The 112,578-nt window shown below is 67.7% G+C and carries 106 protein-coding genes and 3 tRNA genes (1 of these 109 only partly in view); 48 read left to right on the top strand and 61 right to left on the bottom strand.

The window, feature by feature from the left end; translation table 11 throughout:
- The 4 genes from metH to IHD13_RS02970 all read left to right on the top strand — a co-directional run.
- On the top strand, positions 1-822 hold the 3' portion of the coding sequence (gene metH / locus IHD13_RS02985) for a methionine synthase (protein ID WP_195859555.1). 2,895 nt of this gene lie to the left of the window's left edge; only the last 822 of its 3,717 coding nucleotides appear in the window; the start codon falls outside the window, past its left edge; its stop codon occupies positions 820-822.
- Between the two features lie 55 nt (positions 823-877).
- The gene (locus IHD13_RS02980) at positions 878-2,206 is read left to right on the top strand and encodes an MATE family efflux transporter (RefSeq protein ID WP_195859554.1); all 1,329 of its coding nucleotides are present in this window, start codon (positions 878-880) and stop codon (positions 2,204-2,206) included.
- Between the two features lie 137 nt (positions 2,207-2,343).
- Positions 2,344-3,996, top strand: coding sequence for a nitrite/sulfite reductase (locus IHD13_RS02975; protein ID WP_195859553.1), 1,653 nt, complete (start codon positions 2,344-2,346; stop codon positions 3,994-3,996).
- Positions 3,989-4,507: a DUF934 domain-containing protein gene (locus tag IHD13_RS02970; RefSeq protein ID WP_195859552.1), complete on the top strand. Its 519-nt coding sequence runs from the start codon at positions 3,989-3,991 to the stop codon at positions 4,505-4,507. Before IHD13_RS02975 ends, IHD13_RS02970 begins: the two co-directional genes overlap by 8 nt.
- Positions 4,508-4,574: 67 nt before the next feature.
- On the opposite strand, the gene smrA is transcribed toward IHD13_RS02970, so the two are convergent.
- Entirely contained in the window at positions 4,575-5,159 is a 585-nt protein-coding gene (gene smrA, locus IHD13_RS02965; protein WP_195859551.1) for a DNA endonuclease SmrA, read from the bottom strand.
- Positions 5,160-5,265: 106 nt separating this feature from the next.
- On the opposite strand from smrA, the gene IHD13_RS02960 reads away from it, so the two are divergent.
- From IHD13_RS02960 to IHD13_RS02940, 5 genes are all read left to right on the top strand, one after another.
- Positions 5,266-5,679: a gamma-glutamylcyclotransferase family protein gene (locus IHD13_RS02960; protein ID WP_195859550.1), complete on the top strand. Its 414-nt coding sequence runs from the start codon at positions 5,266-5,268 to the stop codon at positions 5,677-5,679.
- Positions 5,680-5,818: 139 nt separating this feature from the next.
- Complete coding sequence (locus tag IHD13_RS02955; protein WP_195859549.1) at positions 5,819-6,157, top strand: arsenate reductase family protein; 339 nt, start codon at positions 5,819-5,821, stop codon at positions 6,155-6,157.
- A 36-nt stretch (positions 6,158-6,193) separates the two neighbouring features.
- Positions 6,194-6,805 (top strand): NAD(P)H:quinone oxidoreductase, encoded by a 612-nt coding sequence (gene wrbA / locus IHD13_RS02950; protein ID WP_195859548.1) that lies wholly within the window; start codon positions 6,194-6,196, stop codon positions 6,803-6,805.
- Positions 6,802-7,194, top strand: coding sequence for a DUF2069 domain-containing protein (locus IHD13_RS02945; RefSeq protein ID WP_195859547.1), 393 nt, complete (start codon positions 6,802-6,804; stop codon positions 7,192-7,194). The genes wrbA and IHD13_RS02945 overlap by 4 nt, the downstream gene beginning before the upstream one ends.
- 97 nt (positions 7,195-7,291) lie before the next feature.
- Positions 7,292-7,756, top strand: coding sequence for a c-type cytochrome (locus tag IHD13_RS02940; protein ID WP_195859546.1), 465 nt, complete (start codon positions 7,292-7,294; stop codon positions 7,754-7,756).
- Positions 7,757-7,787: 31 nt separating this feature from the next.
- On the opposite strand, the gene IHD13_RS02935 is transcribed toward IHD13_RS02940, so the two are convergent.
- Positions 7,788-8,459 carry a cytochrome b/b6 domain-containing protein gene (locus tag IHD13_RS02935; RefSeq protein ID WP_195859545.1) on the bottom strand — a complete coding sequence of 224 codons (672 nt, stop codon included), beginning with the start codon at positions 8,457-8,459 and terminating at the stop codon, positions 7,788-7,790.
- Positions 8,460-8,781: 322 nt separating this feature from the next.
- On the opposite strand from IHD13_RS02935, the gene pdxH reads away from it, so the two are divergent.
- Positions 8,782-9,423: a pyridoxamine 5'-phosphate oxidase gene (gene pdxH / locus IHD13_RS02930; RefSeq protein WP_195859544.1), complete on the top strand. Its 642-nt coding sequence runs from the start codon at positions 8,782-8,784 to the stop codon at positions 9,421-9,423.
- A 138-nt stretch (positions 9,424-9,561) separates the two neighbouring features.
- Here the strand turns inward: pdxH and IHD13_RS02925 are convergent, their stop codons facing one another.
- Positions 9,562-12,309 (bottom strand): bifunctional acetate--CoA ligase family protein/GNAT family N-acetyltransferase, encoded by a 2,748-nt coding sequence (locus IHD13_RS02925; protein ID WP_195859543.1) that lies wholly within the window; start codon positions 12,307-12,309, stop codon positions 9,562-9,564.
- Between the two features lie 104 nt (positions 12,310-12,413).
- On the opposite strand from IHD13_RS02925, the gene IHD13_RS02920 reads away from it, so the two are divergent.
- A complete protein-coding gene (locus IHD13_RS02920) occupies positions 12,414-13,349 on the top strand; it encodes a histone deacetylase family protein (RefSeq protein ID WP_195859542.1) in 936 nt (311 codons plus the stop codon).
- Positions 13,350-13,458: 109 nt separating this feature from the next.
- The gene (locus IHD13_RS02915; RefSeq protein ID WP_195859541.1) at positions 13,459-14,091 is read left to right on the top strand and encodes a helix-turn-helix domain-containing protein; all 633 of its coding nucleotides are present in this window, start codon (positions 13,459-13,461) and stop codon (positions 14,089-14,091) included.
- Between the two features lie 78 nt (positions 14,092-14,169).
- Here the strand turns inward: IHD13_RS02915 and IHD13_RS02910 are convergent, their stop codons facing one another.
- On the bottom strand, positions 14,170-15,606 hold the full coding sequence (locus IHD13_RS02910) for an APC family permease (protein ID WP_195859540.1): 1,437 nt from the start codon (positions 15,604-15,606) through the stop codon (positions 14,170-14,172).
- A gap of 212 nt (positions 15,607-15,818) precedes the next feature.
- Entirely contained in the window at positions 15,819-16,658 is an 840-nt protein-coding gene (locus tag IHD13_RS02905; protein WP_195859539.1) for a formate dehydrogenase accessory sulfurtransferase FdhD, read from the bottom strand.
- A 93-nt stretch (positions 16,659-16,751) separates the two neighbouring features.
- Here IHD13_RS02905 and IHD13_RS02900 point away from each other — a divergent pair, with 93 nt between their 5' ends.
- The 11 genes from IHD13_RS02900 (at position 16,752) to IHD13_RS02850 (ending at position 27,190) form a co-directional block, all read left to right on the top strand.
- Positions 16,752-17,183 (top strand): DUF3305 domain-containing protein, encoded by a 432-nt coding sequence (locus IHD13_RS02900; RefSeq protein WP_195859538.1) that lies wholly within the window; start codon positions 16,752-16,754, stop codon positions 17,181-17,183.
- Positions 17,180-17,701, top strand: coding sequence for a DUF3306 domain-containing protein (locus tag IHD13_RS02895; RefSeq protein WP_195859537.1), 522 nt, complete (start codon positions 17,180-17,182; stop codon positions 17,699-17,701). Before IHD13_RS02900 ends, IHD13_RS02895 begins: the two co-directional genes overlap by 4 nt.
- Before the next feature lie 120 nt (positions 17,702-17,821).
- Positions 17,822-19,513: a 4Fe-4S dicluster domain-containing protein gene (locus IHD13_RS02890; protein WP_195859536.1), complete on the top strand. Its 1,692-nt coding sequence runs from the start codon at positions 17,822-17,824 to the stop codon at positions 19,511-19,513.
- A 4-nt stretch (positions 19,514-19,517) separates the two neighbouring features.
- On the top strand, positions 19,518-20,177 hold the full coding sequence (locus IHD13_RS02885) for a TorD/DmsD family molecular chaperone (RefSeq protein ID WP_195859535.1): 660 nt from the start codon (positions 19,518-19,520) through the stop codon (positions 20,175-20,177).
- The gene (locus tag IHD13_RS02880; RefSeq protein ID WP_195859534.1) at positions 20,174-20,380 is read left to right on the top strand and encodes a twin-arginine translocation signal domain-containing protein; all 207 of its coding nucleotides are present in this window, start codon (positions 20,174-20,176) and stop codon (positions 20,378-20,380) included. The genes IHD13_RS02885 and IHD13_RS02880 overlap by 4 nt, the downstream gene beginning before the upstream one ends.
- A gap of 13 nt (positions 20,381-20,393) precedes the next feature.
- On the top strand, positions 20,394-23,252 hold the full coding sequence (locus IHD13_RS02875; protein WP_195859533.1) for a molybdopterin-dependent oxidoreductase: 2,859 nt from the start codon (positions 20,394-20,396) through the stop codon (positions 23,250-23,252).
- Positions 23,253-23,276: 24 nt separating this feature from the next.
- The gene (gene fdh3B / locus IHD13_RS02870; protein WP_195859532.1) at positions 23,277-23,891 is read left to right on the top strand and encodes a formate dehydrogenase FDH3 subunit beta; all 615 of its coding nucleotides are present in this window, start codon (positions 23,277-23,279) and stop codon (positions 23,889-23,891) included.
- A gap of 11 nt (positions 23,892-23,902) precedes the next feature.
- Positions 23,903-24,955: a formate dehydrogenase subunit gamma gene (locus IHD13_RS02865; RefSeq protein WP_195859531.1), complete on the top strand. Its 1,053-nt coding sequence runs from the start codon at positions 23,903-23,905 to the stop codon at positions 24,953-24,955.
- Positions 24,956-25,056: 101 nt separating this feature from the next.
- Positions 25,057-25,377: a DUF1244 domain-containing protein gene (locus IHD13_RS02860; RefSeq protein ID WP_195859530.1), complete on the top strand. Its 321-nt coding sequence runs from the start codon at positions 25,057-25,059 to the stop codon at positions 25,375-25,377.
- Positions 25,374-25,904: a molybdenum cofactor biosynthesis protein B gene (moaB, locus tag IHD13_RS02855; protein ID WP_195859529.1), complete on the top strand. Its 531-nt coding sequence runs from the start codon at positions 25,374-25,376 to the stop codon at positions 25,902-25,904. The genes IHD13_RS02860 and moaB overlap by 4 nt, the downstream gene beginning before the upstream one ends.
- A gap of 74 nt (positions 25,905-25,978) precedes the next feature.
- On the top strand, positions 25,979-27,190 hold the full coding sequence (locus IHD13_RS02850; protein WP_195859528.1) for a molybdopterin molybdotransferase MoeA: 1,212 nt from the start codon (positions 25,979-25,981) through the stop codon (positions 27,188-27,190).
- A 10-nt stretch (positions 27,191-27,200) separates the two neighbouring features.
- On the opposite strand, the gene IHD13_RS02845 is transcribed toward IHD13_RS02850, so the two are convergent.
- From IHD13_RS02845 to IHD13_RS02815, 7 genes are all read right to left on the bottom strand, one after another.
- Positions 27,201-27,764 carry an acyl carrier protein phosphodiesterase gene (locus IHD13_RS02845; protein ID WP_195859527.1) on the bottom strand — a complete coding sequence of 188 codons (564 nt, stop codon included), beginning with the start codon at positions 27,762-27,764 and terminating at the stop codon, positions 27,201-27,203.
- A gap of 6 nt (positions 27,765-27,770) precedes the next feature.
- A complete protein-coding gene (locus IHD13_RS02840) occupies positions 27,771-28,124 on the bottom strand; it encodes a TusE/DsrC/DsvC family sulfur relay protein (RefSeq protein WP_195859526.1) in 354 nt (117 codons plus the stop codon).
- Positions 28,124-28,414 carry a sulfurtransferase complex subunit TusB gene (gene tusB, locus IHD13_RS02835; RefSeq protein ID WP_195859525.1) on the bottom strand — a complete coding sequence of 97 codons (291 nt, stop codon included), beginning with the start codon at positions 28,412-28,414 and terminating at the stop codon, positions 28,124-28,126. Before tusB ends, IHD13_RS02840 begins: the two co-directional genes overlap by 1 nt.
- An 18-nt stretch (positions 28,415-28,432) precedes the next feature.
- Positions 28,433-28,813 (bottom strand): DsrE family protein, encoded by a 381-nt coding sequence (locus IHD13_RS02830; protein WP_195859524.1) that lies wholly within the window; start codon positions 28,811-28,813, stop codon positions 28,433-28,435.
- A gap of 9 nt (positions 28,814-28,822) precedes the next feature.
- Positions 28,823-29,215, bottom strand: coding sequence for a sulfurtransferase complex subunit TusD (tusD, locus tag IHD13_RS02825; protein ID WP_195859523.1), 393 nt, complete (start codon positions 29,213-29,215; stop codon positions 28,823-28,825).
- Positions 29,216-29,287: 72 nt separating this feature from the next.
- Positions 29,288-29,956 (bottom strand): Bax inhibitor-1/YccA family protein, encoded by a 669-nt coding sequence (locus IHD13_RS02820; RefSeq protein WP_195859522.1) that lies wholly within the window; start codon positions 29,954-29,956, stop codon positions 29,288-29,290.
- 124 nt (positions 29,957-30,080) lie between these two features.
- On the bottom strand, positions 30,081-30,494 hold the full coding sequence (locus IHD13_RS02815; RefSeq protein ID WP_195859521.1) for an NUDIX hydrolase: 414 nt from the start codon (positions 30,492-30,494) through the stop codon (positions 30,081-30,083).
- A 113-nt stretch (positions 30,495-30,607) separates the two neighbouring features.
- On the opposite strand from IHD13_RS02815, the gene IHD13_RS02810 reads away from it, so the two are divergent.
- A tRNA-Ser gene (locus IHD13_RS02810) sits at positions 30,608-30,697 on the top strand.
- 121 nt (positions 30,698-30,818) lie between these two features.
- Here IHD13_RS02810 and IHD13_RS02805 read toward each other — a convergent pair.
- Positions 30,819-32,528: a potassium/proton antiporter gene (locus IHD13_RS02805; protein ID WP_195859520.1), complete on the bottom strand. Its 1,710-nt coding sequence runs from the start codon at positions 32,526-32,528 to the stop codon at positions 30,819-30,821.
- Positions 32,529-32,672: 144 nt separating this feature from the next.
- Between IHD13_RS02805 and IHD13_RS02800 the strand changes: the two genes are divergently transcribed.
- Complete coding sequence (locus tag IHD13_RS02800) at positions 32,673-33,761, top strand: ABC transporter substrate-binding protein (protein WP_195859519.1); 1,089 nt, start codon at positions 32,673-32,675, stop codon at positions 33,759-33,761.
- A 17-nt stretch (positions 33,762-33,778) separates the two neighbouring features.
- On the opposite strand, the gene IHD13_RS02795 is transcribed toward IHD13_RS02800, so the two are convergent.
- The 3 genes from IHD13_RS02795 to IHD13_RS02785 form a co-directional block, all read right to left on the bottom strand.
- On the bottom strand, positions 33,779-34,567 hold the full coding sequence (locus IHD13_RS02795) for an alpha/beta fold hydrolase (protein ID WP_195859518.1): 789 nt from the start codon (positions 34,565-34,567) through the stop codon (positions 33,779-33,781).
- A 63-nt stretch (positions 34,568-34,630) separates the two neighbouring features.
- Positions 34,631-35,311, bottom strand: coding sequence for a 7-cyano-7-deazaguanine/7-aminomethyl-7-deazaguanine transporter (locus IHD13_RS02790; protein WP_195859517.1), 681 nt, complete (start codon positions 35,309-35,311; stop codon positions 34,631-34,633).
- Between the two features lie 196 nt (positions 35,312-35,507).
- Positions 35,508-36,959 (bottom strand): alanine/glycine:cation symporter family protein, encoded by a 1,452-nt coding sequence (locus IHD13_RS02785; RefSeq protein WP_195859516.1) that lies wholly within the window; start codon positions 36,957-36,959, stop codon positions 35,508-35,510.
- 210 nt (positions 36,960-37,169) lie between these two features.
- On the opposite strand from IHD13_RS02785, the gene IHD13_RS02780 reads away from it, so the two are divergent.
- On the top strand, positions 37,170-38,744 hold the full coding sequence (locus tag IHD13_RS02780) for a Na+/H+ antiporter NhaC family protein (RefSeq protein ID WP_195859515.1): 1,575 nt from the start codon (positions 37,170-37,172) through the stop codon (positions 38,742-38,744).
- Positions 38,745-38,817: 73 nt separating this feature from the next.
- Here the strand turns inward: IHD13_RS02780 and IHD13_RS02775 are convergent, their stop codons facing one another.
- Positions 38,818-40,731 carry a propionyl-CoA synthetase gene (locus IHD13_RS02775; protein WP_195859514.1) on the bottom strand — a complete coding sequence of 638 codons (1,914 nt, stop codon included), beginning with the start codon at positions 40,729-40,731 and terminating at the stop codon, positions 38,818-38,820.
- Positions 40,732-41,108: 377 nt separating this feature from the next.
- On the opposite strand from IHD13_RS02775, the gene IHD13_RS02770 reads away from it, so the two are divergent.
- Positions 41,109-41,426, top strand: coding sequence for an ArsR/SmtB family transcription factor (locus tag IHD13_RS02770; protein ID WP_195859513.1), 318 nt, complete (start codon positions 41,109-41,111; stop codon positions 41,424-41,426).
- Between the two features lie 10 nt (positions 41,427-41,436).
- Here IHD13_RS02770 and sohB read toward each other — a convergent pair whose 3' ends face one another.
- Positions 41,437-42,465 carry a protease SohB gene (sohB, locus tag IHD13_RS02765; protein ID WP_195859512.1) on the bottom strand — a complete coding sequence of 343 codons (1,029 nt, stop codon included), beginning with the start codon at positions 42,463-42,465 and terminating at the stop codon, positions 41,437-41,439.
- Positions 42,466-42,607: 142 nt separating this feature from the next.
- Between sohB and IHD13_RS02760 the strand changes: the two genes are divergently transcribed.
- Positions 42,608-42,919: an SCP2 sterol-binding domain-containing protein gene (locus IHD13_RS02760; protein ID WP_195859511.1), complete on the top strand. Its 312-nt coding sequence runs from the start codon at positions 42,608-42,610 to the stop codon at positions 42,917-42,919.
- Positions 42,920-43,006: 87 nt separating this feature from the next.
- Here the strand turns inward: IHD13_RS02760 and nudC are convergent, their stop codons facing one another.
- The 4 genes from nudC to IHD13_RS02740 are packed head-to-tail and all read right to left on the bottom strand — an operon-like array spanning position 43,007 to position 45,608.
- Entirely contained in the window at positions 43,007-43,777 is a 771-nt protein-coding gene (nudC, locus tag IHD13_RS02755) for an NAD(+) diphosphatase (RefSeq protein WP_195859510.1), read from the bottom strand.
- The gene (dnaQ, locus tag IHD13_RS02750; RefSeq protein ID WP_195859509.1) at positions 43,764-44,519 is read right to left on the bottom strand and encodes a DNA polymerase III subunit epsilon; all 756 of its coding nucleotides are present in this window, start codon (positions 44,517-44,519) and stop codon (positions 43,764-43,766) included. The genes nudC and dnaQ overlap by 14 nt, the downstream gene beginning before the upstream one ends.
- Before the next feature lie 2 nt (positions 44,520-44,521).
- Positions 44,522-44,995: a ribonuclease HI gene (gene rnhA / locus IHD13_RS02745; RefSeq protein WP_195859508.1), complete on the bottom strand. Its 474-nt coding sequence runs from the start codon at positions 44,993-44,995 to the stop codon at positions 44,522-44,524.
- A complete protein-coding gene (locus IHD13_RS02740; protein WP_230086103.1) occupies positions 44,988-45,608 on the bottom strand; it encodes a class I SAM-dependent methyltransferase in 621 nt (206 codons plus the stop codon). The genes rnhA and IHD13_RS02740 overlap by 8 nt, the downstream gene beginning before the upstream one ends.
- Positions 45,609-45,963: 355 nt before the next feature.
- Here IHD13_RS02740 and gloB point away from each other — a divergent pair, with 355 nt between their 5' ends.
- From gloB to IHD13_RS02710, 6 genes are all read left to right on the top strand, one after another.
- Positions 45,964-46,731, top strand: coding sequence for a hydroxyacylglutathione hydrolase (gene gloB, locus IHD13_RS02735; protein ID WP_195859594.1), 768 nt, complete (start codon positions 45,964-45,966; stop codon positions 46,729-46,731).
- Between the two features lie 47 nt (positions 46,732-46,778).
- Positions 46,779-47,963: a transglycosylase SLT domain-containing protein gene (locus tag IHD13_RS02730; RefSeq protein WP_195859506.1), complete on the top strand. Its 1,185-nt coding sequence runs from the start codon at positions 46,779-46,781 to the stop codon at positions 47,961-47,963.
- Positions 47,964-48,140: 177 nt separating this feature from the next.
- Positions 48,141-49,979 (top strand): extracellular solute-binding protein, encoded by a 1,839-nt coding sequence (locus IHD13_RS02725; protein ID WP_195859505.1) that lies wholly within the window; start codon positions 48,141-48,143, stop codon positions 49,977-49,979.
- A 9-nt stretch (positions 49,980-49,988) separates the two neighbouring features.
- Positions 49,989-51,062, top strand: coding sequence for a microcin C ABC transporter permease YejB (locus IHD13_RS02720; protein ID WP_195859504.1), 1,074 nt, complete (start codon positions 49,989-49,991; stop codon positions 51,060-51,062).
- Positions 51,063-51,066: 4 nt separating this feature from the next.
- Positions 51,067-52,116: an ABC transporter permease gene (locus IHD13_RS02715; protein WP_195859503.1), complete on the top strand. Its 1,050-nt coding sequence runs from the start codon at positions 51,067-51,069 to the stop codon at positions 52,114-52,116.
- A complete protein-coding gene (locus IHD13_RS02710; protein WP_195859502.1) occupies positions 52,109-53,695 on the top strand; it encodes an ABC transporter ATP-binding protein in 1,587 nt (528 codons plus the stop codon). The genes IHD13_RS02715 and IHD13_RS02710 overlap by 8 nt, the downstream gene beginning before the upstream one ends.
- A 260-nt stretch (positions 53,696-53,955) precedes the next feature.
- On the opposite strand, the gene IHD13_RS02705 is transcribed toward IHD13_RS02710, so the two are convergent.
- Together IHD13_RS02705 and IHD13_RS02700 are read right to left on the bottom strand one after the other, a co-directional pair.
- On the bottom strand, positions 53,956-54,654 hold the full coding sequence (locus tag IHD13_RS02705; RefSeq protein ID WP_195859501.1) for a pseudouridine synthase: 699 nt from the start codon (positions 54,652-54,654) through the stop codon (positions 53,956-53,958).
- Positions 54,654-55,469, bottom strand: a complete 816-nt coding sequence (locus IHD13_RS02700) for an amidohydrolase (protein WP_195859500.1) — start codon at positions 55,467-55,469, stop codon at positions 54,654-54,656. The genes IHD13_RS02705 and IHD13_RS02700 overlap by 1 nt, the downstream gene beginning before the upstream one ends.
- A 268-nt stretch (positions 55,470-55,737) precedes the next feature.
- On the opposite strand from IHD13_RS02700, the gene rarD reads away from it, so the two are divergent.
- Positions 55,738-56,673, top strand: coding sequence for an EamA family transporter RarD (gene rarD / locus IHD13_RS02695; protein ID WP_195859499.1), 936 nt, complete (start codon positions 55,738-55,740; stop codon positions 56,671-56,673).
- A 138-nt stretch (positions 56,674-56,811) separates the two neighbouring features.
- Here the strand turns inward: rarD and IHD13_RS02690 are convergent, their stop codons facing one another.
- From IHD13_RS02690 to IHD13_RS02680, 3 genes are read right to left on the bottom strand one after another with little or no spacing between them, the layout of a single operon-like run.
- Positions 56,812-58,086: an O-acetylhomoserine aminocarboxypropyltransferase/cysteine synthase family protein gene (locus tag IHD13_RS02690; RefSeq protein ID WP_195859498.1), complete on the bottom strand. Its 1,275-nt coding sequence runs from the start codon at positions 58,084-58,086 to the stop codon at positions 56,812-56,814.
- A 36-nt stretch (positions 58,087-58,122) separates the two neighbouring features.
- Complete coding sequence (locus tag IHD13_RS02685; protein WP_195859497.1) at positions 58,123-58,509, bottom strand: hypothetical protein; 387 nt, start codon at positions 58,507-58,509, stop codon at positions 58,123-58,125.
- On the bottom strand, positions 58,460-59,734 hold the full coding sequence (locus tag IHD13_RS02680; protein ID WP_195859496.1) for a methyl-accepting chemotaxis protein: 1,275 nt from the start codon (positions 59,732-59,734) through the stop codon (positions 58,460-58,462). Before IHD13_RS02680 ends, IHD13_RS02685 begins: the two co-directional genes overlap by 50 nt.
- Positions 59,735-59,954: 220 nt before the next feature.
- On the opposite strand from IHD13_RS02680, the gene IHD13_RS02675 reads away from it, so the two are divergent.
- Positions 59,955-61,691 carry a SulP family inorganic anion transporter gene (locus IHD13_RS02675; RefSeq protein ID WP_195859495.1) on the top strand — a complete coding sequence of 579 codons (1,737 nt, stop codon included), beginning with the start codon at positions 59,955-59,957 and terminating at the stop codon, positions 61,689-61,691.
- Between the two features lie 66 nt (positions 61,692-61,757).
- Here the strand turns inward: IHD13_RS02675 and IHD13_RS02670 are convergent, their stop codons facing one another.
- Complete coding sequence (locus tag IHD13_RS02670) at positions 61,758-62,309, bottom strand: fasciclin domain-containing protein (RefSeq protein WP_195859494.1); 552 nt, start codon at positions 62,307-62,309, stop codon at positions 61,758-61,760.
- A 179-nt stretch (positions 62,310-62,488) separates the two neighbouring features.
- On the opposite strand from IHD13_RS02670, the gene IHD13_RS02665 reads away from it, so the two are divergent.
- The 4 genes from IHD13_RS02665 (at position 62,489) to IHD13_RS02650 (ending at position 65,409) form a co-directional block, all read left to right on the top strand.
- Positions 62,489-63,046, top strand: coding sequence for a sigma-70 family RNA polymerase sigma factor (locus tag IHD13_RS02665; protein ID WP_195859493.1), 558 nt, complete (start codon positions 62,489-62,491; stop codon positions 63,044-63,046).
- Positions 63,025-63,735, top strand: a complete 711-nt coding sequence (locus IHD13_RS02660; RefSeq protein ID WP_195859492.1) for an anti-sigma factor — start codon at positions 63,025-63,027, stop codon at positions 63,733-63,735. Before IHD13_RS02665 ends, IHD13_RS02660 begins: the two co-directional genes overlap by 22 nt.
- 152 nt (positions 63,736-63,887) lie before the next feature.
- Positions 63,888-65,117 carry a formamidase gene (gene fmdA / locus IHD13_RS02655; protein WP_195859491.1) on the top strand — a complete coding sequence of 410 codons (1,230 nt, stop codon included), beginning with the start codon at positions 63,888-63,890 and terminating at the stop codon, positions 65,115-65,117.
- 4 nt (positions 65,118-65,121) lie between these two features.
- A complete protein-coding gene (locus tag IHD13_RS02650) occupies positions 65,122-65,409 on the top strand; it encodes an FmdB family zinc ribbon protein (RefSeq protein WP_195859490.1) in 288 nt (95 codons plus the stop codon).
- A 71-nt stretch (positions 65,410-65,480) separates the two neighbouring features.
- Here IHD13_RS02650 and alr read toward each other — a convergent pair whose 3' ends face one another.
- From alr to glaH, 3 genes are all read right to left on the bottom strand, one after another.
- Positions 65,481-66,713, bottom strand: coding sequence for an alanine racemase (gene alr, locus IHD13_RS02645; RefSeq protein ID WP_195859489.1), 1,233 nt, complete (start codon positions 66,711-66,713; stop codon positions 65,481-65,483).
- 219 nt (positions 66,714-66,932) lie between these two features.
- Positions 66,933-68,126 (bottom strand): L-2-hydroxyglutarate oxidase, encoded by a 1,194-nt coding sequence (gene lhgO, locus IHD13_RS02640; RefSeq protein ID WP_195859488.1) that lies wholly within the window; start codon positions 68,124-68,126, stop codon positions 66,933-66,935.
- Positions 68,127-68,222: 96 nt separating this feature from the next.
- A complete protein-coding gene (gene glaH, locus IHD13_RS02635) occupies positions 68,223-69,203 on the bottom strand; it encodes a glutarate dioxygenase GlaH (RefSeq protein WP_195859487.1) in 981 nt (326 codons plus the stop codon).
- A gap of 184 nt (positions 69,204-69,387) precedes the next feature.
- Here glaH and csiR point away from each other — a divergent pair, with 184 nt between their 5' ends.
- A complete protein-coding gene (gene csiR / locus IHD13_RS02630) occupies positions 69,388-70,074 on the top strand; it encodes a DNA-binding transcriptional regulator CsiR (RefSeq protein WP_195859486.1) in 687 nt (228 codons plus the stop codon).
- A 78-nt stretch (positions 70,075-70,152) separates the two neighbouring features.
- Here the strand turns inward: csiR and sugE are convergent, their stop codons facing one another.
- The 4 genes from sugE to IHD13_RS02610 all read right to left on the bottom strand — a co-directional run bounded on the left by sugE (position 70,153) and on the right by IHD13_RS02610 (position 72,988).
- The gene (gene sugE, locus IHD13_RS02625; RefSeq protein WP_195859485.1) at positions 70,153-70,473 is read right to left on the bottom strand and encodes a quaternary ammonium compound efflux SMR transporter SugE; all 321 of its coding nucleotides are present in this window, start codon (positions 70,471-70,473) and stop codon (positions 70,153-70,155) included.
- 111 nt (positions 70,474-70,584) lie between these two features.
- The gene (locus IHD13_RS02620; protein ID WP_195859484.1) at positions 70,585-71,517 is read right to left on the bottom strand and encodes a biotin-dependent carboxyltransferase family protein; all 933 of its coding nucleotides are present in this window, start codon (positions 71,515-71,517) and stop codon (positions 70,585-70,587) included.
- The gene (gene pxpB / locus IHD13_RS02615; protein ID WP_195859483.1) at positions 71,514-72,236 is read right to left on the bottom strand and encodes a 5-oxoprolinase subunit PxpB; all 723 of its coding nucleotides are present in this window, start codon (positions 72,234-72,236) and stop codon (positions 71,514-71,516) included. Before pxpB ends, IHD13_RS02620 begins: the two co-directional genes overlap by 4 nt.
- 8 nt (positions 72,237-72,244) lie before the next feature.
- Positions 72,245-72,988, bottom strand: coding sequence for a 5-oxoprolinase subunit PxpA (locus tag IHD13_RS02610; protein WP_195859482.1), 744 nt, complete (start codon positions 72,986-72,988; stop codon positions 72,245-72,247).
- 214 nt (positions 72,989-73,202) lie between these two features.
- Here IHD13_RS02610 and IHD13_RS02605 point away from each other — a divergent pair, with 214 nt between their 5' ends.
- From IHD13_RS02605 to IHD13_RS02590, 4 genes are read left to right on the top strand one after another with little or no spacing between them, the layout of a single operon-like run.
- Positions 73,203-74,195: a TRAP transporter substrate-binding protein gene (locus tag IHD13_RS02605; RefSeq protein WP_195859481.1), complete on the top strand. Its 993-nt coding sequence runs from the start codon at positions 73,203-73,205 to the stop codon at positions 74,193-74,195.
- 60 nt (positions 74,196-74,255) lie between these two features.
- Positions 74,256-74,807 (top strand): TRAP transporter small permease, encoded by a 552-nt coding sequence (locus IHD13_RS02600; protein WP_195859480.1) that lies wholly within the window; start codon positions 74,256-74,258, stop codon positions 74,805-74,807.
- Positions 74,808-74,821: 14 nt separating this feature from the next.
- Complete coding sequence (locus IHD13_RS02595; RefSeq protein WP_195859479.1) at positions 74,822-76,120, top strand: TRAP transporter large permease; 1,299 nt, start codon at positions 74,822-74,824, stop codon at positions 76,118-76,120.
- Complete coding sequence (locus IHD13_RS02590) at positions 76,121-76,651, top strand: winged helix DNA-binding protein (protein WP_195859478.1); 531 nt, start codon at positions 76,121-76,123, stop codon at positions 76,649-76,651. It begins immediately after the preceding gene.
- Between the two features lie 36 nt (positions 76,652-76,687).
- Here IHD13_RS02590 and IHD13_RS02585 read toward each other — a convergent pair whose 3' ends face one another.
- The 9 genes from IHD13_RS02585 to osmF form a co-directional block, all read right to left on the bottom strand.
- A complete protein-coding gene (locus IHD13_RS02585; RefSeq protein WP_195859477.1) occupies positions 76,688-78,511 on the bottom strand; it encodes a protein kinase domain-containing protein in 1,824 nt (607 codons plus the stop codon).
- 220 nt (positions 78,512-78,731) lie between these two features.
- Positions 78,732-80,381, bottom strand: a complete 1,650-nt coding sequence (locus tag IHD13_RS02580; protein ID WP_195859476.1) for a dihydrolipoyllysine-residue acetyltransferase — start codon at positions 80,379-80,381, stop codon at positions 78,732-78,734.
- 23 nt (positions 80,382-80,404) lie between these two features.
- A complete protein-coding gene (locus IHD13_RS02575) occupies positions 80,405-81,382 on the bottom strand; it encodes an alpha-ketoacid dehydrogenase subunit beta (protein WP_195859475.1) in 978 nt (325 codons plus the stop codon).
- A gap of 119 nt (positions 81,383-81,501) precedes the next feature.
- Positions 81,502-81,624, bottom strand: coding sequence for a hypothetical protein (locus tag IHD13_RS18405; RefSeq protein ID WP_268246203.1), 123 nt, complete (start codon positions 81,622-81,624; stop codon positions 81,502-81,504).
- 1 nt (position 81,625) lies between these two features.
- Complete coding sequence (locus tag IHD13_RS02570) at positions 81,626-82,816, bottom strand: thiamine pyrophosphate-dependent dehydrogenase E1 component subunit alpha (RefSeq protein ID WP_195859474.1); 1,191 nt, start codon at positions 82,814-82,816, stop codon at positions 81,626-81,628.
- Positions 82,817-83,013: 197 nt separating this feature from the next.
- Positions 83,014-83,757 carry an ABC transporter permease gene (locus IHD13_RS02565; RefSeq protein WP_195859473.1) on the bottom strand — a complete coding sequence of 248 codons (744 nt, stop codon included), beginning with the start codon at positions 83,755-83,757 and terminating at the stop codon, positions 83,014-83,016.
- Positions 83,754-84,707, bottom strand: a complete 954-nt coding sequence (locus tag IHD13_RS02560; protein WP_195859472.1) for an ABC transporter ATP-binding protein — start codon at positions 84,705-84,707, stop codon at positions 83,754-83,756. The genes IHD13_RS02565 and IHD13_RS02560 overlap by 4 nt, the downstream gene beginning before the upstream one ends.
- Complete coding sequence (locus IHD13_RS02555) at positions 84,704-85,867, bottom strand: ABC transporter permease (protein WP_195859471.1); 1,164 nt, start codon at positions 85,865-85,867, stop codon at positions 84,704-84,706. The genes IHD13_RS02560 and IHD13_RS02555 overlap by 4 nt, the downstream gene beginning before the upstream one ends.
- Positions 85,868-85,878: 11 nt before the next feature.
- The gene (osmF, locus tag IHD13_RS02550; protein ID WP_195859470.1) at positions 85,879-86,781 is read right to left on the bottom strand and encodes a glycine betaine ABC transporter substrate-binding protein OsmF; all 903 of its coding nucleotides are present in this window, start codon (positions 86,779-86,781) and stop codon (positions 85,879-85,881) included.
- A 47-nt stretch (positions 86,782-86,828) separates the two neighbouring features.
- On the opposite strand from osmF, the gene IHD13_RS02545 reads away from it, so the two are divergent.
- Entirely contained in the window at positions 86,829-87,824 is a 996-nt protein-coding gene (locus IHD13_RS02545) for a DUF1853 family protein (protein WP_230086102.1), read from the top strand.
- Positions 87,825-87,848: 24 nt separating this feature from the next.
- Here IHD13_RS02545 and IHD13_RS02540 read toward each other — a convergent pair whose 3' ends face one another.
- From IHD13_RS02540 to IHD13_RS02510, 8 genes are all read right to left on the bottom strand, one after another.
- Positions 87,849-89,096, bottom strand: coding sequence for a TIGR02679 family protein (locus IHD13_RS02540; protein ID WP_326838302.1), 1,248 nt, complete (start codon positions 89,094-89,096; stop codon positions 87,849-87,851).
- Positions 89,097-89,106: 10 nt separating this feature from the next.
- Positions 89,107-93,249: a TIGR02680 family protein gene (locus IHD13_RS18105; RefSeq protein WP_230086101.1), complete on the bottom strand. Its 4,143-nt coding sequence runs from the start codon at positions 93,247-93,249 to the stop codon at positions 89,107-89,109.
- Positions 93,246-94,499 (bottom strand): TIGR02678 family protein, encoded by a 1,254-nt coding sequence (locus IHD13_RS02535; protein ID WP_195859468.1) that lies wholly within the window; start codon positions 94,497-94,499, stop codon positions 93,246-93,248. Before IHD13_RS02535 ends, IHD13_RS18105 begins: the two co-directional genes overlap by 4 nt.
- On the bottom strand, positions 94,487-96,052 hold the full coding sequence (locus IHD13_RS02530) for a TIGR02677 family protein (RefSeq protein WP_195859467.1): 1,566 nt from the start codon (positions 96,050-96,052) through the stop codon (positions 94,487-94,489). The genes IHD13_RS02535 and IHD13_RS02530 overlap by 13 nt, the downstream gene beginning before the upstream one ends.
- Positions 96,053-96,068: 16 nt before the next feature.
- A complete protein-coding gene (locus tag IHD13_RS02525; RefSeq protein ID WP_195859466.1) occupies positions 96,069-96,371 on the bottom strand; it encodes a helix-turn-helix domain-containing protein in 303 nt (100 codons plus the stop codon).
- Entirely contained in the window at positions 96,368-97,714 is a 1,347-nt protein-coding gene (locus IHD13_RS02520; protein WP_230086100.1) for a type II toxin-antitoxin system HipA family toxin, read from the bottom strand. The genes IHD13_RS02525 and IHD13_RS02520 overlap by 4 nt, the downstream gene beginning before the upstream one ends.
- A 206-nt stretch (positions 97,715-97,920) precedes the next feature.
- A complete protein-coding gene (gene cysS, locus IHD13_RS02515) occupies positions 97,921-99,336 on the bottom strand; it encodes a cysteine--tRNA ligase (protein WP_195859464.1) in 1,416 nt (471 codons plus the stop codon).
- A gap of 1 nt (position 99,337) precedes the next feature.
- Positions 99,338-101,032 carry a glutamine--tRNA ligase/YqeY domain fusion protein gene (locus IHD13_RS02510; protein ID WP_195859463.1) on the bottom strand — a complete coding sequence of 565 codons (1,695 nt, stop codon included), beginning with the start codon at positions 101,030-101,032 and terminating at the stop codon, positions 99,338-99,340.
- A gap of 164 nt (positions 101,033-101,196) precedes the next feature.
- On the opposite strand from IHD13_RS02510, the gene IHD13_RS02505 reads away from it, so the two are divergent.
- Both IHD13_RS02505 and IHD13_RS02500 read left to right on the top strand, forming a co-directional pair.
- Positions 101,197-101,694: a peptidylprolyl isomerase gene (locus IHD13_RS02505; RefSeq protein ID WP_195859462.1), complete on the top strand. Its 498-nt coding sequence runs from the start codon at positions 101,197-101,199 to the stop codon at positions 101,692-101,694.
- Positions 101,695-101,771: 77 nt separating this feature from the next.
- Complete coding sequence (locus IHD13_RS02500) at positions 101,772-102,533, top strand: UDP-2,3-diacylglucosamine diphosphatase (RefSeq protein ID WP_195859461.1); 762 nt, start codon at positions 101,772-101,774, stop codon at positions 102,531-102,533.
- Positions 102,534-102,687: 154 nt separating this feature from the next.
- Here the strand turns inward: IHD13_RS02500 and IHD13_RS02495 are convergent, their stop codons facing one another.
- From IHD13_RS02495 to IHD13_RS02455, 9 genes are all read right to left on the bottom strand, one after another.
- Positions 102,688-103,719, bottom strand: a complete 1,032-nt coding sequence (locus IHD13_RS02495) for a CobW family GTP-binding protein (RefSeq protein WP_195859460.1) — start codon at positions 103,717-103,719, stop codon at positions 102,688-102,690.
- Between the two features lie 79 nt (positions 103,720-103,798).
- Entirely contained in the window at positions 103,799-105,616 is a 1,818-nt protein-coding gene (locus IHD13_RS02490) for a SurA N-terminal domain-containing protein (protein ID WP_195859459.1), read from the bottom strand.
- A 151-nt stretch (positions 105,617-105,767) separates the two neighbouring features.
- Positions 105,768-106,040: an HU family DNA-binding protein gene (locus IHD13_RS02485; protein WP_146801318.1), complete on the bottom strand. Its 273-nt coding sequence runs from the start codon at positions 106,038-106,040 to the stop codon at positions 105,768-105,770.
- Positions 106,041-106,215: 175 nt separating this feature from the next.
- A complete protein-coding gene (gene lon, locus IHD13_RS02480; RefSeq protein WP_195859458.1) occupies positions 106,216-108,621 on the bottom strand; it encodes an endopeptidase La in 2,406 nt (801 codons plus the stop codon).
- A gap of 119 nt (positions 108,622-108,740) precedes the next feature.
- Positions 108,741-110,021, bottom strand: a complete 1,281-nt coding sequence (gene clpX / locus IHD13_RS02475; protein WP_195859457.1) for an ATP-dependent Clp protease ATP-binding subunit ClpX — start codon at positions 110,019-110,021, stop codon at positions 108,741-108,743.
- Between the two features lie 76 nt (positions 110,022-110,097).
- Entirely contained in the window at positions 110,098-110,718 is a 621-nt protein-coding gene (gene clpP, locus IHD13_RS02470) for an ATP-dependent Clp endopeptidase proteolytic subunit ClpP (RefSeq protein ID WP_195859456.1), read from the bottom strand.
- 92 nt (positions 110,719-110,810) lie between these two features.
- Positions 110,811-112,163 (bottom strand): trigger factor, encoded by a 1,353-nt coding sequence (gene tig, locus IHD13_RS02465; RefSeq protein ID WP_195859455.1) that lies wholly within the window; start codon positions 112,161-112,163, stop codon positions 110,811-110,813.
- 223 nt (positions 112,164-112,386) lie between these two features.
- Positions 112,387-112,461 (bottom strand) — tRNA-His (locus IHD13_RS02460).
- 42 nt (positions 112,462-112,503) lie between these two features.
- Positions 112,504-112,578: transfer RNA gene (locus IHD13_RS02455), tRNA-His, on the bottom strand.

Here is a 112,578-nt window from a genome sequence, read left to right as displayed (position 1 = left end):
ATCCTCGAGGACGAGGTGGTGGGCGAGGCGGCCCGCAGCCTCTTCGACGATGCCCAGAAGATGCTCGCCAAGCTGATCGACGAGAAGCGCATCCAGGCTCGGGGCGTGATCGGCCTGTGGCCGGCCAACAGCGTCGACGATGATGTCATCGAGGTCTATGCGGACGAGTCGCGCACCCGGGTGGTCGAGCGCCTGCACCATATTCGCCAGCAGATGACCAAGAACCGCGACGGCGTCTGCTATAGCCTGGCCGACTTTATCGCCCCCCGTTATGACGCGAATGGAGAGCCCAGCGGCAAGCCGGACTGGATCGGCGGCTTCGCGGTCACCGCCGGCCACGGCGTGGAAGAACTCAGCAAGGCCTACGAGGCCGCCGGCGACGACTACAACGCCATCCTGGTCCAGGCCCTGGCCGATCGCCTGGCGGAGGCCTTCGCCGAACGCATCCACGAGCGGGTGCGCAAGGAGTACTGGGGCTATGTGCCCGAGGAGACCCTCGACAACGAGGCGCTGATCGCCGAGAAGTACCAGGGCATCCGCCCGGCGCCGGGCTACCCCGCCTGCCCCGACCATACCGAGAAGGCCACCCTCTTCCGGCTGCTCGACGCCGAGACCCATAGCGGCCTGGCGCTCACCGAGAACTTCGCCATGTGGCCGGCGGCGGCGGTGGCCGGCTGGTATTTCGCCCACCCCCAGTCGAAGTACTTCTCCACCGGCAAGATCACCCGCGATCAGGTCGAGGCGCTGGCCGAACGCAAGGCGATGTCGCTTCCCGAGCTGGAGCGCTGGCTGGCGCCGGTGCTCTCCTACGACCCCGCCTGAGCCGCCGCGGCCCGCCGACTCGTGAGTCGCCGGGCCGCCCAGTTGACGAGAGCCGATGCTTCCCGACTCGACCCGCCGCCAGACCATCCTGCGCCTCGCCCTGCCGATCATCGCCGGCATGCTCTCCCAGAGCCTGCTCAACCTGATCGATGCCGCCCTGGTGGGCAGCCTCGGCGAGGTGCCCCTGGCCGGGGTCGGCATCGGCGGCTATGCGATCTTCCTGATCACCGCCGTGGTTTTCGGTCTCTCCTCCGGGGTCCAGGCCCAGACCGCCCGGCGCCATGGCGAGCAGGATTGGGCCGGCCGCGCCCGGCCCCTGGGCGCGGGCCTGTGGATCGCCCTGCTGGTGGCCGGGCCCCTGTCGCTGCTCTGCCTGTGGCAGGCGCCCCGGCTGCTGGGGTGGATCAACCAGGACACCGCCGTGCACGCCGAGGCGGTGAGCTATTTCCGCTGGCGGGTGCTCTCCCTGGTGCCGGTGGCGATGATCTTCTGCTTTCGCGGCTACTGGAACGGCATCCAGCGCACCGGCATCTACCTGCGCATCATCCTGGTGATGCATGCGGTCAATGTACTGGTCAGCATCGGCCTGATCTTCGGCTACTGGGGTCTGCCGCGCATGGAGGCCGCCGGCGCCGGCGCCGGTACCACGGTCTCGCTGCTGGTGGGGGTCACCCTCTGGGCCCTGGTCAGTCGCCGTCACCTGGGGCCTCGCGTCGGCCCCAGGCGCTTACCCAGGCCGGCCATCCTCGCCACCACCCTGCGCCTGGCCACGCCCCACTCCTTCCAGCAGCTCTGGTTTGCCGCCGGCTATGCGGTGTTGTTCTGGATCCTCGGCCAGCTGGATACCGCCAGCGTGGCGGTGGGCCATGTGCTGGTGAACCTGTCGCTGCTGCTGATCCTGCCTGGGGTCGGCCTGGGCCTGGCCGCCCTTAGCCTGGTGGGACAGGCCATGGGGCAGGAGGCCCACCAGGAGGCCCACCGCTGGGGCTGGGATGTGGTGCGCCTGGCCTGGCCCTGCCTGGCGACCCTGGCGCTGCCCATGCTGCTGTTCCCCGAGGCGGTGCTGTCGATTTTCCTGCACGACCCGGCGCTGATCGAGATGGGCCGCCTGCCCCTGCAGCTGACCGCCCTGATGATCGTGCTGGATGCCGCCGCCCTGGTGCTGGGCCAGGCCCTGCTGGGGGCCGGGGCCAATCGCACCGTGATGACCCTGACTCTGGCCACCCAGTGGCTGCTCTTCCTGCCCCTGGCCTGGTGGGTCGGGGTGGTACTGGAGCAGGGGCTGATCGGCATCTGGTGGGTACAGCTGGGCTATCGCTGCTTCAACTCGGCCTGTTTCGCACTGATCTGGCAACGTCGGCGCTGGCAACGCCTGGTGATCTAGTCGCCCTCCTTCGCCCTCTCTAATAACCCTTTAATAAAAAACTATGATCATTTATTCTTTCATAGAATAAAGAGAGAGGAGTAAGGTGCCCGCATACGGCACCCTATTTTTGGCCCCGACTAGCAGGACACCCCTGAATGTATCGGTACGACACCTACGATCAGACGCTCGTCGACGAACGCGTCGCCCAGTTCCGTGACCAGATGGCGCGCCACCTGGCCGGGCGTCTGCCGGAAGAGGAATTCCGCCCGCTGCGCCTGCAGAACGGGCTCTATATCCAGAAGCATGCGCCCATGCTGCGCATCGCCATTCCCTACGGCATGCTCTCCGCCACTCAGCTGCGTCGCCTGGGCGAGATCACCCGCCGCTACGACCGCGGTTATGCCCACTTCACCACCCGCCAGAACCTGCAGCTCAACTGGCCGGCGCTGGAGGACGTGCCGGAGATCCTCGCCGAGCTCGCCGAGGTGCAGATGCATGCCATCCAGACCAGCGGCAACTGCATCCGCAACACCACCAGCGACCAGTTCGCCGGTATCGCCCGGGACGAGGTGGAGGATCCCCGCCCCTGGTGCGAACTGATTCGCCAGTGGTCGACCCTGCATCCGGAATTCGCCTTCCTGCCGCGCAAGTTCAAGATCGCCGTGACCGGCGCCGCCGCCGACCGGGCCGCCATCCAGGTCCACGATATCGGCCTGCGCCTGTGGCACGACGACCAGGGCGAACTGCGGGTCAAGGTGCTGGCCGGGGGCGGCCTGGGCCGTACGCCGATGATCGGCGACGTGGTGCGCGAGGACCTGCCCTGGCAGCACCTGCTGACCTACCTGGAGGCCTGCGTGCGGGTCTACAATCAGTTCGGCCGCCGCGACAACAAGTTCAAGGCGCGCATCAAGATCCTGGTCAAGGCGCTGGGCATCGAGGAATTCCGCCGTCGTGTCGACGCCGAGTGGGCCCACCTCAAGGATGGTCCCCAGACCCTGACCCGGGAGGCCGTCGAGGCCGCCCGTGCCCACTTCGTGGAGCCTGAGCGCCGCCCGGTGGCCGATGACGCCATCGCCGCCGTCGAGGCCCTGCGTGCAGAGAACCGCGCCTTCGGTCGCTTCGTCACCAATAACGTCACCGACCACAAGGTGCCCGGCTACAAGGCGGTCACCCTGTCGCTGAAGCGCCGCGAGCATGCCCCCGGCGACGTCACCGCCGACCAGCTCGACGCCGTGGCGGATCTCGCCGAACGCTACAGCTTCGGCGAAGTGCGGGTCACCCACGAGCAGAACCTGGTGCTCTCCGACGTGCCGGTGGACGAGCTCGAGGCCCTGTGGCACGAGCTCGACGAACTCGGCATGGCCAACCCCACCGTGGGTACCCTCAACGACATCATCTGCTGCCCCGGCGGCGACTACTGTGGCCTGGCCAATGCGGTGTCGATTCCCATCGCTCAGGCCCTCCAGGAGCGCTTCGAGGACCTCGACTTCCTCTACGACCTGGGCCCCCTGGACCTCAATATCTCCGGCTGCATGAACGCCTGTGGTCACCATCATGTGGGCCATATCGGCATCCTCGGCGTCGACAAGAAGGGCGAGGAGTACTACCAGATCTCGTTGGGCGGCAACGCCAGCGACGACGCCTCCCTGGGCAAGATCCTCGGCCCCTCCTTCTTCCGCGAGGACGTGCCCGAGGTGATCGACAAGGTGCTCAAGGTCTTCGTCGAGCGTCGTCATGACGACGAGACCTTCCTCGACACCTATCGCCGTATCGGTCTCAAGCCCTTCAAGGAGCGGGTCTATGCCTGACACTCAACTCGAGCACGCCCAGACCCTGATCAAGCTGGGTCAGCCGGAACAGGACGACTGGGCCCTGTCCCGCCACGAAGCGGCCCTGCCTACCCGGCGCCCGGTGATCGTGCCCCTGGCCCTGTGGCTCGAGGCCGCCGCCGACGAGGGCCTGGCCCCCTGGCTGCCCAGCGACACCGAGCTGACGCCTGAGCTGGCCGAACGCCTGGCGGCGGCGCCGCTGATCGCCATCGACTTTCCGGCCTTCACCGATGGCCGCGGCTACAGCCTGGCGCGGCTGCTGCGCGAGCGTTACGGCTACACCGCCGAGGTGCGCGCCATCGGCGATGTGCTGGTGGATCAGCTCTACTATATGAGCCGCTGCGGTTTCGACGCCCTGGCCCTGCGCGAGGATCAGCACCTGGACGATGCCCTGCGTGCCCTGGGCGCCTTCAGCGTCAGCTACCAGCCGGCGGTGGACAGCCAGGAGGCGCTCTTCGAGCGTCGCCTCAAGGAGCAGAAAGGCGCCTGAGGCCCCTGCTCCCTTCGCTATGACGCGGCCCCGGCAAGCTTGCCGGGGCCGCGTCGTCTGAGGCCACCTAACCGCGGCGCTTCTGCTGCCGCTCCCGGTTGGCCGCCCGCGCCCGCTCGCTCTTGCGCAGCAGCACATAGGTGGCCCCCAGGCCGCCGTGTTGCGGCTGGGCGGAGGCGAAGGCCTGCACCGAATCGAACTGGCGCAGCCACTTGTCGAGGTAGGCGCGACGCAGGTTGGCGGGGCTGTCATCGCGGCTGCCGCGCCCATGCACGATCAGCAGGCAGCGCAGGTCGTGGGCCTCGGCGTCGCGGATAAAGCCGAACAGCTCCTGGCGACAGCGCTCCAGGGGCACCTTGAGCAGGTGCAGCTGGGCCTGAGGCGGATAGCCCCCCTGGCGCAGGCGATCCATGACGCCGGTCTGGATGCCGTCACCCCGGTAGGTCAATGGATCCCAGGCCCCGAGCGGCTCGACGAAGTCATCGGAGAGGAAGTTGCTCTCCACGCCGGCCGCCTCGGCCTGGCGACGACGGGCCAGCTGCGCCTCGCTCGGCCCCTGGCGACGGTGCCCCGGGTCGGCCCGGTCCTGGCCGCGGCGCAGCGGCTGCACATCGCCCATCAGGCGACGAAAATCCTGTGATTCCTGATTCATGGTGATTGCCTCCTCGAGACCCGATCCCTATGGTAACCCTCGTGGGGCGCCCCTTGTCACGCCGCCATGCCTCGTCAGTCACCCATTCTGGCCACGAGCGATTGTCATGCCGCTACGTTATCTGTTGACCGGCCTGTTGGGCCTGCCGCTGCTGGCGGCGGGCTACCTCTGGTGGACGATGCTGAGCCCCTTCGGCTACTCGCCCCCGGAAGCGTTGCCGCCCATCGCCGAGGGCGAGCACCGGGTCTTCGTCTATGGCACCCTGCGCCACGCCCCCCTGCGTTGGGTCATCTACGGGCGCGCTGGTGACCCGCAACCGGCCATCCTGCCGGGCTACCGCCGGGAGGGGCTGGACATCACCCGGGATGCCAGCGCGAGTGTCGAGGGGCTCTTGCTCAGGGTCGATGCCGAAGAGCTGGCCAGGCTCGACCGTTACGAGCGGCTCGGCATCCGCTACGAGCGGGTCGAACGCCACCTGGCGGATGGCCAACCCGCTTGGGTCTATCGACGGCTGGAATAGCCGAGGCAGGCTGGGAAATTTCGTGAACACGAGATAACGGTATAAATCTCCCTATGTCTGACCGCGGTGCCTTGTGAGGGGCCGGGGGCCACCCTACAATAGCCGCCAAGCCACTGATTCTCTTGCGAGGAAGTCGTCGATGATCACCCTCTTTCACAACCCCCGCTGCTCCAAGTCCCGGGAAGCCCTCGCCCTGCTGGAAGCCCGCGGGGTCGAGTGTCGCGTCCATCGCTACCTGGATGAGCCGCTGGATGCCCAGGCCCTCCATGAGCTGGCCGCCCGCCTGGATGACCCCAGCGCCCTGCTGCGCACCAATGAGGCAGAGTGGAAGGCCCTGGGCGAGGACGCCACGGATCTCGACAGCGTGATTGCCGCCATCGCCGCGACCCCCAAGCTGATGCAGCGCCCGATCGCCGACCGTGGCGATCGGGCCATCGTCGGTCGTCCCCCGGAAGCGATCCTGGCGCTGCTCGACTGATCGCCGGACACTTTCCTCGCCCTATCCGGAGCCCTCATGCCTGACACCCTCCCCTATGTGCTGATTCTCTACTATTCTCGCCAGGGCGCCACCCGCGCCCTCGCCGAGCAGATCGCCGCCGGCGTGGAGTCCCGATCGGGCATCGCCGCCCGGCTCAGGACCGTGCCACCGGTCTCGCCCACCAGCGAGGCGGTGGACCCGGAGATTCCCGTCGAGGGCGCCGTCTATGCCAGCCTGGACGACCTGCGTCACTGCGCCGGCCTGGCGCTGGGCAGCCCCACCCGCTTCGGCAATATGGCCGCGCCCCTCAAGCATTTCATCGATACCACCAGCGAACTCTGGATCGGCGGGGCCCTGATCGACAAGCCGGCCACGGCGTTCACCTCCACCTCCAGCCTCCACGGCGGCCAGGAGAGCACCCTGATCACCATGCTCTTGCCACTGCTGCACCATGGCATGGTCTATGCCGGCCTCCCCTACAGCGAGACCGAGCTCTACTCGACCACCAGCGGCGGCACCCCCTATGGCGCCAGCCACCTGGCCGGCCAGCGCAGCGACCGCCCCCTCGACGAGGCCGAGCGCCACCTCGCCTTCGCCCAGGGGCAACGCCTGGCCCGATTGGCCCTGGCCCTGGAGGGCGCCCGATGAGGCAACTGCTGGAACGCTGGGAAGAGGAGCGCGGCCTGGACACCCTGTGCGAGGGCAGCCGCCGCTGGGTGCTGATCAGCTATGGCGTGCTGGCCCTGCTGCTGGCCTTCGCCGGCTGGCGGTTGCAGGCGGGAACCAGCCTGGTGGCGGCGCTGATCTATCTGCTGCCGCTGCTGCTCTTCCTGCCGACGCTGATCGCCAAACGGCCACGGGGACATGCCTGGCTGGCCTTCGTCAGCCTGCTCTATTTCATGATGGGGGTGAACATCGCCATCCTGCCGGGGCTCGGCTGGCTGGGGCTGGCCATCGTGGTCGCCGCCCTGGGGCTATTCACCGGCGCCACCGGTTATGCCCGCTTTCGCAGTCGCCAGCTGCGCCGCAAGGCGTGATGGCCCGCCAGGGTGGCGAGGACGCCCGATGTTATCGTGATAAGCTTATGCCTCCCCGGCCTCGCCGGGGTCGATCGTGACAAGGAGAGGTAACGACATGCACAAGATGACCCTGGGAATGCTCTCGCTGTGTGGCCTGAGCCTACTGGCTCAGCCGGCCCTGGCCGACGACATCGAGCGCGCCATCGACTATCGCCAGGCCGCCCTCAAGACCCTGGCGGGCAATTTCGGCCCCTTGGGGGCCATGGCGCAGGGCCGCATCGACTACGATGCCGAGGCGGCACTGCTGCGCGCCGAGCGGGTCGCGGCCCTCGCTCCCATGCCCTGGGAAGGCTTCCTGGAGGGCTCCCTGCGAGGCGACGGCCATGGCCTCGATACCGACGCCCTGGCGGCCATCGGCGATGACTGGGACGACTTCGCCTCACGACAGCAGGCGCTGATCGATGAGAGCCAGCGCCTGGCGGAAGTCGCCCAGCAGGACGACTTCAATGCCCTGCGCCGCCAGGTGGCGGCTACCGCCAACACTTGCCGCAGCTGCCACGATGCCTACCGGGCCGACTGACAGGCCCTGGCCCTCGCCTCTCGGGCGGGGGTCAGCCCCACCACAGCCAGATGACCAACAGCAGTGCCGCCGTCATCGATAGCAGCGCCAGCCAGGGCCGGCCGATCGCCGCTCCCCCCTCATCTTGCGGCTCCGATGCCAGGCGCTTGCGACCGGTGACCATGGCCATGACGAGGGCCTCCCCCTTGAGCCGATGGACCAGCAGCGCCACCAGATGCAGGCCAACCAGCCACATCAGTACCTCGCCGTTACGGTGATGCAGGGTCGAGAGCCACCCCTCCACGTCCCTGCCCAGGGTGCCCCGCAAGGGCCCATCGAAGAAGATGTCATCACTCATGACCAGCCCGGTCAGGCCCTGGAGCGTCAGTGACATCAGCATCACCAGCACCATGAGCCCCCCCAGGGGGTTATGTCCCGCATAGCTGGGCTGCCGCCCCTTGAGCAAGGCCCTGGCGTAGCACAACAGCCGCCTGGGCCCGTAGAGAAACTGGGAAAAACGCGCATAGTGTCCCCCCCAGACTCCCCAGAGGCCGCGAAACAGCAGCAAGCCCAGCACCACATAACCCGCCCGCGCATGCCACTCGACGGGAAAGAACAGCGGCCACCCTGGCGTCTTGACCGTATAGAACGCCAATGCCACGGCCAATACCAGACACCAGTGAAATGCCCTCGTGGGGATATCCCATACCCGTATCGCGCCCATCACGCCTCCATGACTGACCCGACGCCAACACTCAGAGCGCCGCGGGTCCGATTTTTGATAAGGTAATAATAATATGCTGCCTCGCCGGCTCCCAGTCGTCTCATGGCGAACCGGCTCGCCTGGCGGGTAGCGCCAATGCATTATCGTGCCATGACCCGCACCAAGGTCATGGTTCCACCAGGCTTGAGCCCGTAAAATGAAAAGCGACCCCCTGATCGGTGGCTGTCGGGCCGAGGCTTGATACGCAACGCTGACAGACGGTAATCGTTCAGCGCCCGACTCGATAACCGGCACGCCGATAACTCACTTCAAGGAGACCGCCATGACACGTAATATCGCCGATATCCGCCGCGACTACGAAGGGGGGCGCCTGGATACCGACTCGACCCCCGACGCGCCGATGACGCTGTTCGAGGAGTGGCTGGCCCTGGCACTCGAGACCGAGGGGGAGGACGGCAACGCCATGACCCTGGCCACGGTGGACAGCCAGGGGCTGCCCCACGCCCGCATCGTGCTGCTCAAGGGCATCGACGACAAGGGACTGTGCTTCTACACCAACTATCACAGCCACAAGGGCAGCGAACTGGCCAATGTGCCCCATGCGGCCCTGGTCTTCTGGTGGCCCAAGCTGGATCGCCAGGTGCGTATCGAGGGGCCGGTGAGCCAGGTGAGCCCGGAGGAGTCCGATCAATACTTCGCCAGCCGCCCGCGAGGCAGTCAGCTGGGCGCCTGGATCGCCACCCAGAGCGTGGAGATTCCCGATCGCGACTGGCTGGAAGAGCGCCAGAACCGCTTCGAGCAGGCCTACGATGGCCAGCCGGTGATGCGCCCGGCCAACTGGGGCGGCTACCGGGTGATCCCGGAGATGATCGAATTCTGGCAGGGGCAACCCAGCCGCCTCCACGACCGCGTGCGCTATAGCCAGCGCGACGGTCAGTGGAACAAGGTACGCCTGGCGCCCTGAAGGGCCCGTGATCCCCGCGGCGGCCACCCGGCGGTGGCCGTCGACATTTGGTCTTCCAGCGCTTAGTCCGGCTGGCTATCGAGGCGATGGCGTTGCCATTCGTCTGTCATAAGGCGGCTCGTCATGGCGGGCGTGGCGTCAGTCCGGCTGGCTATCGAGGCGGTGGCGCTGCCATTCGCTGCTCGGTTCGTTGAGCCGCAGGGTAGCATCCACCACCTGCTCCTCCATGTTGTAGCGCAGCCGGAAGCCCAGGTGCTTCATCAAGGCCCGCATGGGGTGATTGTCCACCATGATCTGGCCGACCATCTCCAGGGTCCCCACCCCCTTGCAGTAGCGGATCATCTTGTTCATCAGCAGACTGCCCAGGCCCTGGCCCTGGAGGTCATCGCGGATGATGATGGAGAACTCGGTGCGAATGTTGTCCGGGTCGTTCCATACTCGGACCACGCCCAGCATCTCCCGCTCGCCCTCCTCGCCGTGACGTTCGGCGATAAAGGCCATCTGCCGGTCGTAGTTGATATGCGCCAGCAGGGAGAGGTCGCGCTTGGTGAGCGACGCCTTGTTGTGGAAGTACCGAAAGCGAATGCTCTCCTCGGAGAGCCGGGTATGGAACCTCGTGATCAGGGGAGCATCCTCGGCGCGAATCGGCCGCACTTCGATCTGCATGCCGTTGGCCAGGGTCAGCCACTCCCTGAGCTCCTCCGGGTAGGGCATGATGGCATGCCGCGCCGGCGTCCCCAGGTCCATGGCGAAGTCCACCGCCACCATGCCGTCGCGATTGAGCACCAGGGGATTGATCTCCAGGCCCTGCAGCCGCGGCTGCTCGGAGGCGAGCTGGGAGAGCTGCACCAGCAGCCGGCGCAGCCGCTCCAGGTCCCGTTCCGGGTCCCGGGAGTGCTCACGAATCAGCTTGGCAGCATGGGTGCGCTGGATCAGGTCATCCGCCAGGGTGATATTGAGCGGTGGCAGGGCCACCTGGCGATCCGCCAGTACATTGACCTTGTAGCCACCAATACCGAACAGGATGACCGGCCCGAACACCGGGTCCCGGGTGATGCCGGCGCACAGCTGCATCGAGTGCTTGCCGCGCTGCATGGGCTGCAGGCAGAACTCCTGAACGGGGCTGTCGGGAAACTTCTCCGCCACCTTGTCGGCCAGTCGACGCATGCCCTCGGCCACCTGGGCGGGGCTCTCCAGGTCCTGCAGCAGCCCGGCGGAGAGCTTGTGGGGGTGACGCCGATAGCGAAAGGGCGTGCAGTTGTGCTCGTGCACCACCTTCAGGGCCAGGGGGCCCTCCAGTTCGGCGGCCGCCGCCTCGCCCTCCTCCGGCGTCCCGGGATAACGGGACGGCGGCGCCTCGATACCATAGGCGGCGAGCACCTGGGCGGTCTCGCTATGCGCCAGGCGCCGGCGCCCCGCCGCCCAGGCCCTCTCGATCAGGGCTCGGCAGTGGTCTCGGCTCTCCGCGGACGTGGTAAAGGGCAGGCTTGGCGGCGTCTCCTGGAGCAGCGCCTGGACCCGCTGGTAGTCCACCATATGCATAAAGGCCTTGATCGCCTTCTCCGGCGACATATAGGTGGGCAGCCCCGCCAGGTGACACTCGTGGCGGGCCGCCATGGCCTCCTCCAGGCCCATCCAGCTGGTCAGGAGATTGCGCCGGAAGCGCTTGCGGTTGGCGATGATCGCCTCGGCGGTGGCCCTGGCCGGCGCCAGCCGGGTCGGGGCATGGACCACCAGCACCGCATCCACGTTGGCATCGGCGGCGACCCGTTCCAGGGCCTCCACCAGCCGCTCCGGGGTGGCATCGCTGCCCAGGTCCACCGGATTCCTGCCCGGCAGGGTCATGTCGAAGTCCGCCTCGCGCAAGGCCTCCCGGGTCTCCTCGGTGAACTCCGCCAGGCGCCCGCCGGCACTGACCAGCTTGTCGATGGCCAGCATCGCCGGGCCCAGGCCATTGGCGACGATGGCCAGGCGATCGCCGCGTAACGGTTTCATCCGCGACAGGGTCTCCAGGGCATCGAAGAGCTCATCGGAATCGTTGACCCGCACCACCCCGGCCCGGGCCAGGGCGGCATCGAAGATGACGTCGCGATTGGCCACCCCCGGGGTGGGCGGCAGATTGGAGAGATCCGAGGCGGGAGTGCGGCCGCTCTTGATGGCCAGCACCAGGCGGTGCCGTGACGCCTCGCGCAGCGCCGTCATGAAGTGCTGGGCGTCATGAATCCGCTCCAGGTGCAGCAACAACGCCTGGGCGGGAGCGTACTGGTTGATGTAGTCGATCAGGTCGGGGAGCAGCACGTCGACGCTGTCGCCCAGGGTCACCAGGTGCGAGAAGCCGATACCGCGCCCCGCCGCCCAGTCGATCATGGCATTGCCCAGCATGCCGGACTGCCCCAGGTAAGCGACCTTGCCCGCCTTCACCGGCTGACCGGCATAGGTGGCATTGAGGCGGCGCCCCGGTACCACGATGCCCATGCACTCCGGCCCCAGGATGCGAATCCCCGAGGGCCGTGCCGCGGCCAGCATCCGGGCGCGGATCGAGCCCTCGCCGTCGGCAGCATCATCCAGGTGCGAGCCCCCCGAGAGCACCAGGGCCGCCTTGACGCCGAAACTCCCCAGGCGGCGAATCAGCTTGGGCAGGGTCGCCACCGGGGTACAGATCACCGCGAGGTCCGGCACCTCCGGCAGTTCCTCGATCCGCGCCACGCAGGGCAGGCCGTGGACGCTCTCGTAGCCCTTGCGATTGACCGCCCAGATCGGACCGGGAAAGCCCCCCTCCTGCAGATTGCGAATCACCAGGCCGCCCATGGAGTGGGGCTTTTCCGAGGCCCCGATCACCGCCAGGCTACGCGGCTCGAAGAAATGTCTGAGAAAACGTGTGCTCACCTGCGACTCCCCCGCGTCTGTCCGCTCCCTGTGTACGACTTATTGGCACTGTCATGCAAGGGTGACAAGCGTTTAAGGTCGTGGCGTCGTGCCTGGAGCCTGCCATGATCACCGCCTATATCACCCACCCCCGCTGCCTCGACCACCATATGGGGCCGGAGCATCCCGAGAGCCCGCTGCGCCTCGAGGCGATCCGTGCCCGCCTGTCGCTGGCCGGCCTGCTTCAGCAGACCATGCAGTCCGAGGCCAGGCCGGCCAGCGACGAACAGCTCGAGCGGGTGCACCCGCGGCGCCACCTCCAGTCGTTGATCAAGTGCGTACCCGAGCATGGCCTGATCTCCCTGGACGGCGATACCCTGATGAACCCCGCCAGCCTGGAGGCGGCCCGGGTCGCCGCCGGGGCGGTGATCCGCGGCATCGACCAGGTCTATCGCCAGCAGGCCGACAACGTCTTCTGTGCGGTGCGCCCTCCCGGGCACCACGCCGAGGCCAGCGAGGCGATGGGCTTCTGTTTCTTCAACAACGTAGCGGTGGGCGCCGCGCACGCCCGGGTCCGCTATGGCGCCAAGCGCATCGCCATCCTCGATTTCGACGTCCACCAGGGCAATGGCACCGTGGACATCTTCAAGGACGACCCGGAGGTGCTGGTCTGCTCCAGCTACCAGTATCCCCTCTACCCCTGGCGCTACCTCAAGGCGGAGCATGCCAATGTGATCAACACCCCGCTGCCGGCCGGCAGCGACGGGGCGATCTTCCGGGCGGCCATCGAGCGCGACTGGCGACCGGCCCTTGAGGCCTTCCGGCCGGAACTGGTGCTGGTCTCGGCGGGCTTCGATGGCCACCGGGACGATCCCCTGGCGGAGCTCTGTCTCACCGAGGCCGACTACGACTGGGTGACTCGCTTCGCCCTGGAGATCGCCGCACGCTTCGCCGACAACCGCCTGGTATCGGTGCTCGAAGGCGGCTACGACCTGGACGCCCTGGGCCGCTGCGCCGAGGCCCATGTGCGGGCGCTGCTGGGCTTGCCCTTCGAAGACTGAAGGGCGTCGGCCTGGCCTATCCTGGCGTCGTCGAGAGACAGGCCCTGCCCCACGGCCGTCGGGGATCTATGGTAGGCTTGAGGAAAGTTTTTTCCGATAGTGAATCCCGATGACCGCCACCACCGATCAGGCCGCCGCCCTGCGTATCGCCTCCGGACGCAAGGCCTTCGTCGAGCCGTTGCGGCTCGGCGAGCGGCTCAAGGAGATCCGCCTCGCCAATCACTGGACCCTGGACGATGTCAGCCAGCGTACCGGCCTGGCCCGCTCGACCCTGTCGAAGATCGAGAACGACCAGATCTCGCCCACCTTCAGCGCGGTGCAGAAGCTGATCACCGGCCTCGGTATCGACCTGCCCCAGCTGCTCAGCCCCCCCAAGACCCAGCAGCGCACCCTGGGCCGGCGCGACCTGACCCGAGTCGGCGAAGGCCAGCTCCACCCGACCCCCACCTACGAGCACGAACTGCTCTCCTGGCAACTGGCCCAGAAGCGCATGATCCCCTTCAAGACCATCGTGCGGGCTCGCCACTTCGAGGAGTTCCATGAGTGGGTACGCCACGACGGCGAGGAGTTCCTGATCGTCCTCGACGGCGAGATCCTGCTCTACACCGAGTTCTACGAGCCGCTGCGCCTGGAACGCGGCGACAGCATCTACTTCGACAGCGACATGGGCCATGCCCTGATCTCGGTCAGCGACGAGGACGCCGTGGTGCTCTCGGTCTGTACCCGCGGCGATGTGGTCTGACAGACTAGTCCCAACGCCCCCGAGAGCAACAAAAAAGGCCCCATGACGGGGCCTTTTGCATGGCGTCAGTTGTGTTGCTTAGCGCCCCGGGTAGGGGTCGGCGCCGGCCAGCTCGCGGTACATCATCTTGTCGCTGAAGGCGACGCCATAGCGAACCCGCGACCAGGCGTAGAGCACCAGGCCGATGCCCATCCAGCCGAGGAACATCACCCACTCCGCCGGCGCCAAGGCCGCCGGGCTACCCGGCAGGTAGAGGGCGATCAGGCCCAGGGAGAGCAGCACGGCGATCACGCCCACCGCCAGGCCCTGGCGCACCTTGAAGGGCCGCACCATCTCCGGCTCCTTGAGACGCAGCACCACGAAGGAGAGCGACACGAAGAGATAGGCGATGACGATGCCCAGGCCGCCGGCCACCACCAGCCAGACCAGCGCCGGCCGCCCGAAGAAGGGGGCGATGCATGACAGGAGCCCCATCAACAGGATGGCGTTGGTGGGGGTGCGGTGCTTGGGATGCAGCTTGGCCAGGAAGGCCGGCAGCATACCCGAGTGGGCCAGGGCGTAGATGGCCCGGGAGCCTCCCACATAGAAGGCATTCCAGCTGGTGATGATCCCGGCGATCCCCGCCAGCACCATCAGGTTGCCCGCCCAGGGCGCCTGGAATACCGCCTGCATCGCATCCGGTACCGCCAGGGAGCTCGCGCCCAGGGCCTCGCTATCCAGCATCAAGGAGGTGCCCAGGATGATCAGCGCATACCAGAACACCGCCAGGATCACCGAGATCATCAGCACCCGACCGATCTCCCGAAACGGCAGGTTGATCTCCTCGGCGGCCTGGGGAATCACATCGAAGCCGACGAACATGAAGGGCACCATGATCAGTACCACCATGATGCCGCCCATCACCCCCTCGGAGGTACTGAACAGCGGCTCCATGGTCGCCCGCTCGCCTTCGAACAGCGCCCCGGTGATAAACATGATGCCCACCACCAGGATCAACAGGGTCACGACCTTCTGCACCAGGGCCGCGGTGCGGATGCCCACGTAGTTGATCGCCATCATCGCCACCGAACCGGCGACGCCCACCGCCACCCAGGTGGCCTTGACCTCCCAGCCGGCGATGGTCCAGAGGTGCCCCACCGCATAGTTGGGGAAGAGGTGCTCCACCACCGTGGGCAGCGCCACCGCCTCGAAGGCCACCACGCTGACGTACCCCAGGGCGATGGCCCAGGTGCAGAAGAAAGACGCGAAGTGACCCAGCGCCCGGTAGCTGTAGACATGCTCGCCCCCCACCTGGGGCATGGCGGAGGCGAGTTCGGCGTAGGTCAGGCCCACCAGCACGATGGCGATGCCGCCGAGGATAAAGGCGGTGATAGCGCCGAGACTGCCGGCGGACTGGATCCAGCTGCCAGTCAGCACGATCCAGCCCCAGCCGATCATGGCGCCGAAGGCCAGCGCCAGCACGTCCTTGCGCGCCAGCACGCGGGTCAATTGGGTTCCGGAAGGGGAATCCGTCATGGGTTGTCTGCCTCTAGACTTGAATTATCGTAAGAATAATATTTTATCGACGTTTATCTGTTTTATCTTTCACGGCCGACAAAGATAATTGACAAGCGAGAGGGAGACAAGCACCAGGGAAGATTCGATAGACCACAGGGAGATTGCCGGGATGGCGGAGACATGCCGGCACCAGAGGCGTGCAAAAAATCAAACAATTGCACCAAAAAGGATCAGCCGCGGCGGTCCCCGGGCCGCCGCGCCGGCATGGCATCCAGCACCAGGCGTTCGCCGGCATGGATGGCCTGGAAGTGCTTGCCCTTGGCCCGGGCGATCAGCAACACCCCGAAGCGGCTGGCCAGCTCCGCCCCCTTCTGGGTCACCCCGGAGCGGGAGACCAACACGCCGATGCCCATCTGGGCCACCTTGAGCACCATCTCCGAGGTCAGGCGACCGGTGGTATAGAAGATGTCCGCCGCCGTCGACTCTGCCTCCTCCAGCCACTGGCGCCCGGCCAGGGTATCCACCGCATTGTGACGCCCCACGTCCTCGACGAAATCGAGCACCGCCTCCTGGCGGCACAGGGCACAGCCGTGGACGGCCCCGGCGCTGCGGTAGGTCTCGTTGTAGGCCCCCAGGTTATCGAGCAGTCGATAGAGCACCGACTGGTGTAACCGCGTCGCCGGCGGCGCCGGCGGGATGCTCTCCAGCAGCCGTCCGAAAACGGTGCCCTGACCACAGCCGGTGGTCACGGTGCGGGTGGCCAGGCGCGCCTCCAGGTCCTCGGGGGGGTGACGGGTGACCACGGCGGCGGACTCCACCTCCCAGTCCACCGCCACCTGAACCAGGTCTTCCCGGGCCGCCACCAGGCCCTGATTGCGCAGATAGCCCACCACCAGGGCCTCCGGGTCGGCGCCCAGGGTCATCAGGGTGACGATCTCGCGCTTGTTGAGGTAGACCGTCAGGGCCCGCTCGGCGGCGATCGCCTGGCGCCGGGACTCGCCATACTCGTCGACGATGGCGATCTCCAGGGTGGCCGGCAGCCGGGCATGGGTACGCGGCAAGGCAAACATTCAAAACTCCTTAATCAATCGTTGACCCCGATCATGGCGGTCTCGGCCGGGACCGTCTTAACTGCAGGGGAGTCAAGCCGTCGAGAGCGCCCCATGCCAGCCACCACATCCTGCTCCCTGAGTTTCGACCTGTCGAGCCTCCCCGTCACCATCAAGGGCTTCACTCACCGGCGCTGGCGAGTCACCGACCTGACGCCGGGTGACGCCGGCCCCTGGTGCCTGGACCTGCAGCTGCTGATGACCGAGCGCGCCGCCTACCGCTTCAACCTGAATTCCACCACTCCGCGACTCTTCCTGCGCGCCGGAGACAGCGACGCCGCCGAGCCCCACCCCAGCGCCATCACCGCCAGCCAGGAGGTGGCGGCGGCCTGGATGGACGGCGAACAGCGGGTCCTGGAGGTGGCCATGCCCCTGGCCATCCAGGCCTGGATCGAGGCCTACCTGGCCCGCCACGGCGAAGCGCCGGAGGAGGGCCGCAAGAAAAAACGCCAGGGGGCCGGCCGTGCCCGGGAGATGCAGCCATGAGTCGCCTCTCCCGTTGGTCCGAGCGCAAGCGCGAGGCAGCCCAGGCCGAGGGCTCCCCTGCCCCGCCCCCCATCGACGAGGCCGCCGATGCCCCGGCAGCGGCCTCCGCCGCGGATAGCGGCGAAGCGGCGCCGCTGCCCGACCCCGACGACCTGGCGCCGGGCAGCGAGATCTCGGCCTTTATGGCCAGCGGCGTCGGCGAGGCCCTGCGCCGCCGTGCCCTGCGCCGGCTCTTTGCCGGCGACCAGTATGGCGTGCGCGACGGCCTGGACGACTACGACGACGACTATCGACGCCTGCAGCCCCTGGCCGGCGAGCTGGCCGAGCGGCTCAGGCGCTGGACCCGCCCCTCCGGGGAGGCCCCCCAGGACGACAACCTGTCTGGCGAGGCCGTCGATCACGCCGCCCCTGGAGAGGATGAAGGCCACTCCACCCCGGCCTCCTCGGCGGATGAGCCGACCGGCGAGAAACTCGAGCCGCATACGACGCCTGCGGCGAAAACATTAGACCAAGGATGATCTGGCGAGATACCCAGAACCGACCACACTCATTCATTAGCGATAAAAAAATAAGCCCAAGTGGCTCGCCTTGCCGGGATGGCACGCCTGACCGACCACCATGACGGACCGTGAGAGACCATGACCCCATCGCTAACGGCCGACGACCGTAACCGTCTGGCCCGGGAGAGCGCCTATCGCCGCGTCTCCTGGCCCCGCAACCTGGCCCCGGCCAGCGTCACCTATGCCAGCGCCGGCCATGCCCTGCTGATCGGCAACGAAGCCGAGGCCCGCCGCGCCGCCCGCTTGCTGGAAGGGCGTGGCCTGGCCTCCCTGACCCTGCTGTTGACCGAGGCCACCTCGAGCATCGACGACGCGGAAGCCAGCGAGCTGCTGTCCCACACCCGGGCCCTGCCCTGCCATGCCCTGAGCCGCCACGAGGCCGAGGCCCTGACCCTCGAGGGCTACCTGGGCCGCTTCCGCGTCGGCCTGTACCAGGGCGGCGACTGGCTCGACCTGGCCCGAGCCCTGGCCGGACGCGATCACTTCGACCTGATCCTCGACTTGGGCCGCCGCCCGCGCCTCGACCTGGAGCTGCCGCCGCCGGGCTACCTGGCCAGCCGCGGCGCGGCCCTCGAGGCCTCGACCCTGGCCGACTGGGCCGCCCTGGTGGGGGAGTTCGACAAGCCCCGCTACTTCGAGATCGATGCCGACCTCTGCGCCCATGACGCCCAGGGCAAGCGCGGCTGCAGCCGCTGCCTGGAGGTCTGCCCCGCCGATGCCATCGCCAGCCAGCCGGGGCGCATCGCGGCGAGGGTCGAGATCGACCCCTTTCGCTGCCACGGCGTGGGCAGCTGCACCAGCGCCTGCCCCACCGGCGCCATCCGCTATCGCCTGCCGGAGGAGCACCAGCTGCAGCAGACCCTCGCCGGCTGGCTCGAGCACTACCGGCAAACGGGCGGCCGCGACCCGGTGGTGCGCTTCGCCACTGCCGCCGACCTGGCGGAGGAGAACGTGGTCGCCGGCCAGCTGATCGACCTGCCCCTGGAGGAGTTGGGCAGCGCCGGCCATGAACAGTGGCTGGCGGCCCTGGCCTTCGGAGCGGCGGAAGTCCGTATCCAGTACCCGGCCGAGATGCCCGAGCGCCTGCGCGCCTTCCTGAATAACGAACTCGCCCTGGCCCATGGCCTGCTCGCGGCCCTGGAACTGCCCCCCGAGCGAATCCGGGCCATCGACGCCGACCCCGCGGCCCGGGATGCTCCGCCGCGTCTCCCGGCCCTGGAGCCCCTGACGGCAGCCCCCGAGGCATCGAGCAAACGCGAACGCCTGAATCTCGTGCTCGATCACCTGGCCGCCCTGGGCGGCGGCGATGACCGTCGCCATGCGCTGCCCCATGGCGCCGCCTATGGCGGCATCCGGGTGGACAATCAAGGCTGTACTCTTTGCCTGGCCTGCGTCTCCGCCTGCCCCACCCCGGCCCTGGCCGCCGGCCAGGAACAGCCGGCGCTGAGCCTGCGCGAGGCGGACTGCGTGCAGTGCGGCCTATGCGAGGCGACCTGCCCCGAGCAGGTGATCACCCTGGAGCCCGGCTTCCTGGCCGGCCCCGAACGCAGCGAGCGACGCACCCTTCACCAGGCGGCCCCCTTCCACTGCATCAGCTGCGGCAAGGCCTTCGCCAGCGCCGCCACCATCGAGGCCATCAAGGGCAAGCTCGCCGCGCACCCCTATTTCGCCGGCGAGGCCGCCCAGCGACTGGAGATGTGCGAGGACTGTCGCGTCCGGGACGTCTGGCGGTCGCTGGCCCGGGACCCCGAAGCGCAACTCAAGGTATGACGCTATGACAGAGACCCCAACCGCGCGCCCGGCCGACGAGGAATTGGCCCTTCACGCCGAGATCTATCGACTGCTGGCCCGGCTGCTGCACCAGGCCCCGAACGGCGAGTTGCTCGACTGGCTGGGCGAACTGCAGGCGGAGGACGACGGCCCCCTGGGGCGGGCCTGGGAGGGCCTCGCAGAGGCGGCCCGGCAGGCGCAGCCAGCGGCCCTGGAGCGGGCCCACTTTCGCCACCTGATCGGCGTGATCCAGGGCGAGGTGGTGCCCTATGCCTCTTGGTATCGCCAGGGCGAACTGATGGACGAGGCGCTGGTGGCCCTGCGTCGCGACCTCAAACGGCTGGGCATTGCCCGGCATACCGAGAACGCCGATCCGGAGGATCACCTGGCGGCCCTCTACGAGTGCATGGCGATTCTCACCGAGTCACGCCCCGAAACGGCACCGACCTTCTTCGAACGCCATCTGGCGCCCTGGGCCGGCGACTGCCTGGCGGACCTGGCCCGGGTCGACACCCCCTTCTACGCCCGGCTCGCCGAGCTGGGCCTAGCCTTCATGGCCCATGAGCAAGCGCGGCTCGACGAGGCGGCCCAGGTCCAGGCCGTGCGCTGGGCCAACGCCGGCTCCCATCCATCACCCCACCCCCAGAGCGAGGCCAAGTCATGAGTCAGCAGCGACCCGATACATCCCATGATCCCCGGCGCCGGCACTTCCTCAAGACCCTCGGCGCCGGTACCGCCGCGGCCGCCGGCCTCGGCCATGTCACCCTGGTGCAGGCCGAGAGCGCCACGCCAGACACCGCCGAGGCACCGCGCCGCTACCACGAGAGCGAGCATATCCGCGCCTACTACGCCACCCTGCGGGACTGAGGAGGAAGCCACCATGCGTTTGACACCCAAGCAGGCGACCCCGAAGGCCGGCGCCGGCCTCGGCATCTCCCGTCGCCAGTTCCTCAAGCGAAGCGGCGCGACCACCGGCGGCCTGGCCGCCGCCGGCCTGATCGGCGCGCCCATGATGCGCCGCGTCGATGCCGCCGATCGCACCCCCTATTCGGATGCCCCCATCGAGACCCGGCGCACCATCTGCTCCCACTGTTCGGTGGGCTGCGGCGTCTACGCCGAGGTTCAGGAAGGGGTCTGGACCGGCCAAGAACCGGCCTTCGACCACCCCATCAACCGCGGCGCCCACTGCGCCAAGGGCGCCTCGTTGCGCCAGCACGGCCACTCCAGCCGGCGCCTCAAGTACCCAATGAAGCTGGTGGGCGGCGAGTGGCAGCGCCTCTCCTGGGAGGAGGCCATCGACGAGATCGGTGACCGGGTCCTGGCGCTGACCGAGGAGCATGGGCCCGACAGCATCTACTGGCTGGGCTCGGCCAAGTTCAACAACGAGCAGGCCTACCTGCTGCGCAAGTTCGCCGCCCTGGCCGGCACCAACAACACCGACCACCAGGCGCGCATCTGTCACTCCACCACCGTGGCCGGGGTCGCCAATACCTGGGGCTACGGGGCGATGACCAATTCGCTCAACGACCTCCAGAACAGTCGCTCCATCCTCTTTATCGGCTCCAACCCCAGCGAGGCGCACCCGGTGGCCATGCAGCATATCCTGCTGGCCAAGGAGCGCAGTCAGGCCCAGATCATCGTCGTCGACCCGCGTTTCACGCGCACCGCCGCCAAGGCCGATCACTTCGTGCGCATCCGCCCCGGCTCCGACGTGGCCTTTATCTGGGGCCTGCTCTGGCACATCTTCGAGAATGGCTGGGAGGACCGGGAGTATATCCGCCAGCGGGTCTACGCCATGGACGAGGTGCGCGCCGAGGTGGCCGACTTTCCGCCCTCGGAAGTGGAACGCATCACCGGCGTCCCCGAGGCGCAGATGCGCGATACCGCCCAACGCCTGGCCGAGAACCGCCCCGGCTGCATCGTCTGGTGCATGGGCGGCACCCAGCACACCACCGGCAACAACAACACCCGCGCCTACTGCATCCTCGAGCTGGCCCTGGGCAATATCGGCCGCTCCGGTGGCGGCGCCAATATCTTCCGTGGCCATGACAACGTCCAGGGCGCCACCGACCTGGGCCTGATGTCCCACTCCTTGCCCGGCTACTACGGCCTCGCCGAGGGCGCCTGGGCCCACTGGGCGCGGGTCTGGGACCTCGATCTCGACTGGCTGAAGAGCCGTTTCGACCCGACCGAGTACGCCGATGGCCAACCCATGTACAGCAACGGCATCACGGTGTCGCGCTGGGTCGATGGCGTGCTCGAGGAAGAGGAGGCGATCTCCCAACGCACCCGCCTCAAGGCGATGTTCTACTGGGGCCATGCGGTCAACTCCCAGACCCGCGGCCCCGAGATGCAGCGCGCCATGCAGCAGCTGGAGATGATGGTCATCGTCGACCCCTACCCCACCGTGGCCGGGGTGATGCATGGCCGCAGCGACGGGGTCTACCTGCTGCCGGCGGCCACCCAGTTCGAGACCACCGGCAGCGTCACCGCCACCAACCGCTCCATTCAGTGGCGGGACCGGGTGATCGAGCCGCTCTTCGAGTCCAAGCCCGACCACGAGATCATGTATCTCTTGGCCCGCAAGCTGGGCTTCGCCGACGAGCTCTGCAAGCATATCCGCGTGGAGGGCAGCGAGCCGGTGATCGAGGACATCACCCGGGAGTTCAACCGCGGCATGTGGACCGTGGGCTATACCGGCCAGAGCCCGGAGCGCCTCAAGGCCCATCAGCAGCACTGGCACACCTTCAGCTTCCAGACCCTGCGTGCCGAGGGCGGCCCCGCCGACGGCGACTACTACGGCCTGCCCTGGCCCTGCTGGGGCACCGCCGAGATGAATCATCCCGGCACGCCGATCCTCTATGACACCAGCAAGCCGGTCTCCGAGGGCGGGCTGACCTTCCGCGCTCGCTTCGGTATCGAGCACAACGGCGAGAACATCCTCGCCGACGGGGTCTTCAGCCGCGGCTCGGACCTCAACGACGGCTACCCGGAGTTCACCGACCAGATGCTCAAGGACCTGGGCTGGTGGAACGAGCTGACCGCCGAGGAGCGCGCCGAGGCCGAGGGCAAGAACTGGAAGACCGACCTCTCCGGCGGCATCCAGCGGGTGGCCATCGCCCACGAGTGCGCGCCCTTCGGCAACGCCAAGGCGCGCTGCAACGTCTGGACCTTCCCGGACCCCATTCCCAAGCACCGGGAGCCCCTCTACACCAGCCGTCGCGACCTGGTGGCGGACTACCCCACCTGGGACGACGTCGCCTCCCACTACCGCCTGCCAACCCTCTACAAGAGCATTCAGGACAACGACAACTCCGACCGCTACCCGATCATCCTCACCTCGGGGCGCCTGGTGGAGTACGAAGGCGGCGGCGAGGAGACCCGCTCCATGTCCTGGCTGGCCGAGCTGCAACAACAGATGTTCGTCGAGATCAACCCGGCGCTGGCCAATGACCTGGGTGTCGCCGACGGCGACATGGTCTGGGTAGAGGGCGCCGAGGGAGGCCGGGTACGCGTCCAGGCCCTGGTGACCCCGCGGGTGGCCCGGGAGGTGGTCTTCATGCCCTTCCACTTCGGTGGGATGTTCCAGGGCGAGAGCCTCCACGACCGCTACCCGGAGGGCACCGCCCCCTATGTGCTGGGCGAGGCGGCCAATACCGCCACCACCTATGGCTACGACACCGTGACCCAGATGCAGGAGACCAAGTGCACCCTGTGTCGGATCGAGAAAGCCAGCTGACGGCCCGCGTGACAGGAGATTCCCATGGCTCAGATGAAATTCATGTGCGACGCGGAACGCTGCATCGAGTGCAACGGCTGCGTCACCGCCTGCAAGAACGCCAACGAGACCGAGTGGGGCATCCAGCGGCGCCGCGTGGTCACCCTGGATGACGGCCTCCCCGAGGAGGTCTCGATCTCGGTGGCCTGCATGCACTGCGACGATGCCCCCTGCATGGCGGTCTGCCCCACCGACTGCTTCTATCGCACCGAGGACGGCATCGTCCTCCACGACAAGGACCTGTGCATCGGCTGCGGCTACTGCCTCTATGCCTGCCCCTTCGGCGCTCCCCAATTCCCCCAACAGGGCGCCTTCGGCGAGCGCGGCAAGATGGACAAGTGCACCTTCTGTGCGGGTGGACCCGCCGACTCCCCGGAGGAGGAGTACGCCAAGTACGGCGCCAACCGTATCAGTGAGGGCAAGCTGCCGCTGTGCGCCGAGATGTGTTCCACCAAGGCGCTGCTCGCCGGCGACGCCCAGACGGTGGCGGATATCTTCCGCCAGCGGGTGGTGCGCCGCGGACACGCCGACGGCGCCTGGTCGGACAACCCCCGGGCCAGCGTCGATGACCTGGCCTATGACGCCACCCGCCAAGGGTAAGGAGGCCCGTGATGCGCATTGCCAATCCCGGCCGGCTCTGCGGGTGGCTCGCCGCCACCCTGGCGCTGGTCCTCGGCCTGCTGCTGGCCCCCGCGGCCCTGGCCCAGGCGACCGCAGACCGGGAAACTGCCACCGCTGTGGTGGGGGTGACCCCCGACACCTGGCGACAGGTCCGTAGCGGCGAGGTGGACGCCAACTTCCGCGACAGCCGCGCCGACTCCACCTACAACCTGGTCAATGCCAGCGGCGAACGCTGGCGCCACTGGCGCAACCGCTGGGTCTCCCCCTTCGGGCTGATCGCCATCGGCGGCATGCTCCTGATGATCGCGATCTTCTATCTGCTGGTGGGTCGCAAGACCCTGGATGAGCCCCGCACCGGGCGACTGCTGCTGCGCTGGTCGGTGCTGACCCGGGCCCTGCACTGGAGCGTGGCCAGCCTCTTTATCCTCCTCGCCCTCTCCGGGCTCAATCTGCTCTACGGCAAGTTCGTCTTCCGGCCGCTGTTCGGCGACAGCGTCTGGGGCGCCATGATCAGCGCCTCCAAGGTGGCCCACAACTACCTGGGGCCACTGTTCGGGGTGCTGCTGGTGGTGCTGCTGATCAGGCTGCTGCGCCATAACCTGCCCAGCCGCCGGGACCTGGAGTGGTTCAAGAAGGGCGGCGGCCTGATCGGCAAGGGCCATGTGGAGGCGGGCTTCGCCAACGCCGGCGAGAAGGTCTGGTACTGGTTGCTGGCCACCGCTGGGGTGGCGGTGATCATCAGTGGCTTCGTCCTCGATTTCCCCAACTTCGGCCAGAGCCGCGACACCATGCAGTGGGCCAACCTGATCCACGCCCTGGGCGCCCTGGGGCTGACCGCCGTGGCCCTCGGGCATATCTATATCGGCACCCTGGGCACCGAGGGCTCCTTCGAGGGCATGAAGAGCGGCTACGTGGACGAGAGCTGGGCCAAGGAGCACCACAGCCTCTGGTACGAGGCGGTCAAGGAGAGCGCCGAGACACCGCCGGCACCCGCCCAGGCCACTCCCCCGGAGGATGGCACCCTGCCCCAGCGACCGACCTGATGACCACCGAGCCACGCCCCATCGAAGTGACGCAAAAGAGACCGCCCGCCGGCGGTCTCTTTTGGTATGCTGGAGTGAAAATTCTTCGAGGAGACAAGCCCATGCAACACCTGGACGAAGCCACCCGCACCGAGCTGGAGGCCGCCGCCTTCCGTCATCTGCTCAAGCACCTGGACCAGCACAAGGAGGTCCAGAACATCGACCTGATGATCCTCGCCGACTTCTGTCGCAACTGCCTCTCCAAGTGGCTGGTGGCCGCCGCCGAGGAGCACGGCGCCGAGCTCGACTACGAGGCCGCCCGGGAATACGTCTACGGCATGCCCTACGGCGAATGGAAGGAGAAGCACCAGGCCCCGGCCACCCCCGAGCAGTTGGCCGCCCTGGAGGCCCGCCAGCAGGCCAAGCAGGAGCGCCAGGGATGAGCCAGGATCGCGACGCCTTCGTGCCCCTGCGTATCGCCGTGCTGACCGTCTCGGACACCCGCACCGAGGCCGATGACCGCAGCGGCGACGCCCTGGTCGAGCGCCTCGGCGGCGCCGGCCACCAGCTGGTGGAGAAGCGCATCATCGCCGACGATGTCTACCGCATTCGTGCCCAGGTGGCCGCCTGGATCGCCGATCCCGAGGTCCAGGTGGTGCTGACCACCGGTGGCACCGGCTTTACCGGCCGCGACTCCACCCCGGAGGCGGTGGGCGTGCTGCTCGACAAGCGCATCGAGGGCTTCGGCGAACTGTTCCGCCAGCTCTCCTACCAGGAGGTGGGCAGCTCCACCATCCAGAGTCGCTGCCTGGGGGGCCTGGCCAACGCCACCGTGGTGTTCTGCCTGCCCGGCTCCACCGGCGCCTGTCGCACCGCCTGGGACGGTATCCTCGCCGAACAGCTGGATAGCCGGCATAAGCCGTGTAATTACGCTAATTTGGTGATTCCGGAGCGAGGCACCCATGGCTGAGTTTATCCCCGGCCGACACAAGCCCTGCCACTCTCTATCGCAGGCCAACCTCGTGATCCCCGAGCGAGGCACCCATGGCTGAGCTGGCGCCGATCGAAGCGGCGCTGACGGCGCTGCTGGAGGGCGTCGTGCCGCTGGAAAGCGAGACGATCCCCGCCGACTCAGCCACGGGGCGGGTGCTGGCCGAGCCGGTGCCGGCGCGCCAGGACGTCCCCGGTTTCGACAACAGCGCCATGGATGGCTATGCCCTGCGCCTGGCGGATGCCGGTCGATGCCTGCCGATCAGCCAGCGCATCGCCGCGGGCCAGCCGGCCGAGCCCCTGGCGCCGGGGAGCTGCGCGCGGATCTTTACCGGCGGCGAAGTACCCGGAGGCGCCGACTGCGTGGTGATGCAGGAGCGAGTCGAAGTGACCGAGTCCGGCATCCGCTTCCCGGCCGAACTCACCGCCGGCGACAATATCCGCCGTCGGGGTCGCGATGTCACTGCCGGCAGCGAGCTGCTCCCCGCCGGGTTGCGCCTGGAGGCGGCGGCCCTGGGTCACCTGGCCGGCCAGGGCATCACCGACGTGAAGGTGCGCCGTCGGCCACGGGTCGCCCTGATCAATACCGGCGACGAGGTGGTCGAACCCGGCCACCCCCTGGCCCCGGGACAGCTCTACAATTCCAATCGCCCCATGCTGGCGCGCCTGATCGAGGGCTTCGGTGGCCAACTGGTCTGCCTGGCCAAGGCCCCGGACGACTTCGCAGCCACTCGACGGCTGCTGCAGGAGGCGGCCGGCGAGGCGGACCTGGTGATTACCACCGGCGGCGTCAGCGTCGGCGAGGAGGATCACGTCAAGCCGGCGGTGGAATCCCTGGGGCGACTCGATCTATGGCGATTGGCACTGCGTCCCGGCAAGCCGCTGGCCCTGGGGCGCCTGCCGCGGCCTAATGGCGGCGAGGCCCGCTTCGTGGGCCTGCCCGGCAACCCGGTCTCCGGCTATGTAGGCGCCTGGCTCTTCCTGCGCCCGCTGCTCGGCGCCCTGCTGGCCTGCCCCGCCCTCGAACGCCTCACCAGCGTCTGGGCACGGGCCGATTTCGCCACCCGCACCCAGGCCCGCCGCCATTATCTGCGCGTGGCCCTGCGCTTCACCCCCGAGGGGCCGGTGGCCGAGGCCTTCGCCGACCAGAACTCCGGGGTGCTCTCCTCCTGCGTGACGGCCAATGCCCTGGCCGTGGTGCCGGCCCATAGCGAGGTCACGCCGGGGGATCGCCTCGAGTGCCTATGGCTGCTGGAAGATAGTTAGGGAGAGATCCTCAGGGGCGGCCCAGCTCCCGCTCAAGGCGCGGCCAGAGGCGATAGAAGGCCGCCTCCAGGTGGGGGTACTCCGCCTCGAGCCAGGGCGCCAGCTCGGCCAGCCGGTTGCCCGGCGGCAGGCGCCGGCCCAGGCCGGCCAGGGCGCGCTGGGTAAAGGCGAAATCGGCATAACCATTGAGCCAGTCCTGGTCGACCAGCAGCGGCATCATCGTCGCCAGCCGCGCCGGCGCCGGCCGCGCCTCGAGCAGCCCATAGCAGCGCGCCACCAGGGCCCGGTGGGCGGCCTCGCCCTGACCGTCCCGGGCCAGGAAGTGATCCCACATCAGGTCGAGGGCGATGCCGCTATAACGCCGCAGCCCCTCCGGGCTCCGGCGCCGTAGCGCCAGCAGCTCCGGGTCGCCATCGATACGCGCATCCACCCGGCGATGGTGGCGAATCCCCGCCCCCACGGCCTGCGGCCAGGCCGTGAGGTCACGCCCCTTGACCCCATCGGCGATCAGGTTGCCGAAGAGGAAGTCATCGCTGCCACGATGACCCAGCCAGGCATGGCCGAGGAAGTTCATGGTCGCTTAGAGGCAGTTGGCGGGCTTGGGCAGCCCGGCCAGACGCGCCGCCACCTTGGGCGGGCTCTCCGGGAAGAGGCGCATCAGATAAAGGGAGTTGCCCTTGTCACCGCCCAGGGCCTGGGCCACTGCCTTGACCAGGGGACGCATGGCCGGCGAGGTCTCGAAGCGTGCATGGAAGTCGCGCAGCACCTCGATCACCTCCCAGTGGGCCTTGGTCAATTCGCGCCCCTCCTCGGCGGCCAGGGCCTCGGCCACCGCCGGCGACCAGTCCGTCAGCTCCACCAGGTAGCCTTCCGGGTCGAGACCGACCCTGTTGCCGCCCACCTCGAGGTAGCGAGTGATTTCCGTCGTTGCCATCAGAACCAGCTCACCGACTTGTCGGCCTCCTCGGTCAGGGTCACGAAACCCTCCACATCCACCACCAGCACGCTGTCGTCGCACTGGCCTTCCAGCCCCCGGGCGGCGAGGTCCTCGCGCAGCACGAAAAGCCGCCCGGCGATCTCCTCGAAATGGCGCACCAATTGCGGCAAGGCCCCCTGAACCCCCTCCTCGATCAGCAGCAATCGGTCATCGGGGCCCATGGCCATCATCGCCTGGCGGTAGACCCGGCTATCCAGGGGTGAGCGGTTGAGAATATGCAGTATCATCGAGAGTCCCTCACCGGCTCAGAAATTCAGTACCAGGGGATGGCGCGCCATCAGCGCCGCCACCGCCGTCGGTGCGATTCGCTCGGCCGGCACCGCCAGTCGCTCGGGGGCGAGCCCCAGAGCATCCAGGTCCTCATCCACCGCCAGCAGGGACTCCACCTCATAGAGCGGCAGCATCTCCAGCATCGGCAGGGTGCCCTTCTGCTCCAGCGGTCCACGCTGCTGGTTCGCCGCCAGGGCCGCGACTCCGGGCCCCATAAAGAGCAGCGAGACCCGCTGGCCCAGCGCCGCCGCCACCAGGGCCGCTTCCAGCCCCTCGCGTAACCACAGGCTACCATGGGGCCCGTGGCGCAACACCACCAGCAGATCCCCCTCGGGAAGCGTCGATTCGTGACTCATGCGGCCTCCTCAGGGAGCGAAGGTGATCAGGCGGTCGTGACTCAGGCCCGCATCGACCAGTTGGCCGAGCCCGGTCAGCTCGAAGGGCGCCTCGAGGCTGGCTCCCGCCTTGCCATGTCGCGCCGCCTCCCGCTCGTCCAGGAGGCCGCGGCGCAGGCCGGCGGCGATACACACCTGAAGCCGGGTGCCATGCTCGGCGTGCAGCCGGCGCCAGGCATCGCCCAGGTGGGGTTCGTCCTGGGGCGGGGCCAGCAGCCGGGCCGCATTGTAGACCCCATCATGATAGAAGAAGACGGTCTCCAGGAGATGCCCACGGCGGACCAACGCCTCGGCGAAGCGCAGGGCGGAATGGGCGGCCTGATGGCTGTAGGGCCCCCCCTGCACCAGCAAAGCATAACGCATACCTATACCTCGTCTAGAAACGCCTTGGCCCCGCCGATGGCGGGGCCAAGGTCAGGCTCGCTCCCCGTTCGATCAGTCGTTGCTCATGATCCCCAGCAGGGAGAGCAGGCTGACGAAGAGGTTGTAGATGGAGACGTAGAGGGTGATGGTGGCGAGGATGTAATTGGTCTCGCCGGCGCGGTGCACGATCTCGCTGGTCTGGTAGAGGATCGCCGCCGAGGCGAAGAGCACGAAGCCGGCGGAGACCATCAGCATCAGCGACGGCACCTGGAAGACCAGTCCGGCCACCATGGCCAGGATCAGCACGATGGCACCCGCCATCAGGAAGTTGCCGAGGAAGCTGAAATCCTTCTTGGAGACCAGCGCCACCGCGGAGAGTCCCACGAAGGTCAGGCCGGTCATGGCCAGGGCATTCATCACCAGGGCCGCGCCATTGGGCAGCGCCAGGTAGGCGTTGAGGATCGGCCCCAGGGTGAAGCCCATGAAGCCGGTGAAGGCGAAGGTGGCCAACAGCCCCATGGCCGAATTGGCGGTCTTGTGGACCAGGAACATCAGGCCATAGGCCCCGATAAAGAAGACGAAGATATTCATCCGCTCCACGCCCATGGCCATGGCGGCCCCGGCGGTGACGGCGGAGAACAGCAGCGTCATGGCCAGCAGGCCATAGGTATTGCGCAGGACCTTGTTGGTGCCGACCGCATGAGTCTGCGTCTGAGCGACCCGTGAATCTTGATAGGCCATCGATCATTGCTCCCTAGGTTGTTGATCTTGCCTGTGGCCCAAGAATGCCGTCTCCCCGGCCGCGACGCAATACCTTGGGCTAAGGGCTTGTTTCAACGACACTCTTGGCAACCGCCTCGATCCACTATTCGACCGGGGTGTTCAGCGAGCGTTCCACCAGCCCCCGAACGCCCGGCACCACCGCCTCACCGAGGGCCTCGAGGTCGGCTGGCGAGACCCAGGCCAGCGCCCGGGCATCATCAGCGGCCACCCCCTCCCCCCGTTGCCAACGACAGGCCTGGGTGATCAGCACATAGTGGTGCCCTGGCTCCCGAATTTCGCTGATATCCGCCACCCCCAGGGCCTCGGCTTCCACGCCCGTCTCTTCGCGAAGCTCCCGCAGGGCACCCTCGGCCAGGCCTTCTCCCAAGTGTAGCCTGCCACCGGGCAGGGCCCAGCGCCCCGCATTGGGCTCGCGACCTCGCTGCACCAACAGGCAGCGACCGTCACGAATCACCAGGGCCGACACGCCCACCCGCACCTCTGACTCATCACTCATCCTCCCCTCCTGGATGCCGTCTCCGGCATGCCCCCGGGACGGTGGGTAACGACTTGATCGCAAAAGCTTCTTGACGCGAGAAAACGGGCTGGTAATATACACCGCCGTGAGCCGGAGGGATGGCAGAGCGGTTGAATGCACCGGTCTTGAAAACCGGCGTAGGTGAGAGCCTACCCAGGGTTCGAATCCCTGTCCCTCCGCCACTCCTATTCTAGAATCAGGCGCCTACGGGCGCCTTTTTCGTTTCCCCAACATCCCCATCCACACCTTCAGAGCCGCCCTCGCCCCGACATCGATCCGGACAAGGGTCGCCCGCCGTCCCGCTTACTGATACAAGCGCAACCCCACCTTGGTGATCTTGTTGCCTTCCATCTCGCTGACCACCCAGTGGATGCCGTGCCAGCCCACGTCGTCCCCCACCACCGGGTGCCCGCCCACCCGCAGGGAGACGAACTCGCCCAGGGTCATGCCCTCCTCCCCCGGACTCAGCGTCAGGCCATAGGCCGCTGCCACGTCCTGCATCAGGGCATCGCCATCCAGGGTGAAGGTACCGAAGAAGGCCTGCTGACGCCTGAGCCTGGCCTCGCCGTTGAAGAGCCGATTGAGGGCCGGCAGGTCCTCGCTGCGGCCGATCACGCAGAGCACATCGCCGATCTTGAGCCGGGTGCTGCCCTTGGGATGCAGCATCGCATGCTCGCGGAAGAGCGCCGAGATCACCGCCCCGGAGGGGAAGCGCAGCAGGCGGACGGGGACGTCATCCAGGTCCTGGTTCTCGACCCGATAGACGAACATCTCGTAGTCGTTCTCCGGCAAGATCCCCAGGGGACCACGGCGGTTCGGGGTCACCCCGAGCGGCACCTCCACCTTCATCCAGCGCGCCATGTAGGAAAGGCTGCCGCCCTGGATCAGCAGCGACATCAGCACCACCGCGAAGGCCACATTGAAGTAGAGGGAAGCGTTCTCCACCCCGCCGATCACCGGGAAGATCGCCAGCACGATGGGCACGGCGCCGCGCAACCCGACCCAGGAGATAAAGCCCACCTCCCGCCAGCGAAACTTGAAGAAGGGCTTGATGGCCACCAGCACCGCCAGGGGACGGGCCACGAAGATCAGGGCCAGGGCCACCAACAGCGCCGGCAAGGCGTAGTGCAGCATCTCGCTGGGGGTCACCAGCAGGCCCAGCACCAGGAAGAGGCCGATCTGACTGAGCCAGGCCAGGCCGTCATGCACCGGCAGGATAAAGTTGAGATGCCGCCCCGGCTGGTTACCGATCATCAGGCCGGTCAGATAGATGGCCAGGAAGCCACTGCCTCCCAAGGAGGCGGTCAATCCGAAGACCAGGAAGCCCAACGCCAGGGCCAGCAGGGAGTAGAGCCCCGGCGCTAGATCGAGCCAGCGCAGCAGCCGCGCACTCAACCAGCCGATGCCGATGCCGATCACCAGCCCCAGGCCGAACTGCGTGACCAGAAACCACAGGGTATCCACGACGCCACCGATCTCCCCCACCAGGAGCTCGACCAGCATCAGGGTCAGGAAAATCGCCATGGGGTCGTTGGTGCCGGACTCGATCTCCAGGGTGGCACCGACCCGTTCATTGAGGTTGACGCCACGCCCGCTGAGCATGGAGAAGACCGCCGCGGCGTCGGTGGAGCCGACGATGGCCCCCACCAGCAGCCCCTGTACCAGGGAGAGCTCGAAGACCCACATGGCGATCAATCCCACCACCAGGCTGGTGACGAAGACCCCCAGGGTGGCCAGCGACAGCGCCGGCTTGAAGCCGACGCGGAAGGTCTTGAGCCGGGTCCGCAGGCCGCCATCGAGGAGGATCATGGCCAGCGCCAGGTGGCCGATCAGAAAGGCCAGATCGTAGTCGTCGAACTGGATGCCCAGCACCCCCTCCTCGCCGGCCAGCATGCCCAGGCCGAGGAAGATCAGCAGCAGCGGCAACCCCACCAGCGAGGAGAGCCTGCTGGCCAGGATGCTCAGGGCCAGCAGCAGGCCGCTGAGCAAAAACAAGCTGTTGATGCCGTCCATAGGAGTCGCCGTTCTCGCTGAAATATTAGGATTATGCCATACCAGCGCCATGCGGGGACTTGAGCCTAGGCCTTCGACAGCCCGGGATACTCAAGGATACACTCTTGCCTGCTTCGGCCCCATGGCCGCCCGCTTGGAGCCCCCATGTCACTGACTCCGCCACCGATTCGCCGTATCGCCATCCTGGCGCTCGCACTCTGTCTAGCCTGGCACACGCCCTCGATGGCCGAGCCGGTCATCGACGAGGCCGCCATCGAGGCGGCCCGGCAACTCACCGAGGACACCCTGGAGCCGCAGCCTGCCGCCCCCAGCCGCACCGATCGTGCCCCGGAGCCCATCGCGCCGCCCCCGTTGCGGGAGCTCAAGGTGATGCTGGAGTGGTACCTGGGCCTGCAGCACGCCCCCTGGATCCTTGCCCGGGAGCGCGGCGACTTCGAACGCCAGGCCCTGAGGGTGGAGCTAATCCCCCCCGCCGACCCCGAGCTGCCCACCAAGCTGCTGATGACCGAGCGCATTGACCTGGCCCTGGGGCGCCAGCCCCAGCTGCATCTGGAGAGCGCCGCGGGTCACCCCCTGGTCAGGGTCGCCACCCTGATCGACAGTCCCGTCAGCGGCCTGATCATGCGTCAGGACAACGGCATCGACTCGCCGCTCGGGCTCGCCGAGGGGCGTCTCGCCTATGCGGTGGCGGACAGCGCCCTGGTGGCCCGCACCATGCTGGCCCATCACGGCATCGCACTGCACGACGAACGGCTGGAACATCGCCATTTCGGCCTGGGCCAGGCGCTACTCGCCGGAGACGTGGCAGCCGTGGTGGCGCCCCTGTGGATCACCCTGGAGGCCCAGTTGGCCGAGGAAGGGCTCAATACGCAGCAGTTTCTTGCCGAGGAGCATGGTCTGCCCGCCTTCGATGGCCTGATCCTGATGGCGCATCAAGAGCGCCTCGCTGCCCTGCGCGACGATATCCTGCGACTGGTGACGGCCCTGGAGAGCGCCACCCTCTGGGCGTTCAATCACCCGGAAGAGGCCTGGGCCTTGCTGGTCGCCAGCGAACCGAGCCTCGACAGCACCGCCAACCGCCGCGCCTGGCCGAGCCTGCTGGCACGCCTGGCACCAAGCCCCGCCGCCCTGAACGAAGGACGCTATGCCCGCTTCGAGCGTTTCCTGGTAGCGACGGGTCAACTGGAGTCGGCGCGGGCCCCGCACCAGTTGGCCATCGACCCCGCTCAGTAGGAGCGGGCCGGGCGAAATCAGTCCCCGGCGCCATCCACCCGGGCGGCGAAGGTGGCCACCGCCTCCTGGAAGGCCTCCGGCTGCTCGGCGTGGAGCCAGTGGCCCGCTTCAAGGGTCGCCAGTTGCGCCTCGGGGAGCACCTCGCGCAGGGCCGGCAGCATGGCATCCGTGACATAGTTGGAGCGGCTGCCGCGAATCACCAGGGTCGGGCCCTGGAAAGGTGCCTCACCCTCCGGCTCGCCACGAATCGCCTCGTAATCGGCTTCGATCTCGTCGAGCCCGACCCGCCAGGCCATGGCGCCTTCGCCCCGCACCAGGTTGGTGGCCAGGAAGAGGCGCACTGCCCGCTCCGGCACATGCTCGGCCATGATGGCATCCACCTCGCGGCGATTCTCCGGCGCCGCAGCCTCTACCGCCCGCAGGGCGGCGAAGATGGCGTCGTGGCCGTGCCCATACGCCACCGGGGCGATATCGGCCACCACCAGGGAGGCAACCCGCTCGGGATGCCGCCTGGCCAGGGTAATGGCCACCTTACCGCCCATGGAGTGACCCAGCAGATGGCAGCGCTCGATGCCCAACCGATCCAGGGTCGCCAGCACATCGGCGGCCATCTCGCCGTAGCGCATGCCGTCGGCATGGGGCGAGCGGCCGTGATTGCGCAGGTCCACCGCCACCACCCGGCGCCCCTGCTGCCAGCTCTTCAGGTGGGAGCGCCAGTTGTCGGCGCTGCCCAGTAGCCCATGAATCACCACCAGGGGCAGGCCATCGCCCTCCCCACCATCCAGGGTATGCAGCTCGATTGCCATCCTTATCTCCTTATCATTGATCGGGGAGGCCGCGCCGGGATACGGCACCGGCAACCATCGGGATCAGCCCCGCAGCGGCACCGGCTCGGGACTCTCCTGGCGTCCCGTCCAGGCGACCAGGCGCCGGCTCAGCCAAGCCAATAGCACGCCGTAGAGGGGCAGGAAGAACAGCAGGCTGATGCCCAGCTTGATCACGTAATCCACCGCGGCAATCTCCGGCCAGTGGGCCGCCATAAAGGCATCCGGGCTGGCATGGAAGGCCGTGGCGAAGAACACCAGGGTATCGGCCAGGTTACCGAACACCGTGGAGACGGCCGGGGCCAGCCACCAGGCACGCACGCGGCGCAGGCGATCGAAGACCTGGATATCCAGCCACTGCCCCAGCACATAGGCCAGGAAGCTGGCCAGGGCGATCCGCGCCACGAAGGTGTTCCACTCTCCCAGGGCCCCGAGGCCGGCGTAGCTGCCCCGGGGGAAGATCACCGAGACGGCATAGGAGATCACCAGGGCTGGCAGCATCACCCGCAGGATGATCGCCCGAGCCTGGCGCTTGCCAAAGAGCCGGACCGTGAGGTCGGTGGCCAGGAAGATAAAGGGAAAGCTGAAGGCCCCCCAGGTGGTATGCCAGCCGAACAGGGTGAAGGGCAACTGCACCAGGTAGTTGCTGGCGGCGATCACGGCGATATGGAAGGCGACCAGCAGGATCAGGCAGCGGCGCGCCTGGGAGGGGGTCAAGTCGAACATCGGAACCTTTTTGTCACGAGAGAGGGGTAAGGGAACCCTCGGGAAAACACGGCGACCGCCCGGGAGGCCCGGGCGGTCAGGTCGGGCGCCAGTATACGCCCTGAAGCGGCCGGCGTCAGCGGTGACGGCCCGGCCAGGCCTCGGCGTCCACCTTGCCCGCCAGCTTGGGAAAACGCGATGGGGCGCAGGGCTTGTGTCAGCGGCGACGGGCCGGCCAGGCTTCAGTGTCCACCTTGCCCGCCAGCTTGGGAAAACGCGATGGGTCGAAGACCGGGTCTTCACCGGCGCGGCGCTGGCGGTCGTAATCGCGGAACAGCGCGAAGGCCAGCGGCGACAACGCCAGGATCGCCACCAGGTTGATCAGCGCCATCATCCCCATGGAGAGATCGGCGAAGTTCCAGATCGCGCCCAGGCTCGCCACCGAGCCCACCATCACCATGGCCAACACCGCCAGGCGGTAGAGCAGCAGCGCCGGGCGGGCCCGCCGGGGGCCGGCGATATACTCGATATTGGACTCGCCATAGGCGTAGTTGGCAATCACCGAGGTAAAGGCGAAGAGCAGGATCGCCAGGGCGATAAAGACGCTGCCCCACTCCCCCACCTGGGCGGAGAGCGCCACCTGGGTGAGCTGGATGCCGTTGGGGGCATCACCTTCGCCCAGGGGGCCGGCGAGGATGATGATCGCCGCGGTGGCGGTACAGATCACCAGGGTATCGAGGAAGACCCCCAGCATCTGGATAAAGCCCTGAGCCGCCGGGTGATTGGGCTGGGTGGTGGCGGTGGCGGCGGCATTGGGCGCCGAGCCCATGCCCGCCTCGTTGGAGAAGAGGCCGCGCTGGATGCCGTTGATCAGCGCCTGGGCCATGGCATAGCCCAGCGCCCCACCGGCGGCCTGCTCCAGGCCGAAGGCGCTGGCCAGGATGGTGCGGATCACCCCGGGCAGTTCGCTCAGGTTCATGGCCACCACCCCCAGGGCCAGCACCAGGTAGAGCAGCGCCATCACCGGCACCACCATGCCCGCCACCCGGGCGATGGTGCGCATGCCACCGAAGATGATCGGCGTCACCACCACCACCAGGGCCAGGCCCACCGCCCAGCCGGGCACATCGAAGGCCTGCTCCATGGCCTGGGCGATGGAGTTAGCCTGGACGCTGTTGAAGGCCAGGCCGAAGGCGATGATCAGGCAGACCGCGAAGAGGATCGCCAGCCAGCGCTGGCCGAGCCCCTTCTCGATGTAGTAGGCAGGGCCGCCCCGATAGGTGGCATCACCGTGGCTCACCTTGTAGGCCTGGGCCAGGGTCGACTCCACGAAGCTGGTGGCCATGCCCACCAGGGCGGTCATCCACATCCAGAACACCGCCCCGGGACCGCCGAAGTAGATGGCGATGGCCACCCCGGCCAGGTTACCGGTCCCCACCCGGGCCGCCAGGCTGGTGGAGAGTGCCTGGAAGGAGGAGATACCGGCCCCTCCTTCCCGGGAGCGCTTGAGCAGCGCGAACATGTGCCCGAAATAGCGCAGCTGAATGGCGCCGGTCATCACCGTGAAGAAGAGGCCGGCGCCCAGCAGCAGATAGATGAGCAGGCTACCCCAGATCAAGCCGTTGCCGGCATTGACCAGGTCCTGAAACCCGTCGAGAAGCGAATGCATGGAAAGGCGTCCTGTCGAAAAATGAAGGACGCCATTCTTCATAACCAGCCAACAATGGCAAGACCTTGGCATTATTCGGTGTTTTTCTTAAAAGAATTCCATAATTGGGACATCTGACAGGATTTTTCACCAGACTTGCCTTGGCGTGACTTTTTCGGGGTGCCGGCGTGGGGCATAATGCGCGGCCAAATTCACCCAGCCGAGGCCCTCATGACCGCCGCCGATTCCGCCCTGTCACTCCTGCCGCCCCTGGTTGCCATCGGCCTGGCCATCCTGACTCGGCGCGTCCTGCTCTCCCTGGGGCTGGGGATCCTGGTGGGGGCCCTGCTGCTCAATGCCGGCAGTCCCCTGGCGACGCTGGGCGACCTGGCGTCGCGCCTGCTGGCACTGTTCTGGGCCCTGCCCGACGCGGGGGAGCGCGGCCTGGGCAGCCCGGAGGCCTGGAACCTGTCGATCCTCGGCTTCCTGCTGCTGCTGGGCGCCATGGTCGCGCTGGTGACCCTGAGCGGCGGCACCCGCGCCTTCGGCGAATGGGCCCGGCAGCGCATCGCCACCCGCCGCGATGCCCAGTTGATGACGGTCGTCCTGGGGGCGGTGATCTTTATCGACGACTACTTCAACAGCCTGGCGGTGGGTAATGTCAGCCGCCCGGTCACCGACCGCCAGGGGGTCTCCCGGGCCAAGCTGGCCTACCTGATCGACTCAACGGCGGCGCCGGTCTGTGTGCTGATGCCGCTCTCCAGTTGGGGGGCCTACCTGATCAGCCTGATCGGCGGCATCCTCGCCGCCCACGCCATTACCGGCACCAGCGCGCTCGGCGCCTTCATCCAGGTGTCGATGCTCAACTTCTACGCCATCGCCGCCCTGCTGCTGGTGCTGGCCACCGCCACCCTCGACCTCAATCTCGGCGCCATGCGTCGCCATGAGGCCAATGCCCGCGAGGGCCGGGTCTACGACAGCCGCCGCGGCACGCCTCCGGGCAATCCGACGGTGGATGAACACGAGGGCGGCCGCCCCCGGGACCTGCTGGTGCCCATCGGCGTGCTGGTCACGGCCACCCTGGCCGCCCTGCTGATGACCGGTGCCCGCAACCTGGCCGCCGAGGGCCTGCCCTTCACCCTGCTGGGCGCCTTCGAGCAGACCGAGGTGGCGCTGTCGCTGCTGGTCGGCGGCCTGCTGGGCCTGGCCACCACCCTGGCCCTGCTCTGGCCACGCCCGGCGGTGCGCGCCAACCTGCCGCGCACCCTGTGGCTGGGCCTCGGTACCATGTGGCCGGCCATCCAGATCCTGGTGCTCGCCTGGCTGCTCACCGGCATCATCGGCGAGCTGGGCACCGGCGCCTACCTGGCCGGCCTGGTGGAAGGCGTCCTGGCGCCCCACTGGCTACCGATCCTGCTGTTCCTGCTGGGCGGCATCATGGCCTTCGCCACCGGTACCAGTTGGGGCACCTTCGGCATCCTGCTGCCGATCGCCGGCGACCTGGCAGCGGCCACCGAGCTAGCCATGCTGCTGCCGATGCTCGGCGCGGTCCTGGCCGGGGCGGTGTTCGGCGACCACTGCTCGCCGATCTCCGATACCACCATCCTCTCCTCCACCGGTGCGGCCTGCCACCATATCGATCACGTCATCACCCAGCTGCCCTATGCGGGTCTGGGCGCCCTGGCCAGCCTGGCCGGCTACCTGGCGGTCGGCCTGACCGGCAGCGCCCTCTGGGGGCTGATCGCCTGCCTGGCCCTGCTGGGGCTGGCCATTGCCCTGCTGGCCCTGCGCCGCCGCCCGGCCTGACCCGACGCCCAGACACGCCAAGCCCCGGGCCGGCACTCGCCGGCCCGGGGCCAGGTTATCTCACCTTGTCGTATTAATCCGCCGGCCGCGCCTGGCTCGATTGGCCCAGGTCCCGCGCCCTCATCTGCTCATGCACCTCCTGCAGGCTCGCCGGATCATCGATGGTGGAGGGGATGCCATACGCCTCGCCATCGGCGATGGTCCTCAACAGCTTACGCAGGATCTTCCCGGAGCGGGTCTTGGGCAGCCGCGGCACCACCAGCACCTCCTTGAGGCAGGCGATGGCCCCGATGGTCTGGCGCACCCGCGCCACCAGCTCCGCCTCGAGGGCCGCCTCGTCGCCGTCGAAACCATCCTTGGTAATCACCAGGCCCACCGGCAGCTGCCCCTTGAGGGCATCCTGGATACCGATTACCGCACACTCGGCCACCGCCGGATGGCTGCCCAGCACCTCCTCCATCTCGCCGGTGGAGAGGCGGTGCCCCGCCACATTGATGACGTCGTCGGTGCGCCCCATGATGAAGAGGTAGCCTTCCTCGTCGAAATAGCCGCCGTCGCCGGTGAGATAACAGCCCGGGAAGGCCGCCATATAGGCGGCGTGGAAGCGCTGGGGATCGCGCCAGATGCCGCTCAGGCAACCCGGCGGCAGCGGCTGGCGGATCACCACGCTGCCCTGGGTGTTGGCCGGGGCCACCTCGCCGTCGCGATCGAGGATCTGGACATTGAAGCCCGGCACCGGGAAGGTCGCGGAGCCCGCCTTGGTGGGCACCGCCTCGAGGCCCAGGGGGTTGGCGGCGATCGGCCAGCCGGTCTCGGTCTGCCACCAGTGGTCGATCACCGGCACCGGCACCAAGTCGTCGAGCCAGTGGAAGGTGGGCGGGTCGAGGCGCTCCCCGGCCAGGAAGAGGGCGCGCAACCCGGAAATATCGTGGCGCTCCAGCAGCCGCCCCTCCGGGTCCTCCTTCTTGATGGCACGGAAGGCGGTGGGCGCGGTGAAGAAGACCTTGACGTCGTACTCCTCGATCAGCCGCCAGAAGGCCCCCGCGTCCGGGGTGCGCACCGGCTTGCCCTCGTAGACCAGGGTGGTACAGCCGCTCAGTAGCGGCGCATAGACGATATAGGAGTGGCCCACCACCCAGCCCACGTCGGAGGCGGAGAAGAACACCTCGCCGGGCTGCATCCCGTAGATCGCCTCCATGGAGTAGTGCAGGGCCACCGCATGGCCGCCGTGATCCCGCACCACCCCCTTGGGCTTGCCGGTGGTGCCGGAGGTATAGAGGATATAGAGCGGATCGGTGGCCTTGACCGGCACACACTCCGCCGGCTCTGCCTCGGCCATCAGTGCCTGCCAGTCATGGTCCCGCTCATGCAGCGCCGCCCTGGCCTGATCGCGCTGCAGCACCACGCAGGCCTCCGGCCGGTGCCGGCTCAGGCTCAGCGCCTCGTCGAGGATCGGCTTGTAGGCGATGACGCGATCCACCTCGATCCCGCAGGAGGCTGCCACCACCACCTTGGGCTCGGCATCGTCGATACGCACCGCCAGCTCGTGGGGAGCGAAGCCACCGAACACCACCGAGTGCACCGCCCCGAGGCGAGCGCAGGCGTACATGGCCACCAGGGCCTCCGGCACCATGGGCATATAGATCACCACCCGATCGCCCTTGGTGACACCGAGCCCGGCCAGGGCACCGGCGAAGCGGGCCACCTCGTCGCGCATCTCGCGATAGCTCAGGCGGCGCTTCTGGCCGGTGACCGGCGAATCCCACAGCACCGCCGGCTGATCGCCCCGCCCCTGAGCCACCTGATGATCCAGGGCGGCATGGCAGGTATTCATCTCGCCATCGCCAAACCAGCGAGCATGGCCCTGATCGTCGTACTCGAGAATCGTCGCGGGCGGCGTAAACCAGGGAAGGCGCTTGGCCTGCTCGGCCCAGAAGGCCTCGGGCTGCTCGATGGCATGACGGTAGCTGGAAGCGTAGTGACTCATGGCAAGTCTCATCACAAAAGGAGGAGTGAGAAGCGGCGATTGGCATCGCGGCGAATTGTTGACACTTTAGCCAATCTCACGCGATTTTCTCTGAGACCATCGGATAATCATGCCATCATTGTCTACAACGACGACCCGCGCCTATCGAGGCGTCACACTCATTGACTCAACGTTAACTTATTGGTGACAAAGCGCTGGCGAGTTCCTCGCTGATCCACTAAATCAGTATTGAGGGATAACTAAATGAGAAACTGACAAGGAATCGCAGGAAGCAGGCCGCGCCGCCAGCTCGATTCGCCCGCGTGCACAGGGCAAAGGCTGCGCGGACCCAACATCATCGGGCGCCCACGGCGCCCAGGAGTCTTCCGGAGACCGCCATGAGCACATCCCAACCCGCCGCCCGGCTGCTGGCCGCCGGCGACCCCACCCTGGAGGCCGCCACGGCGCTGCTCAAGGCCATGGCCAACGAAAATCGCCTGCGCATCCTCTGCCTGCTGGATGGGGTGGAACTCTCGGTGTCGGAACTCAATGCCAAGCTGAGCCTGAGTCAATCGGCCCTCTCCCAGCACCTGGCCATCCTGCGCCGGGAAGGCATGGTTACCACCCGACGCGCCTCCCAGACCATCTACTATTCGTTGCAGGGAGAGCAGGCCAGGCGCATCGTCGCGACCCTGGCCGAGCTCTATCTGGAATAAGGCATAACGCCTAGCGTTTTAGCCAACGGCTGGCATCGAGGGCCTCCAGGGTGCGCTCGATCCCTCGCTCCACGCCCCGGGAGACGGCCATCCCCAGGCGATCACCCAGGCGCTTGTGCTCCTCCAGGCGTACGCTGAAGACCCGTGCGGTCTCCTGGCGACGCAGCAGATAGGCTTCGCTGGTCCCCAGCTCATCGATCAGCCCCTGCTTCAAGGCATCCCGCCCATACCAGATCTCGCCGGTGGCCACCGCCTCGATATCCAGCGCCGGTCGACGCTCGGCGACGAACCCCTTGAACAGCTCATGGGTATGCTCCAGGTCCTCGAGAAACTTTTCTCGGCCCTCCTCGCTATTCTCGCCGAGCACCGTCAGGGTGCGCTTGTAGCGCCCGGCAGTGAGCACCTCCACGTCCACGTCATGGCGCTTGAGCAGACGATGCACATTGGGCACCTGGGCCACCACGCCGATGGACCCCAGCACCGCGAAGGGCGCCGCCTGAATCTGTGTCGCACAACAGGCCATCAGGTAACCGCCGCTGGCCGCCACCTTGTCGACGCAGACCCGGGTGGTCAGCCCCGCCTCCCGCAGACGGTCAATCTGGGCCGCCGCCAGGCCATAGGCGTGCACCAGGCCACCGGCACTCTCCAGGCGGATCACCACCTCATCCTCGGGCTCGGCCACGTCCAGGAGCGCCGAGATTTCCTCGGCGAAGCGCGGGGTGCGGGAGGCCTTGAGGTCGCCATGAAAGTCGAGCACCCAGCAACGCTGCCGGGGCGCCTCCTGCGCCTTGCGCTGATGCTTGTCGTCCCGGCGGAAGCGCTTGAGCAAGCCCTTGCGTTCCCCCGGAGCACTGGACGCCAGCTGCAGCAGGCGCCGCCGCCGCCGGCCGCGGTCGTTGAGCGCCTCGATCCGCAGCCGGGTACGCTCCGTCCCGCCCTCCCGCAGTCGCGACAACAGGGCGATCGCGATGACCACCACCAGACCCAACAGGGCCACCTGTACCGCGAAGGTACCCAGCTCACTCAACCACTCGATCACCTGACTCTCCTTGCTTGCTCCCGAGCCCCCTGACGGAGGGACTCCCCTGCTTGGCGGATGGCATTGCCGATTGCGCTTGATTCAAACAAATGTTTTAAATATGCTCGATTCGCTACTCTCCACGACCCTGACAGGATTTCCCATGAGCAACCCCCTTATCGACAAGCTGCAGTCCCGTTTCGATGCCAGCGCCGCCCAGGGCATGGACGACGTCTTCCAGTTCAACTTCAGCGACACCGACAACTACTACCTGGCGGTCAAGGATGGCGCCCTCGATATCCAGCAAGGGGAGCATGACGACCCCTCCGTCACCCTGAGCCTCTCCACCGACACCCTCAAGGGGGTGATGAGCGGCGAGATCAACGGTATGACCGCCTTTATGACCGGTAAGCTCAAGGCGACGGGCAATGTGATGCTGGCCACCCGCCTGACCAGCCTCTTTCCCAAGGGCTGAACCCCAAGACCCGCCCCCACCGTCCCTCCGAGGGGGCGCGCCTGACCGGCCCCCTCGAATGTCGAAGGCGCCTGCGGCGTATCCGACCTACCGCCCGCCCACCGCCTTGAGATGGGTCTCGATCAGCGCCCGAGAAATCGAGTAGAGGGGCGGCAGCTGCGGCAGGTGCCGCGGCGTGAACCAGGCCGCATCGACGATCTCCTCCCCATCGATGCGGATCCGTCGGCTGGCCGCCTCGGCGAAGAACGCCAGCATCAGGGCATGGGGGAAGGGCCAGGCCTGGCTCTTGAAGTAGTCGACCCGCCCCACGGCAAGCCCCACCTCCTCGAAGATCTCTCGGCGCACTGCCTCCTCCGCCGACTCCCCCGCCTCGATAAAGCCCGCCAGGGTCGAGTAGCGTCCCGGCGGAAAGCGTGGGCTGCGCGCCAACAACAGTTCGTCGCCATGGGTCACCAGGGTGATGATGCACGGCGAGATGCGCGGATAGTTGCGATGCCCACAGCCTGGGCAGGCCATGGCAAACTCGTGCTCCAGGGGCTGGGCCACGTGGCCACAGCGCCCGCAGTAGCGATGATCCCGGTACCAGTGCCCCACCTGCAGGGCAGTGGAGAGCAGGCCGAAATGGGATTCCGGCAGGCGCGCCAGCCAGCCGCGACCATCCGGCCAGGCATCCTCCGCGTCGCCCTCCAGCACCAGGGCCACCGGTTCCTCCCGCCAGTAGCCGAGTGGAATGGCGTCCTCCGGCCAGGGAGCCGGCGACTGCAGGATGCCCTCGTCGTCTCCGGGGGCGATCCGCCCCCGGGCCAGGCGCACCAGGTGCCCCTCGCTTACGCCCTGGGGGCGATCACGACGAAACATCGCCGCCCTCCAGACGATCCCAGACGCACTCCCCGGCGGTCTGGCGAATCGCCGCCAGCTTGGCCTGGTGGGCGGCCAGCTCCGCCTCGCTAGGCGGCACCACCGACAGCCGTGGCCGCTGAGCCGAGAGACGCCGGATGCCTCCCGTGCTTCCCGCCTGGGCACTCTCCCCGTCCTCCTCGCCACTGGCGTCGAGGATCAGGGCGGTCTGGCCCCCGGTCATGGCCAGATAGACCTCGGCGAGGATCTCCGCGTCCAGCAGGGCGCCGTGAAGGACCCGGCGACCGTTGTCGATCTCGTAACGCTTGCACAGGGCATCCAGGTTATTGCGCTGCCCCGGGTGCTTCTCCCGAGCCATCAAGAGGGTATCGAGGATGCCGCAATGCTCGGCCACCGGCCCCAGGCGCGGCTCGCCCCGCTGCTGATTGAGCCGGCCAAACTCGTGGTCGATAAAGCCCACGTCGAAGGCGGCGTTATGGATCACCAACTCGGCGCCGCGAATGAACTCCCAGAAGGCATCGGCCACCTCGGCGAAACGCGGCTCATTGGCGACCCGCTCGTTGGTGATGCCGTGGACCTCGATGGCCTCCGCCTCGATCTCCCGTTCCGGGTTGATGTACTGGTGGTAGGTGCGCCCGGTGAAGCGGCGGTTGATCATCTCCACGCAGCCGATCTCGATCAGCCGGTGGCCTTCCTTGGGATCGATGCCGGTGGTCTCGGTATCCAATACGATCTGGCGCATGCTCAGTCTCCCTGGTGGACGGCCTGGGCCGCATCGATGGCTTCGTTGGCCAGGCTATCGGCCTGCTCGTTACCGGGGTGGCCGCTATGGCCCTTGACCCAGTGCCAGGCCACCTCGTGGCGCTCGCTCTCGGCCAGCAGCGCGCGCCACAGCTCGGCATTCTTCACCGGCTGCTTGGCGGCGGTCTTCCAGCCGCGCTTGCGCCAGCCATGGATCCACTCGGTGATCCCCTTGCGCAGGTACTGGGAGTCGGTCCACAGCTCGACCCGGCAGGGACGCTTGAGTTCACGCAGGGCCATGATGGCGGCCATCAGCTCCATGCGGTTATTGGTGGTCTCGGCCTCGAAGCCGTTGAGGGTCTTCTCGTGGGGACCGCTCTTGAGCACGGCACCCCAGCCACCGGGGCCCGGGTTGCCGCGGCAGGCGCCGTCGGTATAGATGGTGACGGCGGGATGCGCCTGGGGGGAATCAGTCAACCTCGATCTTCCTGTCGCTGCGGGTTTGACGGGTCAGCCGGGTAGCCGAGCCCAGGGAGTGGCCACCCAGGGCCGCATCCAGGCTGAAGCGTGGGCGCTGCACCTGGGCCGGCATGGCGCGTCGCCTGGCACGGATCATGAAGCTGTCGCCCAAGGGCACATTATGCCGACGCCCCAGGGCCTCCAGGCCACCGTTACGGGGGGCGGCCCCCGGCAGATGAAAGCCGCAATAGTCTATCCGTTCGGTCTCGAAGTCGACAAATGTCAGCCAATCCCTGAGGCGCCCCGGGCCCCGCCAGGCGCCATCCCAGGGTCGGCGCTGGCGACGCCGGGACCATAACCGGGTCAGCCCCGCCGGGCCCAGGGGCAACCAGCCGATCAGTACCAGGCGCCCCCCATCGGCGGTCACCCGGGCCGCCTCCTGAAGCAGGTGGTGAGGGTCCGCCACCACCTCCAGCAGGTGGTGGATGACCACCAGCTGCAGGCAGCCATCCGGCAGCGGCAGGCGATCCGGCTGGCACACCAGGGTCGCGGGCCCCTCGGCCAGCTCCCGGGTCGGCGCCCAGCGCATGGCGTGGCGCACCGGGCACATATCGATGAGCGAGGGGGCCATGCTCAATTCCAGGCTATGGGTCCCATGCAGCGCATCGCAGACCGGTCCGAGGCAGGCCCGCTCGGCCCGCCACAGGGCGGCGCCGGGCTTCGAGGCCCAGAAACGGCGCCCTTCGCGCACCCGTTCCGGCAATGAGATCGTCTTATGCGAATTTGACACGGCGCGGCGAAGCCTCCAAAGTGTGCGATTTTGCGGGCCAGATCCCTGACGTTAAGCGCCTGACTTAAGCACCATGGGCCATCGACAGGAGAGCGGACTGGCCTCTCGACGCCCGACGTCGATACCGACCGTGACCCTGACCGGCGCGACCAGCCCCTGCCTGGGCGCCCCCAGCTTCTGCGAGCAAGGCGATGCCATGTTGAGCGTGACACCGATTCCTGCCTTTAACGACAACTATATCTGGCTTTTGCGGGAAGATTCGACCTCCCGCGCCGCCGTGGTCGATCCCGGCGATGCCGCACCGGTGATCGAGGCCCTGGAGCGGGATGGCCTGAGCCTCGATGCCGTCCTGATCACCCATCACCACCCCGATCATACCGGCGGCCTGGCGGAGCTGACCCAGCGCTATGCGCCGCGGGTCTATGGTCCGCACAACCCGCGAATCCAGGGCATCGACGCCCCCCTCGGCGAGGGCGACGAGTGCCGGGTGCTGGGCCGCCGCTTCGAGGTCATGGCGGTTCCCGGCCACACCCTGGATCATATCGCCTTCTTTACTCCCGGCGTACCGCCGTTGCTGTTCTGCGGCGACACCCTCTTCTCGGGAGGCTGCGGCCGGCTCTTCGAGGGCAGCGCCGAGCAGATGTTCGACTCGCTCTCCCGGCTCGCGGCCCTGCCCGCCGAGACCCTGGTCTTCGCCGCCCACGAGTACACCCTGGCGAATCTGCGTTTCGCCAAGGCCGCCGACCCCGACAATGCCGCCCTGGAGGCCTACCTGGCCCAGTGCCGGCAGGCCCGGGACCTGGATCGCCCCACCCTGCCCAGCACCCTGGAACAGGAACTGCGCATCAACCCCTTCCTGCGCGCCGCCGACCCGGCCGTGCAGCGCCAGGCGGCGGCACAAGGCGAAGCGAGCGATGCACTGACGACCTTTACCACCCTGCGATCCTGGAAGGATCGCTTCTGACGATGCCCATGGACGCCCTATCTTCGCGCCCACGAGGACACGCCTAGATGACCTACCGTACCAACCGTCGCCTGGCCTTCGGCCTGGCGGCCACCCTACTCTGCCTATCGCTGGCCGCCGCCGGCGCCCAGACCCAACAGACCAAGCGCCAGTCGGCCGCGCCGGAAGAGACCCAAAGTCGCTCCCTGGACGGCCGCCACTTCTGGGACGCCCTGGCCCTGCAGCCGCAGCCCAGCGATGCCTGGGAACGCCTGCGTAGCCAATTGGCCTGGCAGGAGCATATCGACCACCCCCGGGTCCAGGAGTGGATCACCCACTACAGTGCCAGTCCCCACAATATCGAGGAGATCACCGAACGAGCCCGCCCCTGGCTGAGCTGGATCCTCGACCAGCTCCAGGATCGCGACCTGCCCGCGGAGATCGCCCTGATCCCCTTCGTCGAGAGCTCCTTCGACCCCAGCGCCCGCAGCCATCGCGGGGCCCGCGGGCTGTGGCAGTTCATGCCGCGCACCGGCGACTCCCTGGGGCTGCGCCGCAACCGCCAGTATGACGGCCGTCTGGACGTGGTCGCCTCGACCCGGGCCGCCCTGGACTATATCGAGCAGCAGGCCGAGCAGTGGTACGCCGGCGACCTCTTCCTCTCGTTGGCCGCCTACAACGCCGGCGCCGGCACGGTCAATCGCGCCCGCCGCAACGCCGGGGCCAGCAGCGACTACTGGCAACTGCGCCTGCCCAACGAGACCATGAACTACGTGCCCAAGCTGCTGGCCATCGCCGCCATCATCGATGATCCGGAGCGCTATCATGTCGCCCTGCCGGAGATCGACGATGCCCCGGCCTTCGCCAAGGTCGAAGTCGAGCGCCCCCTGGCACTGAACGAGGCCGCGCGCCTGGCCGGCGTCAGCCAGGAGACCCTGGCGGCCCTCAATCCCGGGGTCCTCAACGGCAGCCTCAATCCCGCCTATAGCCCGGTGCTGCTGGTCCCCAGCGACAACGCCGAGCGCCTGGTGGCGCGACTCACTCGCCCGGCCCCCAGCGAACCGGCCCTGGCCGGCAGCGGCGGCTGGCAGCAGTACGTGGTGCGCAGCGGCGACAGCCTCTCCGCCATCGCCGCCCGCTATGCCACCTCGGTCTCGACCCTGCGCAGCCGCAATGGCCTGAACGGCGATACCCTGCAGATCGGCCAGACCCTGCGGGTCCCGGCCCGGCAGCTGGCCGCCAACCGCAGCTAAGCGCCTGCGCGAGGGCACCACTCGCGTAGCTAAGCGCCTCCCCAAAGCCCCGGCGATTTCGCCGGGGCTTTTTTGCGACCAGCCCCCCGACCCGTGTGGGGTTTCGTTAACCCTTCCCCCTGACCCCGAGCCGCGCTTCCGGGTAGACTAGCCCCGGTCGCATTTTCGGGAGTCATCATGTTAGGGATATCCACGCTGCGCGCCGGCTTGCTCGGCCTGCTGTGTCTTACGCTTGCCTCGGCCCTGGCGGCCCAGGAGCCGCGCCCCACTGCGGCGCACGGCCTGGCCCTCTATGGGGAGCCGGCGCTGCCGGCGGACTTCTCGCACTTCGGTTATGTGAACCCGAACGCCCCCCGGGGCGGCAGCCTGACCCGCGCCGCCGTGGGCGACAGCTTCGACTCCACCAACCCCTTTATCCTGCGCGGCACCCCGGCGGCGGGCCTCGGCCAGACCTACGACAGCCTGACCACCGCCAACCCGGACGAGCCCTTCAGCGTCTATGGCCTGATTGCCGAAAGCCTGACCCTCGACCCGGAGCGACGCTGGATCGAGTACCAGTTGCGCCCCGAGGCGCGCTTTCACGACGGCGAGCCGATCACCGCCGAGGACGTGGCCTTCAGCTTCACCCTGCTGATGGAGGAAGGCACGCCCAGCTACCGCAGCTACTACGCCGAGGTGAGCGGCGTCGAGGTGCTCGACACCCATCGGGTACGCTTCACCTTCGTGGAGAACGCCTCCCGGGAGCTGCCGCTGATCATCGGCGAGCTGCCCATCCTCCCCCAGCATTACTGGGAGCAGCGCGACTTCACCCGCCCCGACCTGGCCCCCCACCCGGGTTCCGGCCCCTACCGCATCGCCCGGGTCGATCCCGGGCGGCGCATCGTCTATGAGCGGGTCGAGGCGTACTGGGGGGCGGATCTCCCGGTCAATCGCGGTCGCCACAATATCGATCGCCTGGTCTACGACTACTTCCGCGACCGGGACATCGCCATGGAGGCCTTCAAGGCGGGGCTCCTGGACCTGCGCATCGACGCCCGGGCCGCCACCTGGGCCACCGGCTACGACTTCCCCGCCTACCGGGACGGCTCGGTGCGCCGCCTGACCATCCCCGACGGCACCCCGGCCACCCTCCAGGGCTATGTCTTCAACCTGCGCCAGGCGCGCTTCCAGGATCCGCGGGTGCGCGAGGCCCTGTCGCTCACCTTCGACTTCCCCTGGCTCAACGCCAACCTCTTCTACGACAGCTATGCACGCACCCAGAGCGCCTTCCAGAACTCGGAGCTGGCCGCCGACGGCCTGCCCTCCGCGGCGGAGCTGGTCCTGCTGGAGCCGCTGCGCGAGCACCTGGATCCGCGGGTCTTCAGCGAGCCGATGCCGCTGGCCGAGCCCGAGGCGCTGCGCGAGCGGCTGCGCCGGGCCCATGACCTCCTGCTGGAGGCGGGCTATGTCTATCGCGACCGGCGCCTGGTGCATGGCGAGAGCGGCGAGCCGCTGCGCCTGGAGATGCTGCTCTTCGATACCGGCATGGAGCGGGTCGCCCAGCCGATGCTGCGCAATATGGCGCGCCTGGGGGTGGAGACCAGCATCCGCATCGTCGACGTCAACCAGTACCTCAACCGGCTGCGCAGCTTCGACTTCGACATGGTCACCGCCCAGTTCCCCCAGTCCAACAACCCGGGCAACGAGCAGCGCAGCTACTGGACCAGCGAGGCGGCGGAGATTCCCCTGGCCCGCAACCTGATGGGGCTGGCCGACCCGGCGGTGGACGCCCTGGTGGAGGGACTGATCCGCGCCGAGAGCCGCGAGGCACTGATCGCCTATACCCGGGCCCTGGATCGGGTGCTGCGCCTGAGCTTCGCGGTGATCCCCCACTACCACTCCGGCGAGACCCGCTTGGCGCTATGGGACAAGTTCGGCCACCCCGACCCCTTCCCCCGCTACGGCAACGACTTCGCCGCCTGGTGGGTCGACCCGGAAAAGTCCGCCGAGATCACCCGCCGCCAGCGTGGCCGCTAAGGAGCCCCCATGGCCAGTTACGTCCTGCGTCGCCTGCTGCTGATGATTCCCACCCTGCTGGGCATCCTGCTGCTCAACTTCGTGATCGTGCAGGCCGCCCCGGGCGGCCCCATCGATCAGCTGATGGCGCGCTTCGAAGGGCTGGATGCCGGCGCCAGCACCCGCCTCGACATGGGTGGCGCCGAGATCGTCACCCGGGACGAGTCCCGGGGCTCCCGGGGCATCGACCCCCAGTTCATCGAGCAGCTGGAGGCCCAGTTCGGCTTCGACCGCCCCGCCCACGAGCGCTTCTTCCAGCTGGTCGGCGACTACGCCCGCTTCGATTTCGGCGACAGTTTCTTCCGCGACCGCCCGGTGGTGGAGCTGATCATCGAGCGGCTGCCGGTGTCGATCTCCCTCGGCCTCTGGTCGACCCTGCTGGTCTATCTGATCTCGATTCCGCTGGGCATCCGCAAGGCCCTGCGCCACGGCTCGCGCTTCGATATCTGGAGCTCGTCGCTGGTGATCATCGGCTACGCCATCCCCGGCTTCCTGTTCGCCATCCTGCTGATCGTGCTCTTCGCCGGCGGCAGCTACTGGGACCTCTTCCCGCTGCGCGGGCTGACCTCCCCGGACTTCGATCAGCTCTCCGCCTGGGGCAAGGTGGTGGACTACTTCTGGCACCTGGCGCTGCCGGTCACCGCCCTGACCATCGGCAGCTTCGCCACCCTGACCATGCTCACCAAGAACAGCTTCCTCGACGAGATCCACAAGCAGTACGTGCTGACCGCCCGGGCCAAGGGGGCCAGCGACCGCCAGGTGCTCTACGGCCATGTGTTCCGCAACGCCATGCTGATCATCATCGCCGGCCTGCCGGCGGCCCTGGTGGGGATCTTCTTCACCGGGTCACTCTTGATCGAGGTGATCTTCTCCCTGGAGGGACTGGGGCTGCTCGGCTTCGAGGCGGTGATGCAGCGCGACTACCCGGTGATCTTCGGCACCCTCTTCCTCTATACCCTGATCGGCCTGATCCTCAAGCTGATCTCCGACCTCACCTATGTGTGGGTGGACCCGCGCATCGACTTCGAGACAAGGGAGTCCTGAGCCGATGGCCCTGTTCGACCTCTCCCCCATCGCCCGCCGCCGACTGGTGGTGTTCCGCGGCAACCGGCGCGCCTGGTTCTCCCTGTGGCTCTTCACCGGGCTCTTCCTGGTCAGCCTGGCCGCGGAGCTGATCGCCAACGACAAGCCCCTGGTGATGCGCTATGACGGCCAGTGGTATGTGCCGCTGCTGGTGGACTACCCGGAGACCGAGTTCGGCGGCTTCCTGCCCACCGGCACCGACTACCACGACCCCTTTATCCAGGCGCAGATCGACGACCATGGCTGGGCGCTGTGGCCACCGATTCCCTTCTCTTACCAGACCCTGGACATGCAGATGCGCCGCCCCTCACCGGCGCCGCCGGACGGCCGTCACTGGCTGGGCACCGACGACCAGGGCCGCGACGTCCTGGCCCGGGTGATCTACGGCTTTCGCCTCTCGGTGGCCTTCGCCCTGGTGCTCACCGCCGGCTCCCTGGTGCTGGGGGTGCTGATCGGCGGCATCCAGGGCTACTTCGGTGGCAAGGTGGACCTCTTCGGTCAGCGCCTCACCGAGATCTGGTCGGGGCTGCCGATGCTCTTCCTGCTGATCATCCTGGCCAGCCTGGTGCAGCCCAATATCTGGTGGCTGCTGGGCATCATGCTGCTGTTCTCCTGGCTAGGCATCGTCGACGTGGTGCGCGCCGAGTTCCTGCGCGCCCGCAACCTGGAGTACGTGCGCGCCGCCAAGGCCCTGGGCCTGCCCTCGCGGCTGGTGATGTGGCGCCATGTGCTGCCCAACGCCATGGTCGCCACCCTGACCTTCGTGCCCTTCCTGTTCACCGGCGCCATTACCACCCTCACCGCCCTGGACTTCCTCGGCTTCGGCCTGCCGCCGGGCTCGCCGTCGCTGGGCGAGCTGGTGGCCCAGGGCAAGAACAACCTCCAGGCGCCCTGGCTCGGCATCACCGCCTTCGTCAGCCTGTCGCTGATGCTCTCCCTGCTGGTCTTCATCGGCGAGGGACTGCGCGACGCCTTCGATCCCCGCCACACGCCCCGGAGCGCCGACCATGCCTGATGCCGTCCTTCGCCTCGACGACCTGAGTATCCGCTTCGACGGCCAGCCGGTGGTGGAGCACCTGAGCCTTAGCGTGGGACGGGGCGAGACCCTGGCCCTGGTGGGGGAATCCGGCTCCGGCAAGTCGGTGTCGGCCCTCGGCGCCCTGGGCCTGCTGCCCGACAGCGCCCGAATCGAGGGCGAGCGCCGACTCGGCGACACCGACCTGGCTCGCCTCTCCCCCCGCCAGTGGCAAGGGGTGCGCGGCAGCCGTGTCGGGGTGATCTTTCAGGAGCCGATGACCTCGCTCAACCCCCTGCAGCGCATCGGCCGCCAGATCGGCGAGAGCCTGCGCCTGCACCAGGGGCTCTCCGGGGCCGCCGCCCGACGCCGCACCCTGGCCCTGCTGGCCCAGGTCAGGCTGCCCGACCCCGAGCGGCTGATCGATGCCTGGCCCCACCAGCTCTCCGGGGGCCAGCGCCAGCGGGTGATGATCGCCATGGCCATCGCCAACGAGCCGGAACTGTTGATCGCCGATGAGCCCACCACGGCCCTCGACGTCACCGTGCAGCAGGAGATCCTGGCGCTGCTGGCGGAGCTGCGCGATCGCCACGGCATGGCCATGCTGTTTATCACCCATGACCTCAACCTGGTGCGCCGCCATGCCGACCGGGTCTGCGTGCTCTATCGCGGCCGGGAGCAGGAGTCGGGGCCGGTCGACCGGGTCTTCACCGCCCCCCAGAGCGACTACACCCGGGCGTTGCTGGCCGCCGAGCCGGAGGGACGCCCCGCCCCCGGCGGCGACGCGCCTCTGCTGCGGGCCCGGGGCCTGGCGGTGAGCTTCCAGCGCCCCAAGCGCCTCTTCAGCCGCCGTCCCCCGCCCTTCGAGGCGGTCAAGCCGCTGTCGCTGCACCTCAACCAGGGGGAAACCCTGGGCATCGTCGGCGAGTCCGGCTCCGGCAAGACCACCCTTGCCCTGGCCCTGCTGCGCCTGACGGCGAGCTTCGGCGAGATCGACTTCGCCGGCGAGCGACTCGACCGCCTGAGGGGCGATGCCCTGCGCCGCCAGCGGCGGCGCTTCCAGGTGGTCTTCCAGGACCCCTATGGCTCGCTCTCGCCGCGGCTGCCGGTGGCGGAGATCGTCAGTGAAGGCCTGCGCTTCCACCACCCGGCCCTCGGCGAGGCGGAGGTGGCCGAACGGGTCGCCGCGGCCCTGGCCGAGGTGGGCCTGCCCGCCGACTGCGCCGCCCGCTACCCCCACGAATTCTCCGGCGGCCAGCGCCAGCGCATCAGCATCGCCCGGGCGCTGATCCTGGAACCGGAACTGGTGGTGCTCGACGAGCCCACCTCGGCGCTGGATCGCGCCGTGCAGAAGCAGCTGGTGACGCTGCTGCGCGACCTCCAGGCGAGGCGCGGGCTCAGCTACCTCTTTATCAGCCACGACCTGGCGGTAGTGCGCGCCATGGCCCACCGGGTGATGGTGCTCAAGGAGGGAGAGCTGGTAGAGGCCGGCGACTGCGAGACGGTGCTGAGCCAGCCCCGCAGCGCCTATACCCGGGCCCTGGTGGAAGCCGCCGGGCTAGGAGGCTGTCGGACGTAACGCTGATCTACGGCGAATCCCGGGCTTTCGGCCAACGTCATTCGATCCATTTCGTTAAATAGCTCGCTATTCGCCTCAATCGATCGAACCATTTGACTCGAAATCCGTGATTCTCGTCACGATCGGTCAAACCCGACGGCCTCCTAGCCGACGACGACCGCGAGCTCCGCCGGCTAGACCGACGGCCCGGGCCCACGAGGCAGCCCGGCGATTGCCTCCGAGAGCCAGGGAAGATAACGGTATAAATCGAGGGAACGCCCTCAGAACAGCGCGATCTCGGCCTCGCTGAGCTCCCGCCACTCGCCGGGGGCCAGATCGCCCAGACACAGCTCGCCGATCGCCTCCCGGTGCAGCGCCTCCACATGGTTGCCCACGGCGGCGAACATCCGCTTGACCTGATGGTACTTGCCCTCATAGAGGGTCAGCTCGGCGACCCTGGGTTCGCGCATGCGCAGCTCGGCGGGCCGGGTGGGCTTCTCCTCGCCATCGAGCAGGAGGCCCTCGGCGAAGCGCTCGACCACCGCCGCCAGGGCCTCGCCTTCCAGCGCTTCGGCCAGGCTCACCCGGTAGACCTTGCCGCAGCGCCGGGCCGGGGACGTCACCCGGTGCTGCCACTGGCCATCGTCGCTGAGCAGCACCAGGCCGGTGGTGTCCACGTCCAGGCGCCCCACTGCCTGCAGCCGCTCCGCCTGGGGTAGCTCGATCAACTCCGAGACCAGCGGGTAGAGGCCGCGCCGGGCACTGCACTCCACCCCGGCGGGCTTGTTGAGCATCACATAGCGCAGCCCCACCAGGGCCAGGGGCTGGCCCAGCCAGCTGACCCTGTCCCCCTCCCCCACTTGGATGGCGGCACTGCGCACCACCTCGCCATTGACGGTGACCTCGCCGCGCTTGAGGGCACGCTTGGCCAGGCTGCGGGTCAGCTCGGTGGTCTCGCCGAGAAAACGGTCCAGACGCATCAGCGGGGCGCCTCCAGGGAGAGGGTGAAGTCGTCGGCGTCCTGCCAGGCGGGAAACTTGTCGCGAAACTCGCGCAGCGCCTCCCGAGAGAGGGTGCCGGTGGCGATAAAGGCCTCGTCTCGGGGGCGGTCGATCAGTGCCTCGCCCTTGAAGTCGACCAGCAGGGAGTCGCCCGCATAGGCCAGCCCCTTGGCATCCTCGCCGACCCGGTTGACGCCGATCACGTAGCAAAGGTTCTCGATGGCCCGGGCCTGGAGCAGGGTACGCCAGGGGTGGCGCCGCGGCGCCGGCCAGTTGGCCACGCAGAGCAGGGCGTCATACTCGAAGTGCACGCTTTCGGTGGGCTGCTGACGCAGCCAGACCGGGAAGCGCAGGTCATAGCAGACGCTGAGCAGCAGCCGGAAGCCCTTGAGCTCGACGATCACCCGCTCATCGCCCATGCCATAGCGCTCGTGCTCGCCGGCCATGCGAAAGAGGTGGCGCTTGTCGTAGTGGGTGACCTCGCCCTCGGGGGTCACCCAGAGCAGGCGGTTGTAGTACTCGCCGCCCTCGACGATGGCCACGCTGCCGGTCATCACACAGCCCCGTTGCCGGGCCTGCGCCGTCAGCCAGGCCAGGGTGCGGCTCTCGGCCATGGGCTCGGCCATCTCCCGGGAGTTCATGGTGAAGCCGGTGGCGAACATCTCCGGCAGCACGATCAGGTCGGTCTGCTCGCCGCCCAGCTCACCCAACGTCTCTTCCAGTCGGCGGCAGTTCTCCGCCGGATCCTCCCAGCGCAGGTCACACTGCACCAGGGTCACACGCAGCTCGCTCACGCTCGGCTCCTCGGTTGGTCGTGATGCCGACTAGGCTACCCGCTGAAACCGCCGACGCCCAGCATCGACTGTGCCAGGAGCCTGCCGGACCTAACGCTGATCGACTGCGAAACCCGGGCTTTCGGCCAATTTCATTCGATCAGATTCGTTAAATAGCGCGCTATTCGCCTCATCCGATCGATAAACTTGTCTCGAAATCCGTCTTTCTCGCGACGATCGGTCAAATCCGGCAGACTCCTAGATTGACGTTTTTGATAGCGAGATAACCATGAGCCAGGAAGTGGAGCAGACGGTGATACCGTCGAACCCGGCGAGGGAGGCCCAGACCGGGGTCGGGTTCGGCCTGGCCGCCTACCTGATGTGGGGCTGCTTTCCCCTCTTCTTCGCCCTCTTCGAGGGGGTACCGGCCTGGGAGATCCTGATTCACCGGATCCTCTGGTCGTGTTTCTTCCTGGTCGGCCTGGTGACCCTGCTGGGACGCTGGGCGCCGATCCGCGCGGCCCTGGCCGAGCCGCGGCGCCTGGGCCGCGTGCTCGGCTGCGCGGTGCTGATCGGCATCAACTGGGGACTCTATATCTACGCGGTGGAGAGCCGTCAGGTGCTCCAGGCGAGCCTCGGCTACTTCATGACGCCCCTGGTCAACGTGGCCCTCGGCCTGCTGGTGCTGCGGGAATCGATGTCGCGGCTGCAGGGCACGGCGGTGGCGCTCGCGGTGGCGGCCATCGCCCTGCAGCTGCTGCTGCTGGGCGAGCTGCCCTGGATCAGCCTGACCCTGGCGTTGAGCTTTGGCACCTATGGCCTGCTGCGCAAGCAGGTGCCCCTGGATGGCCTCTCCGGGCTCTTCGTCGAGACCCTCCTGCTGCTGCCCCTGGGCCTGCTGGCGCTGGCCTGGCTGAGCGCCATCGATGCCTCCCACTTCGGCGAGGGGGCCTGGGTCACTGGCTTGCTGGTCGCCAGCGGCGTGATCACCGCCCTGCCCCTGCTGGCCTTCGCCGGTGCCGCCCGTCGCCTGCGCCTCACCACCCTGGGCTTTCTGATGTATATCAACCCGAGCGTGCAGTTCGCCATCGCCCTGCTGGTCTTTCACGAACCCCTGTCGTCGGTGCAGTTGACCACCTTCGCCCTGATCTGGGTCGGCCTGGTGTGCTACTCCTACTCCGCCTGGCAGCAACACCGCCAGCCGCAGCGCAAACGAGTGGGCTAACCTCCGGTCGCATTCGCACCATGGCGCTCGACGCCTGGCAATAGCCGCCTGGCAGCAGCACCGACACCCTCCCGGGACGGCCCAGCAATAAAATCGCCCCGCGAGCCGGGCTCGCGGGGCGATACCTTGCCGGGCGGCTCAGGCCTGGCTGGCGGCCAGGGCCTGATCCAGGTCGGCGAGCAGGTCATCCACATGCTCGATGCCGATCGACAGTCGAACCATGTCGGCGCTGACCCCGGCGCTGGCGAGCTCCTCATCGTTGAGCTGGCGGTGGGTGGTGGCGGCGGGAATCGAGGCACAGCTCTTGGCATCGCCGATATTGACCAGACGCAGGATCAACCCCAGGGCATCGTAGAAACGCACCCCGGCCTCCCGGCCGCCACGAATGCCGAAGCTGAGGATCCCCGAGGCACGCCCCTGCATGTAGCGCTCGGCCAGGGCGTGATCCTTGTGGCTCGGCAGGCCGGCGAACTGCACCCAGGTCACCGCCTCATGGCCTTCCAGGTACTCGGCGACCCGCTGGGCATTGGCGCAGACCCGCTCGATGCGCAGGGCCAGGGTCTCCAGCCCCTGGAGCAGGTTCCAGGCCGCCTGGGCCGACAGGGCCGCGCCCATGTTGCGCAGCGGCACCACCCGTGCCCGGGCGATAAAGGCCGCCTCGCCCACGTCCCGGGTATAACTGATGCCGTGGTAGGAGACGTCCGGCTCATTGAGCAGCGGGAAGCGCTCGGCATGCTCGGCCCAGGGGAACTTGCCGGAATCGACGATCACCCCGCCCACGGTGGTACCGTGGCCACCGATGTACTTGGTCGCCGAGTGGATGACGATATCGGCGCCATGCTCGATGGGACGCCACAGGAAGGGCGTGGCCACGGTATTGTCGACGACCAGCGGGATGCCGTGCTCGTGGGCCAGCTCGGCCAGGGCCGCCATGTCCACCACGCTGCCGGAGGGATTGCCGATGCTCTCGCAGAAGAGCGCCTTGGTGTGGCCATCGATACGCTTGGCGATACCCGCCAGGTCATCCTTGTCGACGAAGCGCACCTCGATGCCCTGGCGCGGCAGGGTATGGGCGAAGAGGTTGTAGGTACCGCCATACAGCTCGCTGATGGAGACGATATTATCGCCCGTCTCGGCCAGGGTCTGGATGGTATAGGTGATGGCGGCCATTCCCGAGGCCACCGCCAGGCCGGCGATGCCCCCCTCCAGGGCGGCGATGCGCTGCTCCAGCACCGCGCAGGTGGGGTTCATGATCCGCGAGTAGATATTGCCCTCTTCCTTGAGATCGAACAGGTCTGCCGCATGCTGGGCGCTGTCGAAGGCGAAGGAAGTGGTCTGGTGAATCGGCACGGCCACCGACTTCTGGTTGTCCGGGGCATAGCCGTGGTGGAGGGCCAGCGTTTCGGGTTTCATGGGGGCTTCCTTGTAGGTGAATCCAGCCAGTCGATGCTACCCCAGCCCCTCACTGGCGACCAGCGGGGGCGTGGTTTCCCCCTGCGCTTGCTGGCGAAGCCTCGCCAGTCCCTCCCGCGGGGCCGCTGTCGAGCCGGCATCGCGCTCCGGGGCATAGCCGATGCGCAGGCCGCCCCAGTGGCGGCCCCGAACATGGATCGGCACCGAGAGGTCATGCATCACCTCGCCGGTGTCGCGCTTGTAGGTCTGCACCAGCAGGGGCTCCTGGTGCGCCCCGCAGCGCCGCCCGGTGGGATCATCGAAGATCCGCTTGCTGCGGCAGTACTGGAGGTCGTGGGCGCGGTCGCCGGTGGGGGCGCGACTCACCGCCCGATTATGGGTCGGCACATAGCCGCGCCGGTCGCAGGCGATGGCATAGGCCACGCCGAGCCGCTCGAGCAGGGGCTCCTGGATCTCCGGCAGATACCGGTCGGTGTAGGCATCGAAGGCGCTGCGGTAGAGGGGCGGGTCGGTCTCGGGAATCGGCTCGTAGCCTCCCTCGAAGAGGCCGGAGGCATCGAGCTCCCCCTGGGCGATCCCCTTGCTCGAGTACCCGACCGATCCGCTCGGCGGCTTCCCGGGCCGCGGCATAGACGGCCTGGTGGCGCCCCGCCAGGCGCTGCTGGGCCAGGGCCCCGTCGATGCCCTCCGCCGCCACCAGCAGGGCATGGGCCTGAGCGGCCAGGTCATGCATGTCGGCCTTGCCCTGGCGGGTCGCCTCGGCCAGGTCGCCGATCCCTTCGGTGACCTGGCGGGCATGGTCCTGGGTCTCGGCCATCTCTTCGGCGATTCCCCTCACCGAGGCCTCGACCCGGTCCAGGTCGCCGGTCATCTCGACCAGGTGGCCGCCCACCTGGGCCACCTGATCCGCCCGCTCGCCGACCCGGCACATCAGATGACCCAGGGTATCCACCACCCGCTCGCTGCTGTCGCCGATATCCCCCACCAGGGCCTCCACATGCCGGGTGGCCTCGGCGGTGCGCGCGGCCAGGGCCCGCACCTCCCCGGCCACCACCGCGAAGCCCCGGCCCTGCTCGCCGGCCCGGGCCGCCTCGATGGAGGCGTTCAGCGACAGCAGGTTGGTCTGCTCGGCGATGGCATCGATCATGGCGGTCACCTCGCGAATGCTATCGGCCTTCTCGCCCAGGGCCCCAAGCAGCGCCAGGGCCTGCTCGGAGCGCCCCGCCAGGGCCTGCATCTCCTCGATCACCTGGGTGAGGGCATCGCGCCCCTGGTGCCCCAGCTCCCGGGAGTGACCGGCCAGGCTCGCCGCCCGGGCGGCCTCCTCGGCGACCCGGGCCACCGCCGCGCTGATTGAGGCCATCCGCGACACCGCCTCCTGCATGGCCACCTCCTGCTGCGCCAGCTGCCCATCCAGACGATCGGCATGATGGGAGACCTCCGCCGAGGCGATGGCGGTCTGGCTGGCCCGCCCCAGCAGCCCCTGGGCCATGCGCCGCAGGGAAGCGTAGTCCCGGTGGGGTGCCCAGAGCCCCCCGGACGCCGTCAACGCCTCGTCCCGGGCCCGGTAGATGCGCCAAGGCGCCCAGAGCCCCAGCGCCAGGCCCAACACCCCCCCGACGCCCAGGGCCATGATGATCATCGCCATGCCATTCCCCCGTTATTGTTGATCTGACGCCAGCTTACCCGGGGTCGGCGGGGACGGCTGTGGGACTTTGGCGGCACGACCAAGGAAGCCCTCAAGCCACCGCGACACCGGCCGATAGTCTTTTTTTGGACCAGGCGTTTCACCTGGTGGCATGCGCCCCTCTCGCCACGGCCACTTTTCGGTTAGGCTGTAGGGCCGCTTTCCCGCAAGACGAGACCGGATGCTCAAGCGCTACCTGCCGATCCTCACCTGGTTGCCTCACTACAACCGTCGCCTCTGTGCCGCCGATCTGCTGGCCGGGGTGATCGTCACCATCATGGTGATCCCCCAGTCGCTGGCCTATGCGATCCTCGCCGGCCTGCCGGCGGTGGTGGGCCTCTACGCCAGCATCCTGCCGTTGCTGGCCTACACCCTGCTCGGCACCAGCCGCACCCTGGCGGTGGGGCCGGTGGCCATCGTCGCCCTGATGACCGGCGCCGCCCTGGCCGGGGTGGCCACGCCGGGTACCCCGGAATACCTGCAGGCGGCCCTGGTGCTGTCGCTGCTCTCGGGGCTGATGCTGGTGGCCATGGGCCTGGCGCGCCTGGGGTTCCTGGCCAACTTCCTCAGCCACCCGGTGATCTCGGGCTTTCTGACCGCCTCTGGGCTGCTGATCGCCGCCGGCCAGGCGGGACACCTGCTGGGTATCGAGGGAGGCGGCTACACCCTGCTGGCGCAGCTGCTGGCCCTGGCCGGCAACCTCGACCAGACCCACTGGCCGACCCTGGCCATCGGCGGCGGCAGCCTGCTCTTCCTGGTGGCGGTGCGCCGCCATGGCAAGGCGACCCTGCAGCGCCTCGGCCTGCCGGCCAACCTGGCGGGGCTGCTGACCCGCAGCGGCCCGGTGCTGGCGGTCGTGGTCACCACCCTGGTGACCTGGCGGCTCGGCCTCGATCAGGCCGGGGTCGCGGTGATCGGCGAGATCCCCCGGGGTCTGCCGCCGCTGACCCTGCCCGGCTTCGACAGCGCGCTGTGGCGAGCCCTGCTGGTGCCGGCCCTGCTGATCAGCGTGGTGGGCTTCGTGGAGTCGGTCTCCATGGCCCAGATGCTCGCCGCCAAGCGTCGCGAGCGGCTTTCGCCCAATCAGGAGCTGCTGGGGCTGGGCGGCGCCAACCTGACCGCCGCCTTTTCCGCCGGCATGCCGGTGACCGGGGGCCTGTCACGCACCGTGATCAACTATGACGCCGGGGCCCGGACCCCCATGGCGGGGGTCTTCGCCGCCCTCGGCATCGGCCTGGTGACCCTGGCCCTGACCCCCTGGCTCCACTACCTGCCCATCGCCACCCTGGCCGCCACCATCACCGTGGCCATCCTCACCCTGGTGGATCTGCCCATGCTGCGCCAGACCTGGCGCTACTCACGCAGCGATTTCGCCGCCATGGCGGTGACCATCCTGCTGACCCTCACCGAGGGCGTGGAGCTGGGCATCCTCGCCGGAGTGGCCCTCTCCATCGGCCTCTTTCTCTATCGCACCAGCCGCCCCCACTGCGCCCTGGTGGGGCGGGTCCCGGGCACCGAGCATTTCCGCAACCCGGAGCGTCACGAGGTGGAGACCCTCGGCCATGTGGCCTTCCTGCGGGTCGACGAGAGTCTCTACTTCGCCAATGCCCGCTACCTGGAGGACACCCTCCTGGAGCTGGTGGCGGCACGCCCCGGGCTCGAGCATGTGGTGTTGATCTGCTCGGCGGTCAACCTGATCGACGCCTCCGCCCTGGAGAGCCTGGACGCCATCAATGCCCGCCTCAAGGAGGCCGAGGTCACCCTGCACCTGGCCGAGGTCAAGGGGCCGGTGATGGACCGTCTCAAGCAGAGCGATTTCCTCGACGAGCTCGGCGGTCGGGTCTTTCTCAGCACCTACGCCGCCTGGAGCGAACTCAAGGGACGCGGTGCCGAACACCAGGACGCCGCCGCCGGCTAGGCCGGCGGCGGCGTCACGGGGCGCTGTCAGACAGCGCCTTCCGGCGTCGTCCTTCGGGCTACGCCATTACGGCAGCAGTACCCGATCGACCACATGGATCACCCCATTGGCCTGGGCCACGTCCACCACGCTGAGATTGGCCGAGTTGCCGCTGCGATCCATCACCTTGAGGTTGTTGCCGTTGCGCATCACGGTGAGTCGCTCGCCCTGAACGGTGGCAAAACTCGCCGCCCCGTCCCGGGCCATCACCGCCTCCCAGAGGTCGTCCCGGGTCAGGTTGCCGGGCACCACATGATAGGTCAGCACCGTCTGCAGCTGGCCCTGATTCTCCGGCCGCAGCAGGGTCTCCACCGTGCCCTCGGGTAGCCGCTGGAAGGCCGCATCCACCGGCGCGAAGACGGTGAAGGGCCCCTCTCCCTGCAGCACCTCCGCCAGGCCGGCGGCCTGCACCGCCGCCACCAGGGTCTCGTGGTCCCCGGAATGGACGGCATTCTGGATGATATTGCGCTCCGGCAGCATGGCGGCCCCGCCCACCTCGGTGGGACCATGATCGGCCTGGGCCATGCCGAGGCTCAGGGCGGCGGCACAGAGGCTGGCGGTAAGAAGCTTGAGTGTCATGGCGATCTCTCCTGTCTCTCGGGTCGAGGTCACCCCGCAGCGGGGTGTCATCGGGAGTTACGCAGCACCCCGCCGCCTGGATGCAATTCACTCGATGGCGTTGATCGCCGCCGCTTTACATTAGCGACTGCCTGCCCAAGACTGGCCACTCCCCTTGGCTGGACCTGCAAGGACGCGTGATGCCCGACGCCTCCCAGCACTACCTGATCGATCAACTCGCCGCCTGTGCCCGGGGCGATGCCCTCGCCTTCGAGCGCCTCTATCGCGCCAGCAGTTCGCATCTGTATGCGATCCTGCTGCGTATCGTCAGAGACGAGAGCGCCGCCCAGGACTGCCTGCAGCAGCTCTATGTGCGCCTCTGGCACGTCGCGGGGCAGTATGACCCGAGCCGTGCCAGGCCGATGACCTGGCTGGCCACCCTGGCACGCAATATCGGCATCGACTGGCTGCGGCGCCAGAAACCCCAGGACAGCACCGATGGGGATGCCCTGCTGGACGGTTTGAGTGGCGACGACGACCCGGAGACGCACAGCATCCAGGCTCAGCTGCAGCATGAGCTTCGCGACTGTCTCGATACGCTGACCGGGACCCAGCGCCAGGCCATGGAGCTGGCCTATTTCCAGGGACTGACCCATAGCGAACTCGCCGAGTCCCTGGCGCAACCCCTGGGCAGCATCAAGAGCTGGATTCGACGCGGACTGGAGAAATTGAAGACATGCCTGAGCCATGGGACCTGAGTGATCCGAAGGAGCGCCATCTGGCCGCCGGCGAGTATGTTCTGGGCGTGCTGGATGTCGACCAGAAGGCCCGCTTCGAGGCCCTGCTGGCGGTGAGTCACGACCTGCAGAACGACGTGGCCCGCTGGCAGGAGCACCTGCAGCTGTTCAACGAGCGCCTCGACCCGCGCACGCCACCGGCCGAGGTGTGGCGACGCATCACCGCCGCCACCGGCCTCGCACCGACGCCCTGGTGGCAGCGCCTGGGCGCCTGGCAGGCCCTGACCGCCGGGGTCGCCGCCCTGGCCCTCGCCCTGGGCCTGCTGTGGCAGCAGGCCGAACAGGCCCTCCCCGTTGCCGAGCAGGCGGTCTTCGTGGTCCTCGACGAACAGCGCACCCCCGGCTGGATCATCCGCGCCACCGAGGCCGGCGAGCTGCTGGTCCAGGCGGTACAACCCACCCAGGTGGGCGAGGCCCAGACCGGCGAGCTGTGGTTGATCGCCGACGGCACGCCGGTCTCCCTGGGCCTGCTGCCCAGCCAGGGCCGCGAGCGCCTGGCCCCGGGCCCCGAGCTGCGTGCCCTGCTGCTGCAGGCGGACCTGGCGGTGAGTATCGAGCCCGAAGGGGGCGCCCCCCAGGGCCAACCCACCGGCCCCATCGTCGATCATGGCCGCCTGACTCCGGTGCGCGGCGCCACCCTGCGCTTCTAGCCACCGCGTCTTTCTCAACGGGCCACGCCGGTGGCCCGTCCCGCTCTGTTCCTGCGTTCCTGCTCCCGCCCTGGCAGTTAAATAATTTTCTACTAACTTAAGAATGGCTACGCATAAGCAGGATCATCCACGTCAATGGAGCGACGTCAGCCATGACCGACACCCTGATTCGCATCGACCTCAGCAAGTCTCCCGCCGAGCACGACAGCATCCACAACCGCTGGCACCCGGACATCCCCATGGTGGCAAGGGTCGATCCCGGCGATGATTTCATCGTCGAGTGCATGGACTGGACCGGCGGCCAGGTGAGCAACAATGATAGCGCCGAGGATATCCGCGATGCCGACCTGAGCCGGGTGCACTATCTAAGCGGCCCCATCGGGGTCAGAGGGGCCGAACCCGGGGATCTGCTGGTGGTGGAGATCCTCGATATCGGCGCCTTCCCCGAGCAGACCTGGGGCTTCAACGGCATCTTCGCCCGCGAGAACGGCGGCGGCTTCCTCACCGAGCACTTCCCCGAGGCGCGCAAGTCGATCTGGGACTTCCATGGCATTACCACCCGCTCCCGCCACCTCCCCGGCGTCGAGTTCACCGGCCTGATGCACCCGGGCCTGATCGGCTGCCTGCCCTCCCGGGAACTGCTCGACGAGTGGAACCGCCGCGAACAGGCGCTGATCGATACCGATCCGCAGCGGGTGCCGCCCCTGGCCAACCCGCCCTATGCGGATACCGCCCATATGGGACGGATGGACAAGGCAAGCGCTACCCAGGCGGCCACCGAGGGAGCGCGCACGGTGCCGCCCCGGGAGCATGGCGGCAACTGCGATATCAAGGACCTGACCAAGGGCTCCCGGGTCTTCTTCCCGGTCTATGTGAAGGAGGGCGGACTCTCGGTGGGGGACCTGCACTTCTCCCAGGGGGATGGCGAAATCACCTTCTGCGGAGCCATCGAGATGGCCGGCTGGATTCACCTGCGCGTCAAGCTGATCAAGGACGGCATGCGCCGCTATGCGGTCAAGAACCCGATCTTCCAACCCAGCGTGATGCAGCCCAAGTATCAGAATCACCTGATCTTCGAGGGCATCTCGGTGGACGAGCGCGGCAAGCAGCACTACCTGGATGCCCATGTGGCCTATCGCCAGGCCTGCCTCAACGCCATCGAGTACCTCAAGACCTTCGGCTACAGCGGCGCCCAGGCTTATGCCATCCTCGGCACGGCCCCGGTGCAGGGGCATATCAGCGGCATCGTCGACATTCCCAATGTGTGCGCCACCCTCTGGCTGCCCACCGAGATCTTCGACTTCGATATCCAGCCCCAGGCCTCGGGCCCCCACCCCGGCATCCAGGCCGGCGATCTCCCCAAGGCCCCCTGGAGAGGATGACGCCATGCCCATCTATGAGTTCGACTGCCCCCGTTGCGGGAGCTTCGACGCCTTGCTGCCGATGCGTGAGCGCGAGGCGCCCAGGCCCTGTCCAGGCTGTGGCACCCCGGCCCCACGGCGCCTCAGTGCGCCCCGCCTGGCACTGATGCCCCACGCCCGGCGGCAGGCCCATGTCACCAACGAGCGCAGTGCCCATGAGCCGAAACAGCGGCATGGCTGCGGCCATGCCCCCCGGGAGCGGGATACCCGCCCCCGGGCTGGGCGCGGCCGACCCTGGATGCTGGGCCACTAGAAGACTGCTGGGCCAATCAGCACGACGCCGCCCCGAGGGGCGGCGTCGTGTATTCTCGACTCCGGTGCGGTTCAGTCGTCGCGGGGCCGCAGCAGCTTGGGATTGGAGTTGCCCCAGACGGTGTAGAGATCCGCCAGCAGGGCGCCATTCAGCTCCTCCAGCTCATCGATGGTGATCTGCCCTTCGCCCTGAACCCCGTAGAGCACCACCTCGTCGCCGGGGGCCACCCCGGGCAGGTCGGTGACATCCACCATGGTGGTGTTCATCGAGATCCGACCCACCACCGGCACCCGCTCGCCGTTGATCAGCACATGGGCAGCATCGGTAAAGATCCGGCGATAGCCATCCGAGTAGCCCACCGGCAGGTTGGCCAGCAGGCTATCCCGCTCGAGGATCCGCACGTTGTCGTAGCCGACGCCACTGCCCGCCACATAGTCGTTCACCGAGGCGACCCGGGTGCGGAACGACATCACCGGCTGGAACTGGGCATAGTGAGGCAGGTCCCCGTAGAGCAGGCCGCCGGGGCGCACCATGTCGAGCCGCGCCTCGGGCACCTCCATGGTGGCAAAGGAGTTGGCGGCATGCAGGATCAGGGCATCGCGATCGAGCCCCGCTTCCGCGATCAGCCAGTCACTCTGCTCGTGAAAGGCCTCGAGCCCCTGGCGCACGAAGTCGGCCTCCTCGAAGGCGAAGTGGGTCATGATCCCTGCGAGCTCCAGCTGCGGCAGCGCCAGCAGCGCCAGCGCCTCCTGGCGCCCCGCCTCGCTCTCCATCGCCAAACCGTTGCGCCCCATGCCGCCGGCATTGAGCCCCAGGTGATAGCGCAGGGTCACTCCCGCCTCGGCGGCCGCCTCGGACGCCAGGCGCGCCGCCGTGACGTCGCCGAACAGCTCCTCCATCTCATAGTCGAAGGCACCGCGGACCTCCTCCGGGGTGGCGCTGCGCACCCGCATCAGGCGCCCCTCGAAGCCACTGGCCCGCACCACTCGGGCCTCCTCGTTGCTGGCCACGCCGATGCAGGGAATGCCGAGGGCGATCACCGAGGGCATCAGGTTGGCGATGCCGTGGCCATAGGCGTCCGCCTTCATGATGGCGCACAGCTCCGATTCACCGTCGAGCAATTGTTGTACCCCGCGCACATTGCCCTCGAAGGCAGCCTGGGAGATCTCGACCCAGGCATTGGCGCTCTGGTGTTCGGGACTGCCGACCAGCAGGGGCCGGTCGTCGAGCAGCGGGGCGGCCTGGGTGGTACCAGTGAGAGCCGTGGCGATGGCCGCCGCCAGCAGGGTAGGCGTCAATTTCATCTTCGCTTCCTTGAGTGATTGGGGTTGTTATGGCGTCCCGTGCCCACCCTAGCCCGGCCCACTCCGGCTCACGAGAGGCCGTGACGCCTCTATAGAAGAAATCGCGGATAAATAAAAAAACCCACGCCGAGGCGTGGGCAAAATGGCTACCGGGCCCAGGGCCACGGCAAGACCGAGAGTCACATCAGGCGCGAGGGATCGGCGATCCCTCGCCAGGGCTCAGGCCACCTGGGCCTGCACCTTCTCGACGATATGGGCGCCGATGGGAATCGCCGAGGTGGCCGCCGGGGACGGCGCATTGCAGACATTGATGGTGCGCCTGGTGTTGACGAAGAGGAAGTCGTCCACCAGCTTGCCGTCCTTGGAGACCGCCTGGGCTCGCACCCCGGCGGGATAGGCGCCGAGATCGGCCTTGGTGATGCTGGGGCAGTACTTGCGCACCTCCTCCAGGTACCCCCCCTTGAACAGGGAGTTCTTCATCTCGTGGAGGCCCGGCTTGAGGTTCGCCTTGAGTACCTTGAGGATGCCCGGGTTGGTGAACATCCTGGCCATGTCCATCACCGAGATATCCGTCTTGCGGTAGCCCTCGCGCTTGAACGCCAGCACCGCATTGGGGCCGACGGTCACGGTGCCGTCGATCATGCGGGTCAGGTGCACGCCGAGAAACGGCATGGAGGGATCGGGAATCGGATAGATCAGGTGATTGACGATCTGGTTGTGTTTTTCCGGCAGCAGGTAGTATTCGCCGCGGAAGGGGCAGATGGTGAAGCCGGGATCGAGCCCCAGCATGCGCACCACCCGGTCGGCCATCAGTCCCGAACAGGAGAGCAGATAGCGGCTGGTCAGGTCACCCTGGGTGGTCTTGACCACCACCTCCTGGGCGCGCTCCTCCAGGCCAGTCACTTCGGTGGCGTAGCGAATCTCGCCGCCCAGGCGCTGGAATTCGCCGGCCATGGCCTCGGTCACCTGGGCGTAATTGACGATACCGCTGGAGGGCACGAAGATCCCCCCCACGCCGGTGATATTGGGCTCGCGCTCCTTGAGCTCGGCGCCCGACAACCAGTGACGCTCCAGACCATTGGCTTCGGTGCGCTCCCACAGCGCCTGCATGCGCTGCATCTCGATGTCGTTGGTGGCCACCAGCAGCTTGCCGCATTCGTCATAGGCGATGCCATGGGTGTCGCAGAACGCCTTGGTGGCGCGGTTGCCCTCCAGGCAGAAACGCGCCTTGAGGCTGCCCGGGGTGTAGTAGACCCCGGCATGAATCACGCCGCTGTTATGGCCGGTCTGGTGATGGGCCGGCCCCGACTCCTTCTCCACCACCAGCATCTTGCGGTCGGGATAGGTTCGAATCAGCTGCATGGCGGTGGACATGCCGATGATGCCGCCGCCGATAATAATAAAGTCGTACACCGCAGGCCTCGTCGTCTCGTCAGGGGCGCGTCCCTCCTGCACCGGGAGGAACGTCAAATACCGTGGCCGCGTCGGGCGCGGCCACGGAAAGTCTACTTACTTCTGACGCGGATTGCGCAGGGTCTTGGCATGGGTGAAGTAGCCACGCTGGCGCATCAGCTCGCGACGCAGGTCGGGATGCGGGGTGAAGCGATCGCGACCATGCAGCCAGAAATGGTTGTTGATCAGCAGGAAGCTCCCCACCGGGTTGGGCACCGAAAGGATCGCCGGGCTGGTCTCCAGGGACTCGGAAAGATCGGTGAGCCAGTTGCCCTCTTCGAAGTCCTTCGGCTGCACGAACTGATCGATATAGGCCATGATCGGTCGGCCGCCGCGATCCACATCGAAGACCGCATGGTAGATGTCCTTGGCGACGTTCTTGCTGGGCGGTGCGCTCCAGCGCATCTCGCGACGCGCCATCGGATGGCCGTAGAAGCGCTCCAGGTCGGCCCAGTCGTCCAGGTGCAGCAACAGGGAGTTGCCGCCTTCCATGTTCTGCTCGTCGATCTTCATCATCAGCACATAATCGGTGTCCTGCTCGACGAAGGTGCCGTCGTTGTGCAGCTCCATCACCCGGTGCGGCTGACGCAGGTAGCTGTCGGAATCGTCGACGTTCTTGACCACGAAGCGAGCATAGTACTGGCCGCTCATGGCGTCGTAGTTGGAGCGCCCCATCAGGTGAGCCACGGCGGTGGCTACCTTGACCATCTCTTCGGCCTGGGCCACCTCATCGAGACCTTCCGGGGTCACCTGCAGGCCACCGGTGGCGCGATCCACCAGGGTGTTGATCAGCACCGGCTGCAGGGTGTTGCCGCACAGGTCGTCGAGCACCTTGGCGACCCGGAAGCGCAGCATCGACTTGTACTCCAGGGCCTGCACCGGGGTATCGGCCACGGCGGCCAGGAAGGCCTCGACCACCTCGCGGGAGAGGGTCAGGTTGAGCAGGCGCGGTGAATGGCTGCTCGGCTCCAGGGTGAAGCCCTGGATGGCCTCGGGCAGCGGCATGGCGGCGGCGGGAAGCTGAGTCAAGACGGTCATGGTTGGCTCCTGGCTGGCGTAGTGGGCCCCTGGGGCGCCCTTATTGACGACACAATACAAAAATATCGACATTTCTAACTTCCGTCAACCAGGCACTGCAAAATAGGCATTATCCAATCGTCTATCCCATTAGGTGGCTCATCGATGGATTGGGTATCATGTCGACAAGACAAGGAGTACACCCATGGATACCCCCCCTCGGCAGAATCAGGGCATCAGCGCCTACACCTGGCTCAAGAAGGACATCATTCGCGGCGTCTTCCCCCCCGGCGAGAAGCTGCTGATGAGCCACCTCAAGGAGCGCTACGACCTGGGGGTCGGCCCGCTCCGAGAGGCCCTGTCCCAGCTGGTGGCAGAGCGCATGGTGGTGGCCATCAGCCAGCGCGGTTACCGGGTCGCCACCATGTCCCTGGCCGAACTGCACGACCTCTACGACGCCCGCTCGCAGCTCGAAGGGCTACTCTTGCGCCTGGCCATCGAGCGGGGCGACGACGACTGGGAGGCGGAGATCCTCGCCCATGCCCATACCCTCTCCAAGGTGGTGGAGGTGAATGGCCCCGACGAGGTGCTGGATATCTGGGATGCCCGCCACAAGGCCTTCCACCAGGCGATCGTCGCCGGCTGCGGCTCCGAGCACCTGCTGCGGGTGCGCGAGAGCCTCTTCGACCAGGCGGAGCGCTATCGCCACCTGTGGCTGCGGGAGACGGTCTTCTCGGAGGCGGCCCTGGCCACCAAGCGCGAGGAGCACGCGGCCCTGGTGGAGGTGATCCTCAACCGGGACAGCCCCAAGGCCTGCGCCATGATGCGCGAGCATCTGATGACCCCGGTGCCGATCATCGCCGGGGTGCTGGAGCGACGCGGCCTGCTCTAGGCACGCCATCGGATGCCCGAAAACCACAAGGCCCGCGGCAAACGCCGCGGGCCTTGTGGTTTTGTCGTCGGGAAATGGCTAGCCGGCGAGCTTCAGGCCCACCAGGCCGGCCAGCACCAGTACCAGGCTGACCAGGCGCAGGGGGCTGGCGCTGTCGCCATAGATCAGGATGCCGAGCAGCACCGTGCCCAGGGCACCGATGCCCACCCAGATGGCATAGGCGGTGCCCACCGGCAGCACCTTCATGGCCTGGGCGAGCAGATAGAAGCTGGCGATCATGGCGGCCAGGGTAAAGAGGCTGGGCCAGAGCCGGGTAAAGCCCGCCGAGGCCTTGAGCCCCAGGGCCCAGGCGACTTCGAGCAGGCCGGCGATGACGAGAAGGATCCAGGCGGTAGTCATGGAGAAGCTTCCGAGGCGGTCGGGGCCGTCCCCGGTGAGTGCAATAACGGCGGGTCGTCCCGCCGCGACACCATCCTAGCAAAGCCCCCTACCCGGTCAAGGGGCTGGAGGCTACTCGAACTCCCGGCGCCAGCGTACGAACTCGGCCTGGGCCGCCTCCCGGCCTTGTGGCCGCAGCCAGAGCCGCTGCCCGGGCTGACACTGGGCCAGGCGCGCACAGGCCAGGGGCGTCAGGCTGCCCAGGCGCGGATAGCCGCCGATGGTCTGGCGGTCGTTGAGCAACACGATGGGCTGGCCATCCGGCGGCACCTGCACCGCCCCCAGGCCGATGCCCTCCGAGACCAGGGAGTCGATGGCGCACTCGAGCCTCGGGCCGGTCAGGCGCACCCCCATGCGATCGGCTCGGGCATCGACCCGCCAGGGATGATGGAAGGCAGCGAACAGGCTCGAACCACGAAAGGCCGCGATCTGGGCGCCGGGAATCAGCGCCAGCCGGGGCTCGGCCCTATAGTCGGGTCGTACCGCTAGCGGGGCCTCGGCGGGGCCTTCGGCGGGTCCACCCGGCCGAAACGCCAGGGCATCCCCCGCCGCCAGCGCCCTGCCCTGGCCGCGATGCCCCCCCAGCCCCTCGCGCACCACGCAGGCCAGGCTACCCAGCTCCGGCTCGGCGTTGAAGCCGCCGGCCACCGCCAGGTAGGCGCGCAGTCCGGCTTGGGGCGTGGCGAAGGCGAGGCGCTGGCCGGCGCCCAGGCGAAAGCGTCGCCAGGGTGGCAGGGGCTCGCCATCGAGGGTCGCGCCCAGGTCGGCCCCGGCCAGGGCCAGCCAGGCGTCCCGCCGTGCCACCAGGGTCAGGCCCCCCAGGGTTATCTCCAGGGCGGCGGCGCCCCAGGGATTGCCCGCCAGGCGATTGGCCCAGGCCCAGGCGTGCAGGTCCACCGGCCCCCCTTGAGTGACGCCGAGGCGTCGAACGCCGAAGCGTCCGGCGTCCTGGAGCAGGGCCAGGGGCCCGGCGCGCTCCACCCGCAGACTCGCCAGCTCGCTCATGCGCCCTCCTCCGCCATGAGCGTGGGGTCACCCCCCAGCTCGATAAAGGTCTCCCGATCCACCGCCTCGAAACGCACCCGGTCCCCCACCGCCAGCAGGCTAGGGTGCTCCCGCTGGCGATCGAAGAGCGTCACCGGCGTGCGTCCCAGCAGGTTCCAGCCCCCGGGGGACGCCGTGGGATAGGCGGCGGTCTGACGCCCCGCCACCGCCACGCTACCCGCCGGCACCCGGCGGCGCGGCGTGGCCAGGCGTGGTGCCTCGAGGCTCGCCGGTAGCCCTCCCATAAAGGCGAAGCCGGGGGCGAAGCCCAGGGCGAAGACCCGATACTCCGCCTGGGTATGGGCACGAACCACGGCGGCGATATCGCCATCGAACCCCTCGGCGAGGCGCACAAGCTCCGGCCCCACGGCCTCGTCATACCAGACCGGCAGCGTCTTGAGCGGCGCTGACTCGGCGTCATTCTCCCGCGGCCGCAGCTCGGCGAGGATGGCCAGCAGACGGCGACGCGCCTCGCCCCCCTCCAGGCGCAGCGGATCGAAACAGACCAGCAGGGTGGTATAGGAGGGCACCAGGTCGATCAGGGACTCGCCGAGGCGCGCCTCGCAGGCCGCCATCAGGGCCTCCAGCCAGGCCAGGTTGGCCTCGTCGATCTCGTCGAAGAGGCGCACCAGCCAGCCATCCAGGCCCGCCGACTCCAGGCGCGGATTGGGGCGATTCATAGGGCGGCTCATAAGGAGTTCAGGGCCTGGCGAATGGCCACCACGGCGGCGATCGACTCGGGGTTGTCGCCATGCACGCAGAGGGTCTCGGCCTCGAGCACCAGCTCGCTGCCGTCGCTGGCGGTCAAGGGCTCGCCCCGGGCGATGCGCCGGGCCTGGTCGACGATCAGCGCCGGATCATGGTGTACGGCGCCGGGCTCGCGCCGCGAGACCAGGCGCCCCTCGCCGTCGTAGGCGCGATCGGCGAAGGCCTCGAACCACAGGGTCAGGCCATGGCTCGAAGCCAGGCGCCGCGCCGGGGCATTGTCGCGGGTGGCCATCACCATCAGCGGCAAGCCGGCATCATAGGCCGCCACCGCCCGCATCACCGCCGCGAGGATCGCGGGATCGCGCATCATGTCGTTATAGAGGGCGCCATGGGGCTTCACATACCCCAGCGGGGTGCCCTCGGCACGGCAGACGCCCGCCAGGGCCCCCAGCTGATAGAGCAGCAGGTTCTCCACCTCCTCGGGGCGACAGGCGAGCGAGCGTCGCCCGAAACCCACCAGGTCCGGATAGGCGGGATGAGCGCCCACGGTGACGCCGTGGGCCACCGCCAGGCGGACCGTGGCGCGCATGGTGTCCGGGTCGGACGCGTGGAAACCGCAGGCCACGTTGGCCAGGTCCACATGGGGCATCAGCTCGTCGTCGCGGCCCATCACCCAGGGCCCCAGGCTTTCGCCCATGTCGGCGTTGAGTCGTAGTCGGGTCATGTCCAGGCTCCTTGTCATGGCGACGGTATCATTGTGCTTTGAAAATAATTTATCGATAAATTGATGTCATTTCATCATCAAATAGTCTTAGAAACGTTGACGTATCGTCTTCCTGAGACCTAACCTCCCATCACACCAGCGACTAAGCTGCGACTGTGCCCCGGCGCTTCGGCGACCGAAACAACAATAGCGACCCAACCACGAGGAAGATTCGATGAAGACCCGTCTACTGGCAGGGCTGACCTCCACCGCCCTGGGCCTCGGCCTCACCACCCTGGGTGCCGGCGCCCAGGCCGCGACACAGTGGGACATGCCCACCCCCTATGGCGATCGCACCTTCCATACCGTCAACATTCGCGAATTCGCCGACGAGGTGCGCGAGCGCACCGACGGCGAGCTGGATATCACCGTTCACTCCAACGGCTCGCTGATCGGTCACCCCGAGATCAAGAACTCGGTGCGCCGTGGCATCGTGCCCATGGGCGAGCTGATCATGTCGCGGCTGGCCAACGAGAACCCCATCTACGAGGTCGATTCGGTGCCCTACCTGGCGGCCAACTACGAGGACGCCTGGACCCTGTGGGAGGCCTCCCGCGAGATCATCGCCGAGGAGCTGGCCAGCCAGCGCCTGCGACTGCTCTTCGCGGTGCCCTGGCCGCCCCAGGGGATCTTCACCCAGCAGGCCATCGAGTCGCCGGATGACCTGCGCAACCTCAGCATGCGTGCCTACAACACCGCCAGCGAGCGCCTGGCCCAGTTGACCGGCGCCGTGCCGACCCAGGTGGAGGTGCCGGATATCCCCACCGCCTTCAGCACCGGTCGAGTCGAGGCCATGGTCACCTCGCCGGCCACCGGCGCCGACACCAAGGCCTGGGATTACCTTAGCCATTTCAACCACGCTCAGCTGTGGCTGCCCAAGAACATGGTGATCGTCAACGAGCAGGCCTTCTCGCGGCTCGACGAGGCCAGCCAGGAGGCGTTGCTCGAGGCCGCCGCCGAGGCCGAGCGGCGCGGCTGGGAAATGAGCCGCCAGGAGACCGAGGAGGCCCTGGCCGTGCTCGCCGAGAACGGCATCCAGGTCAGCGAGCCGAGTGCCGAGCTCGCCGAGCTGCTCGAGCAGGTCGGCGCCACCATGACCGAGGAGTGGGTCGAGCGCGCCGGCGACCAGGGCGCCGCCATCCTCGGCAACTACCTCAACGCTCGCTAGCGGGGTTCCGGGCCCCGCGGGGCCCGGCTTGCCCTTGCCGCCCACCATACGGTGACTCCCATGCGCTATCGACTCCGCCCTCTCTATACCCTGGGGGGCTACCTGGCCGCCGCCTGCCTGTGCCTGATCTGCGGCCTGATCACCGCCCAGATCCTCGGCCGCATCGTCGACCGATTCGCCATCCAGCTCGGCTTCGATCGCATCGGCCTGGCGATTCCCGGCCTCTCCGAGATCTCCGGCTTCCTGCTGGTGGGCGCCAGCTTCCTGGGGCTGGCCTACACCTTTATCCATGGGGGCCATATCCGCGTGACCCTGCTGATCGGCCGCCTGCCCCCGGGGGCCCGGGCCCATGTGGAACTGCTCTGCCTTAGCCTGGCACTTCTCCTGGCCGGCTACCTGGCCTGGAACCTCTTCTGGCTGCTGGAGGACAGCATCGCCTTCGGCGAGACCTCCTATGGGCTCTTGCGCATCCCGCTGTGGATCCCCCAGTCGGCGATGCTGGCCGGCGTGGGGCTGTTCTGCCTGGCCCTGCTGGAGGCCTGGCTCACCACCCTCGTTATCGCCCTGACCCGCCCGTCGAGCTTCCGCATCGACGACGCCGGCCACGAATAAGCCCGGAGTCCACCATGCTGTTGATGATGACCCTTCTCTTCGCCGCCCTGCTGATCATGCTGGGCAGTGGCGTCTGGGTGGCCTTCGCCCTGCTGGGCATGGGCTGGCTGGGTATCACCGCCTTCACCCAGGTGCCCACCGGCGACGTCATGGCCAGCACCATCTGGAGCGCCAGCTACAGCTGGGAGCTGACCGCCCTGCCAATGTTCATCTGGATGGGCGAGATCCTCTTTCGTTCACGCCTCGCCGAGGACATGTTCAGCGGTCTCTCGCCCTGGATGCAGCGGGTGCCGGGACGCCTGCTGCACTCCAATGTGGTGGGCTGTGGCCTGTTCGCCGCGGTCTCCGGCTCCTCCGCCGCCACCTGTGCCACCATGGGCAAGATGACCATTCCGGAGCTCGGCCGCCGCGGCTATGACGACCGCCTGGTACTGGGTACCCTGGCCGGCTCCGCCACCCTGGGGCTGCTGATCCCCCCCTCGATCATCCTGATCGTCTTCGCCGTGGCCACCGACCAGTCCATCGCCCGGCTGTTCATGGCCGGGGTCTTTCCCGGGCTGATGCTGATCTCGCTGTTCGCCGCCTACCTGATGCTCTGGGCCTGGCGCTACCCCGAACGGATTCCCCCCGCCGACGAACGCACCAGCCTGGGGGAGAAGCTGCGCCGCTCGAAGCGCCTGATCCCGATGATGGGGCTGATCGTCGGGGTGATCGGCTCCATCTACGCCGGCCTGGCCTCGCCCACCGAGGCGGCCGCGGTGGGGGTGGCCCTCTCCCTGCTCCTGGCCCGGCTGCAGGGCGCCATGAACCGGGAGATCTTCCGCGATGCCCTGCTCGGCGCGGTGAAGACCTCCTGCATGATCGCCTTTATCCTCGCCGGCGCTTCCTTCCTCACCGTGGCCATGGGCTTCACCCGGCTGCCCAGCGAGCTGGCCGCCTGGATCGCCACCCTGGAGCTGTCGCCGCTGATGTTGCTGCTGGCGCTGACCCTGTTCTTTATCGTGCTGGGCTGCTTCCTCGACGGCATCTCGGTGGTGGTACTGACCACCTCCATCATGCTGCCGATGGTGGAGGCCGCCGGCATCGACCTGATCTGGTTCGGCATCTTCCTGGTGATCGTGGTGGAGATGTCGCAGATCACGCCCCCGGTGGGCTTCAACCTCTTCGTCCTCCAGGGCATGACCGGCAAGAACATCCTGCATATCGCCAGGGCCGCCCTGCCCTTCTTCGGGCTGATGCTGCTGGGTGTTATCCTCATCACCCTCTTCCCGCAGATCGTCACCTATCTGCCCGATGCCATGGGGAACCGCTAAATGAGTCAAGCACCTAGCAGGGCCGCCGATCCGCGCGGGCCCATCGTCTCCTCCGAGCACCTGTCGCGCAGCGCCCAGGAGCTCTCGGAATTCGAATTCGGCCTGATCATCTCCAGCCACGCCTTCAACCGTTGGATGGTGCGCTGCATGACCGCCAGCGGCTTTCCGGAGCTGGGCGCCCTGGACGTGCTGGTGCTGCATAGCGTCAATCACCGGGAGCGCGCCAAGCGCCAGGCGGATATCTGCCTGGTGCTCAACGTGGAGGACACCCATACGGTGACCTATGCGCTGAAGAAGCTCACCAAGCTGGGCCTGGTCAGCGGCGAGAAGCACGGCAAGGAGACCTTCTTCCGGACCAGCGAGGCGGGCCGGGCGGCCTGCATGAAGTATGCGGAGATTCGCGAGGCCTGTCTGGTGGAGTCACTCTCCTCCATGGGCATCGGTCGCGAGGAGATGCACCAGATCGCCGGCATGCTCAGGGCCATGTCGGGGCTCTACGATCAGGCGGCCCGCTCCGCCGCCTCGCTGTAACCTGACACCTGCGCCGCCTTCGGGCGGCGCCGTCGTTCATGCCTCCACGCGGCGGGGGTTCTTGGGATAGTAGCGCTCCGGCATCTGCTCGATATGCGAGAAGAAGCGGGTGTCCTTGTAGGGCATCTTCATGAACCCGGAGACGCCGAGCCCCTCGATCAGTCCCACGGCGCTCAAGATATCGTCCAGGTAGCGGCAGAACTCCGCCTCCCGGGCCGGGTCCAGCAGCCGGTAGTAGCTGTGGATCTTGAGGTGGGTGGGCAGCGCCTCGAAGATGATCATGCCGGTGTGGTGGATCTGGTTGAGGGCCTCCAGGGAGAGGATGATCTCGTCGGGGAGCACCAGGAACTCCTCCGGGTCGGGGCCATCCTCGAAATAGGAGTGGACCCGGCTGCGGTCCTCAAGCTCCGGGGCGGCGCTCACCTCGTAGGGCAGGCGCATGTCCGGGGCGAGACGAAACGGCTGCTCCGGGCCGTGGCGGTCGATATGCAGGGTGTCCCGGGCATTGAACAGGCAGCTCTTGAAGATGCCCTGGCGATAGATGCCCCGCGCCAGGTTGACCAGGTTGTTGACCGCCGCCACGAAGGCGGGCTTGAGATCCGGAGCGTGCAGGTTGAGGGAGGTATCGATATAGACGCCATCGGCCTCCCAGCGCACCGCCAGCCCCCCCACCACCGGGTACTTGCCGAGCCGGCTCACCGCCGCCAGGAAGGCCTTCTCGGTCTCGCCCATGCCCTGCATGAAATTCTTGTAGTAGCGATCCAGCTGGACGTCGTTGACGTCGTTGAGGGTCTCCTCGGCATGCTCCTCGCGCAGGAAGGCCTTGCGGGAGGAGTAGACCACGGTGTCGATCTCGCGGCCGGCGGGACGGGCCCAGACCGGCACCAGGGCGCTCTCGGCGGGCGTCGGCAGGTCGACCATCACCACCCGGGCCAGGCGTGGCATCTCGCGCAGGAAGTAGTCCCCGGCCCGGGCCCGCCGGCCCGGCTCGGGGTCGAGCATGGCGTCCAGCAGGCGGGCGAACTCCATGGGCAGGCCCAGGGAGGTGGCGGGGATCACCCGGTGGCCGAAGCGGCAGGACTGGGCCGAGGCCAGGGCATAGAGGGTGGCGGCGGCCCCCTGCTCGTCGAAGCGTGGCGAGGAGAGGGCCCCGTTCAGTTGCTCCTCGCCGATAAAGTAGACGTCCCCCAGCCGGGCATTGGTCTGCTGGAGGTTGTCGGACATCAGCTCCATGACGTTGGACGCCACGAACTGGCCATTGGCGTCCAGCTGGGCGAACACCGAGGAGCCCCAGTCGATCAGCGCCACCTCCTCCCGGGCAGCATCGAAGACTAGGTTGGAGGGCTTGATATCGCCGTGGATCACCGGCTTGCCGGTGACGCCGGATTCCCGGCGCAGGTGGCGCAGGATGTCCGCCAGTTGATCGGCGATGCGCACCACCAGGCGCGGTGACAATCGCCCCTCCCTGAGTGACACCTCCTCCAGGTTGAGCCCCGGGGCCCGCTCCATCACCAGGATCGACTGGTTGCGCACCCGCTGGTAGGCGATCAGCCGGGGCACCCGGGGGTGCTCCACCTGCTCGAGCATAAAGGCCTCTTCCTCGAGGCGCTCCTGGAGGTGAGCCGGCAGGGTCACGCGGCTGAACTTGAAGACATACTGCTGGCCGAGGGCGGTGACCCCGGCGAAGACGAAGCCGTAGGCGCCCTTGCCCACCAGCTCGATCTCCCGGTAGCCGAGCTGCTCGAGCTGGGTGCGACACAGGGCCACCCACTCGCGCAGCTTGCGGGCATCGTCCTGGCTGAGCAGGTAGATGGACTGCTCTTCGGGAATATAGAACTGCTGCAGGGGCGCCTGGCTCATCGACTCTCCTAATTGCCGAGGCACTCGCAGTTCGCGACCTCTCTGCCGAGGCTCGGGGCTACTCTGGGGACAGGCCTTCGCGGGGCGCTGTAAACCCATCCCTGGGCGCTACCGATGCCCTCCCTGGCATAGGACCCCCGCTCTGACCTGCCCCCAGCGCCCCTACGCCCTTCCAGCGGAGATCACTCTGCCTTTGCCTCGGAGTTGACCCAAGAGATACCTACAACGCCAATAGCAGGCTCTCGGGGTCCTCCAGATAGCCCTTCCAGGCATTGGCGAAGCGGGCGATGGTACCGCCATCGATCAGCCGGTGATCGCCGCACCAGGTGGCGGTCATGATCGCCCGGCGTGCCACCTGGCCATCGGCATCGAAGCGCGGCAGCCACTGGGTCTTGCCGATGGCGACGATGGCCGCCTCCGGGGCATTGATGATGGGCACCGCATAGGTGCCGCCCAGGGCGCCGATATTGGAGATGGTCACGGTGCCACCGGTGAGGTCCGCCTGGGCCACGCGCCCCTCCCGGGCCGCCTCGGTCAGGCGACTCACCTCGGCGGCGATCTCCAGCAGGCTCAGTTCCTCCACGCCCTTGACGTTGGGCACGATCAGGCCCGCCTTACCATCCACCGCCATGCCCACGTTGACCCGGGGCAGGTAGTGGATCTCCCCCGCCGCCTCGTCCAGGCGGCTATTGACGATCGGGTACTCGAGCGCGGCCAGGGCCAGTGCCTTCATAAAGAAGGGCATCAGGGTCAGGCGCACGCCCCGGGCCTCGGCCTTGACCTTGAGGCGCTCGCGCAGGGTCACCAGCTCGGTGACATCGAACTCGTCGCCATAGGCGAAATGGGGAATCGACTGGGCCGAGGCGACCATGCGCTTGGCCATGGCCGCCTGGACGCCGCGCAGCGGCTCCACCCGGACCTCGGCCTGCGCAGCGGCCTGCGAACCGGTCGGGGCCGGCGCGGGGGGCGTCCGGGAGGCCGCCGACTCGTCCGCATCGCCGGCCTGGGGCGCCTCCAGGTAGCGCAGCACATCCTCCTTGAGCACCCGCCCCTCCTTGCCGGAGCCGGGAATCGCCGCCAGCGTCAGGCCATGCTCGCGCACCAGGCGACGCACCGCGGGACTGGCAGGGGTCCGCCCATAGGGGCCCTCTCCTTTCGCTGCCGTCTGGGCCTCCTTGGCGGGCGTCGACTGCGCCGGGGCTGCCCCCTGAGCAGGAGCCACGGCCTGGCGCTGGGCGGCGACGCCCTGGGCCGGCTGGGGAGACGCCGTCTCGGCCTCTGCCCCCTCCGGGAGATAGGCAAACAGCGGCGTATGCACCCGGGCACTCTCGCCCTGGGCGTAGTGGAGCCGGGTCACCCGCCCCGCCTCCGGGGCGGTGATCTCGACCATCGCCTTGTCGGTCATCACGTCCACCACCGGCTGATCCTCGGCCACCGTCTCGCCCTCGGCGATGCGCCACTCGACGATCTCGCACTCGACGATGCCTTCGCCGATATCCGGCAGGATAAAGTCCTTGCCGGCCGGGCTCGCCTCGGGGGCCGCCACGCCCGATGCCGCGTCGCTGCGGGGTTGGCTATCGGCCTGGCGCTCGGTCTGGGTGGGCGATGGGTCCTGGGCCTCGCCCTCCGCCTCGCCCTCGGCAACCAGGGCGAACAGCGGCGCATGCACCTTGGCGATCTCTCCCTCCCGGTAATAGAGGCGGGTCACCTTGCCCGCATAGGGGGCGGGAATCTCCACCAGGGCCTTGTCGGTCATCACCTCGGCCACCGGCTGGTCCTCGCTGATGGTCTCGCCCTCGCTGACCAGCCACTTGACCACTTCGCACTCCACGATACCTTCGCCGATATCGGGCAGCATAAAATCGCTCATTGTCGCTCTCCTCGACTATCGGCCTAGAACTCGATGCTGGCCTTGATGGCCTCGACGATCTTCAGGTGGTTCGGCAGGTACTCCTTCTCCAGGGTCAGGGGGAAGGGGGTATCCAGGCCGGTCACCCGCTGGATCGGCGACTCCAGGTAGAGGAAACAGCGCTCGGCGATGGTGGCGGCGATCTCGCCGGCGAAGCCGCCGGTCAGCGGCGCCTCGTGGCTGATCACCAGGCGGCCGGTCTTGAGCACCGACTGGGCCACGGTCTCCACGTCCCAGGGCAGGATGCTGCGCAGGTCGATCACCTCGCAGGAGATGCCCTCCTTCTCGGCCAGCTCGGCGGCCTTCTCGGTGACCTCCATCTGGGCCCCCCAGGCCAGCAGGGTCACGTCGCTGCCCTCCTTGATCACCTCGGCCTCGCCCAGGGGCAACTGGTAATCCGCCTCGGGCACCTCGCCGGTGGAGGCGCGATAGAGTCGCTTGGGCTCGAAGAAGAGTACCGGGTCGGGATCGCGGATCGCCGCCAGCAGCAGGCCCTTGGCCTGATGGGGGTTGCGCGGCACGACGATCTTCAGGCCCGGGGTATGGGCGAAATAGGCCTCCGGCGACTGGGAGTGGTAGAGCCCCCCCGAGATGCCGCCCCCATAGGGGGTGCGTATGGTCAGGCCGCCCACCTCGAAGAGGCTGCCGGAGCGGTAGCGGAACTTGGCGGACTCGTTAACGATCTGGTCGAAGGCCGGGAAGATGTAGTCGGCGAACTGGATCTCCGCCACCGGCTTGTGGCCCTGGGCCGCCAGGCCGTTGGCGAAGCCGATGATGCCCTGCTCCACCAGGGGGGTATTGAAGCAGCGCTCGCGGCCATACTTCTCCTGGAGGTGGCTGGTGGCGCGGAAGACGCCGCCGAAGCCGCCCACGTCCTCGCCGAAGCAGAGTACCCGCGGGTCACTCTCCATGGCGATATCCAGGGCATTGTTGATCGCCTGCAACAGATTCATGGTCGGCATCTCAGACACCTCCCTGGTCGAGGTCCGGGGCACTCTTGGGATAGGCCTCCGGATGGCGGCGCATATTGGCCATCAGGGCGTGATTGGTCGCCTGCAGCAGAGTCATCGTCGTCGGCATCTCAGGCACCTCCCTGGTCGGCGGTGACGTCAGGGGCACGCTTGGGATAGGCCTCCGGATGGCGGCGTACACAGGCCATCAGGGCGTGATTGATCGCCTGCAACAGAGTCATCGTCGTCGACATCTCAGGCTCCTCCCTGGTCGAGGCCCGGGGCACTCTTGGGGTAGGCCTCCGGATGGCGGCGCACATGGGCCTCCAGGGCGTCGAGCTGTTCCTTGAGGTGCCTCGGCACCTCGGCGTAGACGTCCTCCACCAGGCTCGCCAGGGGCGGCGGCGGGCGCTTCTCGGCGCGTTTCATGGTCTCCAGTACCTCGCGACGCAGCGTCTCCTGGAGCGCCTTCTCCTCGTCATCGCTCCACCACTCCCGGGCCAGCATCCACAGGCGCATGCGATTGACCGGGTCCTTCTCCCGCCATAGCGCCTCCTCCTTCTTGCTGCGGTAGCCGGAGGGGTCGTCCGAGGAGGAGTGGGCCGCCAGGCGATAGGTCATGGCCTCGATCAGCACCGGCTGGTTGTGCTCCACGGCGATGCGCCGCGCCTCCCGGGTGGCGGCGTAGACCGCCAGGACATCGTTACCGTCGACGCGGATCACGTGCATCTTGTAGCCGAAGGCCCGGGGGGCGACCCCGTCGGCGGCGAACTGCTCCACCGAGGGGGTGGAGATGGCGTAGCCGTTGTTGCGACAGAAGAAGATCACCGGCGCCCGGTGCACCGCGGCCATGTTGAGGGCGGCGTGGAAGTCCCCCTCGGAGGCGGCCCCCTCACCGAAGTAGGTGATGGTGCAGCGGCCCTGGCCGTCGAGTTTCTGACCATAGGCGTAGCCGGCGGCCTGGGGAATCTGGGTGGCCAGGGGCGAGGAGATGGTCATGTAGTGGAGCTTGGCGCTGCCGTAGTGGATCGGCATCTGGCGCCCCTTGCCGTAGTCCTCGGCGTTGCCGAACAGCTGGTTCATGAACTCGTCGATGCTGAAGCCGCGGTAGGCCAGGGCGCCCTGCTCCCGGTACTGGGCCATGATCATGTCGTCATCGTCGAGGGCCGCGGCGCTGCCGATCACCGCCGCCTCCTCCCCGGTGCACTGCATGTAGAAGGAGAGCCGCCCCTGGCGCTGGGCCGCCAGCATGCGCTCGTCGAGCACCCGAGTCAGCACCATGGTGTGGTAGATGCGCCGGGCGGTCTCGCGGTCGAGCTCCGGGGCCTGGGCGCCCTCGAAGAGGGTGCCGTCCTGCTGGAGCAGCGCGAAGGTGGCGATATGGAATTCATCGCCGGCCATGAAGCGCGGCTCATGGATGACCTGGGAAGCTGTTGTTGTGGTCATGATCCTCTTCCTTGGGTAGTGGTGAGGAATCTCTCGCCCCTTGTGGGGGCAAGTGTCATCTTTACTCTAGTCAGCCGCCAGCGATTCGCTCCAGCGCTGGATCAACGACGCCGCAGTTGACGTTAACGTTAAGATAACCAGCCAAAGCCGCCCCTGCCAAGAGAATTTTCCGGGTTATCGACCAAAGATCAGAAGATTCAGCGGCGCCGCGGCGTCAGGGCCTCGAAGAGACTATCGAGGGTCAGGGCCAGGACGCCGATCAGCAGCGCCCCCTGGAGGATATAGGCGCTGTTGCCGTTGACGATGCCGGCGATGATGGGGTCACCCAGGGTCTTGGCGCCGATGGTGGAGCCGATGGCGGCGGTGGCGATGCCCACCGTCACCGAGGTGCGGATGCCGGCCAGCATCACCGGTGCCGCCAGGGGCAGTTCCAGTCGCCAGAGGACCTGTCCAGGGGACATGCCCATGCCCCGGGCCGCCTCGCGCACCGCGGGGTCGATCCCTTCGATGCCGGCCAGGCCGTTGCGCAGGATCGGCAGCAACCCGTAGAGCACCAGGGCCACCACCGTGGGCAGGGCGCCGAAGCCGAGGCTCGGCACCGCCAGGGCCAGCACGGCCACCGGCGGGAAGGTCTGCCCCATGGCAGCGAGCTGGCTGGCCAGGGGCAGGAAGTCGCGTCCCCAGGGGCGCGTCACCACCAGGGCCGCCCCCACCCCGAGCAGGATCGCCAGCCCCGAGGCCACCCCCACCAGGGCCAGGTGATTGAGCAACAGGGCGGTGAAGTCGTCCCGGGGGTAGATCACCACCCGGGCCCCGGGCGCCAGCCAACGGAAGAAGCCCTCGGCCCGGGGCAGCCAGGCCAGCAGCCCCACCAGACCCGCCCCCCATAACAGCGGCGCCAGGCCGCGACCGTAGCGATGCCAGATTGCCACGGCACTCATATGCCGCCCCCCATCAGGTCACTCAGGTGCAGGCTGCCGCAGGCCCGTCCCTCGCCATCCACCACCGCCAGGGTCTCGACCCGATGCCAGAGCATCACCGACAGGGCCAGGCGCAGGTCCTCGTCGGGAGCGACGGCGGGCTCCATCGGCAGGCGAGCATCGACGGGGCGCATCAGCCGTGCCACCGGGGTCAGGGCGGCGCGCTTGAGACCACGATCACGCCCCCCCAGCAGCGAGGCCACGAACTCATCCGCCGGTGCCGCCAGCAGCTCGGCCGGGCTACCCTGCTGGACGATGCGCCCAGCGCGCATCACCACCAGGCGGTCGGCCAGCTTCAGGGCCTCGTCCATGTCATGGGTCACGAAGACGATGGTCTTGCGGATTCGCCCCTGCAGGCGCCGCAACTCCTCCTGGAGGCTCTCCCGGGTGATGGGGTCCAGGGCCCCGAAGGGCTCGTCCATCAGCAGGATCTCCGGGTCGGCGGCCAGGGCCCGGGCTACCCCCACCCGCTGGGCCTGGCCGCCGGAGAGCTGGGCCGGGTACTTGTCGGCGAACTCCGAAGGCGCCAGCCCCAGCAGGGTCATCAGTTCCTCGACCCGCTCCAGGGTGCGGGCCCGGGGCCACTTCAGTAACCCCGGCACCAGGGCGATATTGCGCGCCACCGTCCAATGGGGGAAAAGCCCGGTGCTCTGGATGGCGTAGCCGATGCGCCGACGCAGCCGCTGGGGGTCGATCTCGCGGATCGGTTGGCCGTCGATATGGATCTCGCCGTCGCTGTGCTCGATCAGCCGGTTGATCATGCGCAGGGTCGTGGACTTGCCACAACCGGAGGTCCCCACCAGCACGCAGAACTCCCCCGCGGCGATGTTCAGGGAGATGGCGTCCACGGCGGTCTCGGCACCGAAGCGTTTGGTGACACCCTTGAGGGCGATACGGGGCGTCTCGGTCATCGGGCCTCCCGGCTGGATTGAGAAGCGGTAAGTCGCGCCAGGGCACTGAGCAGGCCATCGGCGGCCACCGCCAGGGCCAGAATCGGCAAGGCCCCCAGCAGCACCAGGTCCATGGCGGCCTGGCCCAGCCCCTGGAAGATAAAGGTGCCCAGGCCACCGGCACCGATCAAGGCGGCCACGGCGGCCAGCCCCACCGCCTGGACGGTGGTGATGCGAATGCCCTCGAGGATCACCGGGGCGGCGAGTGGCAGGCGTACCCGCCAGAAGACCTGGCCCGGGCTCATGCCCATGCCCCGGGCCGCCTCGACGACGCGAGGATCCACCCCGTCGAGGGCCACCACGCTGTTGCGGGTCATGGGCAGCAGGCTATAGCCCACCAGGGCGATCAGCGCCGGTGCCCAGCCGATGCCCTGCACGCCGAGCTCACCGAGCCAGGCATAACGGGCGGCGAGCCAGGCCAGGGGCGCCAGCAACAGGCCGAAGAGGGCCAGGCTGGGAATGGTCTGGATCAGGCTGAGCAGGGCGAAGCCACCGCGCCGCAGGCTCGGGAAGCGGCGCATGGCCAGGGCCAGGGTGAAGGCCAGCAGCAGGCTCAGGCCCACCGCCGCCGAGACCAGAAGCAGGTGGTAACGAACCGCCTCGTGGAAGGCGCCGCTGCGGCTGGCGTACTCGCGCATCAGCGCCAGGCTCTCCAGGTGCCCCCCGACCAGGGCCAGGGCTAGCGAGAGCAGGGGCAACAGGAGCAGCCAGGTCGCGCCCTTCAGCCGCGCCTGCAGCTCCACCCAGATCATCAGCAGCACGAAGAGCAGGCTCCAGAAGCCGGCGCCCAGGGTCACCCGGGCCTGGGGCAAGGCGTCCGGCACTCGACTCGCCGCAAAGGCGGCCAGGACCCAGGGCAACGACGCCAGGGCCACCACCACCAGGCCCCGGGACAGGTGCAGGGCTCGCGGCGTGCCTCGCCAGGCGAGCGCCATCAATAGCAACGGGAAGGCCCAGACCAGCGCCGAGCCGGGACCCAGCCAGACCCAGAGGCTGACGCCTTCCCCGGGCAGGATACGGTTGGGAGCCACGCTGGCCAGGTCGAGGCCCAGCAGCGCCGCCACCAGGGCCAGGCCAAGCACCAGCAGGACCCGGTTGGGCCTCGCGGAGGGACTCTGCACCACCAGGCCGCTTAGTCGGCGAGGCCGTCCAGGAAGTCACCGGCCACGGCGGCCGGATCGGCGCCATTGACCGCCACCTCGCCATTGAGGCGTTGCAGGGTCTCGAGATCCAGGGCCTCGAAGACCGGCCCCAACAGGGTCTCGATCTCGGGATGGTTCGCCAGCACCTCGGCGCGCACCACCGGCGCCGGCTGGTAGACCGGCTGCACCCCCAGGGTGTCCTCCAGTACCACCAGGTCCAGGGCCTGGAGGCCACCATCGGTGCCATAGGTCATGGCCGCATTAACACCGTTGGTGCCGAGCGCGGCGGCGCGCATGGTGGCGGCGGTATTGCCGCCGGAGAGCACCACCAGTTGGTCGGAGTCGAGGGTGAAACCGTAGGCGGCCTGGAAGGCCGGCAGGGCCGCCTCCGACTCCACGAACTCGGCGCTGCCGGCGAAGATGAAGTTCCCGCCCTCGGCCAGGTAGTCCGCCAGCTCCTCGAGGGTGGTCAGGCCCGCCTCCCGGGCCAGGTCGCCGCGCACGCTGATCGCCCAGGTGTTGTTGGCCGAGGCCGGGGCGAGCCACACCAGGTCGTTGGCCTGGCGGTCGCGCTCGCGCACCGTCTCGTAAGCCGCCTCGGCGTCCTTCCACACCGGGCTGTCGGCCATGTCGAAGAAGAAGGCGCCATTGCCGGTGTACTCGGGATAGATATCGATCTCGCCGGCACGAATCGCCTCGCGCACGATGCTGGTGCCGCCCAGCTGCAGGCGGCGCTGCACCTCGACCCCGCCATTCTCCAGGGTCTGGGCGATCATCTCGCCGAGTACCGAGCCCTCGGTATCGATCTTGGAGGAGACGACGACCTGGGCCTGGGCGAGACTCGCCCCCAGCAGGGTGGCGAGGGTGACGAGTCCGATCAGCGGCTTGTTCATGGCGCGATTTCCGTGCAGGGCAAATGTCATTCCAGTATAAGGAAACGATGAAACCCTGTCAGACCCTGGATCAACGGGATGCCATGGCCCTGGCCGGCCACTACCGGCACCCCCTGGTACGCGACCTGGCCTGGCTCTGCCTGGCCCCGGACCTGCTCGCCCTGAGCGAAACCCCCGGCGCGACCCGTCCCGGGCGCCCCAGCCTCGAGGAGCTCGGCCTGGACGCCCCCGACCGACTAGTCGCCTGGCTGGAGGGCTGGGAAGCCGAGCCCGGCGCCCTGGAGGCCGCCCTGGGCGATCCCCGGGGCCTGCGCCTGGGCCTCTATCATGAGCGCCTCTGGCAATTCCTGCTGGCCCGGGCCCCGAACACCGAACTGCTGGCCCATAACCTGGCGATCCATCGTCAGGGACGCACCCTGGGCGAGCTGGACCTGCTCTATCGCCGCCGGGACGATCCCAGGCCGGTCCATCTGGAGGTGGCGATCAAGTTCTACCTGGGCCTGCCCGAGGGCCCCGGCCCCCAGACCCATCAGGGGCGCTGGGTGGGACCGGGCTGTGTGGATAGCCTGGCCAACAAGCGCGAGCACCTGGTTCGCCATCAACTTCCCATGGCGCAACGCTCCGAGGCCCGGGAGGCCCTGGCGCCTCTGCTCGGCGCGGCGACCGGCGACCTCGAACAGCGCCTGGCCATGCCCGGGGTGCTCTTCTATCCGTGGCGTGATTCACTGCCGCCACCCCGGGAGGCCAGCCCCACGCACCTGTGCGGCCTCTGGCTGCCCTGGCGGGAGTGGCCGACGCTGCGCGACACCCTGCCGTCGGGGGCGCTGGCCTCGCGACTGCACAAGCCCCACTGGATGGCCCTGCCCGACCCGGACCAGCTGGTGCCCCTGGCCACGATACAGCCCCACCTGGCCGCGCATTTCGCCCGTCCGGCGGTGATGCCTCAGCCTCTGGCGCTCTATCATCAAGGGGCCTGGCAGCGGCTCTTTATCGTTGGCGACGACTGGCCCCGCAAGCTGCCCCTGCCGCCCTTTCCTCCTTGACCTTCGCCCGGCGCCGACCAAGCGTCAACCCGAAGCGCGGTGCAGGTCATCGAGCAACGAATCGATCAGTTGCTCTTCGTGCACCGCGGCACCGCGCCTCTCCAGCACACCGCGTAACCCGGGGTCCCAGTGGGCATCCAGGGGGCGCCCTTCCAGGGGCTTGCCGGCGAGGTGCCCACAAGCGGCCAGGTCGGCGGCGCTCATGCGCCAGGGGCGCACGGCGAAGCGAGTCATAAGGGCATTGGCGATGCCGATACCGGGCCAGTCGAAGTCGCCATGGTAGTGCAACACGGCCCCCGCGGCCTCGAGCTGTTCCAGCAGCGTGAGCACGGCTGCGCCGGGGCGCCCCCAGGTGGACACCAGCGGCGCCCCGGATGTCCCCAGGCGCTCGGCGGCTTCGGCCAGTACGGCGGGATTCTCGCAGACGAAGACATCCCGACCGGCGCAGTCCCACCCCGGTGGGTGGCGCAGCAGCTGCCGCAACGTCAACCAGGTCGGCTCGGCAGCCCGGTGATGCCACGCCAGCGCCTCGTCCAGGGGCTGGCGCCCCCTCGTAGGCAGCCGATAGGTCAGCACGGCGCTGGTGATGTCGCCGCCTACCAGCACCCCGGCATGCGCCCAGACACTGCGCTCGTCGGGATCGGCAAGCGCCACCCCACCGCGCCAGTGGCGAGCCAGGGCACGACGCACCAGGGCGGCCACCGGCTGGCCGGTATCCAAGGCATGGGCATCGCCCAGGCACTCGGCCGCCAGGGCACTCAGGGTCATGCCCTGGACGGGCAGTCGCTCCATGACGCCCAGGGCCTGTTCCAGCAGCGCCCGGCCACGCCGCTCATGGCGACCCGCCAGGCGCTTGAGCAGGCCGTCGGCCTGCAGGGCATCCAGCCAGTCACCGAGGCCCAGACGCTCGGCCCGGTCGCGGTGCTCCGCTACCAGTGCCGTCCAGCGGCGGCGGTCGGCCTCGCGTTCGACACGCTTATCGACCAGCGGGCCATCCAGGGCCTCCAGGGCGGCATGCAGGCTGGGAGCCACGCCGGCACGGGTCAGGGCAAGAGTCATGGCCTCGAGGTCGATGGAGAGCGACTTCCCCTGGCGAGGAGGACGCCCGGTCAGCCGTTGCACGGCGTCTCGTTCGACGTCGCTGGCCTGGCGCAGGGTCAGTCGTCCCCCACCGTCACGCAGCAACTTGCGTGCCAGGCGCCTCCGCAACCCGGCCAGCTCCGGGCCACCCAGCAGGCGCTGCAGGCGAGGCGCGTCAACCTTATCCACCACTCTCACGCTCCTAGAACAGGCTATCCATGTCACCCTGTAGCGGCGCCTCAGCCGCCTGGGTGACCGACTCGCGCACCTGGGAGACCGGCGTCTCGTCACGCTGGCGTCGTAAACCGTCCCACTTCCAGCGGGTGACATGGACCGCATCCACGCCCTCACGGCGCACCAGTTGGGCGATGGCCAGGCCGGGCACGTCGGGATAGCAGCCCCACTCACGCTCCGAGGTCATGATGGCGTCCAGGTCGAATTGGGCGAGCAGGCCCATGCTCTTGGCGCGGGCATCGTCGTCGATGCCGGCGAACACCTCGTCGAGCATCACCAGGCGGGGTGCCTGGGGGTGGGCACTGCTGTAGTGGCTGGCAGCGGCGGCGAACAGCGGCAGGGTGATCACCAGGGCGCGTTCGCCGCCGGAGGCCGGCCCGTAGGCCGGACGCCACTGGCCGTTCTGATGGCGATCGATCACGAAGCGATGCCAGAAGCGATAATCCAGGGCGCGCTCGAGGATCTCCTGCAGGGCACCGACCTCGTCGCTGGCCCGGGCCTCTTCGATACGCCGGCGCAGGAAGTCGCCCACGACCTGTCGATCATCCGCTGACCAGGCGTCCAGCGCCTGGCGACGCAACCGTTGGCAGACATCGGCGAGCCCCGCGGGGGCCGTCAGCCCGCCGGCGCTCTCCCCCTCCGCCAGCGGCTGCCAACGAATGCGCAGCCGCATGCCGGTACTGGTGGGGCGCTGCTCGAGCTCGCGGTTCATGGTGGCCACGTCACGCTCGGTGGCGGTGATACGCTCCTGGATATGGCTGGCCACCTCGTCGATCAGATAGTTCTCCAGCAGCTCCCGCTCACTGGCGTTGAGCAACGCCTGCCGCTGGGCGATCTCATCGGCCAGCTGCCGTTCCAGGGCATCGGGATCCTGGCGCCGCCCCTGGAAGACGATGCGCACCAGCAGCAGGTCGTCGCGGGCCTCCACCGGACAGTCATGCCCGCCACGGGAGAGCACGTCGGTGAGGTGCTTGATGTGCTCGTGCAGATTGCCCTGGTGACGATGCCAGCTGTCATCATCCGCGCTCAATCCCGTCGTGGCCTGGGCGGCCGAGCGTGCCAGGCGCACCGCCGGGTCCGGCGCCCAGGAGGCGGGCGGCGCGATATCGGAGAACGTATCGGGGGCGGCGACGCGCAGCAGCTCCTCATCCACCAGCAGGCGAAAGGCCTCGATGGCCTCGCCACGGCGGTGATCCAACTCGGCCAGATGCTGCTTGCCGTAGGCTACCTTCTCGGCCAGGCGCGCCACCTCGCCGAGCAGCGCTTCGTAGCGTGTGGCCAGTTCGCGCCGCTCACGACCCAGCGCCTCACCCTCCTGCTGAATCGCCTCCAGCTGCCGTTCCAGCTCCTGAACCTCGGCGCCCATGGTCTCGCGCAGGGTATCCCTGCGCACCACGGCCTCGCGGGCCTGCTCCGTGGCCTCGGCGTGATCCCACTCCGCCTGCTGAAGGGCTTCCGCTGCCAGCCTGGCCTCGTCCTGCTGTTCGGCGTGGCGTCGCCGCGCCCCCTGATACGCCTTGACCGCCTGTACCAGCTCGGCGATAGCCAGCCGATAGTCATCCAATGCCGTCTGTATACAGGAGAGCGCCTCGCGCTCCGCGGGCAGACGCAGATCCTCGGCGGCCTGATAGAGCTCGCCGCGCAGCGACTCGAGGACACCCCGGGCCTCTTCCAGCGCCTCGCGGGCCTGCTCCAGGCGATCGACCTGGGTGTCGCGGGCACGGCGAGCCGCCGCCTCATTGGCATGAGCATCGCGCAGCGCCTGGGCGCCGGGGCGTCGCTGCCACTCCTGCTCGGCAGCGCTGAGGTGCGTCTGCAGCGCTTCGAGCTTCGCCTCAATATCGGCGGCCTGGCGTGCGAGTGCGTCCAGCGACTGGCGGATCTCCGCCAGCCGCCGCTGCCGGGCGTCCTCACGCGCCGCATGACCGATATACACCGCCGCCGTCTTGCCCCAGCGGCCGTGGAGCTGGCCCAGCTGCCAGGCCCCCTCGGCGCTGACCCAGGCAAAGGCCTCTGACTCCCCCAGGCCGATACCGGTCAGCAGCCGGTCGACCACTTCGCCGGCGACCGGGGAGTTCGCCGGTGGATCGGCACGCAGTGCGGTGCTGAGGCTGGCGTCCTGAGCGGGCGATGCGGTACCTGCCAGCGGCGCCAGCAGGGTGTCCCAGGTATCGGGGGCCAGCAGCTCGCCCTCCGGCAGTACCCAGGCATCGAGCAGGCCGGCGGCCTCCAGGGCCGCCTCCAGCCCGGCACGATGTTCTTCGGTGAGGGACGGCTGGAAATCCACCAGTTGCCAGAGCGGGGCGCCGGGGCGCCCTTCCCGGACGCCCTCGGCGCGGGTGTAGGGAGCGGGCGGCACGCTCTCCTCGCCGGCCTCCAGGCGCCGGCGCTCCTCCTCCAGCTCGTCGCGCTCGGCGTCGAGCTCCCGGCGAGACAGAACCAACGCATGGCGCTGCTGGCCCAGGCGTTCGCGCAGGACGTCGCGGGCCACCGAGAGACCCACCTGGGCAGGATCGTCACCGCCCAGGTGATCGCACCACTGGGCCAGCTCGGCGAGCAGCGCCTCCGGATCCTCGGGGGCAAGCTCGCGCAGGGCCTCGATGTGGTCACGCCAGCTCGCCTGCAGGGCCTCGGCGGCCTCGACACGGGCCTCCACCGTTTCCTGCAACTCCTCCTCACGGCTCGCCAGGGTCTCCTCCTCGCGACGCGCCTCGTGCTCGACCCGCCGGAAGCGGCGCTCGCCACGCTCCACCTCATCGAGCCGCTTGTTCAGATGCGCGACGCCCTCCTGGCGTCGACGCTGCAGGTCGCGCAGCGCCTGCTGCAAGGCGTCAGTATCGTTGGGGAGTTCAGGCGATTGTTCCGGTAGCGACTCGGCCAGCTGTCGGTGATGAGCCAAGCCCAGGCCGACCGCCTCGGCCAGCTCGGCGCTCTCCTCACGCCGCCGCGCCAGTGATGAGCTGCTGGCCTCGAGGGCCTGCTCGGCCTCGGCGAGGCGCGCCTCGGCGCGCTGGTGATGCGCCCCCTGCTGCTTCAGCAGCTTCGCCTGATTCTCGGCGTAACGGGTACGCTGGTGTGCCTGTTCATCGGCGTTACGCAGCGCCTCCGCCGAACGCATGGCATCGCTGGCTTCCAGGGCGCGCTGCCGCGCGGCCAGGTCGAGTTGGCGGCCCTCCAGGGTCTCGCGATCTCCTACCAGGACGTCACGCTCGGCCTGCGCCTGCTCATGAGCCTGACGGTCGCGGCCCAACTGAAGGCGAACCCGCTCATACTCTGAGTTGGTGCCAGTCAGGACCTCGGCGCGGCGGCGCACGGCGACGCCGGCGTACTGCCGGTAGTGATCCAGGAAGGCCTCCACCGCCCGAGCGGTCTCCTCCAGGCCCTGGATCTCCTCGCGGTAGGTATCCAGGCTACGATAGGCCTCGGCCACATCGCTCACCACGCTGCGCCCCAGCGGCGCCAGGGCATCGCTGAGCGCCTGGGAGAGACGACCGGGATCGGGACGCTTGGCCAACTGAGGCTGGCGCAACTGCAGCAGCAGATCGAGCAGCGCCGTGTAGCGCTGCTCACCGAGCTGGAAGAGCGCCTCGTCGATGGCCCGCCGATAGTCCGTCGCCCGCTCATGAAACTGGCCCTGGCTGCCCAGCGCCTGGATCAGCCGGTCGCGACTCAGGCTGCGGCCATTCTCTACCAGGAACAGGTCGCGGCCGATGCGCTGGGGCGTGGTAAAGAACCAGGGCTTCACCGGGCGCCCGGCCACCGCCTTGAGCCCACAGCCCAGGGTGAAGGTCTCGGGGCCCGCCTCGCCGCGACGGCCGAACTCCAACCAGGTGTAGCCCAGGCGCTCCTGGTACTCGCCAACCAGCAGGTTCCACTCCATGCGCTTGGCGCTGTCGCCGTCGGGCTCCACCCGCGAGGGATGCAGCTGGCCATCCAGCAGGAACGGCAGGGTCAGCGCCATCACCTTGGACTTGCCGGTGCCGTTGTTGCCGCGCAACAGCAGGCGGCCGTCGTGAAAGTGGAAAGTCTCCTCGTCGTAGTAGAAGATCTCCACCAGGCCACAGCGCAGCGGCTGCCAGCGTTGGCTGACGGGTTCGGGTAGTGTGCTCATGGGGTCTCGCCGTTCGCCAGGTCGGGTTGTCGGGGGGCCTCGTCGTCGGGCAGTGCCGCCGCCTGGACGCGGAAGCGCCCCAGGGCCGGCAGAGGATAGACCCGCTGATCGCGACGTTCCACCAGGCGCAGCGACGCCAGACGCGCCAGGGCCTGGCGGCAGAGTCCGCCGGCGGCACCGGGCTCGCAGGCGGCCTTGCGCCAGTAACGGCGATACTGCGTCTGCCAGGCGCCGATCCAGGCCTCCGCCTCCGCCAGGGTCGCGCCTTCGGGACCGATCTCGGCCAGCCGCTCGGCCATCAGCAGGGCCAGGTGCCCCTCAGTGCCTTCGGCCGGCACCCGCTCGTCGGTTAGCTCTCCCTCGGGATCCACCATGGCCAGCCCCTCGGCACGCACCTCGGGCACCAGGCCGGTGGCCTGCTGGAGGCGCCGGGCCATGGCGCCGCGCTGGTTCGTCAGGTAGGCGGCTTCATCCTCGTCGAGTGCCTCCCAGTAGATCACCGGGTCATCCAGCAGGCGCCGTGCCAGCCGATGGCGCAGTGCCCGATTGCGGCCCTCCGGCGTATCGGGAACGAAACTCTCGGCCAGGGCCTTCAGCCGGGCCTCCAGGTCCAGCGTGCCATCGGCGCCGCCAAGGGCCACCAGCGAAGGGCCCCGGGAAGTCACCAGCAGCGCCGAGAGGACCCGGCGGTCCACGTCATAGAGCACGTCGCCATCGACCCCGCGACGCAGGAAGGCCTCCTCGTCGCCGGCCACGCGCACCAGCACGCCCAGCTCCAGCAGCAGGCGCACCACGACCACCAGGTCCCGTCGCGCCTCCTGGTTGTCCAGGCTGAACGCCAGGCCTCGCTCGGCCAGCGCCGGTTCGGCGACCGCCTGTCCCAGCCCTTCTCCCAAGCGGCCCAGGGTGATCTGTGCCTCACCGCGCTCCAGATCGGCCAGCAGCAGGCAGAACAGGGCGTAGCGGCGGCGATTGAAGGTCTTGCGCTGGGTGCCCTTGCCAACGCGTGCCGGGCGCGTGGCATCGGCGTGGTCGGCGGGACGCTTGTGCAGGCGCACGAAATCGCGCTCGGTCTGCAAGTACCAGCCGGTCTCCCGGGTCAGCCAGTCGCGCAGCCCTGGGGCATGGCGGCGCACCAGAGCGAAAGCGGCATCCTCGGCGCGCAGCAGCGGTCGGGCCAGCAGCGCGCGCAGGGCACGTCGCTGCTCTTCCTGGCGCTGGCGTCCCAGGGCATCGGTCAGGTCATCCATGTGCCCTCCTCCAGGTCGTGGATCTCGATGCGATAGTCACGCCCGATGAGTCTTCCCGCGGCGGTGCGGATCTCCGCCCGGGTCTCCGCCCCCAGGGGGCTGAGCGTAATACGCAGGCTGCCGTCCGCCGTGGTGGTGGCGACCGTCTCGCCATCGCCGCGACTGGCCGCCAGGGCATCCCCCAATAGGTTCAGCAACAGGCGAAAGGCTCCCTCATCGAGTTCTCCCAGGTCGGAGAGTCGCTCGGCACGACGCTCCACCAGCTGGCGGCGTGCGGCGCGTGTCGCACTGGCCTCCTCGGCCAGCCGACGCGCCAGCAGCTCGCGCTCGCGCCGCCGGCTACGCAGTTTCGCCGGCGCACCGGCCTTCTGGTAGCTGCCGGTGGCGCGCAGCCGGGCCTGAATCTGCATGCCCGGTGCCTCGGCCCAGGGCGTGGTCGCGGAGACCGGCTCGTGCTGCCAGCGTTCGCTGGTCTCGCGGTCCACCAGCAGATGCCGTGACGGCGCCAGGCCGAAGGCGGTGCGCCATAGTCGGTGGGCCGAGGCGTCATCCTCACACTCGAGGAACCAGCGCGCCAGGGTCCGGAAGTCGGCGGAGCGGTCGCTGCGCGCCATGCGCCGCTCGTTCAACCGACTCACCATCTCCAGCAGTTGGGTGACCGCGCGACGCGCGCTGTTGCGCAGCAGCCGAGCCTGGGCCTGACGCCCCGGCCGGTCGAGGAACCAGGCGCGCAGCCCGGCCCAATGCCCATGCCAGTGGCGCCAGGCCTCCGCGAAGGCACGGGCTCGTTCGGCACCTTCGTCGCGCCACTCTCCAGGCGCCAGGTCGGCCAGCTCGCGCTCGGCCGCTTGACGCAGCAGGCGGGCCACCGGCGCCTGATCCGGGGCTCCCCCTGATTCGGCGCCTTCGCCATCCAGCGTACGGATCAGCTCGGCGATCTCGCCGGAGGCAGTGGTCAGGTCGCCCAGGAAGCGCTCGATATAGCCGATCACCCGCTCCTTGTAGACCAGGAAGGCGTCGGCGTCACTGCCCTCGCTCTCCAGGGTGCGGTTTAGCCCGGCCATAAAGGCGCGTGCGTTCTCGGCCAGGTCAGTGAAGACACTCGCCAGGTCGCGCAGCAGCAACTGACTCTCGGTGGCGTCGGGGGATTCACTCTGAGCCAGGGCCAAGAGCGCGCGAAGGCGCGTGCGGATGTCTTCGAGCGCCACACTCTGCAGGGCACCACGCCGCCCCAGCTCGCGATCGAAGGTGTCGAGTGCCGCCTCCACCGCCTCGCCCCGGCGAGTGATCTGGTAGACGTAGAGGGCGCGATAGTAGTCCTCCACGCTGGACACTCGGGCGTTATCACGCTCGGCGCCCAGGTTGCCCCAGTTCACCAGCTGGGTCAGCGCCGCCTGGACGGTGGCAAGCTCAGGTTCGCCGAGCTGCTGCTGGACCTCCTCGGGGCGTAGGTGCACCAGAAAGTGGGACTTGGCCTCGACGAAGACCCGCATGATCTCCCGATAGATCCCGGCCTTCTCGGCCGTGACATAGCTGAAGGGGGTGTAATCCACGGTGGCTCCCGTTGGTTCAGGACATCTCCAGCGCCTGCACCAGCAGACGCCGCTTGCGCGGCAGCAGGCCGACCTCGAGCCCCAGCGGCCGGAAGGCCCGGTTGATCACCTCCAGGGTGGCATTGCCCTTGTCGCCCTCCAGGTCGGAAAGGGTACGACGACTGATCCCGACCAGGGTCGCATAGCGGTCCTGGGAGAGCCCCAGCACATCGCGCCTCAGGGCGCGCAGCAACTGGCCCTCGCTGAGCTCGCCGGCATAGAACCGGCCGAGGAGCGCCACCAGCGCCGCCTCACGATCATCGGGGGCACGAGGTTTCAAAGCAGCCCCCAGCGCTTGAGACGGGTGTCCAGGGTACGCAACCCCACCGCCGGCAGATCGAGAATCCGCGCAGGCACCCCACGGGCGGCCAGGCGCTCGTCCAGCCCCTCCAGGCCGGCGGCGAGCCGCCGGAGCTCTCCCATCAAGCGCTCGGGCGCCACCAGATCCGCCAGGGAGGCGGCGATGCCCGGCCAATCGAACTCGCCGCCCACCTCCAGCGGCGGGCCCCACTGCGTCGTCCGCGTCACGCCTTCGGGGTCGGCCTTCATCGGGGCGAAGTCATAGACCGGCGAGAGCCAGAGAGCGTCAGGGCGCTTGAGCAGCGCCATATTGCGGCCATGATTGTCGGAGTTACCGAAGGCGACATTGAGCAGGTCCCGCCGCACCCACTCGATGGCGAAGGCCGGGGTGTCGAACCCCGCGCCCTGTTCGCGCACCCGATACTGTGCCTTCAGCAGGGTCACCAAGCGACGCAGGACCTCCCCGTGGCGAAGGAAGCTTCCGGGGGCGACGCCCATCAGCGAATAGACCGACTCCAGCCCATGGCGTATCCAGGCGCCGTCGCGGTACTGCATGTCGAAGCGCGGCAGCCAGAGGGAGGGATACCGCCCCCCCTCGATCAGGCGCATCCCCTCGCCCTCGATGGTATCGATACTCAACGCCCCCAGCTCCTGATAGTAGTGATACTCGGCCCGCAGGATGTCACAGTCGTCGGCGCCGCGGCTGCCACGGGGAAATTTCACCAGCATGGGGCGATCCGGCTGGTGAGGATCATCCTGCCAGGTATCGATCCACACCTGGTCATCCGCGGACAGCCGCAGCAACAGCTTGGGCGCTTCGCCACCGGCCCCCGTGGCCCCCCCGCTGGCGGCCCCCATCTGCTGGGCATACTCGAGGAAGTCCGTATCCCGCTCCACCACGCTCTGCACGGGGAAACGCCGCTCGCCCAGGGCGTCCCGGGTCGCACCGTCGGGCACCGCTTCCTTGATGCGCAGGTTGCCCACCGGGGCGATGGTTCCCCTGGCCAGCAGCTGCGTATCCTGATGCCCCGCCGGGAGGTCATGCAGGCCCAGGTAATCCACCCAGAACCGGCGGCTGGCGCCGGCGGGCATGATATCTTCCAGGAAACCGAACCAGCGCGACGCCTCATGGGTCAGCATCAGCTCCACGGGCAGCAACAGGCTACAGGCGTGCCGAGCGTCGTGAAACATCCAGTCGACAGCATGCTCCGTCGTATAGCAGAGGCGGGACGCGCCACCGACCCCATGCTCGGGGCTCGGCAGTGACAAGACGGCCGCGTCATGCCAGGCCTGATCGAAGTGAATCTGTACCGTCAGTTCCAAGTCACGCCTCTGCGCAGAATGATGCTCAAGAATATCCATACACTAACCACTATGCGCAGTATAGTGCACGACATAGACAACAAGAGCAAAAAAACGTGCGGTATAGTGCTCAGTTCAGCCTGGTCTTGCATGGCCCGGACGCGTCCCTGACGAAAATGCCCGCCCCTGCGAAGCAGGAGCGGGCGTGTGTCACGGCGGCCGCGACATCAACCGCCGACGCTCTCGCTTCCCTTGTCGAGAACCCAGGTGGTGCCTTCCCGGGAGTCCTTGAGGATGATCCCGAGCGCGGCGAGTTCGTCGCGGATGGCGTCGGCGGCGGCGAAGTCCTTGGCCTTCTTCGCCTCGGCCCGGGCAACGATGCGCGCCTGGATCTCCGCCTCGGCGAGCGGCAGCTCCCCGTCACCGCCCTTGAGGAAGGCCTCCGGCGCCTGCTGGAGCAGGCCCAGCACGCCTCCCAGTCGCTTGAGCTCCACGGCCAGGGCCGGGGCCTCGGCGGGGGCCTCCTTCTTGGCCCGATTGAGCTCCCGGGCCAGGTCGAAGAGCACCGAGACCGCTTCGGGGGTGTTGAAGTCATCGTCCATGGCCGACGCGAAGCGCTCGGCGAACCGGGAGTCCACCTCGCCTGCCCCGGCCTGCCCATCCAGGGTCAGTCCCTCGAGCGCATTGTAGAAACGCTCCAGGGACTTGCGCGCCTCGGAGAGCGACTCCGGGGCGTAGTTGATGGGGCTGCGATAGTGACTGGCCACCAGCAGATAGCGCACCACCTCCGGGTCATGGTGCTCGAGCACCTCGCGAATGGTGAAGAAGTTGCCCAGCGACTTGGACATCTTCTCCTGGTCGACCCGCACGGCCCCGGCGTGCATCCAGGTGTTGACGTAGCGCTTGCCGGTGGCCGCCTCGGACTGGGCGATCTCGTTCTCGTGGTGGGGGAAGGTCAGATCCGGGCCGCCGCCATGGATATCGAAGGTCTCCCCCAGGCAGCAGGTGGACATGGCCGAGCACTCGATATGCCAGCCGGGACGTCCCTCGCCCCAGGGTGACGGCCAGCTCGCCTCGCCGGGCTTGGCGGCCTTCCACAGCACGAAGTCCAGCGGGTCCTCCTTGTGCTCGTCCACCTCGATGCGCGCCCCGGAACGCATCTCGTCGAGGTCCCGGTTATTGAGCTTGCCGTAGCCGGCGAACTTGCGCACCCGGTAGTAGACGTCACCGTTATCCGCGGCGTAGGCGTAGCCCTTGTCGATCAGGGTCTCGATCATGGCGAGGATCTCGCCGATATGACCGGTGGCCCGGGGCTCGGCGTCGGGCCGCAGCACGAACAGGCGCGCCTCGTCCTCATGCATGGCGGCGATCATGCGCTCGGTGAGGGCGTCGATGCTCTCGCCGTTCTCCTCGGCACGACGCAGGATCTTGTCGTCAATATCGGTGATATTGCGCACATAGGTGACGTCATAGCCACGGTGACGCAGGTAGCGGGTAATCACATCGAAGGCCACCATCACCCGGGCATGGCCCAGGTGGCAGTAGTCGTAGACGGTCATGCCGCAGACATACATGCTCACCTTGCCCGGCTCGATGGGGGTAAAGGCTTCCTTGCGACGCGTCAGGGTGTTGTAGATCTGCATATCAGCCCTTCTTCTGGCCATCTTTCTTCTGGATTTTGGCCCAGCTGTCCTTGAGGCCCACGGTGCGGTTGAAGACCAGCCGGCCCTCGGTCACGGCGTGGCGGTCGGCGCAGAAATAGCCGACCCGCTCGAACTGGAAGCGACTCTCCGGCGCCACCTCGGCCAGGCTCGGCTCGCCGATGGCCTGACAGACCACCAGGGACTCGGGATTGAGGTGGTCGAGGAAATCGGCGTCCTTGTCCTTGTCGGGCTGCTCCACCTGGAAGAGGTTGTCGTAGAGGCGTACCTCCATGGGCACCCCCTGGGCGGCGCTGACCCAGTGGATCACTCCCTTGACCTTGCGCCCCTCCGGGTTCTTGCCCAGGGTGTCGAAATCGACCGAGCAGCGCAGCTCGCTGATCTCGCCGGCGGCATCCTTGATCACCTCGTCGCAGCGAATCACATAGCTGTTACGCAGCCGCACCTCCTTGCCCGGGGCCAGGCGGAAGAACTTCTTCGGCGGCTCCTCCATGAAGTCGTCCTGGTCGATATAGAGCTCCCGGGTAAAGGGGATCTTGCGCACGCCCAGGTCGTCCCGGGCCGGGTGGCCGGGCACCTCATAGACCTCTTGATGATCCTCGGGCACGTTGGTCAGCACCACCTTCAACGGCTTGAGCACGCACATGGCCCGCGGAGCATTGTCCTCGAGGTCCGAACGGATGGCGTGATAGAGCATGGCGATATCCACCAGCCCGCCATCGGCGCGGGTGACCCCGATCATCTCGCAGAACTTGCGGATCGACGCCGGCGTGTAGCCGCGCCGGCGCATGCCGGAGATGGTCGGCAGGCGCGGGTCGTCCCAGCCGTCGACGATGCCCTCGTCCACCAGCAGCTTGAGCTTGCGCTTGGAGGTCAGGGTGTAGTTGAGGTTGAGCCGGGCGAACTCGATCTGGCGCGGCTTCGCCGGCACCGGCAGGTTCTCCAGGAACCACTCGTAGAGGGGACGATGATCCTCGAACTCAAGGGTACAGATGGAGTGGGTGATCCCCTCGATGGCGTCGGACTGGCCGTGGGTGAAGTCGTAGGAGGGGTAGATCTTCCAGGCATCGCCGGTCTGGTGATGGTGGGCGTGGCGAATCCGGTAGAGAATCGGATCGCGCAGGTTGATATTGGGCGAGGCCATGTCGATCTTGGCCCGCAGCACTTTTTCGCCCTCGGCGAACTCGCCGACGCGCATGCGCTCCAGCAGGTCCAGGTTCTCCTCCGCGGCCCGCTCCCGATAGGGGCTCGGCCGGCCCGGCTCGGTCAGGGTACCGCGATACTCGCGGATCTCGTCGGCGGAGAGATCGTCCACATAGGCCTTGCCCTCGCGAATCAGGTGCTGAGCCCAGGCATAGAGCTGGTCGAAATAGTCGGAGGCGAAACGCACCGCCCCCGCCCACTCGAAGCCCAACCACTCCACGTCCGCCTTGATGGCGTCGATATAGGCCTGCTCCTCCTTGGCCGGGTTGGTGTCATCGAAGCGCAGGTGACAATCGCCACCGAACTGTTCGGCGAGGCCGAAGTTGAGACAGATCGACTTGGCGTGCCCGATATGCAGGAAGCCGTTGGGCTCCGGCGGGAACCGCGTGACGATCTTGCCGGTGCGCCCGGCATCGATCTCGTCGCGGATCTGATTGCGAATGAAATTCGGCGCGCTGCTACTCTCTGTGCTCATAGGGGTGCGGGGACCTCTCGATTGGACGGCGGGCCTGACGATACACGGCACACCAGGACAAGGTGCCATGCCGGCGCTTCGCGCATCGTGGCAAAAGCGCTATTATAGCGTGACGCGGTGGCGCCACGCCAAGGCACCCCTTTATGGAAAATAGGAACGGATCGATGATCATTCTGCAGACCAATTTCGGCGACATCACCCTCGAGCTCGACCACGACAAGGCGCCCGCAACCGCGGCCAACTTCGAGCAGTATGTGCGCGACGGCCACTATGACGGCACCCTCTTCCACCGGGTCATCAACGGTTTCATGGTCCAGGGCGGCGGCTTCGATACCGACTTCAACCAGAAGCCGACCCGCGAGCCCATCCAGAACGAGGCGGACAACGGCTTGACCAATGTCACCGGCACCGTCGCCATGGCGCGCACCCAGGACCCCCACTCCGCCACCGCCCAGTTCTTTATCAACGTCGCCGACAACGACTTCCTCAATCACAGCGGCAAGAACCTGCAGGGCTGGGGTTACTGCGTCTTCGGCCGCGTGGTAGAAGGCATGGACGTGGTGGAACGCATCAAGGCGGTAGAGACCACCCGTCGCGGCATGCACGCCGACGTGCCCGCCGAGGACGTGGTGATCCAGCGCGCCTACCTGCAGGACGCCTGATTCCACCTCGCCCCATGACGCCCGCCCCGTGCGGGCGTTTTGCTCTAGCCTCTTGCCCTTTCGACCCGAGACTAGCCATGAGCACCCTGCTGATTTCCGATCTGCATCTACAGCCCCAGGCCCCCGAGATCACCGCGGGCTTCCTCGCCTACCTGGAAGCCGCCAGGGGGGCCGAGGCCCTCTATATCCTCGGTGACTTCTTCGAGGCCTGGATCGGCGACGACCTGCTGGCCCTGGGCGATGCCGACCCCAGTGGCCACGCCGCCCTCGCCGCCGAGGTGGCCCAGGCCCTCAGGCGCCTGGCCGAGAGCGGCACCGCCATCTACCTGATGCACGGCAACCGCGACTTCCTGCTCGGCGACGACTATGCCGCCGCCTGCGGCGCCACCCTTCTGCCCGACCCCAGCGTGGTGGAGATCGACGGCCAGCGTATCCTGCTGATGCACGGCGACAGCCTGTGCACCCGGGACGAGGCCTATATGGCCTTCCGCGCCCAGGCCCGGGATCCCCGCTGGCAGGCCCAGATCCTCGCCATGCCGATCCCCGAGCGCCTGGCCCTGGCCCGGCAACTGCGGGATCGCTCCGGTGAGGCCAACTCCAACAAGGCCGAGGACATCATGGACGTGACCCCGGACGAAGTGGTCCGAGTGATGCGCGAACAGGGCGTCACCACCCTGATCCATGGGCATACCCATCGCCCGGCACTGCACCCCATGGAACTGGATGGCCAGCCCGCCCGGCGCCTGGTGCTAGGCGACTGGCAACCCACCAAGGGCTGGGAGATTCGCCTGGAGGCGGGGCAGCCGCCCAAGCTCAGGGACTTTCCCCTCGATAACTGACGACCAGGTGGGCCTCCGCAAGGGGGCCGCCTAGCCTCCACTCTCCTTAAGCCGACACCCCTCCAGCAAGCGCTCTATCGCCTCGGCCTCGGGCAGGCGATCCGATTCGCCGATAACCTCCAGGCGGCCGAATGAAGAGTCGGCGCCAGAGGGCCTAATCGTCCGGCAGCGCCGACAACCGACACGCTTCCAGCAAGCGCTCTATCGCCTCGGCCTCGGGCAGGCGACCGCTCTCGCCGATAACCTCGAGACGAGAATCCCTGCGCCAGGCGCTCTCGGTCAGGCTGACCCGTCCCTCGGCGCGGTTATAGAGCCACCAGCCGCCCTCGGCATGAATCACCGCCTTGATACGCAGCTCGCCGGCCAACTCGCCGAGGCCATGACTGAGGCGATCCAGATCGAAAGTCTCGGCCGGGTGCCATCGCCAGCCCAGGCTGCCATGGCCCAAGGACTCGCCGCGCCGAAAGAGCGGCCGCCCGGGCTCGGGCTCTGCCACGGCTTCCGGCTCCTCCAGGCGGCCGGCCGGGGGACGCAATGCCTGGTGCGCCACCGGCCGCTCGTCATGGCCCTCATCCCGGGGCAGGCTGTCGAAGAGCAGCGCGGCCGGCAGGCGGCCGAAGGGCGCTTCGCAGATCCAGCGCTTGGGCGGCCAGAGCCCCTCCAGGTGACGCCGAGCCGCGAGCCGCTGCGCCTCGCTGGCCTGATCCACCAGGGTCAGGGCCACCCCGTCGGCCAGGGCCAGTTGATCGTGGAAGGTGGCATTGGCCTGGGCCCGCGGCTCCTCGAGCCGCCGTGGATCGAGCACCGCGATCACCTCCTTCACCTCCAGCACCCCGGCAAAGGCCTCGCCGCGCAGCAGGTCCAGCAGACCGGCGGGATGGCCCAGCCCCGAGGGCTCGATCAGCAGGCGATCGGGGCGATGACGGTGCAGCAGGTTGACCAGCGAGGCCTGGAGCACGAAGGCCAGCTGGCAGCAGAGACAACCCCCGGGCACCCCCTTGACGACGACTTCGTCGCCGGCCTCGAACATCGCCTGGTCGATGCCCACCTGGCCGAACTCGTTGACCACCACTGCCCAACGCTCGCCGGCGGGCTTGAGCTTGAGGAGCTCGTGGATCAGGGTGCTCTTGCCGCTGCCCAGGAAGCCGGTGACCACATGCACCGGGATCGGTGTGACGATCCGCATGACACCCCCACGCTTGTTATTTAGTAACATTATACGACGAAAAAAACGCACGGCCCGGGCCGTGCGCTCTTTGGCTGGTTTAGAGGCGTTCGATCTTGGCCTCGGCGCGCAGCCGCTCCAGCAGGCCAGTCAGCGCCGACTGGGCCCGCAGGCGCTCCGCCATCTGGGCCACCAGGGCCTCCAGCTGCGCATCGGCCTCGCCCTCGCCCACCGCATCCAGGGCCAGCACCGCCACGCCCTGATCGGTCATGGCCATGCCGTAGCTGGGACCGTTGTCGGGGCGCGCCAGCCGGAAGGCCTCGGCGAGGATCGCCGGGGCGACGCCCTCGGCGCGATTACGGCTCGCCTCCTCGACCCGGCTCCAGGCCCAGTCGACGGACTCGCCGTCACGCAGCGCCGCCAGGCGCGCCTCGGCCAGTTCCCCCAGGGCCTCGCGCTCGCGCTGGGCACTCAGCTCGGCGACGACGCGGTCGCGAACCTCTTCGAGCTCCGGCGTCGCGGCCGGACGATGCTCGGCGACCCGCACCACCAGGCGCCGCTCCTCGTCGAGCTCGATCACCTCGCTGTTAAAGCCCTCGACCAATACCTCATCACTAAAGGCTTCACTCATCACGCCCGGCTCGCCGAGGACTCCCTGACCATGGTCACGGGTCAGCCAGTCGCTCTCCTGCAGGGGCAGGCCGAGATCATTCGCGACGCTCTCCAGGTCCTCGGCGGCAAAGCTCTCCTCGATCAGGCGCTGGGCCAGACGGTTGAACTCGTCCCCCACCTCGGCCAGGGCCACCTCCTCGCGCAGCTCCTCGCGCAGCTGCTCGAAGGGCGGCAGATCCAGCTCGGTCACGGTGACCAGGTGCAGGCCATTATCGGTCTCGACAATCCCCGAGACCTGGCCGGGGGCCAGGGCGAAGGCGGCGTCCTCGAAGGCCTCGCCGAAGAAACCGCGGCTGATAAAGCCCAGGTCACCGCCCTGTTCCGCGGAACTGGTGTCATCGGAGTAACGGGCGGCCAGGGCGGCGAAGTCCTCGCCAGCGGCGAGACGGCTGCGCACCTCTTCGAGGCGCGCCAGGGCCTCCTCGCGGTCACGCGCGTCGCCAAAGCTGGCCATGATATGTGCCACCCGACGCTCGGCATCCTGGCCACGCTGCTCATAGGCCGCCTGGAGCTGACCCTCGTCCACCGCCAGGGCCTCGGCCAACTGCTGGCGATCCAGCAGCACATACGCCAGGCGCACCTGCTCGGGGCGCTGGAAACGCTCGGCATTGGCCTCGTAGTAATCGACGATCTCCGCCTCCGTCAGCTCGATCGGGGCCTCCAGATCGGCGGGGACGAGGCGGTGATAGCGGAAGCTGCGCACCTGACGCTGCAGGGCCGCCAGGCGCTCCTGTTCGCTCGCCAGGGTGAAATCGCTCAGCACCAGGCCATTCTGCAACTGCTCGCGGCGCAGGTCGCTACGCAGCTGCTCGCGGAAGCCGAGCGGCGTATAGCCCGCACTGGCCAGGCGGTTACGGAAGATCTCCCGATCGAAACGACCTTGCTGGTCGTGGAACTCCGGGAGGGTCAGGAGGAGGCGATCGAGCTGCTCCTCGGAGAGGTGCAGGCCACCGTCGGCGGCATACTGATCCAGCAGGCGCAGGGTGATCAGCTCATCGAGCACCTGGCCGCGCAGGGCACGCTCCTGCTCAGGCGGCACCTGACCGCTGCGCAGGGCCCGTTGCACCTGCAACTCCACCTCTTGACGGGTGATCGGCTCACCATTGACCTTGGCGACGTCGTTGGCGCCCCCGGTAAAGAGCCCGATCAGGGCATCGGCCCCGAACAGGGCCATGGTGACGACGATGGCGCCGATGATGATCTTGGCGCCCCAGCTCTTGGAGCGATCGCGAATACTTTGCAGCATGATGCCCTCGGCAAAGAGTATGGCAAGAAGGTGCGCAGACGATGATAGCCGCCTCCCGGGCCGGTGGGCCAGGCGGCATCAACGGACAACAAAAAGGCGCATCGCCGAGACGATGCGCCTTTCACGGAGTCGACCGCAGGCGTGTCTGCCCTTAGTTGACCGAATCCTTGAGCGCCTTGCCGGCCTTGAAGCTGGGCACCTTGGCGGCGCTGATCTCGATGGGCTGGCCGGTCTGCGGGTTGCGACCGGTACGGGCGGCACGCTCCTTGACGGCAAAGGTGCCGAAACCAACGAGGGAAACGCTGTCACCCTTCTTCAGGCTGTCGGTGACGGCCTCAACCATGGCATCCAGTGCACGGGTGGCCGCTGCCTTGGGAATATCGGCAGACGCGGCAATGGCTTCGATCAGCTCGGACTTGTTCACACTTCACCCCTTGAATATTGCAAAAATTGACATGTGGCAGCGCTGGCTTGAGGCGGCTTACGCGATCACAGCAAGGCGCTTTTTATAGCAATGCCATGAAAGTCCTGTCAAGCAACCTCTAGCGCTAACGCGCATATGGCGGGCTTTTCTGCCCACCATGATGCAAAAAACCATCTTAATGAGTACTAACCACCGAACGAGAAGATGCCGGATCGTCGGGCCGCTTTTTTTCGCCGTCGACGTCGGCCTTTTCCACCAGCGCCGTATCGAGAACCTCGTCGATCCAACGCACGGGCCTGATGTCCAGGGCTTCCTTGATATTCTCGGGGACCTCCTTGAGGTCGCGCCGATTCTCTTCTGGTATTAGCACAATCTTTATACCACCGCGCCGGGCGGCCAGCAATTTCTCCTTGAGGCCACCGATGGGCAACACCTCGCCGCGCAGGTTGACCTCACCGGTCATGGCCACATCGCAACGCACCGGGCGCTCGCTGAAGGCGGAGACCATGGCGGTGACCATGGCGATACCGGCACTGGGCCCGTCCTTGGGGGTCGCCCCCTCCGGCACGTGGATATGCAGATCCTCCTTCTCGAAGCGCTCGGGATCGATGCCCAGGGCCTGGGCCCGGGAGCGCACCACCGTCAGGGCGGCGCTCACCGACTCCTTCATCACGTCGCCCAGGGAACCGGTCTTGTTGAGCCGCCCCTTGCCGGGGGTAACCACCGACTCGATATTGAGCAGTTCGCCGCCCACCGAGGTCCAGGCCAGGCCGGTGACCCGCCCCACCTGGTTCTCCTGATCGGCCAGGCCATAGCTGTAGCGACGCACCCCGGCATAGCGCTCGATATCGGCGGCCTTGAGCTCCCGGGCCGCCTGGGCCCCCTCCTTGGCCTCCGCCTCGAGGCGCTCGCGCAGCACCTTGCGGCACACCTTGGCGATCTGCCGCTCCAGCTCCCGCACCCCGGCCTCGCGGCTGTAGTAGCGGATCAACTCGAGGATGGCGTCATCGGCGAGACTCAGCTCGTCTTCCTTGAAACCGTTGGCCTTGAGCTGCTTGGGCACCAGGTAACGCCTGGCGATCGCCAGCTTCTCGTCCTCGGTGTAGCCGGGCAGACGAATGATCTCCATGCGATCCAGCAGCGGCCCCGGGATATTCATGGAGTTGGCGGTGCAGATGAACATCACCTCGGAGAGGTCGTAGTCCAGCTCCAGGTAGTGATCGCTGAAGGTGTCGTTCTGCTCCGGATCGAGCACCTCGAGCAGCGCCGAGGCGGGATCGCCACGGTGATCCATGCCGATCTTGTCCACCTCGTCGAAGAGGAAGAGCGGGTTCTTGACCCCGGCCTTGCTCATGCGCTGGATCAGCTTGCCCGGCAGGGAACCGATATAGGTGCGGCGATGGCCGCGAATCTCGGACTCGTCGCGGACCCCACCCAGCGCCAGGCGCACGTACTTGCGGTTGGTGGCTCGAGCGATGGACTGGCCCAGGGAGGTCTTGCCGACCCCCGGGGGACCCACCAGGCAGAGCACCGGCCCCTTGAGTTTCTTGACGCGCTTCTGTACCGCCAGGTACTCGAGGATGCGCTCCTTGACCTCCTCCAGGCCGTAATGATCGGTGTCCAGCACCTCGGCGGCCCGGGCCAGGTCGTGCTTGACCCGGGTACGCTTCTTCCAGGGCACCGAGATCAACCAGTCCAGGTAGGAGCGCACCACCGTGGCCTCGGCGGAGTTGGGCGCCATCATCTTCAGTTTGCCCAGCTCCTGGGTCGCCTTCTCGGCGGCCTCCTTGGGCATCCCGGACTCCTGGATCGCCTGCTCGTACTTCTCCGCCTCGTTGGGGACGTTCTCGAGCTCGCCCATCTCCTTCTGGATGGCCTTCATCTGCTCGTTGAGGTAGTACTCCCGCTGGGACTTCTCCATCTGATCCTTGACCCGCGAGCGGATGCGCTTTTCCACCTGCAGCAGGTCAATCTCCGCCTCGATCAGGGCCATCAGGTGCTCGATGCGATCACGCACCCGGTCCATCTCCAGCAGCTCCTGCTTGTCGCCGATCTTCAGCGACAGGTGGGCACAGATGGTATCCACCAGGCGACTCGGATCCTCGATGCCGGCCAGGGAATTGAGCACCTCATTGGGCACCTTCTTGGAGAGCTTGACGTACTGCTCGAACTGGTTGAGCAGCACCCGCACCAGGGAGTCCTGCTCCCGGGCGCTCAACGGCTCGCTCTCGCGCAGGCGCACCGCGCCGCGGGTATAGCCATCGACCTCGTCGAGGCTCACCACATCGGCCCGGGATTCGCCTTCGATCAGCACCTTGACGGTACCATCGGGGAGCTTCAGCAGCTGCATGATCTCCGCCACGGTACCCACGGCGAAGAGATCGCTTCGCTCGGGGTCGTCCTGGCCGGCCTCGCGCTGAGCCACCAGCAGCACCCGCTTGTCGGCGGCCATGGCGGCTTCCAGGGCCAGGATCGATTTCTCGCGGCCCACGAACAGCGGGATGACCATCTGCGGGTAGACGACCACATCGCGCAGGGGCAACAGGGGCAGACTCTGGGTCTGTTCGGCGTTCTGCTGCATCGCAGACGTTCCTCAAAACTCGAAGGGATTGGTCAGGTGATGGGGGCGACCCGTCCCCTTTGCAAGCGGGGCACACAAAAAAGGGCCGCCGGGGCGGCCCCATGAGACGGGGAAGGCGCCTAGCCGTCCTTGCCGGCCACCTTGCCCTCATCCTGCTGAGAGTAGATCAACAGCGGCTCGCTCTCACCGGCGATCACCGAGGCGTCGATCACCACCTGGGTCACCCCCTCCAGGGAGGGGATCTCGTACATGGTATCGAGCAGCACCGACTCGAGGATCGAGCGCAGGCCACGGGCACCGGTCTTGCGCGCCATGGCCTTGGCGGCCACCGCCCGCAGGGCGTCCTCACGGAACTCCAGCTCCACGCCTTCCATCTCGAACAGCTTGGCGTACTGCTTGATCAGGGAGTTCTTGGGCTCGGTCAGGATCTGGATCAGCGCATCCTCGTTGAGCTCGGTGAGGGTGGCGATCACCGGCAGTCGGCCGACGAACTCCGGAATCAGGCCGAACTTGACCAGGTCCTCCGGCTCCACGTCCATCAGCACGTCGCCGACGCCCTTGTTCTCGTCCTTGCTCTTGACCTGGGCATTGAAGCCGATGCCACCCTTCTCGGCGCGATCACGGATCACCTTGTCGAGGCCGGCGAAGGCACCGCCGACGATAAACAGGATATTGCCGGTATCCACCTGCAGGAACTCCTGCTGGGGATGCTTGCGCCCGCCCTGGGGCGGTACCGAGGCGGTGGTGCCCTCGATCAGCTTGAGCAGGGCCTGCTGCACGCCCTCGCCGGAGACGTCCCGGGTAATCGAGGGGTTGTCCGACTTGCGCGAGATCTTGTCGATCTCGTCGATGTAGACGATGCCGCGCTGGGCCTTCTCCACATCGTAGTCGCACTTCTGCAACAGCTTCTGGATGATGTTCTCCACATCCTCGCCCACATAGCCCGCCTCGGTGAGGGTGGTGGCATCGGCGATGGTGAAGGGCACATTGAGCAGCCGCGCCAGGGTCTCGGCGAGCAGGGTCTTGCCGCTGCCGGTGGGGCCGATCAGCAGGATGTTGGACTTGCCGAGTTCGACGTCGTCGCTCTTCACCCCGGCGCGCAGGCGCTTGTAGTGGTTGTAGACCGCCACCGACAGCACCATCTTGGCGCGATCCTGGCCGATCACGTAATCATCGAGGGTATGCCGGATCTCGCGAGGGACCGGCAGGCGGTCCTCCTCGCTCTCCGCATCGGCCTCGAGAACCTCTTCACGAATGATGTCGTTGCACAGGTCGACACACTCGTCGCAGATGTAGACGGATGGGCCCGCGATCAGCTTACGCACTTCGTTCTGATTCTTGCCGCAGAACGAGCAATAAAGCAGCTTGCTGCCCTCGTCCTTGCCTTTGCCGTCGGCCATTCGCGTACCTCTTGATGAACGGCGGCCCGCAGGCCGCCGGAAATTGCATGTCGTGGATGCGGCTCAGCTCAAGCTATCAGGAGTCCGGACGCTTATCCAGCACGGCATCGATCAGGCCATACTCCGCCGCCTGGGCGCCGTTCATGAAGTTATCACGATCGGTATCCCGGGCAATGGTCTCGATGTCCTGGCCGGTGTGATGAGCGAGGATCTGGTTGAGCTTGTGACGGATACTGAGGATCTCCTTGGTATGGATCTCGATATCCGAGGCCTGGCCCTGATAGCCCCCCAGCGGCTGGTGGATCATCATCCGCGAGTTGGGCAGGCAGTAGCGCTTGCCGGCGGCCCCGCCGGCAAGCAGCAGGGCGCCCATGCTGGCGGCCTGACCGATGCAGACGGTAGAGACATCGGGCTTGACGAACTGCATGGTGTCGTAGATCGACATCCCCGCGGTCACCGAGCCGCCCGGCGAGTTGATGTAGAGGTGGATGTCCTTATCGGGGTTCTCGGACTCCAGGAACAGCAGCTGCGCCACCACCAGGTTGGCCATGTAGTCTTCCACCGGGCCGACCAGGAAGATCACGCGTTCCTTGAGCAGACGCGAGTAGATATCGTAGGCGCGCTCGCCCCGTGCGCTCTGCTCGACCACCATCGGCACCAGGCCGCCGGCATTCTTGATCTCGAAGTCGTTGCCCATCTGTGTGGCGTCCTTCTTCCGGTAAGTGCCCCCGGCCCATGCCGGGTCCCATCCCTATGGCCGCCGACCCGAGGGGGCCGGCGGCGCTGGCCTTACGCCTTGGCGTCGGCGTCCTCTTCTTCCTCGGCCTCGCCGCCGGGCTGCTGGTTAGCGGCGGCAAGGGCCTGCTCGTAGGACATCTCCACGTCCTTGACGCTGGCCTGAGCGAGCAGCAGGTCGACGGCCTTCTCTTCCAGCAGGCCGGACTTGATCTGGTTCTTGAGCTGGTCGTTGCCCAGGTAGTAGTCGACCACCTGCTGCGGGTCCTGGTACTGCTGGGCCAGTTCCTCGACCTTGGCCTTGATCTCGTCGTCGCTGGCGTCGAGCTCATTGACCTTGACCACCTCGGCCAGCAGCAGGCCCACCTGGACGCGGCTCTTGGCCTGGTCGGCGAACAGCTCGTTGGGCAGCTGGGAGACGTCGAAGTCCTCGCCCAGGCCGAACTGCTGGGCGGCCTGGCGCTTGAGACCATCGGTCTCCTGCTGGATCAGCGCCTGGGGCACCTCGACCTCATTGGCCTGCTTGAGGGCTTCCAGCACCTGCTGCTTGACGCGATTCTCGACGGCCTGCTTGGCCTCGCGGCTCATGTTCTTGCGCACCTCGGCCTGGAAGGCCTCGACGCCCCCCTCCTCGACACCGAACTGCTTGATGAATTCATCGTTCAGCTCGGCCAGCTCCTGGGCGCTGACGGCATGCACCTTGACCTTGAAGGTGGCTTCCTGGCCGGCCAGATGCTCGGCCTGGTAGTCCTCGGGGAAGGTGACCTTGATCTCCTTCTCCTCACCGGCCTTGGCGCCCTCGAGCTGCGCCTCGAAGCCGGGGATGAAGCTGTTGGAGCCCAGCACCAGCTGGTGGCCCTCGGCGCTACCGCCCTCGAAGGGCTCGTCGCCCAGGAAGCCCTGAAAGTCGATGGTGACCTGATCGCCATCGGCGGCGGCGCGCTCCACCTCGGCCCAGGTGGCGTTCTGCTTGCGCAGGGTCTCGATCATCTGCTCGACGTCGGCGTCGCTGATCTCGACCTGGGGGCGCTCCACCTCGGCCCCTTCGATGCCCTTGAGCTCGATTTGCGGATAGATCTCCAGGGTCGCCACGAACTCCAGATCCTTGCCGGACTCGTTGACGGTAGGCTCGATCTGCGGGAAGCCAGCCGGGTTCAGGCTCTCCTGGGTGATGGCCTGCACATAGCGCTCGCGCATCAGCTCGCCCACCACCTCATTGCGCACCTGGCCGCCGAAGCGCTGGCGCACCACGGACATCGGCACCTTGCCCTGGCGGAAGCCGTTGAGGCGCACATTCTTGGCGGTGTCCTGAAGACGGGCCGCCACGGCCTGGTCGACCTCGGCCGCGGGAACCTGAACCTTGACGCGGCGTTCGATGCTGGAGGTCGTCTCGACGGAAACTTGCATGAATTGTCCTCTACCGACTGGGGGCGTTCGTTACGAATGCGTTGGAAGATCAAAGGGCTGATTTTAAGAAGCCCACTGCGCGCTGGCAAGCGCCATGCCCGTAAGATGGGGGCGTTAGTCGCGGATCACAAGGGGAAAAATGGCGGAACCGCCGAACGGCAACAGACGGAAACGCAGAAACGCCGGCAGGAATGCCGGCGCTTCAACAGGAAAACTGAGGCAATGGGGTGGATGATGGGGATCGAACCCACGACCACCGGAGCCACAATCCGGGGCTCTACCACTGAGCTACATCCACCACTGCCAAAGAAACAACCACTTAGCACAACCAAAGACGAAATGGGGTGGATGATGGGGATCGAACCCACGACCACCGGAGCCACAATCCGGGGCTCTACCACTGAGCTACATCCAC

Origin of the sequence: Halomonas sp. 328 (assembly GCF_015645095.1) — a bacterium.
GTDB lineage: Bacteria > Pseudomonadota > Gammaproteobacteria > Pseudomonadales > Halomonadaceae > Bisbaumannia.
Note: the sequence above shows the minus strand (reverse complement) of the source record. Positions and strands in the feature narration are given on the sequence as shown.

Excerpts from the sequence above, each read along its gene's own strand:
- IHD13_RS02675 (WP_195859495.1), top strand. The coding sequence starts at position 59,955 with ATGCTCAAGCGCTACCTGCCGATCCTCACCTGGTTGCCTCACTACAAC.
- pdxH (WP_195859544.1), top strand. The coding sequence starts at position 8,782 with ATGACACGTAATATCGCCGATATCCGCCGCGACTACGAAGGGGGGCGC.
- IHD13_RS02740 (WP_230086103.1), bottom strand. The coding sequence starts at position 45,608 with ATGGCCCCCTCGCTCATCGATATGTGCCCGGTGCGCCACGCCATGCGC.
- IHD13_RS02890 (WP_195859536.1), top strand. The coding sequence starts at position 17,822 with ATGACCCCATCGCTAACGGCCGACGACCGTAACCGTCTGGCCCGGGAG.
- clpX (WP_195859457.1), bottom strand. The coding sequence starts at position 110,021 with ATGGCCGACGGCAAAGGCAAGGACGAGGGCAGCAAGCTGCTTTATTGC.
- IHD13_RS02565 (WP_195859473.1), bottom strand. The coding sequence starts at position 83,757 with ATGAGTGCCGTGGCAATCTGGCATCGCTACGGTCGCGGCCTGGCGCCG.
- glaH (WP_195859487.1), bottom strand. The coding sequence starts at position 69,203 with ATGACCGTCTTGACTCAGCTTCCCGCCGCCGCCATGCCGCTGCCCGAG.
- gloB (WP_195859594.1), top strand. The coding sequence starts at position 45,964 with ATGTTGAGCGTGACACCGATTCCTGCCTTTAACGACAACTATATCTGG.
- IHD13_RS02875 (WP_195859533.1), top strand. The coding sequence starts at position 20,394 with ATGCGTTTGACACCCAAGCAGGCGACCCCGAAGGCCGGCGCCGGCCTC.
- IHD13_RS02770 (WP_195859513.1), top strand. The coding sequence starts at position 41,109 with ATGAGCACATCCCAACCCGCCGCCCGGCTGCTGGCCGCCGGCGACCCC.
- IHD13_RS02680 (WP_195859496.1), bottom strand. The coding sequence starts at position 59,734 with ATGGCGATGATCATCATGGCCCTGGGCGTCGGGGGGGTGTTGGGCCTG.
- IHD13_RS02560 (WP_195859472.1), bottom strand. The coding sequence starts at position 84,707 with ATGACCGAGACGCCCCGTATCGCCCTCAAGGGTGTCACCAAACGCTTC.
- IHD13_RS02510 (WP_195859463.1), bottom strand. The coding sequence starts at position 101,032 with ATGAGCACAGAGAGTAGCAGCGCGCCGAATTTCATTCGCAATCAGATC.
- IHD13_RS02935 (WP_195859545.1), bottom strand. The coding sequence starts at position 8,459 with ATGGGCGCGATACGGGTATGGGATATCCCCACGAGGGCATTTCACTGG.
- fdh3B (WP_195859532.1), top strand. The coding sequence starts at position 23,277 with ATGGCTCAGATGAAATTCATGTGCGACGCGGAACGCTGCATCGAGTGC.
- IHD13_RS02605 (WP_195859481.1), top strand. The coding sequence starts at position 73,203 with ATGAAGACCCGTCTACTGGCAGGGCTGACCTCCACCGCCCTGGGCCTC.
- IHD13_RS02895 (WP_195859537.1), top strand. The coding sequence starts at position 17,180 with ATGAGTCGCCTCTCCCGTTGGTCCGAGCGCAAGCGCGAGGCAGCCCAG.
- IHD13_RS02600 (WP_195859480.1), top strand. The coding sequence starts at position 74,256 with ATGCGCTATCGACTCCGCCCTCTCTATACCCTGGGGGGCTACCTGGCC.
- IHD13_RS02975 (WP_195859553.1), top strand. The coding sequence starts at position 2,344 with ATGTATCGGTACGACACCTACGATCAGACGCTCGTCGACGAACGCGTC.
- IHD13_RS02845 (WP_195859527.1), bottom strand. The coding sequence starts at position 27,764 with ATGAACTTCCTCGGCCATGCCTGGCTGGGTCATCGTGGCAGCGATGAC.
- IHD13_RS02885 (WP_195859535.1), top strand. The coding sequence starts at position 19,518 with ATGACAGAGACCCCAACCGCGCGCCCGGCCGACGAGGAATTGGCCCTT.
- IHD13_RS02760 (WP_195859511.1), top strand. The coding sequence starts at position 42,608 with ATGAGCAACCCCCTTATCGACAAGCTGCAGTCCCGTTTCGATGCCAGC.
- IHD13_RS02780 (WP_195859515.1), top strand. The coding sequence starts at position 37,170 with ATGACCGCCGCCGATTCCGCCCTGTCACTCCTGCCGCCCCTGGTTGCC.
- nudC (WP_195859510.1), bottom strand. The coding sequence starts at position 43,777 with ATGTTTCGTCGTGATCGCCCCCAGGGCGTAAGCGAGGGGCACCTGGTG.
- osmF (WP_195859470.1), bottom strand. The coding sequence starts at position 86,781 with ATGAACAAGCCGCTGATCGGACTCGTCACCCTCGCCACCCTGCTGGGG.
- IHD13_RS02590 (WP_195859478.1), top strand. The coding sequence starts at position 76,121 with ATGAGTCAAGCACCTAGCAGGGCCGCCGATCCGCGCGGGCCCATCGTC.
- IHD13_RS02720 (WP_195859504.1), top strand. The coding sequence starts at position 49,989 with ATGGCCAGTTACGTCCTGCGTCGCCTGCTGCTGATGATTCCCACCCTG.
- IHD13_RS02795 (WP_195859518.1), bottom strand. The coding sequence starts at position 34,567 with ATGGCAATCGAGCTGCATACCCTGGATGGTGGGGAGGGCGATGGCCTG.
- IHD13_RS02730 (WP_195859506.1), top strand. The coding sequence starts at position 46,779 with ATGACCTACCGTACCAACCGTCGCCTGGCCTTCGGCCTGGCGGCCACC.
- IHD13_RS02865 (WP_195859531.1), top strand. The coding sequence starts at position 23,903 with ATGCGCATTGCCAATCCCGGCCGGCTCTGCGGGTGGCTCGCCGCCACC.
- IHD13_RS02500 (WP_195859461.1), top strand. The coding sequence starts at position 101,772 with ATGAGCACCCTGCTGATTTCCGATCTGCATCTACAGCCCCAGGCCCCC.
- IHD13_RS02940 (WP_195859546.1), top strand. The coding sequence starts at position 7,292 with ATGCACAAGATGACCCTGGGAATGCTCTCGCTGTGTGGCCTGAGCCTA.
- lon (WP_195859458.1), bottom strand. The coding sequence starts at position 108,621 with ATGCAGCAGAACGCCGAACAGACCCAGAGTCTGCCCCTGTTGCCCCTG.
- IHD13_RS02505 (WP_195859462.1), top strand. The coding sequence starts at position 101,197 with ATGATCATTCTGCAGACCAATTTCGGCGACATCACCCTCGAGCTCGAC.
- IHD13_RS02595 (WP_195859479.1), top strand. The coding sequence starts at position 74,822 with ATGCTGTTGATGATGACCCTTCTCTTCGCCGCCCTGCTGATCATGCTG.
- IHD13_RS02840 (WP_195859526.1), bottom strand. The coding sequence starts at position 28,124 with ATGGCAACGACGGAAATCACTCGCTACCTCGAGGTGGGCGGCAACAGG.
- IHD13_RS02960 (WP_195859550.1), top strand. The coding sequence starts at position 5,266 with ATGCCGCTACGTTATCTGTTGACCGGCCTGTTGGGCCTGCCGCTGCTG.
- IHD13_RS02860 (WP_195859530.1), top strand. The coding sequence starts at position 25,057 with ATGCAACACCTGGACGAAGCCACCCGCACCGAGCTGGAGGCCGCCGCC.
- IHD13_RS02535 (WP_195859468.1), bottom strand. The coding sequence starts at position 94,499 with ATGGATGACCTGACCGATGCCCTGGGACGCCAGCGCCAGGAAGAGCAG.
- IHD13_RS02970 (WP_195859552.1), top strand. The coding sequence starts at position 3,989 with ATGCCTGACACTCAACTCGAGCACGCCCAGACCCTGATCAAGCTGGGT.
- sugE (WP_195859485.1), bottom strand. The coding sequence starts at position 70,473 with ATGACTACCGCCTGGATCCTTCTCGTCATCGCCGGCCTGCTCGAAGTC.
- IHD13_RS18405 (WP_268246203.1), bottom strand. The coding sequence starts at position 81,624 with ATGTCGACGACGATGACTCTGTTGCAGGCGATCAATCACGCCCTGATG.
- IHD13_RS02580 (WP_195859476.1), bottom strand. The coding sequence starts at position 80,381 with ATGAGCGATTTTATGCTGCCCGATATCGGCGAAGGTATCGTGGAGTGC.
- IHD13_RS02815 (WP_195859521.1), bottom strand. The coding sequence starts at position 30,494 with ATGAGTGATGAGTCAGAGGTGCGGGTGGGCGTGTCGGCCCTGGTGATT.
- IHD13_RS02495 (WP_195859460.1), bottom strand. The coding sequence starts at position 103,719 with ATGCGGATCGTCACACCGATCCCGGTGCATGTGGTCACCGGCTTCCTG.
- IHD13_RS02545 (WP_230086102.1), top strand. The coding sequence starts at position 86,829 with ATGAAACCCTGTCAGACCCTGGATCAACGGGATGCCATGGCCCTGGCC.
- IHD13_RS02805 (WP_195859520.1), bottom strand. The coding sequence starts at position 32,528 with ATGGACGGCATCAACAGCTTGTTTTTGCTCAGCGGCCTGCTGCTGGCC.
- IHD13_RS02690 (WP_195859498.1), bottom strand. The coding sequence starts at position 58,086 with ATGAAACCCGAAACGCTGGCCCTCCACCACGGCTATGCCCCGGACAAC.
- fmdA (WP_195859491.1), top strand. The coding sequence starts at position 63,888 with ATGACCGACACCCTGATTCGCATCGACCTCAGCAAGTCTCCCGCCGAG.
- IHD13_RS02800 (WP_195859519.1), top strand. The coding sequence starts at position 32,673 with ATGTCACTGACTCCGCCACCGATTCGCCGTATCGCCATCCTGGCGCTC.
- IHD13_RS02980 (WP_195859554.1), top strand. The coding sequence starts at position 878 with ATGCTTCCCGACTCGACCCGCCGCCAGACCATCCTGCGCCTCGCCCTG.
- IHD13_RS02820 (WP_195859522.1), bottom strand. The coding sequence starts at position 29,956 with ATGGCCTATCAAGATTCACGGGTCGCTCAGACGCAGACTCATGCGGTC.
- IHD13_RS02585 (WP_195859477.1), bottom strand. The coding sequence starts at position 78,511 with ATGAGCCAGGCGCCCCTGCAGCAGTTCTATATTCCCGAAGAGCAGTCC.
- wrbA (WP_195859548.1), top strand. The coding sequence starts at position 6,194 with ATGCCTGACACCCTCCCCTATGTGCTGATTCTCTACTATTCTCGCCAG.
- tusB (WP_195859525.1), bottom strand. The coding sequence starts at position 28,414 with ATGATACTGCATATTCTCAACCGCTCACCCCTGGATAGCCGGGTCTAC.
- tusD (WP_195859523.1), bottom strand. The coding sequence starts at position 29,215 with ATGCGTTATGCTTTGCTGGTGCAGGGGGGGCCCTACAGCCATCAGGCC.
- moaB (WP_195859529.1), top strand. The coding sequence starts at position 25,374 with ATGAGCCAGGATCGCGACGCCTTCGTGCCCCTGCGTATCGCCGTGCTG.
- IHD13_RS02900 (WP_195859538.1), top strand. The coding sequence starts at position 16,752 with ATGCCAGCCACCACATCCTGCTCCCTGAGTTTCGACCTGTCGAGCCTC.
- IHD13_RS02670 (WP_195859494.1), bottom strand. The coding sequence starts at position 62,309 with ATGACACTCAAGCTTCTTACCGCCAGCCTCTGTGCCGCCGCCCTGAGC.
- IHD13_RS02785 (WP_195859516.1), bottom strand. The coding sequence starts at position 36,959 with ATGCATTCGCTTCTCGACGGGTTTCAGGACCTGGTCAATGCCGGCAAC.
- smrA (WP_195859551.1), bottom strand. The coding sequence starts at position 5,159 with ATGAATCAGGAATCACAGGATTTTCGTCGCCTGATGGGCGATGTGCAG.
- IHD13_RS02610 (WP_195859482.1), bottom strand. The coding sequence starts at position 72,988 with ATGACCCGACTACGACTCAACGCCGACATGGGCGAAAGCCTGGGGCCC.
- pxpB (WP_195859483.1), bottom strand. The coding sequence starts at position 72,236 with ATGAATCGCCCCAATCCGCGCCTGGAGTCGGCGGGCCTGGATGGCTGG.
- IHD13_RS02665 (WP_195859493.1), top strand. The coding sequence starts at position 62,489 with ATGCCCGACGCCTCCCAGCACTACCTGATCGATCAACTCGCCGCCTGT.
- IHD13_RS02915 (WP_195859541.1), top strand. The coding sequence starts at position 13,459 with ATGACCGCCACCACCGATCAGGCCGCCGCCCTGCGTATCGCCTCCGGA.
- IHD13_RS02725 (WP_195859505.1), top strand. The coding sequence starts at position 48,141 with ATGTTAGGGATATCCACGCTGCGCGCCGGCTTGCTCGGCCTGCTGTGT.
- rarD (WP_195859499.1), top strand. The coding sequence starts at position 55,738 with ATGAGCCAGGAAGTGGAGCAGACGGTGATACCGTCGAACCCGGCGAGG.
- IHD13_RS02575 (WP_195859475.1), bottom strand. The coding sequence starts at position 81,382 with ATGCCGACCATGAATCTGTTGCAGGCGATCAACAATGCCCTGGATATC.
- IHD13_RS02650 (WP_195859490.1), top strand. The coding sequence starts at position 65,122 with ATGCCCATCTATGAGTTCGACTGCCCCCGTTGCGGGAGCTTCGACGCC.
- IHD13_RS02790 (WP_195859517.1), bottom strand. The coding sequence starts at position 35,311 with ATGTTCGACTTGACCCCCTCCCAGGCGCGCCGCTGCCTGATCCTGCTG.
- IHD13_RS02955 (WP_195859549.1), top strand. The coding sequence starts at position 5,819 with ATGATCACCCTCTTTCACAACCCCCGCTGCTCCAAGTCCCGGGAAGCC.
- cysS (WP_195859464.1), bottom strand. The coding sequence starts at position 99,336 with ATGCAGATCTACAACACCCTGACGCGTCGCAAGGAAGCCTTTACCCCC.
- IHD13_RS02880 (WP_195859534.1), top strand. The coding sequence starts at position 20,174 with ATGAGTCAGCAGCGACCCGATACATCCCATGATCCCCGGCGCCGGCAC.
- clpP (WP_195859456.1), bottom strand. The coding sequence starts at position 110,718 with ATGGGCAACGACTTCGAGATCAAGAATGCCGGCGGCCTGGTGCCGATG.
- IHD13_RS02490 (WP_195859459.1), bottom strand. The coding sequence starts at position 105,616 with ATGCTGCAAAGTATTCGCGATCGCTCCAAGAGCTGGGGCGCCAAGATC.
- IHD13_RS02710 (WP_195859502.1), top strand. The coding sequence starts at position 52,109 with ATGCCTGATGCCGTCCTTCGCCTCGACGACCTGAGTATCCGCTTCGAC.
- IHD13_RS02905 (WP_195859539.1), bottom strand. The coding sequence starts at position 16,658 with ATGTTTGCCTTGCCGCGTACCCATGCCCGGCTGCCGGCCACCCTGGAG.
- IHD13_RS02910 (WP_195859540.1), bottom strand. The coding sequence starts at position 15,606 with ATGACGGATTCCCCTTCCGGAACCCAATTGACCCGCGTGCTGGCGCGC.
- IHD13_RS02570 (WP_195859474.1), bottom strand. The coding sequence starts at position 82,816 with ATGACCACAACAACAGCTTCCCAGGTCATCCATGAGCCGCGCTTCATG.
- IHD13_RS02715 (WP_195859503.1), top strand. The coding sequence starts at position 51,067 with ATGGCCCTGTTCGACCTCTCCCCCATCGCCCGCCGCCGACTGGTGGTG.
- alr (WP_195859489.1), bottom strand. The coding sequence starts at position 66,713 with ATGAAATTGACGCCTACCCTGCTGGCGGCGGCCATCGCCACGGCTCTC.
- IHD13_RS02850 (WP_195859528.1), top strand. The coding sequence starts at position 25,979 with ATGGCTGAGCTGGCGCCGATCGAAGCGGCGCTGACGGCGCTGCTGGAG.
- IHD13_RS02920 (WP_195859542.1), top strand. The coding sequence starts at position 12,414 with ATGATCACCGCCTATATCACCCACCCCCGCTGCCTCGACCACCATATG.
- IHD13_RS02660 (WP_195859492.1), top strand. The coding sequence starts at position 63,025 with ATGCCTGAGCCATGGGACCTGAGTGATCCGAAGGAGCGCCATCTGGCC.
- IHD13_RS02620 (WP_195859484.1), bottom strand. The coding sequence starts at position 71,517 with ATGAGCGAGCTGGCGAGTCTGCGGGTGGAGCGCGCCGGGCCCCTGGCC.
- IHD13_RS02775 (WP_195859514.1), bottom strand. The coding sequence starts at position 40,731 with ATGAGTCACTACGCTTCCAGCTACCGTCATGCCATCGAGCAGCCCGAG.
- tig (WP_195859455.1), bottom strand. The coding sequence starts at position 112,163 with ATGCAAGTTTCCGTCGAGACGACCTCCAGCATCGAACGCCGCGTCAAG.
- dnaQ (WP_195859509.1), bottom strand. The coding sequence starts at position 44,519 with ATGCGCCAGATCGTATTGGATACCGAGACCACCGGCATCGATCCCAAG.
- IHD13_RS02830 (WP_195859524.1), bottom strand. The coding sequence starts at position 28,813 with ATGAGTCACGAATCGACGCTTCCCGAGGGGGATCTGCTGGTGGTGTTG.
- IHD13_RS02705 (WP_195859501.1), bottom strand. The coding sequence starts at position 54,654 with ATGCGTCTGGACCGTTTTCTCGGCGAGACCACCGAGCTGACCCGCAGC.
- IHD13_RS18105 (WP_230086101.1), bottom strand. The coding sequence starts at position 93,249 with ATGAGCACACTACCCGAACCCGTCAGCCAACGCTGGCAGCCGCTGCGC.
- csiR (WP_195859486.1), top strand. The coding sequence starts at position 69,388 with ATGGATACCCCCCCTCGGCAGAATCAGGGCATCAGCGCCTACACCTGG.
- IHD13_RS02945 (WP_195859547.1), top strand. The coding sequence starts at position 6,802 with ATGAGGCAACTGCTGGAACGCTGGGAAGAGGAGCGCGGCCTGGACACC.